Origin of the sequence: Leptotrichia shahii (genome assembly GCF_008327825.1) — a bacterium.
Taxonomy (GTDB): Bacteria; Fusobacteriota; Fusobacteriia; order Fusobacteriales; family Leptotrichiaceae; genus Leptotrichia; species Leptotrichia shahii.
The window spans coordinates 1,038,087-1,153,429 of the sequence record NZ_AP019827.1 but is presented as its reverse complement, the minus strand read 5'-3'; the positions used below and the strand labels follow the sequence as shown (position 1 = coordinate 1,153,429).

114 protein-coding genes and 2 riboswitches (2 of these 116 cut by a window edge) are annotated in these 115,343 nt (G+C 28.7%); of the genes, 74 read left to right on the top strand and 40 right to left on the bottom strand.

Going from position 1 to position 115,343, the window contains the following annotated elements:
* The 9 genes from F1564_RS05390 to F1564_RS05350 form a co-directional block, all read left to right on the top strand.
* Positions 1-310, top strand: the 3' portion of a protein-coding gene (locus F1564_RS05390; RefSeq protein ID WP_018449940.1) for a thiamine-binding protein. It extends 2 nt beyond the left edge of the window; the window shows 310 of its 312 coding nt (coding positions 3-312); the start codon is cut by the window's left edge — 1 of its three bases falls inside, at position 1; it ends in the stop codon at positions 308-310.
* Complete coding sequence (locus tag F1564_RS05385) at positions 282-1,037, top strand: ABC transporter permease (RefSeq protein ID WP_018449941.1); 756 nt, start codon at positions 282-284, stop codon at positions 1,035-1,037. The genes F1564_RS05390 and F1564_RS05385 overlap by 29 nt, the downstream gene beginning before the upstream one ends.
* A 48-nt stretch (positions 1,038-1,085) precedes the next feature.
* Positions 1,086-2,060, top strand: a complete 975-nt coding sequence (locus tag F1564_RS05380) for an ABC transporter substrate-binding protein (RefSeq protein WP_018449942.1) — start codon at positions 1,086-1,088, stop codon at positions 2,058-2,060.
* A 160-nt stretch (positions 2,061-2,220) separates the two neighbouring features.
* Complete coding sequence (locus F1564_RS05375) at positions 2,221-2,979, top strand: ABC transporter ATP-binding protein (RefSeq protein WP_018449943.1); 759 nt, start codon at positions 2,221-2,223, stop codon at positions 2,977-2,979.
* Positions 2,980-3,050: 71 nt separating this feature from the next.
* Positions 3,051-3,320, top strand: coding sequence for a GNAT family N-acetyltransferase (locus F1564_RS05370; protein WP_018449944.1), 270 nt, complete (start codon positions 3,051-3,053; stop codon positions 3,318-3,320).
* 223 nt (positions 3,321-3,543) lie between these two features.
* On the top strand, positions 3,544-4,524 hold the full coding sequence (locus F1564_RS05365) for a Gfo/Idh/MocA family protein (protein ID WP_018449945.1): 981 nt from the start codon (positions 3,544-3,546) through the stop codon (positions 4,522-4,524).
* A gap of 24 nt (positions 4,525-4,548) precedes the next feature.
* Entirely contained in the window at positions 4,549-5,298 is a 750-nt protein-coding gene (locus tag F1564_RS05360) for a glycosyltransferase family 2 protein (protein ID WP_018449946.1), read from the top strand.
* Positions 5,299-5,302: 4 nt separating this feature from the next.
* On the top strand, positions 5,303-5,536 hold the full coding sequence (locus F1564_RS05355; protein ID WP_083917082.1) for a Fic family protein: 234 nt from the start codon (positions 5,303-5,305) through the stop codon (positions 5,534-5,536).
* A gap of 109 nt (positions 5,537-5,645) precedes the next feature.
* Positions 5,646-5,749, top strand: a riboswitch (glycine riboswitch).
* A riboswitch (glycine riboswitch) is annotated at positions 5,750-5,837 on the top strand. It abuts the riboswitch before it with no gap.
* Positions 5,838-6,037: 200 nt separating this feature from the next.
* Positions 6,038-7,381, top strand: a complete 1,344-nt coding sequence (locus F1564_RS05350; RefSeq protein WP_018449949.1) for an alanine/glycine:cation symporter family protein — start codon at positions 6,038-6,040, stop codon at positions 7,379-7,381.
* A gap of 73 nt (positions 7,382-7,454) precedes the next feature.
* Here F1564_RS05350 and F1564_RS05345 read toward each other — a convergent pair whose 3' ends face one another.
* The 3 genes from F1564_RS05345 to F1564_RS05335 are packed head-to-tail and all read right to left on the bottom strand — an operon-like array spanning position 7,455 to position 11,787.
* Positions 7,455-9,194 carry an ABC transporter ATP-binding protein gene (locus tag F1564_RS05345; protein WP_018449950.1) on the bottom strand — a complete coding sequence of 580 codons (1,740 nt, stop codon included), beginning with the start codon at positions 9,192-9,194 and terminating at the stop codon, positions 7,455-7,457.
* 12 nt (positions 9,195-9,206) lie between these two features.
* A complete protein-coding gene (locus F1564_RS05340; protein WP_018449951.1) occupies positions 9,207-10,943 on the bottom strand; it encodes an ABC transporter ATP-binding protein in 1,737 nt (578 codons plus the stop codon).
* 49 nt (positions 10,944-10,992) lie between these two features.
* The gene (locus F1564_RS05335; protein WP_018449952.1) at positions 10,993-11,787 is read right to left on the bottom strand and encodes a class I SAM-dependent methyltransferase; all 795 of its coding nucleotides are present in this window, start codon (positions 11,785-11,787) and stop codon (positions 10,993-10,995) included.
* A gap of 270 nt (positions 11,788-12,057) precedes the next feature.
* Here F1564_RS05335 and F1564_RS05330 point away from each other — a divergent pair, with 270 nt between their 5' ends.
* The 22 genes from F1564_RS05330 (at position 12,058) to F1564_RS05225 (ending at position 40,642) form a co-directional block, all read left to right on the top strand.
* Positions 12,058-13,173 carry an acyltransferase gene (locus tag F1564_RS05330; protein WP_018449953.1) on the top strand — a complete coding sequence of 372 codons (1,116 nt, stop codon included), beginning with the start codon at positions 12,058-12,060 and terminating at the stop codon, positions 13,171-13,173.
* Positions 13,174-13,400: 227 nt separating this feature from the next.
* Positions 13,401-14,684, top strand: coding sequence for an exopolysaccharide biosynthesis polyprenyl glycosylphosphotransferase (locus F1564_RS05325; protein WP_018449954.1), 1,284 nt, complete (start codon positions 13,401-13,403; stop codon positions 14,682-14,684).
* 85 nt (positions 14,685-14,769) lie between these two features.
* A complete protein-coding gene (locus F1564_RS05320) occupies positions 14,770-18,399 on the top strand; it encodes an AAA family ATPase (protein ID WP_018449955.1) in 3,630 nt (1,209 codons plus the stop codon).
* 117 nt (positions 18,400-18,516) lie between these two features.
* The gene (locus F1564_RS05315; protein WP_018449956.1) at positions 18,517-19,818 is read left to right on the top strand and encodes an alpha/beta hydrolase; all 1,302 of its coding nucleotides are present in this window, start codon (positions 18,517-18,519) and stop codon (positions 19,816-19,818) included.
* Positions 19,819-19,821: 3 nt separating this feature from the next.
* Entirely contained in the window at positions 19,822-20,802 is a 981-nt protein-coding gene (locus F1564_RS05310) for an MlaA family lipoprotein (RefSeq protein ID WP_018449957.1), read from the top strand.
* A gap of 85 nt (positions 20,803-20,887) precedes the next feature.
* Positions 20,888-22,132: a serine hydroxymethyltransferase gene (gene glyA, locus F1564_RS05305; RefSeq protein ID WP_018449958.1), complete on the top strand. Its 1,245-nt coding sequence runs from the start codon at positions 20,888-20,890 to the stop codon at positions 22,130-22,132.
* 26 nt (positions 22,133-22,158) lie between these two features.
* Positions 22,159-22,854: a ribonuclease PH gene (gene rph / locus F1564_RS05300; protein WP_018449959.1), complete on the top strand. Its 696-nt coding sequence runs from the start codon at positions 22,159-22,161 to the stop codon at positions 22,852-22,854.
* Positions 22,855-22,992: 138 nt separating this feature from the next.
* Complete coding sequence (locus F1564_RS05295) at positions 22,993-24,027, top strand: tyrosine-type recombinase/integrase (RefSeq protein WP_018449960.1); 1,035 nt, start codon at positions 22,993-22,995, stop codon at positions 24,025-24,027.
* 208 nt (positions 24,028-24,235) lie between these two features.
* Positions 24,236-25,357 carry a ribosome biogenesis GTPase YqeH gene (yqeH, locus tag F1564_RS05290; RefSeq protein WP_018449961.1) on the top strand — a complete coding sequence of 374 codons (1,122 nt, stop codon included), beginning with the start codon at positions 24,236-24,238 and terminating at the stop codon, positions 25,355-25,357.
* 45 nt (positions 25,358-25,402) lie between these two features.
* On the top strand, positions 25,403-25,843 hold the full coding sequence (locus F1564_RS05285) for a hypothetical protein (protein ID WP_018449962.1): 441 nt from the start codon (positions 25,403-25,405) through the stop codon (positions 25,841-25,843).
* A 72-nt stretch (positions 25,844-25,915) separates the two neighbouring features.
* Positions 25,916-26,689 (top strand): MBL fold metallo-hydrolase, encoded by a 774-nt coding sequence (locus F1564_RS05280; protein ID WP_018449963.1) that lies wholly within the window; start codon positions 25,916-25,918, stop codon positions 26,687-26,689.
* 21 nt (positions 26,690-26,710) lie between these two features.
* Complete coding sequence (locus tag F1564_RS05275; protein ID WP_018449964.1) at positions 26,711-27,244, top strand: uracil-DNA glycosylase; 534 nt, start codon at positions 26,711-26,713, stop codon at positions 27,242-27,244.
* A 25-nt stretch (positions 27,245-27,269) separates the two neighbouring features.
* Positions 27,270-28,373 carry a redox-regulated ATPase YchF gene (gene ychF, locus F1564_RS05270; protein WP_018449965.1) on the top strand — a complete coding sequence of 368 codons (1,104 nt, stop codon included), beginning with the start codon at positions 27,270-27,272 and terminating at the stop codon, positions 28,371-28,373.
* Complete coding sequence (locus F1564_RS05265; protein WP_232053351.1) at positions 28,339-29,118, top strand: hypothetical protein; 780 nt, start codon at positions 28,339-28,341, stop codon at positions 29,116-29,118. Before ychF ends, F1564_RS05265 begins: the two co-directional genes overlap by 35 nt.
* A 341-nt stretch (positions 29,119-29,459) precedes the next feature.
* Positions 29,460-30,866, top strand: coding sequence for an SWIM zinc finger family protein (locus F1564_RS05260; protein ID WP_172965192.1), 1,407 nt, complete (start codon positions 29,460-29,462; stop codon positions 30,864-30,866).
* A 23-nt stretch (positions 30,867-30,889) separates the two neighbouring features.
* A complete protein-coding gene (locus F1564_RS05255) occupies positions 30,890-32,803 on the top strand; it encodes a hypothetical protein (RefSeq protein WP_018449968.1) in 1,914 nt (637 codons plus the stop codon).
* A gap of 3 nt (positions 32,804-32,806) precedes the next feature.
* Positions 32,807-33,907: an ATP-binding protein gene (locus F1564_RS05250; protein WP_018449969.1), complete on the top strand. Its 1,101-nt coding sequence runs from the start codon at positions 32,807-32,809 to the stop codon at positions 33,905-33,907.
* A 14-nt stretch (positions 33,908-33,921) separates the two neighbouring features.
* A complete protein-coding gene (locus F1564_RS05245) occupies positions 33,922-36,201 on the top strand; it encodes a DUF5682 family protein (protein ID WP_018449970.1) in 2,280 nt (759 codons plus the stop codon).
* Positions 36,202-36,277: 76 nt separating this feature from the next.
* Entirely contained in the window at positions 36,278-37,459 is a 1,182-nt protein-coding gene (locus tag F1564_RS05240; RefSeq protein WP_018449971.1) for a VWA domain-containing protein, read from the top strand.
* 276 nt (positions 37,460-37,735) lie between these two features.
* Complete coding sequence (locus tag F1564_RS05235; protein ID WP_018449972.1) at positions 37,736-38,557, top strand: tRNA threonylcarbamoyladenosine dehydratase; 822 nt, start codon at positions 37,736-37,738, stop codon at positions 38,555-38,557.
* 34 nt (positions 38,558-38,591) lie between these two features.
* Positions 38,592-39,548 carry a hypothetical protein gene (locus tag F1564_RS05230; protein ID WP_018449973.1) on the top strand — a complete coding sequence of 319 codons (957 nt, stop codon included), beginning with the start codon at positions 38,592-38,594 and terminating at the stop codon, positions 39,546-39,548.
* 149 nt (positions 39,549-39,697) lie between these two features.
* Positions 39,698-40,642 (top strand): cell division protein FtsZ, encoded by a 945-nt coding sequence (locus F1564_RS05225; protein ID WP_018449974.1) that lies wholly within the window; start codon positions 39,698-39,700, stop codon positions 40,640-40,642.
* 141 nt (positions 40,643-40,783) lie between these two features.
* Here F1564_RS05225 and F1564_RS05220 read toward each other — a convergent pair whose 3' ends face one another.
* Entirely contained in the window at positions 40,784-41,278 is a 495-nt protein-coding gene (locus F1564_RS05220) for a DUF5362 family protein (protein ID WP_018449975.1), read from the bottom strand.
* Positions 41,279-41,372: 94 nt separating this feature from the next.
* Positions 41,373-41,768: a large-conductance mechanosensitive channel protein MscL gene (mscL, locus tag F1564_RS05215; RefSeq protein ID WP_018449976.1), complete on the bottom strand. Its 396-nt coding sequence runs from the start codon at positions 41,766-41,768 to the stop codon at positions 41,373-41,375.
* A gap of 575 nt (positions 41,769-42,343) precedes the next feature.
* Here mscL and F1564_RS05210 point away from each other — a divergent pair.
* The 19 genes from F1564_RS05210 to F1564_RS05130 all read left to right on the top strand — a co-directional run bounded on the left by F1564_RS05210 (position 42,344) and on the right by F1564_RS05130 (position 56,406).
* Positions 42,344-42,853 carry a PH domain-containing protein gene (locus F1564_RS05210; RefSeq protein WP_018449977.1) on the top strand — a complete coding sequence of 170 codons (510 nt, stop codon included), beginning with the start codon at positions 42,344-42,346 and terminating at the stop codon, positions 42,851-42,853.
* 88 nt (positions 42,854-42,941) lie between these two features.
* Complete coding sequence (locus F1564_RS05205) at positions 42,942-43,484, top strand: hypothetical protein (RefSeq protein ID WP_018449978.1); 543 nt, start codon at positions 42,942-42,944, stop codon at positions 43,482-43,484.
* 51 nt (positions 43,485-43,535) lie between these two features.
* A complete protein-coding gene (gene galU, locus F1564_RS05200) occupies positions 43,536-44,438 on the top strand; it encodes a UTP--glucose-1-phosphate uridylyltransferase GalU (protein WP_018449979.1) in 903 nt (300 codons plus the stop codon).
* A 666-nt stretch (positions 44,439-45,104) separates the two neighbouring features.
* The gene (locus tag F1564_RS05195) at positions 45,105-45,899 is read left to right on the top strand and encodes a M48 family metallopeptidase (RefSeq protein ID WP_026231197.1); all 795 of its coding nucleotides are present in this window, start codon (positions 45,105-45,107) and stop codon (positions 45,897-45,899) included.
* Between the two features lie 24 nt (positions 45,900-45,923).
* The gene (gene dusA / locus F1564_RS05190) at positions 45,924-46,919 is read left to right on the top strand and encodes a tRNA dihydrouridine(20/20a) synthase DusA (RefSeq protein WP_018449981.1); all 996 of its coding nucleotides are present in this window, start codon (positions 45,924-45,926) and stop codon (positions 46,917-46,919) included.
* A 301-nt stretch (positions 46,920-47,220) separates the two neighbouring features.
* Positions 47,221-47,982: a formate/nitrite transporter family protein gene (locus tag F1564_RS05185; protein WP_018449982.1), complete on the top strand. Its 762-nt coding sequence runs from the start codon at positions 47,221-47,223 to the stop codon at positions 47,980-47,982.
* Between the two features lie 69 nt (positions 47,983-48,051).
* Positions 48,052-49,116: an anaerobic sulfite reductase subunit AsrA gene (asrA, locus tag F1564_RS05180; protein WP_026231198.1), complete on the top strand. Its 1,065-nt coding sequence runs from the start codon at positions 48,052-48,054 to the stop codon at positions 49,114-49,116.
* The gene (gene asrB, locus F1564_RS05175) at positions 49,113-49,985 is read left to right on the top strand and encodes an anaerobic sulfite reductase subunit AsrB (RefSeq protein ID WP_018449984.1); all 873 of its coding nucleotides are present in this window, start codon (positions 49,113-49,115) and stop codon (positions 49,983-49,985) included. The genes asrA and asrB overlap by 4 nt, the downstream gene beginning before the upstream one ends.
* Positions 49,986-50,027: 42 nt before the next feature.
* The gene (gene asrC, locus F1564_RS05170) at positions 50,028-51,005 is read left to right on the top strand and encodes a sulfite reductase subunit C (protein WP_018449985.1); all 978 of its coding nucleotides are present in this window, start codon (positions 50,028-50,030) and stop codon (positions 51,003-51,005) included.
* 30 nt (positions 51,006-51,035) lie between these two features.
* Entirely contained in the window at positions 51,036-51,182 is a 147-nt protein-coding gene (locus F1564_RS10180) for a hypothetical protein (protein WP_018449986.1), read from the top strand.
* A gap of 191 nt (positions 51,183-51,373) precedes the next feature.
* The gene (locus F1564_RS05165; protein ID WP_232053350.1) at positions 51,374-51,787 is read left to right on the top strand and encodes a hypothetical protein; all 414 of its coding nucleotides are present in this window, start codon (positions 51,374-51,376) and stop codon (positions 51,785-51,787) included.
* Positions 51,788-52,045: 258 nt separating this feature from the next.
* Positions 52,046-52,321, top strand: a complete 276-nt coding sequence (locus F1564_RS05160; RefSeq protein WP_149201909.1) for a hypothetical protein — start codon at positions 52,046-52,048, stop codon at positions 52,319-52,321.
* Positions 52,322-52,407: 86 nt separating this feature from the next.
* The gene (locus tag F1564_RS05155; protein WP_018449990.1) at positions 52,408-52,623 is read left to right on the top strand and encodes a hypothetical protein; all 216 of its coding nucleotides are present in this window, start codon (positions 52,408-52,410) and stop codon (positions 52,621-52,623) included.
* 15 nt (positions 52,624-52,638) lie between these two features.
* Complete coding sequence (locus tag F1564_RS10115; protein WP_018449991.1) at positions 52,639-52,782, top strand: hypothetical protein; 144 nt, start codon at positions 52,639-52,641, stop codon at positions 52,780-52,782.
* Positions 52,783-52,787: 5 nt separating this feature from the next.
* Positions 52,788-53,345 carry a hypothetical protein gene (locus F1564_RS05150; protein ID WP_018449992.1) on the top strand — a complete coding sequence of 186 codons (558 nt, stop codon included), beginning with the start codon at positions 52,788-52,790 and terminating at the stop codon, positions 53,343-53,345.
* The gene (locus tag F1564_RS05145) at positions 53,342-53,923 is read left to right on the top strand and encodes a DUF4291 domain-containing protein (protein ID WP_018449993.1); all 582 of its coding nucleotides are present in this window, start codon (positions 53,342-53,344) and stop codon (positions 53,921-53,923) included. The genes F1564_RS05150 and F1564_RS05145 overlap by 4 nt, the downstream gene beginning before the upstream one ends.
* A 161-nt stretch (positions 53,924-54,084) precedes the next feature.
* Positions 54,085-55,416 (top strand): FAD-dependent oxidoreductase, encoded by a 1,332-nt coding sequence (locus F1564_RS05140; protein WP_018449994.1) that lies wholly within the window; start codon positions 54,085-54,087, stop codon positions 55,414-55,416.
* A 26-nt stretch (positions 55,417-55,442) separates the two neighbouring features.
* The gene (locus tag F1564_RS05135) at positions 55,443-55,838 is read left to right on the top strand and encodes an OsmC family protein (RefSeq protein WP_018449995.1); all 396 of its coding nucleotides are present in this window, start codon (positions 55,443-55,445) and stop codon (positions 55,836-55,838) included.
* A 25-nt stretch (positions 55,839-55,863) separates the two neighbouring features.
* The gene (locus tag F1564_RS05130) at positions 55,864-56,406 is read left to right on the top strand and encodes a hypothetical protein (RefSeq protein ID WP_018449996.1); all 543 of its coding nucleotides are present in this window, start codon (positions 55,864-55,866) and stop codon (positions 56,404-56,406) included.
* Positions 56,407-56,496: 90 nt separating this feature from the next.
* On the opposite strand, the gene F1564_RS05125 is transcribed toward F1564_RS05130, so the two are convergent.
* Positions 56,497-56,865 (bottom strand): pheromone cAD1 o protein, encoded by a 369-nt coding sequence (locus F1564_RS05125; RefSeq protein ID WP_018449997.1) that lies wholly within the window; start codon positions 56,863-56,865, stop codon positions 56,497-56,499.
* A 93-nt stretch (positions 56,866-56,958) separates the two neighbouring features.
* Entirely contained in the window at positions 56,959-57,861 is a 903-nt protein-coding gene (locus tag F1564_RS05120) for a toxin-antitoxin system YwqK family antitoxin (RefSeq protein WP_018449998.1), read from the bottom strand.
* A gap of 181 nt (positions 57,862-58,042) precedes the next feature.
* On the opposite strand from F1564_RS05120, the gene F1564_RS05115 reads away from it, so the two are divergent.
* From F1564_RS05115 to F1564_RS05065, 11 genes are all read left to right on the top strand, one after another.
* Entirely contained in the window at positions 58,043-58,933 is an 891-nt protein-coding gene (locus tag F1564_RS05115) for a hypothetical protein (protein ID WP_018449999.1), read from the top strand.
* 74 nt (positions 58,934-59,007) lie between these two features.
* Positions 59,008-59,928: a hypothetical protein gene (locus F1564_RS05110; protein ID WP_018450000.1), complete on the top strand. Its 921-nt coding sequence runs from the start codon at positions 59,008-59,010 to the stop codon at positions 59,926-59,928.
* A gap of 298 nt (positions 59,929-60,226) precedes the next feature.
* Entirely contained in the window at positions 60,227-62,215 is a 1,989-nt protein-coding gene (locus tag F1564_RS05105) for a tetratricopeptide repeat protein (protein ID WP_018450001.1), read from the top strand.
* A 3-nt stretch (positions 62,216-62,218) separates the two neighbouring features.
* On the top strand, positions 62,219-62,854 hold the full coding sequence (locus F1564_RS05100) for a hypothetical protein (RefSeq protein ID WP_018450002.1): 636 nt from the start codon (positions 62,219-62,221) through the stop codon (positions 62,852-62,854).
* A 48-nt stretch (positions 62,855-62,902) separates the two neighbouring features.
* Entirely contained in the window at positions 62,903-63,895 is a 993-nt protein-coding gene (locus tag F1564_RS05095; protein WP_018450003.1) for an N-acetylmuramoyl-L-alanine amidase, read from the top strand.
* A 112-nt stretch (positions 63,896-64,007) separates the two neighbouring features.
* A complete protein-coding gene (locus F1564_RS05090; RefSeq protein WP_018450004.1) occupies positions 64,008-65,219 on the top strand; it encodes a pyridoxal phosphate-dependent aminotransferase in 1,212 nt (403 codons plus the stop codon).
* Between the two features lie 164 nt (positions 65,220-65,383).
* Positions 65,384-66,100 (top strand): epoxyqueuosine reductase QueH, encoded by a 717-nt coding sequence (locus F1564_RS05085; RefSeq protein WP_018450005.1) that lies wholly within the window; start codon positions 65,384-65,386, stop codon positions 66,098-66,100.
* 157 nt (positions 66,101-66,257) lie between these two features.
* Complete coding sequence (locus F1564_RS05080) at positions 66,258-67,457, top strand: ATP-grasp domain-containing protein (RefSeq protein WP_149201907.1); 1,200 nt, start codon at positions 66,258-66,260, stop codon at positions 67,455-67,457.
* Between the two features lie 23 nt (positions 67,458-67,480).
* Positions 67,481-68,218 (top strand): esterase family protein, encoded by a 738-nt coding sequence (locus tag F1564_RS05075; RefSeq protein WP_018450006.1) that lies wholly within the window; start codon positions 67,481-67,483, stop codon positions 68,216-68,218.
* Between the two features lie 148 nt (positions 68,219-68,366).
* A complete protein-coding gene (locus tag F1564_RS05070; protein WP_018450007.1) occupies positions 68,367-70,106 on the top strand; it encodes an ABC transporter ATP-binding protein in 1,740 nt (579 codons plus the stop codon).
* On the top strand, positions 70,106-72,001 hold the full coding sequence (locus F1564_RS05065; protein WP_018450008.1) for an ABC transporter ATP-binding protein: 1,896 nt from the start codon (positions 70,106-70,108) through the stop codon (positions 71,999-72,001). The genes F1564_RS05070 and F1564_RS05065 overlap by 1 nt, the downstream gene beginning before the upstream one ends.
* Before the next feature lie 130 nt (positions 72,002-72,131).
* Here the strand turns inward: F1564_RS05065 and F1564_RS05060 are convergent, their stop codons facing one another.
* Positions 72,132-72,386 carry a Txe/YoeB family addiction module toxin gene (locus tag F1564_RS05060; RefSeq protein ID WP_018450009.1) on the bottom strand — a complete coding sequence of 85 codons (255 nt, stop codon included), beginning with the start codon at positions 72,384-72,386 and terminating at the stop codon, positions 72,132-72,134.
* Positions 72,379-72,633, bottom strand: coding sequence for a type II toxin-antitoxin system Phd/YefM family antitoxin (locus F1564_RS05055; RefSeq protein ID WP_018450010.1), 255 nt, complete (start codon positions 72,631-72,633; stop codon positions 72,379-72,381). The genes F1564_RS05060 and F1564_RS05055 overlap by 8 nt, the downstream gene beginning before the upstream one ends.
* A 148-nt stretch (positions 72,634-72,781) precedes the next feature.
* On the opposite strand from F1564_RS05055, the gene vapD reads away from it, so the two are divergent.
* The 7 genes from vapD to F1564_RS05025 all read left to right on the top strand — a co-directional run bounded on the left by vapD (position 72,782) and on the right by F1564_RS05025 (position 81,127).
* The gene (gene vapD, locus F1564_RS05050) at positions 72,782-73,066 is read left to right on the top strand and encodes an endoribonuclease VapD (RefSeq protein WP_018450011.1); all 285 of its coding nucleotides are present in this window, start codon (positions 72,782-72,784) and stop codon (positions 73,064-73,066) included.
* Positions 73,067-73,140: 74 nt separating this feature from the next.
* Positions 73,141-73,806, top strand: coding sequence for a YdcF family protein (locus F1564_RS05045; protein ID WP_018450012.1), 666 nt, complete (start codon positions 73,141-73,143; stop codon positions 73,804-73,806).
* 351 nt (positions 73,807-74,157) lie between these two features.
* Positions 74,158-75,954, top strand: a complete 1,797-nt coding sequence (gene lepA, locus F1564_RS05040; protein ID WP_018450013.1) for a translation elongation factor 4 — start codon at positions 74,158-74,160, stop codon at positions 75,952-75,954.
* 124 nt (positions 75,955-76,078) lie between these two features.
* A complete protein-coding gene (locus F1564_RS05035) occupies positions 76,079-76,633 on the top strand; it encodes a 3'-5' exonuclease (protein ID WP_232053349.1) in 555 nt (184 codons plus the stop codon).
* A gap of 55 nt (positions 76,634-76,688) precedes the next feature.
* Complete coding sequence (locus F1564_RS05030) at positions 76,689-79,232, top strand: DEAD/DEAH box helicase family protein (protein WP_232053348.1); 2,544 nt, start codon at positions 76,689-76,691, stop codon at positions 79,230-79,232.
* Positions 79,232-79,942: a DUF3427 domain-containing protein gene (locus F1564_RS10305; protein WP_332103011.1), complete on the top strand. Its 711-nt coding sequence runs from the start codon at positions 79,232-79,234 to the stop codon at positions 79,940-79,942. Before F1564_RS05030 ends, F1564_RS10305 begins: the two co-directional genes overlap by 1 nt.
* A 72-nt stretch (positions 79,943-80,014) precedes the next feature.
* Positions 80,015-81,127, top strand: coding sequence for a tyrosine-type recombinase/integrase (locus tag F1564_RS05025; protein WP_018450016.1), 1,113 nt, complete (start codon positions 80,015-80,017; stop codon positions 81,125-81,127).
* A gap of 346 nt (positions 81,128-81,473) precedes the next feature.
* Here F1564_RS05025 and F1564_RS05020 read toward each other — a convergent pair whose 3' ends face one another.
* The 22 genes from F1564_RS05020 to F1564_RS04915 all read right to left on the bottom strand — a co-directional run bounded on the left by F1564_RS05020 (position 81,474) and on the right by F1564_RS04915 (position 102,280).
* Positions 81,474-81,839, bottom strand: a complete 366-nt coding sequence (locus F1564_RS05020) for a PBECR3 domain-containing polyvalent protein (protein ID WP_018450017.1) — start codon at positions 81,837-81,839, stop codon at positions 81,474-81,476.
* 4 nt (positions 81,840-81,843) lie between these two features.
* Positions 81,844-83,346, bottom strand: a complete 1,503-nt coding sequence (gene murJ, locus F1564_RS05015; protein ID WP_018450018.1) for a murein biosynthesis integral membrane protein MurJ — start codon at positions 83,344-83,346, stop codon at positions 81,844-81,846.
* Between the two features lie 43 nt (positions 83,347-83,389).
* The gene (locus tag F1564_RS05010) at positions 83,390-84,112 is read right to left on the bottom strand and encodes a segregation and condensation protein A (RefSeq protein WP_018450019.1); all 723 of its coding nucleotides are present in this window, start codon (positions 84,110-84,112) and stop codon (positions 83,390-83,392) included.
* 3 nt (positions 84,113-84,115) lie between these two features.
* Positions 84,116-85,111, bottom strand: a complete 996-nt coding sequence (locus tag F1564_RS05005; protein WP_018450020.1) for a bifunctional riboflavin kinase/FAD synthetase — start codon at positions 85,109-85,111, stop codon at positions 84,116-84,118.
* 237 nt (positions 85,112-85,348) lie between these two features.
* Positions 85,349-85,837: a polymer-forming cytoskeletal protein gene (locus tag F1564_RS05000; protein WP_018450021.1), complete on the bottom strand. Its 489-nt coding sequence runs from the start codon at positions 85,835-85,837 to the stop codon at positions 85,349-85,351.
* A gap of 453 nt (positions 85,838-86,290) precedes the next feature.
* A complete protein-coding gene (locus F1564_RS04995; RefSeq protein ID WP_018450022.1) occupies positions 86,291-87,808 on the bottom strand; it encodes a bifunctional ADP-dependent NAD(P)H-hydrate dehydratase/NAD(P)H-hydrate epimerase in 1,518 nt (505 codons plus the stop codon).
* A 29-nt stretch (positions 87,809-87,837) separates the two neighbouring features.
* Entirely contained in the window at positions 87,838-88,689 is an 852-nt protein-coding gene (gene hisJ, locus F1564_RS04990) for a histidinol-phosphatase HisJ (protein WP_018450023.1), read from the bottom strand.
* Between the two features lie 24 nt (positions 88,690-88,713).
* Positions 88,714-89,367 (bottom strand): bifunctional phosphoribosyl-AMP cyclohydrolase/phosphoribosyl-ATP diphosphatase HisIE, encoded by a 654-nt coding sequence (gene hisIE / locus F1564_RS04985; RefSeq protein WP_018450024.1) that lies wholly within the window; start codon positions 89,365-89,367, stop codon positions 88,714-88,716.
* Between the two features lie 211 nt (positions 89,368-89,578).
* Positions 89,579-89,797 (bottom strand): nucleotidyltransferase family protein, encoded by a 219-nt coding sequence (locus F1564_RS04980; protein ID WP_018450027.1) that lies wholly within the window; start codon positions 89,795-89,797, stop codon positions 89,579-89,581.
* Positions 89,798-89,842: 45 nt separating this feature from the next.
* The gene (gene hisF, locus F1564_RS04975; protein WP_018450028.1) at positions 89,843-90,598 is read right to left on the bottom strand and encodes an imidazole glycerol phosphate synthase subunit HisF; all 756 of its coding nucleotides are present in this window, start codon (positions 90,596-90,598) and stop codon (positions 89,843-89,845) included.
* A gap of 159 nt (positions 90,599-90,757) precedes the next feature.
* Positions 90,758-91,474 (bottom strand): 1-(5-phosphoribosyl)-5-[(5-phosphoribosylamino)methylideneamino]imidazole-4-carboxamide isomerase, encoded by a 717-nt coding sequence (gene hisA / locus F1564_RS04970; RefSeq protein ID WP_018450029.1) that lies wholly within the window; start codon positions 91,472-91,474, stop codon positions 90,758-90,760.
* Positions 91,475-91,560: 86 nt separating this feature from the next.
* A complete protein-coding gene (locus F1564_RS04965) occupies positions 91,561-92,415 on the bottom strand; it encodes a tetratricopeptide repeat protein (RefSeq protein ID WP_026231208.1) in 855 nt (284 codons plus the stop codon).
* A 74-nt stretch (positions 92,416-92,489) separates the two neighbouring features.
* Positions 92,490-93,125: an imidazole glycerol phosphate synthase subunit HisH gene (hisH, locus tag F1564_RS04960; RefSeq protein WP_018450031.1), complete on the bottom strand. Its 636-nt coding sequence runs from the start codon at positions 93,123-93,125 to the stop codon at positions 92,490-92,492.
* 521 nt (positions 93,126-93,646) lie between these two features.
* Positions 93,647-94,324: a DNA alkylation repair protein gene (locus tag F1564_RS04955; protein ID WP_018450032.1), complete on the bottom strand. Its 678-nt coding sequence runs from the start codon at positions 94,322-94,324 to the stop codon at positions 93,647-93,649.
* Positions 94,325-94,467: 143 nt separating this feature from the next.
* Positions 94,468-95,058, bottom strand: a complete 591-nt coding sequence (gene hisB / locus F1564_RS04950) for an imidazoleglycerol-phosphate dehydratase HisB (RefSeq protein ID WP_018450033.1) — start codon at positions 95,056-95,058, stop codon at positions 94,468-94,470.
* Between the two features lie 39 nt (positions 95,059-95,097).
* Complete coding sequence (hisC, locus tag F1564_RS04945) at positions 95,098-96,186, bottom strand: histidinol-phosphate transaminase (RefSeq protein ID WP_018450034.1); 1,089 nt, start codon at positions 96,184-96,186, stop codon at positions 95,098-95,100.
* A 185-nt stretch (positions 96,187-96,371) separates the two neighbouring features.
* Positions 96,372-97,565 (bottom strand): ATP-binding protein, encoded by a 1,194-nt coding sequence (locus F1564_RS04940; RefSeq protein WP_018450035.1) that lies wholly within the window; start codon positions 97,563-97,565, stop codon positions 96,372-96,374.
* A 238-nt stretch (positions 97,566-97,803) separates the two neighbouring features.
* Positions 97,804-99,084, bottom strand: coding sequence for a histidinol dehydrogenase (gene hisD, locus F1564_RS04935; protein WP_018450036.1), 1,281 nt, complete (start codon positions 99,082-99,084; stop codon positions 97,804-97,806).
* Positions 99,085-99,161: 77 nt separating this feature from the next.
* The gene (gene hisG, locus F1564_RS04930; protein ID WP_018450037.1) at positions 99,162-99,779 is read right to left on the bottom strand and encodes an ATP phosphoribosyltransferase; all 618 of its coding nucleotides are present in this window, start codon (positions 99,777-99,779) and stop codon (positions 99,162-99,164) included.
* 45 nt (positions 99,780-99,824) lie between these two features.
* Positions 99,825-100,955, bottom strand: coding sequence for an ATP phosphoribosyltransferase regulatory subunit (locus F1564_RS04925; protein ID WP_018450038.1), 1,131 nt, complete (start codon positions 100,953-100,955; stop codon positions 99,825-99,827).
* 129 nt (positions 100,956-101,084) lie between these two features.
* Positions 101,085-101,267 (bottom strand): hypothetical protein, encoded by a 183-nt coding sequence (locus F1564_RS04920; RefSeq protein WP_018450039.1) that lies wholly within the window; start codon positions 101,265-101,267, stop codon positions 101,085-101,087.
* A gap of 149 nt (positions 101,268-101,416) precedes the next feature.
* The gene (locus F1564_RS04915; RefSeq protein ID WP_018450040.1) at positions 101,417-102,280 is read right to left on the bottom strand and encodes a YlmH/Sll1252 family protein; all 864 of its coding nucleotides are present in this window, start codon (positions 102,278-102,280) and stop codon (positions 101,417-101,419) included.
* Positions 102,281-102,567: 287 nt separating this feature from the next.
* Between F1564_RS04915 and F1564_RS04910 the strand changes: the two genes are divergently transcribed.
* Positions 102,568-103,059: a hypothetical protein gene (locus tag F1564_RS04910; protein WP_018450041.1), complete on the top strand. Its 492-nt coding sequence runs from the start codon at positions 102,568-102,570 to the stop codon at positions 103,057-103,059.
* A gap of 432 nt (positions 103,060-103,491) precedes the next feature.
* Here the strand turns inward: F1564_RS04910 and F1564_RS04905 are convergent, their stop codons facing one another.
* The 4 genes from F1564_RS04905 to F1564_RS10295 all read right to left on the bottom strand — a co-directional run bounded on the left by F1564_RS04905 (position 103,492) and on the right by F1564_RS10295 (position 106,271).
* A complete protein-coding gene (locus F1564_RS04905) occupies positions 103,492-105,009 on the bottom strand; it encodes an ABC transporter permease/substrate-binding protein (RefSeq protein WP_018450042.1) in 1,518 nt (505 codons plus the stop codon).
* On the bottom strand, positions 105,002-105,748 hold the full coding sequence (locus F1564_RS04900; RefSeq protein ID WP_018450043.1) for an ABC transporter ATP-binding protein: 747 nt from the start codon (positions 105,746-105,748) through the stop codon (positions 105,002-105,004). The genes F1564_RS04905 and F1564_RS04900 overlap by 8 nt, the downstream gene beginning before the upstream one ends.
* Positions 105,749-105,822: 74 nt before the next feature.
* Positions 105,823-106,071, bottom strand: a complete 249-nt coding sequence (locus tag F1564_RS10300; RefSeq protein ID WP_232053410.1) for a MarR family winged helix-turn-helix transcriptional regulator — start codon at positions 106,069-106,071, stop codon at positions 105,823-105,825.
* 14 nt (positions 106,072-106,085) lie between these two features.
* Positions 106,086-106,271, bottom strand: a complete 186-nt coding sequence (locus F1564_RS10295; protein WP_232053405.1) for a helix-turn-helix domain-containing protein — start codon at positions 106,269-106,271, stop codon at positions 106,086-106,088.
* 163 nt (positions 106,272-106,434) lie between these two features.
* Between F1564_RS10295 and F1564_RS04890 the strand changes: the two genes are divergently transcribed.
* From F1564_RS04890 to F1564_RS04870, 5 genes are all read left to right on the top strand, one after another.
* Complete coding sequence (locus F1564_RS04890) at positions 106,435-107,499, top strand: zinc-binding alcohol dehydrogenase family protein (RefSeq protein WP_018450045.1); 1,065 nt, start codon at positions 106,435-106,437, stop codon at positions 107,497-107,499.
* A 158-nt stretch (positions 107,500-107,657) separates the two neighbouring features.
* On the top strand, positions 107,658-108,014 hold the full coding sequence (locus F1564_RS04885) for a Fur family transcriptional regulator (RefSeq protein ID WP_018450046.1): 357 nt from the start codon (positions 107,658-107,660) through the stop codon (positions 108,012-108,014).
* A gap of 39 nt (positions 108,015-108,053) precedes the next feature.
* Positions 108,054-108,968 carry a metal ABC transporter substrate-binding protein gene (locus F1564_RS04880; RefSeq protein ID WP_018450047.1) on the top strand — a complete coding sequence of 305 codons (915 nt, stop codon included), beginning with the start codon at positions 108,054-108,056 and terminating at the stop codon, positions 108,966-108,968.
* A gap of 51 nt (positions 108,969-109,019) precedes the next feature.
* Positions 109,020-109,718 (top strand): metal ABC transporter ATP-binding protein, encoded by a 699-nt coding sequence (locus F1564_RS04875; protein ID WP_018450048.1) that lies wholly within the window; start codon positions 109,020-109,022, stop codon positions 109,716-109,718.
* Positions 109,719-109,760: 42 nt separating this feature from the next.
* Positions 109,761-110,603: a metal ABC transporter permease gene (locus tag F1564_RS04870; RefSeq protein WP_083917084.1), complete on the top strand. Its 843-nt coding sequence runs from the start codon at positions 109,761-109,763 to the stop codon at positions 110,601-110,603.
* A gap of 121 nt (positions 110,604-110,724) precedes the next feature.
* Here the strand turns inward: F1564_RS04870 and F1564_RS04865 are convergent, their stop codons facing one another.
* The 5 genes from F1564_RS04865 to F1564_RS04845 form a co-directional block, all read right to left on the bottom strand.
* On the bottom strand, positions 110,725-112,671 hold the full coding sequence (locus F1564_RS04865; protein ID WP_018450051.1) for an AAA family ATPase: 1,947 nt from the start codon (positions 112,669-112,671) through the stop codon (positions 110,725-110,727).
* Positions 112,672-112,683: 12 nt separating this feature from the next.
* Complete coding sequence (locus F1564_RS04860; RefSeq protein ID WP_051074856.1) at positions 112,684-113,712, bottom strand: hypothetical protein; 1,029 nt, start codon at positions 113,710-113,712, stop codon at positions 112,684-112,686.
* Between the two features lie 103 nt (positions 113,713-113,815).
* Positions 113,816-114,127 carry a hypothetical protein gene (locus F1564_RS04855; protein WP_149201904.1) on the bottom strand — a complete coding sequence of 104 codons (312 nt, stop codon included), beginning with the start codon at positions 114,125-114,127 and terminating at the stop codon, positions 113,816-113,818.
* Positions 114,128-114,270: 143 nt separating this feature from the next.
* Entirely contained in the window at positions 114,271-115,002 is a 732-nt protein-coding gene (locus F1564_RS04850) for a YaaA family protein (RefSeq protein ID WP_018450053.1), read from the bottom strand.
* Between the two features lie 60 nt (positions 115,003-115,062).
* On the bottom strand, positions 115,063-115,343 hold the 3' portion of the coding sequence (locus tag F1564_RS04845; RefSeq protein WP_232053404.1) for a CRISPR-associated endonuclease Cas6. 184 nt of this gene lie beyond the right edge of the window; the window shows 281 of its 465 coding nt (coding positions 185-465); its start codon lies off the right edge, out of view — the gene reads right to left on this strand; its stop codon occupies positions 115,063-115,065.

Sequence of the window (115,343 nt, the reverse complement as noted above, 5' to 3'; positions counted from 1 at the left end):
GGAAAGAACAGAGATTAATGCAAGTATTGCAATTCAGGTATTGCCAAATGTTGTGGGAAATGAGGAAATTGTAAGAGTTGTTGATGAAGTTATTGAATTTATTAAAAGTAAAGGGTTAAAAATGAATGTTGCTCCATTTGAAACGACAATAGAAGGAGATTTTGACGAACTTATGGAAATTGTGAAGGAATGTCAGATTGTGGCTGTGAAGGCAGGGGCTGAAGGTGTAATGTCTTATGTGAAAATAAATTATAAACCGAAGGGAGATATTTTAAAGATTGATGAAAAAATTTCAAAATATAACAGATAAAATTGCACCAAGTATTATTATTGCTGTATTGCTGATAATTTGGCAAATTTTGTCAATGGTGAATATTATTCCAAAATTTATGTTGCCGTCGCCATTTGAAGTTGTAAAAGCGTTTGTTTCGGATTTTCCGTTACTTATGGAACATACAAAAATTACACTTATTGAAGCGTTTTTGGGACTTGGACTGGGAATAGTTCTAGGATTTGTTGTGGCGGTTGTTATGGATAGGTTTGAATATGCGTATAAAATGATTTATCCTGTTTTGGTGATTACGCAGACAATTCCGACGGTTGCTATTGCACCGCTTTTGGTACTTTGGCTGGGATATGGAATATTGCCGAAAATTACTCTTATTGTTATGACTTCGTTTTTCCCGATTACTATTGGGCTTCTGGATGGATTTCGTTCGGCTGACAAGGATATGTTAAATTTGTTAAAAACAATGGGAGCAACACCATTTCAGAACTTTGTTCATGTTAAATTGCCAGGATCATTAGGATATTTTTTCGCAGGGCTTAGAATTTCAGTTTCATATTCTATAATCGGGGCAGTTGTGGCTGAATGGCTTGGTGGATTTAGTGGACTTGGAGTTTATATGACAAGAGTGAGAAAATCGTATTCATTTGATAAAATGTTTGCAGTAATTTTTCTTATTTCTGCAATAAGTCTGCTGCTTATGTATTTTGTAAAAAAAATACAGAAATGGTGCATGGTTTGGGAAAAGTAAATTTTTAAATAAAAAAATTCAAAATAAAAATAAAGAGAGGTATAAAAAATGAAAAAAATTTCAAAAATTTTAATTTTATGTTTAATCTTGATTTTGGCTGTTTCATGTGGGAAATCTAAAAATAATCAGAAAGTAAAAATTGTACTGGACTGGGTGCCAAACACTAATCATACGGGGCTTTATGTGGCAAAAGACCTAGGATATTTCAAGGAGGAAGGATTGAATGTGGAAATTGTACAGCCGCCTGAAGGTAGTACAACTGCACTTATCGGAACTGGAGGGGCAGAATTTGGAATAAGTTTTCAGGATACATTGGCAAAATCGTTTGCAAAGGAAAATCCTGTGCCAGTGACAGCTGTTGCAGCAATTCTTCAGCATAATACATCTGGAATTATTTCATTAAAGGAAAAAGGCATTGATTCGCCGAAAAAACTGGAAGGTAAAAAATATGCCACTTGGGAAGATAACATTGAGCAAGCCATTTTAAAAAAATTAGTAACAGATGATAAAGGAGATTTTTCCAAAGTAAAATTAATTCCTTATACGATAACAGATGTCGTAACTGGCTTAAAGACTGATGTCGATGCTGTCTGGGTTTATTATGCGTGGGATGGAATTGCGACAGAAAGAGCAGGACTTCAGACAAATTTTCTAAAAATACGAGACTATGCTAAAGAACTTGATTACTATAGCCCAGTAATTATCGCAAATAATGACTTTCTGAAAAAGAATCCTGAAATTGCAAAAAAAGTTTTGAAGGCAATAAAAAAAGGGTATGAATATGCAATGAAAAATCCAGAAGAATCAGCAAAAATTTTGGTAAAAAATTCTCCAGAACTTGACATAAACTTGGTAACAGCAAGTCAAAAATGGATTTCTAAAGAATATCAATCTGATGCAAAGGAATGGGGAATAATTGACGGAAACCGTTGGAACAGATTTTATGAATGGCTTTACAAAAATAAGGCTGTAGAGCGTGAAATACCAAAGGATTTTGGATATAGCAACAAGTATTTGAAATAGAAAATTTGACTAATAACAATATTTATAATAGCAAGGGGTCTTGACCCCTTGTCAAAAAGCCAAGAAAAATAATAAAGCTGAAAATTTAAAAATGCTGTATTTATTGGAATTTTTACACTTTTATAAATGATTAAAATATGTTATATTAAGGAGATATTAAGTGAAGAAAGACAAAAAGCTGGAAATAAAAGATATTTCCATTTCTTTTGAAAATAAAAAAGTTTTGGAAAATGTTTCAATTGATTTGTATGAAAATGAGCTGGCTTGTATTCTAGGAGTGAGTGGTGCCGGGAAAACAACGTTGTTTAACATTATTGCAGGACTTTTAAAGCCTGATGGCGGGAATGTGAAAATGAGTGGAGAAGATATAACTGGAAAATCTGGGGAAATAAGCTATATGTTGCAAAAGGACTTGCTTTTACCTCACAAAAAAATCATTGACAACGTGGCACTTCCGCTTGTAATAAGGGGGGAAAATAAAAATAAGGCACGGGAAATTGCAAAGCCGTATTTTAAAGATTTTGGATTAGAAGGTACGGAAAATTTGTATCCAAGTAAACTATCAGGCGGAATGAAGCAAAGAGCGGCATTGCTTAGAACATATTTATTTTCCAGCGAAGTTGCTCTCCTTGATGAGCCATTCAGTGCATTGGACGCCATTACAAAGAATAAAATTCATAGCTGGTATTTGGATATTATGAAAAAAATAAAAATGTCAACTTTATTCATCACTCACGATATTGATGAAGCAATATTGCTTTCTGATAGGATTTATATTTTGGCAGGAAGTCCAGGAAAAATTGTTGCGGGAATAAATATTGACTTGAAAAAGAGCGAGAATAAAGGGTATAATAATGAAGAGATTATAATGTCAGAAGAATTTATCAAATACAAGCGTAAAATATTGAAATATTTATAAATTTTTTAAATTTGATTTTGAGATGATTTTGATATATAATTTAATCAAAATATTGAAAGGAAGTTTGAAAAATGGAAATAAGACATGTAGTAAATGAAGGATTTTTTATATTTGGAGAAAATGGAGATGAACTGGCAAAACTGACATATAGAAAGGAAGGAGAAAAACTGTTTTTTGAATCAACCGTAGTTTCTCCTGAATTAAGAGGACAAGGAATTGCAGGAAAATTATTTGATGCTGGTGTAAAATATGCAAGAGAAAATGGATATAAAATTGTGCCAATTTGCAGTTATATAGTGAAAAAGTTTGAAAGTGGAGAATATGATGATTTAAAGGCATAATTTATTGAATTTTTTTAGAATTATGCAGATTTAGAATTAGAAAAAATATTAGACTTGTTCGATAACCATACAAACTTAGAATTTAATAAAATAAATATCTGAAGTAAGGGGCCTTGACCAAAAAGACTTAGATTATTGAACATATCTATTTTAAAATGAATTATTTCACTATTAGAATAAAAAATAAGTTTCAAGTAAAATATGGAGAAAGAAGGTAATTTGCATGAAATTGGGAATTGTTGGTTCAGGAATGATTGTTCAGGAATTTTTGCCTAGTCTTGTTCGGTTGGAAGGATTGGAAATCACAGGGATACAAGGAACGAAAAATAGTATTGGTAAAGTTGAGGAAATTTGTGAAAAATATGATATTCCGAAATTTACTGATGATTTTAACAAACTTTGTGAATTTGGAATTGATACTGTTTATATTGCTGTTCCGAATTTTTTACATTTTGAATATTGTAAAAAAGCATTGGAAAAAGGCTTGAATGTTATTGTTGAAAAGCCGATGACAACTAATTATAGACAAGCTAAAGAATTGTCGAATTTGGCAAAAGAAAAAAAACTGTTTTTATTTGAAGCGATAACGACACTTTATTTTGAAAATTATAAAAAAATAAAAGACTGGATTGGGAAAATTGGGGATGTCAAACTTGTTCAGAGCCAGTATAGTCAGTATTCCAGCAGATATGATGCTTTTAAGAGAGGAGAAATTTTACCTGTATTTGATCCTGAAAAAGCTGGAGGAGCATTGATGGACTTGGGGCTGTATAATTTGCATTATGTTCTAGGACTTTTTGGAAAGCCTGAAAATGTAAAGTATTATGCGAATATCGAGCGAAATATTGACACGAGCGGAGTTCTTATGATAGAATACGAAAATTTTAATGCTATGTGTGTATGTGCAAAAGATAGTGAAGGAGAAAGAATAGGCGTAATTCAAGGAAGTGAAGGAAAAATCGTAAGTGAAGAGGCTCCGGGACTTGTTGGAAAAGTTACATTAAAAATGTATGATGGAACAACAGAAAGTTTTGATGATGGATTTTCAAAAGACAGAGTTGTACCTGAGTTTAAAGCATTCATTCGTGCAGTAAATGAAAATGACTTGGAATTTTGCTACAAACAGCTAGAAAAAAGCCTGTTAGTAAGTGAAGTGCAGACAAAAGCTAGAATTGAGGCGGGAATTAGATTTCCGCAAGACTAGAAAATTTTAAAATGAGGAGAGGAAATGGAAAAGGAAAAAGTTTCAATAATCGTACCGATGTACAATGCAGAAAAGTTTATTGTGAAAACAATAGAATCAGTGCTTTCACAGACTTATGAGAATTGGGAAATGCTTATTATGAATGATGTTTCAACAGATAACAGTCTTGCAGTTGTAAATGAATTTGCAAAAAAGGATGATAGAATACAGGTTGTAAATACTGAAAAAAATATGGGCGTTGTAAAAGGGAGAAATCATCTAATTGATTTGGCAAATGGAAAATATATTGCATTTTTAGACGCTGATGATTACTGGCACAGCCAAAAATTGGAAAAGCAGATAAAATTTATGAAGGAAAAAAATGCGAGTATTAGCTGTACAGAATATACGAGAGTTAGGGAAAATGGGGAAAAAATTAATGAAATTGTCATAAAGCCTGAAATTTCTTATACAGATATGTTGAAAAATAACTATTTGGGCTGTCTTACAGTTATGTATGATGTGGAAAAAGTTGGGAAACGATATTTTAAAGAGCTTGAAAAAAATGAAGATTATGTACTTTGGCTAGAAATTGTGAAGGATGTGAAGACAATTTATGGATTAAAGGAAAATCTGGCATATTATCGAGTGCTGGATAATTCACGTTCGAGCAACAAGTCTAAAACAGCAAAAGTACGTTGGGAAATTTATCGAAAAATTGAAAAACTGTCACTTTTAAAATCAATCTATTATTTTATGCACTATGCAGTTAGAGCAGTATTGAAAAGTAAATAAATTTATTGAAAAAATTCATCCATTTCAAGATGGAAATGGAAGAGTTGGAAGGCTTATAATGTTTAAGGAATGTCTGAAAAATAATATTGTGCCTTTTATATTGGAAGATAAGTATAAAATGTTTTATTATCGTGGGTTAAAAAATTATGAGAGTAAAAAGGAATGGCTTTATGATACTTGTCTTATGGCACAAGATGAAATGAAAAAAATGTTTGATTATTTTGAAGTGAAATATTAAGATTTGAGTTTATTAACAATATAAAAATTATTAAATAAAAAAACATAAAAAAATATTTTTTGACATAATAAAAAAAATATGATATTATGTAAAAAAGTGAATAAATTGGATGAAGGTATGAGGAGAGATTTTAATTATATTAGAAAAGTATTAAAAATATAATTGAAACACCGAAGAAGTGACTCTTTCAGGTAAAAGGACTCATAGTGGACGAACCTCTGGAGAGATGGTCTTAAATGACTGCACCGAAGGAGCAAAGGAATATTTTCCCTAAACTCTCAGGTAAAAGAACAGAGATTAACACATATAAAATTATAATTTTATATTTCTTTTTTAGTATAAAAAGATTTTTTAGAGGTTGTCTGCGCTTTATTTTAAAGCAGAAGGCAGCCTTTTTATTTGAATAAATCTAAATTATAATGTTATTTGTTTGAAATACACAGCCTAAATTCTACATTCATTTAAAATTCAAAATATAAAAATAGAAGGAGAAAAGTTTAAATGTTAAACGTTATTAAGGATTTTAATGGATTTTTTTGGGGAGTTATTTTAATTATATTGTTAGTTGGAACGGGTATATTTTACACTTTTAGATTGAAGTTTATTCAAATCAGGGAATTTAAAACTGGATTAAAGCAGCTGACAGGTGGATTTGACCTCAGTGGAGAAAAGGCAGATAGTAATGGAATGTCATCATTTCAGGCATTAGCAACAGCAATCGCTGCACAAGTTGGAACAGGAAATCTTGCAGGAGCTGCAACAGCGATTGTGTCTGGAGGGCCTGGAGCAATATTTTGGATGTGGTTAAGTGCATTTTTTGGAATGGCTACTATTTATTCAGAAGCAGTATTAAGCCAAATTTTTAAACAAAAAAAAGATGGGGAAATGACAGGAGGGCCTGCTTATTATATCCAAACTTTATTTAATGGTGGAAAAGCAGCTAAATTTTTAGCAGGATTTTTTGCAGTTGCTTGTATACTTTCACTAGGATTTATGGGAAATGCGGTTCAGGCAAATTCAGTTGGAGATGCTTTTCATAATGCTTTTCATATTCCAACAATTGTAACAGGATTATTTTTAGCAATTTTATCTGGATTTATATTTTTTGGCGGTGTAAAGAGAATTGCTTCGGTTACTGAGAAAATTGTGCCGATTATGGCAGTTTTATACATTATAACATGTGTGACTATTATTTTATTAAATATTGGAAATACAGGAATGGCATTTAAGGCAATTTTTGTAAATGCTTTTTCAACAAAAGCAGTTTTAGGAGGATTTGCTGGAGCTGGAATGAGAAAGGCAATAAGATTTGGAGTTGCAAGAGGGCTATTTTCAAATGAAGCTGGAATGGGATCAACACCACATGCACATGCAATTGCGAAAGTTAAAAATCCCGAAGATCAGGGACACGTTGCGATTGTTACAGTTTTCATTGATACATTTGTAATTTTGACATTGTCAGCACTAGTAATATTAATTGCAGATGGAAGAGCTAAAGGAACTGGAATCTCATTGACACAGCAAGCATTTCAAGCAGTATTGGGGAACTTTGGAGTAATATTTGTTGCAATTGCATTATTCTTTTTTGCATTTTCTACAATAATTGGATGGTATTTCTTTGGGGAAGCTAATGTGAAATATCTATTTGGTAAAAAAGCACTTAATATTTACAGAGCCTTAGTAATGGTTTGCATAGTGGCAGGTTCATTACAAAAAGTTGATTTAGTATGGGAACTTGCGGATATGTTTAATGGTCTTATGGTAATTCCAAATTTGATAGCGTTGATTGGGCTACATAAATTGGTAGTTGAAGTTACGAAGAAGGATCCATTGTTAAAAGATTAGTAATTAGAGATATAAAAAATAAAAATATACCCAAATTTTTGATCGAAAAATTCAAGATTGGGTATATTTTATATTAAATTAGTTCAAATTCTGACTGTGCCTTTTCCATTTCAGTATACATTTTGTAATATCGTCCTTTATTTTTCATAAGCTGCTTATGATTCCCAATTTCTTCGATTATTCCGTCAGACATAACTATAATTTTATCATAATCTTTTATCGTGTTGAGTTTGTGGGCGATTGTAATTACAGTTTTGTTCTTTGTAAGAATATTTAGTGATTTTCTTATTTCGTGTTCGTTGTCGGCATCAAGTGAGGCTGTGGCTTCATCAACTAAAATAATCGGCGTATTCTTTAATAATGCTCTTGCAATTGAAATTCTCTGTTTTTCTCCACCAGATAAGGTAGAGCCGCCTTCTCCGATTACAGTGTCATATCCATTTTCGCTTTCCATTATAAAATCGTGGCAATTGGCATTTTTAGCCGCATTTATTACTTCTTCCCTTGTAGCCTTTGGTTTTCCTAGCCTTATATTATTTTCAAAAGTATCATTTACCAAGTAGACATCTTGAAAAATCATGCTTATATTTGTAAGCAGCTCTTCAGGATATATTTTTTGGATATTTATCCCACCAATGGTAATTTCGCCAGACTGGCAGTCCCAGAATCTTGCAATAAGGCTGGTAACAGTTGTTTTTCCAGAGCCTGATGAACCGACTAGGGCAGTTTTTGTCCCCTGTTTTGCTTCAAAAGTGATGTTTTTTAGAACAGGAGTGTCTTTTTCATAAGAAAAATTTACATTCTGAAATTTTATATTGTAATTTGGTAAAGTAACTTTTTCAAGTTCATAGGAAATTTCCTTTTCATTATGCACATTTATCAGTTTATCTGTGGCAAGTTTCAAGTATTGGATAAAAGTATATTGTGTAGAAAAGGCTTTTAGCACGTTTGAAAGTGTAAGTCCAATAATTATGTATGAAAAAAATTCAACTTTATTAATGGAAGAAGCCATAAAAAGCTGTGTAGATACAAGCAGAAGCAAGGCAAAGGAAATATCTGTAATAAGCTGAAAAATCATAACATAGGGGGCAAGAGCAATTTCAGTATTTATACTTTCCCTTTTCAAATCATTAAAGCTGTCCTTTAGTCTTTTAAATTTTTCCCCAGTCAGATTATATGCCTTAAAAAGCTCCATTCCGGCGATATATTCCACCATCCGTGAAACAACATTATCCATAGTATGCTTCTTTTTCAATGCTATTTTTGCACCTTTTTTTGTTCCCAGAATGACAAATATTAATCCAGTCAGGGAGATTATTAGTTGCAATATGGCAAGTAGGGGAGAAATTGCAAATATAATTAACAGAAGATAAATTGTCAGTATGGATAACTTTATAATTTCTGATGTGCTATGAGTTATAACCTGCTCAAAATCCTGTAAATCATTTGTCATAATATTAATAATGTTCCCAATATTATGACTGTTAAAGTATCCCAAATTCAAGTTTCTCAAATGATCCCCCATCCTGATTCTCAAATCCTGAATAATTTTAGCCCCTTCACTTTGAATTCCAATATATCCGATACGATTTAATATAAATCTGCAAATAATTGCAAAAATCATAATAAAAGTATAGATTATCAACTTTTTCATCGTAAAATTATTATTCATCAAATCAATAATTGTAAAATAAAACATTGCGTAGTTCATCATATAAAATATAGCATCTATTGTTAGAAAAAATATTGGCTTTTTAAGATTTTTATATTTATTTCCAGCAAGAGTTTTTATATTTCTAATATCGTTAATCATTATCTGCACCCCCTAAATTTCCTTATTTTCCATCAAATCATTATCGCTATATAAATTCCATAAATGCCAGTATTCAGACTTATTTTGCAGAAGCTCCTTGTGAGTACCTTGTTCGGTAATACGTCCTTTATTCATTACAACGATATTATCGGCATTTTTTATTGTGTAAAGCCTGTGAGCAATGATAATGGCAGTTTTTCCTTTTAATAAAGTACGCAAAGCCTCCTGAATTTTGGCTTCGTTTTCAATGTCGGAGTAGGAAGTAACTTCGTCCAGCACGATAATTGGGGCATTTTTTAAAATTGCACGAGCTATTGAAATTCTCTGTTTTTCGCCACCGCTTAATTTAATTCCGCCTTCACCAATTACAGTTTCGTATTTTTGAGGCAAAGACATTATAAAGTCATGAATTTGTGCCTTTTTTGCAGCATTTTCCACTTTTTCCAGCGAATAATCCTTTCCCATTCTTATATTCTCAAAAATAGTATCGTGAAGCATAAATGTATCCTGAAAGACAAATGAAACATTGTCAGCCAATCCTGTGTAAGTAAAATCCTTAATATCAGTTCCATCAATAGTTATTTTTCCGCTATTTATATCCCAAAATCTTCCAAGCAGAAGTCCTATCGTTGTTTTTCCTGAGCCAGAAGGCCCTACAAGTGCGGTTGAGGTTCCAGTCTTTATTTTCAAGGAAAAGTCATTTATAACATTTTTATTTTTATATGCAAAATTTACGTTTTCATATTTTATAAAACCTGAAAAATTAGAAGAAAAATTTATGTTTCCAGATTTTTGCTCCTGTTCCCTATTAATTTCTATAATCTTTCCTAGCCCTTTAGTTAATGCGGAAAGATGGTGTGCCAAGTCAAATAATGCCTTTAATGAGCTTAAAAAAATTGTACTCATTAAAATAAATAAAATATACACAGATACTGAAATTTGATTATAAAACAGCATAAGTCCGCCAACAGGAATAATGAAAAGCAGCCCTGAATCAGTCAGACAGAGAAAAATTGAATAAAACGGAACACTTAATTCTGTAAGTTCAATCCAGTAATCCGCATATTCCTGAGTAATATCCCGATAATCCTTGAATGATTTAGCAGTAAGGTTAAATGCTTTCATAACGTTCATTGCATTTATGTATTCCATAATAGTAGCGTTTAAGTTTGCAAGAAGAGTATAATAATGTTCTACACGACTCCCATAACTTTGAAACATTTTTCCCTGTGCCATTATGCTCAAAATAATTGGAATAAATAAAACAAGTGTCAATTTCCAGTTAAAGTAAATCATAATCCCCAAAAATATTATCGGAGTTACAAGTGCCGATGACAAATCTGGAATCTGATGTGCAATAAAGAGTTCCAATTTTTCAATATCCTCATTAATAATCTTTTTCAGCTTTCCAGACATATTTTTCTTAAAAAACCCCATATTCAGCTTTGACAAATGCTCAATTAAGTCAATCCTAATCTTGTACAAAATCGAGAAAGCCGCAATATGTGAAAAAATACCTGATAAAATCTGCATAATTATCTTTACAATTATAAAAAATATCGCAATAAAAACACAGAACTTTATTCTTGAATAATCAATATTCGCCTTAAAAAGTTCCAAAACAATCTGATACACAAGAAGGTAAGGCACAGCAGATAATGTTGTACCGATTATACTGAATATTGCTGAAAAAATCAGCTTCATCTTATGTTTACCAGATAAACTTAGCAAATATTTCAATTCTTTCATAATAATCCCTCCATTCATTTTAGAAAAGGAAATAAATTAAAAAATAATTCTATTTTTCATAAGTATAAATTCCAAGTCTGTTATTAAAAATGTAAAAGAATGGAATAAACAATTTTTTCCAGCCAGGAAGATGATGCTTCATTTCATCAGTAAAATTAATAAGTCCAGTCTGTTTTAATTTTGGATTCAATTTTACAACTTCGCTTCCATCTTTTACTCCCCAACTAAATTTTGCTTCCATATTTTTTAAGGTGTCATGTTTTTTACTCATTTTAACTGTTCCTTTGTAAAGCAAGTCAAATTGAGCTTCAAAAGAATCAAAATTATCAGTTAGTATTTCCAAAAACTGTTTAATTTGCTGTTCTTCAAAATACATTAATACACCTTCCGAAATAATAAGCAATTTTTTCCCTTCTAGTTTAATATCCTTTGTCCATGCTGAATCAAATGCAGATTTTGCAATATCTGTAACTCTTTCGTTTGGCTCGAAAAAGAGCTTTCGTTTTTCGATAACTTCTGGCAAGTCAAGATTGTACCATCTTATTTTTCCATTATCTATTCGTAAAAATCTTGTATCTAATCCACATCCAATCGACACAATTACACAATCTGGATATTTTGTTATAAACTTTTTTACTTCATTATCCATCACTTTCGCCCGTGAAAGTACTCCATAATACGAAGCCCATGCACTTTTGAATTTCGAGAAGTCATAATCTATTTGAGAGATTATTTCTTCAGATCTTTTGTCATTTAAAATCGGCTTTTCACTTTTGGCATCGGTTGCCCGCATATATAAGGTGATAAGCATAGTTTCTGAAATATTATTAAGTTTTATTTTCATAGTATATTCCTCCTTATAAAAATTTTGATTGTCAAACTATCTAATAGAATTATACCCATTTTTATTTAAAATGCAAATTTTTATTATAAAAATTTTTATAAACTCGTTAAAACCAAGTAAATTTAGGATTTGAATAAAATAATTATTGTTTTTTAATTTTTTACAATAGATAAAATTTGAAAAAGGAAAAACAATTGAAAATTACCTTAAACTATGGTAAAATTATTTATATTTCTATTAAAAAAATTTCATAAATGTGGAGATTTATAAATGGTAAAAACTAAGGACAGATTTTTTAACTTTGATATTTTAAAATGTATTGCAATTATTATGGTCTTATTTATTCATATTGTTGCAAGTGAATTATATGGTTATGGTAAAATATCTGGAAATAGATGGATGATGGCAAATGTCATAGATTCTCTTAGCAGAATATGCGTACCCATATTTGTTATGGTTAGTGGATTTTTTTTGTTGAGAAAAGATGAAGATGTAAAGATATTTTTTAAAAAGAGATTTATAAAAATTATTCCAAAATTTTTTATATACTCTGTTATTTTTTTTATATTTACAATAATTTTTAAAGATGTGAAAGATAATGAATTATTCTCAGTTTTTTTTAGAAAATCAACTTATAAGACTATAATTTCAATTTTTTTCCAGAAAGAAAGTTACCATAATTTCTTTTCAAGTTTTTTTCAAGGTAAAGTTTACTATCATTTGTGGTACATTTATATGATATTGTCACTTTATCTGATAACGCCATTTTTACGAAAAGTTATGGTAAAAATTGAGAGAAAAAGCATTAATTATCTAGTTTTTATATGGATAATATTTATGGTTTTAGTACCATTTCTAAATGTGATTTTTAAGAAAAATATAAAAGTATATTCTCCAGTTGGGCAATACCTCGGCTACTTTTTGATTGGCTATCTGCTCGCAGAAAAACCTTTGAATATGAAAAAATGGCAAAAATACACGATTTTTTTTATAGCAGTTGTATTAACTGTCTTTTTAACGTATATATTTACAAAATCAAGTGGAAAGTTTTTTGACTATTTTTATGATTATCATTCAATTAGTGTATTTATATCCGCAGTTTTGCTTTATGATTTCTTTGTAAATATTTTTGATGGAGAAAAAGTTTTTCCAAAAGTAAAAAGTATTGTAAAATCTATATCAGCGAAAACCTATGATATTTATCTAATTCATCCAATTTTTTTATTTTTTTGTGAAAGAATATTAAAATCCAGAATGAATTATTTTTTATATATAATTACTGCATTTGTAATAGTATTTGCATTATCTTTTTTTACAAGTGAAATATTAAAAATACTGTATAATATTTTAACTGGTATAAATAGAAAATGTTACAAAAAGGAATAATATTTTATGACAACTAAGGATTTGTGGTAAAAAGATTGAGGAAGATTAAGAATAGTGGATTAATTGAATTTTATAGATAATATGAGATGAATAGAAGAAAGGAGAAAAGCTGGAAATAATAAAATATATTAAATTTATGATTTGAAAATTTTATTTATTTAGTGGGAAGATTTTGTTTAGATAAATTTATTATTAAAGAAAAAATAAAAAAGGAAGTGTAATTTAAGATGGCTGTACGTGGAATGAAAAAAAATTATTCTTATTTATTTGGAATATTGACAATTACGGTATATTTAGTGGGATTACTGCTTATAAATCGTGGACTTGGTTTTACAAATGTGGTTGTAATTGCTTGTTCGATGGTAATTTATTATGTAGCGAATGTTTATAATATGACAGGAAGATATAAGTTGCGAGATATTGTGATTATAATTGCAATTAATTTTATTCTTGTGATGATTACAAAATTTTTAAAAGTATTTCTTTTGAATGAAGCAATAATTTTGTTTGGGCTGCTCACAATGTTTCAAATTATATATCGTTATATTGTAATGATTGGGCTGGCTGAAAAGAAAAAAATCGTATTTGTTGGAGAAAATGGATATACAGATGATTTGCTGGAAAGTATCAAAAAAGACAGCCAATATAAATTATCAGACTTTTTAAAAGAAAAGAAAGATATAAACATTCTAACAAAAAAATTGTTAAATCTTTGTGAAAACAAAAAAGTTGATATAATTGTGGATTTTACAAGTAATCTTTTATATGATACAAAACTTGTGGATAAACTTTTACAGTATAAACTTAATGGAATGCAGTATTATAATTACTTGGAATTTTATGAAATGTATGAGAATAAATTGCCAGTTTCAAACTTGAGCCCAAAATGGTTTTTGGAAAATACAGGTTTTGAAATTTACTATAACAGTTTCAATTTAAAGGCAAAACGGATTCTTGATATAATTTTTGCACTGTTAATTGGGATTTGTGTAATTCCGATTATGATTGTTGCGGCTATAATAATAAAATTGGAGTCAAAAGGGCCAGTATTCTTTATACAGGAAAGAATTGGAGAAGGAAACAAGCCGTTTAAGATAGTGAAATTTCGTTCAATGACAACTGATGCGGAAAAGGATGGACCAAAATGGGCTACCAAAAATGACAATCGTGTTACAAAATTTGGTAAATTCATGCGGCTTACAAGGATTGATGAATTACCGCAACTGTGGAATGTGCTACGTGGAGAGATGAGCTTTGTGGGACCACGTCCAGAAAGAGAGTTTTTTATAAAGCAGTTGGAAAAGGAAATTATGTACTATAACTTAAGACATACTGTAAAACCGGGGCTTACTGGCTGGGCACAGGTTATGTATCCTTATGGAGCAAGTGTTGAGGATGCCTACAGAAAATTGCAGTATGATTTGTTTTATATAAAAAATCATGACATTATTTTCGATATGAAAATATTGTTAAAGACAATTACAATTGTAATTTTTGGAAAAGGAAGATAGAAAATAGAGAAACTGTAAAAAATTAAAAAAACTGTATTAATAGATTTTATAGGCTTTTAAAATGAATAAAAAATAGGAGAAGAAGATGTACTTAAAAGCATTGGAGCTGACTGGATTTAAATCGTTTGCAAATAGGACTATTGTGGAATTTGATAGCGGGATTACTTCCATTGTTGGACCTAACGGGAGTGGAAAGAGCAATATTTTGGATGCGATTCTGTGGGTTTTGGGAGAGCAGAGTTATAAAAATATACGGGCAAAGGAGAGTTCGGATATTATTTTTTCTGGTGGGAAGAATAAAAAGCCAAAGTCTATGGCAGAGGTTAGCCTAATTATTGATAATGGAGATAGATACTTGGATATTGATTTTTCGGAAGTTAAAATTACGAGAAGGATTTTTAAGACTGGAGAAAATGAGTATTTGATAAATAATAAAAAGTCTAGGCTTAAAGATATTCATAATCTTTTTATGGATACTGGGATTGGAAAGCAGGCCTACTCGATAATTGGGCAAGGACGTGTGGAGAGAATTATTAGTTCTTCGTCAAAGGAATTGAAGGAAATTATAGAAGAGGCGGCTGGAGTAAAAAGAGCTAAGATTGAGAAGGAGGATTCTGAGAAAAAGCTGCAGGATTTGAAAAATGAAATTGAAAAAATTGATTATGTGGAAAAGGACTTGAAACTGCGGGTTGATTATTTGAAAAAGGAACAGGAAAAAGCAAGGCTTTTTAGGGACTATACAAAAAAAATTGATGTGCAGCGATTTATGGTTCTAGAATATAATGTCAATGAAAAGAGTTCGTTAAAATATGAATATGAGGAAAAAAGTCAGGAAATGCAGAAAGAACTGAAAAAAAATGAAAAGAATTTTTCAGAAAAGCAGGATGAACTTGAAAAAACAAATGAATTTAGGGAAAATTTGTATAAAAATCTGGAAAATCTAAAAAGTGAAAATAGTGAAAACTTTAAAAATCTGGAATTTTTAAAAGAAGAATATTCAAAATTGATGAATCAAAACTCCAATTTGGAAACAGAAGCCAACGAGAAGACTAAAAGAAAGAATATTTTAGAAAAGGATATTGCTGAAAAAGAGGAAATTTTGAATAATTCTAGAAGTGAACTTGAGATTATTACAAAGGATCTGGCTAAAAAGGAACAGGAAAAAATTGAATTAGAAGCTAAAGTTAAGGATGTAAAAAAGAAAAGTGATGAGATTACGCGTGAATTGAGAGAACGGACACAAAAGAACTCTGATTTTGAAGTGGATAAGATTAAAGTTGCTGGAAAAAATGAGGATTTAGGAAAAAGAGTTTTTGGGGCTAAGAATGAGAATAAAAGACAAATTGCTGAAAAGATGGACTTGGAAGATGAATTCAATAAAATAAGTCAGGAAAAAAAGGCTTATGAGATGCAGAAATCAGAAAAGGAAAAGCAGAAATTTGAAAGGGAACAGAAAATTCAGAAATTTAATGAAAAAATAGATGTATTGAGAAAAGAATATTCAGAAATTAATAAGAAAAAAAATGAAGCTAGTTATAAACTAGAAAATTTTAAGGTTAGGCAAGAGGCTATTGCTAATGCAATTGAGAAAAATGAGACTTTTAACCAAAGCGTGAAACATATTTTGAATGAAAAAATTGATGGAGTGATTGGAGCTTTTATTAATTTAATTGATGTTCCAGCAGGGTTTGAAGAAGCAGTACAGACTTTGTCTGGAGGAATGTTCCGGGATATTGTTGTTAAGGATAGCGAAATTGGTAAGAGATGCATTGAGCTTTTAAAAAGGAAAAAACTTGGAAGGGCTTCGTTTTTGCCAGTTGAAAATATTCGAGTTTCAAAGATGAATGAGGATTTGCCAATTATTGAGAAAATTTTTCCAAAAAATGATTTTCAAAATAAAATGTCGCAGGAGGAAATTCAGAATCTTGTTTCAAATACAAAGGGGGAAAATGGAATTATTGACTTTGCAAGAAATATTGTGAAAGTTGATGCAAAATTTGTAAATAAAAATATAGAAAAAGTTATTCAGTTTGTTTATGGAAATTCAGTTGTTGTAGAAAATCTGGAAGTTGGAACACAGCTTTTGAAAAAAGGGTTTAATGACAGGATTGTTACACTTGAGGGGGATATTATTACTTCTCGTGGGAGAATGACTGGCGGTCATTCGTTTAAGGGTAAGGATGAGATTTTGGAAAGGAAAAAGGAACTGAAGTATCTGAAAGGTGAGATTGAGGAAAATAAGGAGAATTTTGATAAATTTGAAAAAAAATTATCGGAAGTTGTTTTAGAAATCGAAAAAATAAGAAAGGAAGAGGAAGAGGAAGAAAAATTATTTGAGAATTTTAAAAATGATTATCAGTCGTTTAATCAAAGTTATGATGATTTCAGTATTAGATTTAGTCGAAAACAGCGGGAAATTAATACTTTGAATTATGAAATTTCTGAAAGCGGGAAGTTTATTTTAGAGAAAGAAACGAAGATAAAGGAAAATCTGGAATTGATTCAAAATATTGAAAAGTGCATTAAAGAGAATAATTTAAAAATGGAAAATTTGAATAAAGAATTAAAAAAACTTGAAAATATTGATGAATCTATTCAAAAATTAAATGTGGCAGATAAGGAATATGAAGTTTTGAAAGTCCGAACGGATAATAATAAAAATCGTTTTGGAGAAATTGAGGCTGATTATAAGAAACTTTTGAAGGAAAAGGCTGAATTAATTGAATTTGAGAAAAGGAAGGATTTGCTTGGAAGCGAATTGATGGATAAAATTTCAAATATGAAGTCCGAAATTGGGGAAGAGGAAAAAAATAGAGAGAATATTTTTGATAAGATTCAAGGAATAGAAAAGGAAATTCAGGAAATTGAAGGAAGTGAAAGAAAATTAATTGCCGAAATCAAGGGAATTGAAATGAATATTCTAAAATATAAAAATGAATATGAAAAAATAATTGAGAAAATTACTAGAAATAACAGCGAACTTGAGTTTCAGACTTCAGAATTTAAGGAACTTGAGAATGATGAAATTTTAAATGATGAAGAATATTTTGAAATTGCCAGTGAAGAAGAGCTTATAGAAGCAAAAAGAAAATTAGCTTTGGATGAAAAAGACCGTATGAATATTGGGGCAGTAAATATGGGTTCGATAGAGGAATATGAACATGAAAATAAGCGGTATCAGAATATTGTGACACAGAAGAAGGATTTACTTGAGAGCAGAGAATCATTGCTTGGATTTATTAGAGAAATTGAAGAGGAAGTTACAAGCAAGTTTTTTATGGCTTATAATCAAATAAATGAAAACTTTCGATATATGTGTGAAACAATTTTAAATGGTGCTAAGGGAATGCTGAAAATGACAGATCCTGATAATTTGCTTACGACTGGTTTAGAATTGAGTGTAAAATATAAAAATAAGCCCGAGCAGACATTGCTTTTACTTTCAGGTGGTGAGAAATCAATGCTTGCAGTTTCGTTTATAATGGCAATTTTTATGTTTAAGCCGAGTCCATTTACGTTTTTTGATGAAATTGAAGCTGCACTTGATGAAAAAAATACGAAAAAAATTATTGAATTATTGCATCAGTTTATTAATAAGTCACAGTTTATTCTTATAACTCATAATAAGGAAACGATGAAGGGATCACATAGGCTGTATGGAGTTACGATGAATAAAGAGATTGGTGAAACTAAGATTGTTTCAGTGGATGTGTAAATAAATTTTTTTACTGGAAATTTTTTGATATTTTTGATAAAATATAAGTAAATAAAAAGTATAATTTTTTAAAATTGGAAAGGAGAAATGTGAAAAAGTTTTCGCATAATTGGGAATATGTTAAAAAAAATATTGGGTCTAGTAACAATACTTGTATTTTCGGCTATTGGGCTTGCTGAAACAGATGTGTCACAGATTGCAAGTGATTATCCATACAAGGAAAGTGCCATACTGGCAACGGTTCTTGGAACGCCTGCAGAGCAGCAGTATAAATTTAAAAATCCAAAAGGACCAAAAGTTAGAAAATTTACAACAACAAAAAAAATTCCTGAAATATTAAGACAGTGGAAGGATTATGAATATGGCGTGTGGACTCAAAAAGGGAAAAAAGCACCGCTTATGATTATAATTTCGGGGACAGGTTCAGTTTATAACAGTGGAATGTCACTTTTTTTGGCAAATGTTTTTTATGACAGAGGATACAATGTTATTGCCTTTAGCTCGCCTACAACAATGCCTTATATTGTAAGTCAAAGTAAAAATGTGTATGCAGGCTATATAAAGGATGAGACTAATCAGATGTATAGCTTGATACAGCAAGCTATTTCTAAAGAAAAAAATGATGGGATGAAAGTTGATAAAATCTATATTGGAGGTTATAGTTTAGGTGGGTTTCAGTCATTGCTGGTTCATGAAATGGATGAAAAAAATAACAGAAGAATCGGAATTGACAAGTCTCTTTTATTAAATTCGCCAATTAGTATTTTGACAGCAACACAGAAATTAGATGGATTCTTAGTAAAAAATGGAGTTTATGATGCTAGAAGTCTAGAAAAATATATGGATACTATATTTAGTAGACTTATGTACGATAAATCAATACAAATAAAAGATATTGAGTTTTCAAATTTGACGACTTCATTAGGAAAAGTAGGGCTTGGAGAAAAGGACTTTGAAATGCTTACAGGACTGTTATTTAGATTTTATTCGGCAAATATGACTTTTGCGGGGGAAGTATTTAGCGGGCATAATGCTGTGGGAAGACTTTCAGATAAAAAATCATACAAGAGATTTGATTCTGTGTCTAATGAATTTAGAGAGGGATTATCAGTTTCATTTGATGAATATGCAAAGGAAATTTTATATCCATATTTGAAAAAATATAAAAATCCTAATCTTGATTTTAATGATTTTATAAATGAATTTGACTTAAAAAATAGTCAGGATTTTATTAATAGAAATAATAAAAATATTATATTTATTACTTCAACAGATGATATTTTGCTTGCAGAAGAAGATTTGAATTATATAAGAAAAACATTTTCAAATAGAGTGTTAATACCATTTGGAGGTCATACAGGAGTTCTTTGGCATAAGGATGTGGCAAATTTGATGGTAAATAAATTGGAGGAAAATTAGATTATGGCAAGGGAAAATAAATTATTAATACTTGGAGCCATGTTTGCTGTTGCAGTGGTTGGACAAGCTGAACTAATGGAAATAAAAAATGAAGATACTGTGATGTTTTTGGAAGAAAGTAATAAAGAAGCAGATGATAGCCTTTTTATTGAATTTGTAGATGGAAAAACACCGTATACACCTGATAAAAGTATTGGTCTAGTTAAAAAGACGAATATAGAAACGAAGAAGAATAAACCTGATACAAATAAATATATTGCCTTTGAACAAGATGGTTATGGAGTATTGGCAGAGAACTTAGAAGAGTTGGATGAGGATTATATTATATCAAGTCAAGTTTTTCAGCTGACTGGAATAAATGATTCAATGGAGCCGTTTAATAGAAGAATGTATGCTTTTAATACACAGTTTGATAGAAAAATAGCTTATCCAGCTTCACGTATATACGCCTCAGTCGTTCCCAGTCCAATAAGAAAAGGGATTTCAAATTTTTATAGTAATTTTAGTGAAATACCGACATTTGTAAATTCAATTTTACAATTAAAACCTGGAAAAGCGGCAAATGCACTTGGAAGATTTGTTGTAAATTCAACTGTTGGATTATTGGGAGTGACTGATGTTGCTAAAAATATTGGAATGAAGCGTGATTCTGAAACAATGGGAGATACTTTAGGACATTATGGAATAGGAGCAGGTTCTTTCCTTGTTTTGCCGGGATTAGGGCCAAGTACTCTTAGAGATACAGTTGGAAGTATGGCAGATTCAGCGATAGAAGGTGCAGTAAGAGGTGCTGCAGAAAAAAAATTATTTTTTGATACAGGAGTCTTTGATAAAAATGTTTATGGATTTGTAAGACCAGCTGTAACTGGATTAAATGCACGTTCTATGCTTAGTATAAAATATGGAGATTTAAATTCTCCATTTGAATATGATTTAGTAAAAGCTCTTTATTATAATTATAGAAAAATACAAGTTATAAAATAGATAACTAATATTATAATTATTTTTAATAAATTATAAACTTTGATAGGGCAGTTAATATTAAATAAAAAACAGGAGGAAGATTAAGATGAGTTATATAAAAGATGTTGATTTGGAAGTGTATAATGCGATATCGGAAGAAGAAAAAAGACAGGAAGAGGGAATTGAGCTTATAGCATCTGAAAATTTTGTTTCAAAGGCTGTGATGGAAGCGGCTGGTTCTGTATTTACTAATAAATATGCGGAAGGTTATCCTGGGAAAAGATATTATGGAGGATGTGTAAATGCTGATGTAGTGGAAAGTCTTGCGATTGAAAGATTGAAAAAAATATTTGGGGCAAAATATGCCAATGTTCAGCCACATTCTGGATCTCAAGCAAATATGGGAGTCTATGTTGGATTGCTTAATGCTGGGGACAAAATTTTGGGAATGAGTCTTAGTGCTGGTGGACATTTGACTCACGGTTATAAAATTAATTTTTCTGGAAAAAATTATATTGGGCTGGAATATGGATTAAATCCTGAAACAGAACTAATTGACTATGAAGCAGTAAGAGAAATCGCATTAAGAGAGAAGCCTAAAATGATAGTTGCTGGAGCAAGTGCTTATTCAAGAATAATAGACTTTAAAAAATTTAGAGAAATTGCTGATGAAATTGGGGCATATTTAATGGTGGATATGGCTCATATTGCTGGACTTGTTGCAGCTGGACTTCATCCAAATCCATTGGAATATGCAGATGTGGTAACTTCTACAACTCATAAAACATTAAGAGGGCCTCGTGGTGGAGTAATTTTGACAAACAATGAAGAAATTGCTAAAAAAATTGACAAGACAATATTTCCTGGAATACAAGGAGGACCATTGGTTCATATAATCGCAGCAAAAGCAGTTGCATTTAAAGAAGCACTTAGTCTTGAATACAAAAAATATCAGGAACAAGTTGCAAAAAATGCAAAAGTTTTATCTGAAGAACTGGTAAAAGGTGGACTTAGAATCGTAAGTGGAGGAACTGACAACCATTTAATGCTTGTAGATTTACGTCCAATGGGAGTTACTGGAAAATTAGCTGAAGCAAAATTGGAAGAAGCTGGAATAACTTGTAACAAAAATGCTATTCCAAATGATCCTGAAAAACCGTTTGTTACAAGTGGAATAAGATTGGGAACGCCTGCGATTACTACTCGTGGATTTAAGGAAGATGAAACAAGACAAGTGGCACAATTTATACTGACAGTTTTGGGAAATATAAATGACAGCGAAAAAATTGCCCAAGTAAAAGAACAAGTTTTTAAATTAACTGAAAAATTTCCACTTTATAAGGGAAAATAATTAGAAATTAAAAATTAGGAGAAAATGTGAGAAATAATAACAGAAAAAATGATGAAATGCGAGAAGTAAAAGTAACTAAAAATTATATCATTCATCCAGAAGGTTCAGTTCTAATTGAATTTGGGAACACAAAAGTTATTTGTAATGCTACAATTGAAGATAAAATTCCAAGATGGCTAAAAGGAACAAATTCTGGATGGATAACTGCTGAATACAGTATGCTTCCAAGAGCAACGCATACACGTGTTCAAAGGGAATCTGCAAAAGGGAAACTTGGCGGAAGAACTATGGAGATTCAGCGTTTAATTGGAAGGGCATTGAGAGCAGTAATAGATTTGGAAAAGCTGGGAGAAAGAACGGTAATGATCGACTGTGATGTAATTCAGGCTGATGGTGGAACAAGAACAGCTTCGATAACAGGTGCTTATCTTGCTTTGGAACTGGCAGTTGAAAAGTTGATTGATCAGGGGAAACTAAAGGAGATTCCGATAAAATCAAAAGTTGCGGCAATAAGTGTTGGAAAAGTTCATAACGAATTGCTCCTTGACTTGGAATATGAAGAGGATTCAAGGGCTGATGTGGATATGAACATTGTAATGAATGACAAGGGAGAATTTATCGAGCTGCAGGGAACAGGAGAAGAAGCAACGTTTACACAAGCTGAACTTTTAAAATTTATAGAGCTTTCAAAAAATGCTTTTGATAAATTATTTAGTTTATAATCTTTTGCTTTTTTATAACTATATTGGAACCTAACCAAAATTGTTGAACTGTTAAAAATCATACTAAGTTTAGGATTTGAGTTTGATTTTAAATCAGTTTTACTATAAAATAGAGTTTTTAAAATTGGAGAAATTTAAATGGAAGATGTTATAAATGATGAATTGACGAAAAAAAATAATAAAGATGTACAAGAAATTAGAAAAAATGAAAATCTTGTGATGTATGTAGATAAATTTTTATATTATGAAGAAGTTATTCTTGGTAAGAGTTTCAATACAATTAGAGGTTATCGGCGAGATTTGCTTCAGTTTATGGAGTATCTTGAGGAATATGAAGAAATTCATAATTTTGAGGAAATTGAAATGATGACTTTCAGATCATTTATTGCCTATTTAAATTCTCCTAAAAGGCTTGAAAAAGATGAAAATACAAAAGATACGAAAACTTCCAATAAAAAAGCAAAATTAAAGCCTGTTTCTAAAAGAAGCATAAATAGGAAAATTTCAGCACTAAGGACATTTTTCAAGTATCTTCAAGAAATAAAAGTTATTGAAACAAATAAGGCTTCTTATATAAATGTTCCGAAATTTGAAAAGGAATTACCAAATGTGATTAATCGAGATGATTTAAACAGATTAAGGCACGTTATAAGCACAGAAAAAATTACTGGAATTCGTGATAGATTGATTATTGAACTGCTTTATTCCAGCGGGCTTCGTTCAATTGAACTTATTAATTTAAGTGAATTTATAATTGATATTGAAGAACGGGAAATTCGGGTTATTGGAAAGGGCACCAAGGAACGGATTACTTTTTTTAGCGAAAATGCGAAAAAGTGGCTTATAAAATATATTGAAGAAAAAAAGAAGCAGTATGCTAATTATACTAGGGAAGTGCTTATTGTAAACAGTAAAGGGAAAAAATTGACGACACGTTCACTTAGAAGGCTGATTTCAGCACATGCACATGAGGCTGGAATAGAAAAGGAAATAACACCGCATGTGTTTAGACATTCGTTTGCAACGGAACTTTTAAATAATGGTGTGGATATTCGATATCTGCAGGAGCTTTTAGGGCATAGCAGCATTGCTGTAACACAAGTTTATACACACGTGAGCAAATCCTTGTTGCGGGATATTTATATGAGTACACATCCACTAGCTAAAGAATAAATTTGCTTTGGGAACTAAAATTAATATAAAATTAGGAATTGTTATTTTTTTAAAATAAAAAATTATGTTATCGGACGTTAATTTTTATTTTATTAAAAATGATAAAGAGCGAGAACGAAGATAAAAAATTAGATATAAAAATACAGTGTTTATCATAATTTTTAAACTTTTATAAATAACTAATGAAAAAAGAAAGTAGGAGGAAATTTTGATTAAAAAAAAATGTATTGGCTGTGGAATTGAACTGCAGTTTGAAGATAAAAATAAGGAGGGGTATGTTCCTGAAGAAAAATTTTTGATGCATGATAATTTGCTTTGTCAAAGATGTTTTAAGATTAAGAATTATGGAGAAAATCTTGTGAATAATTTTGGCAGAGAGGATTATTTGAAGGAAGTAAGTGAAAGTGTAAAAAAATCAGATATAATATTGCCAATCTTTGATATTATTGACTTTGAAGGATCCTTTACTGAAGAAATCTTGGATTTTTTGAGGGATTATAGATCAATAATTTTGGTTAATAAAATTGATCTTATGCCTGATTTTATACATCCAGCAGAGATTTCAAACTGGATAAAGGATAGGCTTGCTGAAGAGGATATAGTGCCTGATGATATTGCCTTTATTAGTGCTAAAAGCAAATACGGAATAAATGGGATAATTAGAAAAATTAAAAATATTTTTCCAAATAAAAATGTTAAGGCAACAGTTCTAGGAGTTTCAAATGTTGGAAAATCTTCGGTTATAAATTTACTTTTGGGAAATAATAGAATAACAACTTCAAAATATTCAGGTACAACTTTAAAATCAATTAATAATAAAATTCCAAATAGTGAAATTACGATAATTGATACGCCTGGTCTTATTCCAGATGGAAGAGTTTCTGACTTTATTAGTGCAGAAAGTGGATTGAAACTTGTACCAGCTGGGGAAATTTCAAGAAAGACTTTTAAACTGGAAGAAAATCAAGTATTTATGTTTGATGCTTTTTGCAGATTTAAAGTGCTGGGCAATGAGCTTTTGGAAAGTGGAAGTAAGCCGATTTTTTCTGCTTATACTTCAAAAAGTGTAAAATTCCATGTAACTCGTGAGGAAAGAGTGAAAGATTTGTTGAATGGGAGTTTTTTTGAAATTTTACAAGAGAGTGAAAAGGAAAATTATTTCAAAAATGAATTTGTAAATTGCGAAGTGGAAATTGAAGAAAATGAGGAACTGGCAATTGCTGGACTTGGATGGATCAATGTTAAAAGAGGACCATTAAAAATAAAATTAGAAATTCCAAAGCAGGTAAAAGTAATTGTAAGACCGTCAATTTTTAAGAATAAAAAATAGTTTTTAGAAGGGAGAACATGAAATTTTTAAATTTCATTTAAGAAAATGGCTTTCGATAATGATTATTATTATGGGAATAATAGGGCAAAAATAACTAGAAAGATTGTTTTTCGTGGGATAGTCTTTCTTATAGTTTTAATTATTGCGATTTTTAATGTTATCATACTTTTTTCAAGAAAGATTGATAAACTTATAACTGCAGATATTCAAGTGGAAACTGTGAAATTGCAAAATGCAGTAAAAAAGTTTAAGGAAGTAACAGGTGCAAATCCTAAATTGGCAGGGCTTGAAGATAACCTTAGAAGTGTGAAAAGTGCAGATGGGAAATATAATTTTGAAACTTTTTATGGAAGTGAAAAAATTTATGAAATTCCTGAAAGCATAAAGAATGATAGGGAGCAAAGTAATAGAATCGTAATAAAAAAAGATAGGAAAGGCGGATGGGTCTATGATGAAGTGAAGGGAACTATTTCGCCAAATATTTAAAATTTGAGAATTTTAAAAGGGGGAAGTTTGGGGGTTAAATAAAAATTCAGTTAGAAAGAAGAATGGAAAATAATGAAATTTTCAAGTTTGGGAAGTGGAAGCAGCGGAAATTCCAGTTATATTGAGATGGGGAATAAAAAATTTTTGGTGGATGCAGGGTTTAGTGGAAAGAAAATTGCAGAAAAATTAAATAATATTGAAAAAAAAATTGAAGATATAACGGGAATATTTGTAACTCATGAACATTCTGACCATATTCAGGGACTTGGAGTTGTTTCGAGAAAATATGACATTCCAATTTATCTTCATGAAATGACTTATGGCGTTATTAAAGAAAAAATTGGAAAAATTGATAAAAAGAATTTAAATTTTATAAGGGAAGACAAAACTGTAATCGGAAATTGTGTAATTAATAATTTTGAAGTGATGCACGATGCTAAAAAATGCTTAGGGTATACGTTTGAGTATGAAGGGAAAAAATTATCTTATGCGAGTGATGTTGGTTGCGTGAACAATATTATTAAGGAAAATTTGAAAAATAGTGACGTAATCGTGCTAGAAAGTAATTATGACTATAATATGCTGATGACAGGACCTTATCATTGGGAACTTAAAAATCGTGTAAAGGGTAGAAATGGTCATTTATCAAATGCAGAAGCATCAAAATTAATCGCTCAAGTACTTAATGAAAAATTGAAAAAAATTTATTTGATGCATATAAGTAAAGACAACAATACGCCTGAATTGGCGTATAATTCGCTATATGAGATTTTGGAGCGTGAAAATAAAAGTCATTTGGAAATTGAAATTATTGATGAAGAAGGAACGGGAATTTATAAAATATAAAAAATAAATAAAGGAAAAGTTATGTGGAATGACTTAAAATTGGAAATCGATATTTGCACTAAATGTATCTTGGAAAAAACTCGAATTAATCCGATTGTTGGAGAAGGGAATGAAAAGGCAGAGGTACTGTTTGTATTGGATAGCGTAAGTGAGGAAGAGGATATAAAGCAGCAGCTTCTTAATGACAAAAATGGAAAATATTTTAAAAGATTTTTGGAATATTCAAAGCTAGATTTAAAGAAATGCTACTTTACAACGCTTACAAAATGCAGTTCTCATGGGAATTTAATCGAGCAGGAAAGCATTTTGCAATGCAATGAGTTTTTGATAACGCAAATTGCCTTGATAAATCCCAAATATATTGTAACAGTTGGAGAAAGGGCGACTAGGTCGCTTTTGGAAAATGATGAGAAAGAGGATATAAAGGATTTAGTTGGGAAAGTATTTGATTTTTATGGAGAAATTAAGATTGTGCCGATTTATGATATTTCCTATTTGTTTAAGGCAACAGACAAGGAAAAGTGGAAATTGATAAAAATTTTGGAAAAATTATAAAAAAGAAGAGAGGAAACAAAAAAGAATGATAGGAATAGGAATTGTAGGATTACCAAATGTAGGAAAATCAACATTGTTTAATGCGATAACAAAGACACAAAATGCAGAAGCGGCAAATTATCCGTTTGCGACAATTGAACCAAATGTGGGGCTTGTGAGTGTACCAGATCCACGGTTAAAAGAATTAGAAAAAATCATTAATCCAGAGAGAACGGTTGGAGCGACAGTTGAATTTGTGGATATTGCAGGGCTTGTGAAAGGTGCTTCTAAAGGAGAAGGGCTTGGGAATCAGTTTTTGTCAAATATTAGAAATACAGCTGCAATTTGTCAAGTTGTAAGATGTTTTGACGATGACAACATTATTCATGTGGAAGGAAGCGTCGATCCAATTAGAGATATTGAAACAATCAATGCGGAACTTATTTTTGCTGATTTGGAAACTGTTGAAAGAGCAATTCAGAAAAACCAGAAACTGGCTCGTGGCGGAAACGCTGAAGGAAAGGAATTACTTGCAGTTCTTGAAAGATGTAAGGCACATTTGGAAGAATTTAAATTGTTAAAAACTTTAGAATTTACTCAAAGGGAAGAAGAATTAATAAAAGTTTATCAATTTTTGACAGTAAAACCAATGATGTTTGCGGCAAATATTTCTGAAGATGACTTGACAAGCGGGACTGAAAACGACTATGTAAAAAAAGTTAGGGAATTTGCAAAACAGTATGACAGCGAAGTTGTGACTTTTTCGGCAAAAGTGGAGGCTGAATTAATCGAAATTGAAGATGAAGAGGAAAGACAAATGTTTATTGATGAACTTGGAATTAAAGAGCCAAGTTTAAATAGATTAATTCGTGCTGGATTTAAATTATTGGGATTAATTACATATTTTACGGCTGGAGTGAAGGAAGTCAGAGCTTGGACAATTAAGCAAGGAACAAATGCACAAAAATCAGCTAGTGAAATTCATACGGATATTGAAAAAGGATTTATTCGTGCAGAAGTTGTTTCGTTTGATAAATTTATTGAGCTAAATGGATGGAATGGATCTAAAGAGAAAGGTGCAATGAGGCTTGAAGGGAAAGAGTATATTGTGCAAGATGGGGATGTTATGTTCTTTAGATTTAATGTTTAAGAAAAAAATAATTTTTCTTTTTCTTCTTTTATTTAGTTCAATAGTTATATTTGGTAATACAGATAACCAGACTTTGGAAGTTTGTAAATATTTTAAAGGTGGAGATAGTAAGAAAAAATTTAATCCATATACTGGAAAAACAAATATTCCTTTTAAAAATGGTATTTACACATGTGAAAACACGAATGTTTCGTTTAGAGTATTTATATTGAGATATCTTTATGTTGATGATTTGGATATTTCTGGAACATTAACTTTTGAAATAAAAAATGGAAGAATGGTAAAATTTGAAGCAAGAGATTCAAAAACTGGCAAATTAAAATTCTCTGCACAATATAATCAAAGTGGACCTGTTGGGGAAATGTATGTTGATAAATCTTTTGGATTTGGTAATAAAAATTCTTTAAAATTAAATTATAAGAACGGTAAACCAGTTGGAGAAATGGAAGAATATTATGATAATGGAAAACTTTATAGAAAATCTACTTTGAGAAAGAAAAATAATTTTCATCCATTTAGTAATCCAGATGATTTTAAAGATTATGTGGAATATTATGAAATATATGATATAAATACAGGAGAAATTGTAAAAAAAGAAAGTTTGGCTAATAAAACGCGAATTATCTGGAGATATAATTCTAAGACTGGAAAATTGGAAATGGAAAGTCATTTAGAAAATGGAAAAATATTTTTGCAAAAAGAGTATGGAGAAGATGGAAAAATAATTCAGGAATATAATTATTAAAATAAAATATTTAAAATAATCGTTGTGATAAAAAGCAACGATTTTTTGTTTAGTAAAAATATATTTAAGTTCTTTTAGAATTGATACTATTTTTTATTTAGATAATAATTTCACTATAAATCTTTTTAGTAGATTAAACTTAATACTTATTTTGAAATAATTAAAATAAATATTGAGGAATATTATGAAATATAATTTTAAATAGAGTTTAGTTTATAAAAAAATTATGATATAATAAACCTAAACGAATTAAAAATCTGAATAAAAAATCGAGTAAATTTTTAACAAAAATAAAGGAGGTTTATATTGTGAAGAAATTAGAAGAGAGCAGGATTATTGCTATGGCTCCGAATGCTTCGGCAATTTCAAATGCAAAAAAACTTTGCGATAAAGGGGCATTTTTGAGATTATGGCGTTCTGCTGATGATACTTTGTATATGGGTGAATGTAAAGGAAGTGGAAAATCGAATTATACGGTTTCGGTAGATTTTATTGATGAGGAAAATCCTGTTGCACGATGCACTTGTCCAAGCAGACAATTTCCTTGTAAGCATGGATTAGCTTTGTTATTTGAGATATTGAAAGAAGAAAAATTTGAGGAGTGTGAAATACCAGAAGATATTTTAGCAAAGAGAGAAAAAAAGGAAAAATCGAAGGCTAAAAAGGCAAATGAGGAAAAGGAAACTAAAAAGAAATCTCCCTCAAAGACATCTAAAGCAGCTAGAACAAAGAAAATTAAAAAGCAACTTGAAGGGCTAGATCTGATAAAGAAAATAAGTTCGCAATTATTAAAAGTTGGACTTTCTGCAATGGGAAGCATTTCGATTACAGAGTATAGAGATATTGTAAAGCAATTGGGAGATTATTATTTGCCAGGACCACAAGTTTTGTTTCAAAGGCTACTTTTGGAAATTCAGGCATATAAAGAGGATCAGGATAAGATACATTATCAGACAGCTTTAGAATGTCTGAAAAAATTGAGGGCAATTGAGAAAAAAGGAAGAGAGTTTTTGAATGAGCAACTTGAAAAGAATGATCCAGAATTGACAGATAATACGTTGTATGAGGATTTAGGAGGCGTATGGAAGTTAACTCAGTTGAATGATTTGGGGTTAAAAAAGGAAAATGCGAGATTGGTGCAGCTTTCATTTGAAGTAAATTATGATGAGGCTAGTAAGATTTTTAGAGATTGTGGATACTGGATTGACTTGGAAAGTGGGGAAGTGTCATATACTGCTAATTATAGACCTCGTTCGGCAATGAAATATATTAAGCAGGAAAATTCTAACTTTTCGTTATTGACAGTGCCTGTATTGACTTTTTATCCAGGTGGTGTTAATAAGAGAATAAGATGGGATGCGGCTAGTTTTGATAAGATTGAAAGTTCTTGTTGTAAAAAGATAAAAAAGCATGCTCAAAATATAGAACAGGCTGTAAAGATAGCTAAAAATGAGCTTAAAAATATTTTGACAAATAATGAAGTGGCTTTACTGCTAGAATTTGAAAAAATTATGTTTGTTAAAGAGGAAAATATGAAAAGGTATATTTTAGTTGATAAAAATGAAAGAATGATAGAACTTAAGCATACTAAAAACAAGGTATTTTCAGAGGATTTTTATGAACTTTTGCCAAATGAATGTTTGGAAAATCAAGTGATGTTCGTAAAATTATTTTATGAAGGTAGAAATATTTATGCTGAAGCACAAAGTATTGTAACTAATGATAAAATTATTCGTTTTGGATTTTAGAATGAGTTTAGGAAGGAGAAGAAATGAATTTAGAACTGTTATATGAATTGAAGAATAGGCTTGAAAATGTGGCAATTGTTGGGATAAATTTGGTGAAAGATGATTTTCGTTTGCAAAGAGCTGTTGATCAAATGAAGGGATATGCTTCGGCTGCCAAAGTATTTAAGCAAATTTATGAAATGGGGCAAAAATTGATTGAAGGCGATGAGGAAGATAAATGTGATTTATTTTTAGATTTGTTGGCTTTGCTTGATGCGGTGCTTTGTACCCAAGCGACAACTTATTCAGGTGATAATTTGCAAAAAATAGAAACGACTGCTGGAAAAGAAAATTTTTATCAAGAACTTCATTACAGTGAGTTAAGTCAGATAGTAAGTGCTTTCACAGGTACAGGTGGAGGAAGATTAGCTATTATAGAAAATGCTTTTGAAACAAGTCCTGAAATGTTTGATGATTTTCGTTTGAAAAGCTATATGATAGATGGACTTTCTGATAAATATTCTGGAATTGCAGATAGAATAACAAGGGAACTAAAGAAGAAAGATAAGGATATAGTTCCTCTATTGAAAGATGGATTTAATCCGCAGGGTAAAAGAGAGATGATTGCTAGGCTTGATATCATTGGAGCTATTTGTAAAGAAGATGAAAATGATTTTTACAAATATTGCATTGAGAATGGATCTAAGGAAATGAAGGAAAATGCGATAAGTGAGTTAAAATATTGCCAAGATAATATTGATTATATATTAGATTTAATAAAAACAGAAAAGGGTAGTGTAAAAAATAAAGCCTATGTAAGTTTATTATGGATGAATGATAGCAGAGCAGAAAAAGAATGGGATAAATTCTTTAAAAAGAAACCTTTTGACAATATTTATTCATTTCAATTTACCAATCAACAATGGGCAATAGATTATTTAAATAATTTTATTAAAGAATATATAGTAGAATTAAAAAATAAGACATTAAAGACAGCAGAAGAAAGAAGAGTAGTTGAAAGTGAAGTTGCTAAAATATGTTCAGTTAGTTTTAATAAAGAAATAAATAAAAATTTAGATTATTATAGAGAGTTGTATCCTTATAATAAAGATGAGATAAAAAGAATTTTAAGTTACTATATAGTAGCTAACTTAAATAAGGAAATTATAGATTTAATAAAAGAATTATCTAAAAAGTATGAAGGAGAGTTCTTAGAACAAGAATTTTTAATTTCACTTATTAAAGATAAACCTGAAACTACATATAAGAATTTTTCTAAATTTGCAGGAGCAGGAAAAGATGAAAAAGGAATAAAAAAATTATTCCATACATTCTTTGCTAATAATAAACTTTCTAAAAATAAGGAAGAAGCTAAAGCTCAAGAGGATTTTAGTACATTATTTAATGTAATTTTCCATATTCACTATGATGAAGAAAATAAGGAATATATTTTATATTGGCAAAATATAAATGATTATAGTGTTATGAAAATAAAGTTAAATGGTTTTGATAAAAAATGGTATAATATAATCTTTAATATTGAAGATGATTTCTATGAAAATTGGAATTATTACAGTTCATATCATAGAGATTTAAAGAGCTTATATAATCCAGATATAAAGGGAATGAAAGAAAAATACGGAGCATTTTACTATAATATTATTCTTTCTCGTATTCCTTACAATGATGATATAGCATTCTTAAATAAATTGGGATGGACAGATTATAAGGATTTTCTTAAAGGAAAGATAGATATAGAAAAAAAAGCACCTAAATTACATAATAGAGTAAGATCAATAGGATATATTTTAAATGAAGTCCCTATATCTGAAAGTGAATTAATAAAGCAAATTGAAGAATTATTTGAAATGGATAAAAAAATGAAAAGAATGTCTATAAATTTATGTGAAAAATGGCTAGAAAAGTTAAATAATGGAATGAAAGTGAAGGAGTTGTAAAAAATGGCTAAAAAAGAAGAATTACAAAGATTAACAGCGGAACAGATGTTTCAAGATGAAATTGATGCATTAATTAAGGCAGAAAAAAATCCAATACCTACTGGATGGAAAATGTCACCTAAGTCAGTGTTGACATATATTTGTGGAGGTAAAGCTGGAAGAAAAGTGATAACGCCTAAATATATTGGGAATAAAAGATTGGTTGAGATTGCAATTTCGACTTTGGTTACGGATAGGGCATTGCTTCTGATTGGGGAGCCGGGAACTGCAAAATCTTGGTTGTCAGAGCATTTGACGGCGGCGATAAATGGAGATTCGACACGAGTTATTCAAGGGACAGCGGGAACAACTGAAGAGCAGATTAGATATTCTTGGAATTATGCGATGTTGATTGCAGAAGGGCCTACAAAAGATGCATTGATACCAAGTCCGATTTATAAAGCGATGGAAGATGGGGCGATTGCTAGAGTGGAAGAAATTTCTCGTTGTGCATCAGAAGTACAAGATGCGTTGATTTCTTTGTTGTCAGAAAAAAGAATGAGTGTGCCTGAATTGAATGTAGAAATTCCAGCTAAAAAAGGGTTCTCTATTATTGCAACTGCGAATACTCGTGATAAGGGAGTTAATGAGATGTCGGCAGCGTTAAAGAGACGTTTTAATATTGTGGTGTTACCAAGTCCGAATACACTTGAAGCAGAGATAGATATTGTTAGAAGTAGAGTTACGCAACTTGCAGGAAATTTGGATTTAAATGCGAAATTGCCTGAAGAGGAAGTTATTGAAAAAGTTTGTACAGTATTTAGAGAATTGCGTCAAGGTGTTACGTTAGATGGAAGACAAAAGATAAAGCCGACTGCAAATGTGTTATCGACTGCAGAAGCTATTTCACTTTTAGCAAATAGTATGGCGTTAGCTGGAAGTTTTGGGGATGGAGAGATATCAGATTATGACTTGGCGGCAGGATTGCAGGGAGCTGTAGTAAAAGAAGATAGTAAAGATGGGCAAATTTGGGAAGAATATTTAGAAAATATTATGAAAAAACGAGGTTCAGAATGGCTAGATCTTTACAAAGAATGTAAGGCACTTAACAAAGCTATTAAATAAAGGCGGTGGAATAAATGAAAAAACAAAATGAAGTGAAACCGAATATATTTGGAGTTAGGCATTTTTCACCAGCTGGAGCACATTATTTGAGAGATTATTTAGATGAAATACAGCCAAAAATTGTTTTGATAGAAGGGCCTTCTGATTTCAATGAGCTTATTAGCGAAATTACTGGAAAAAATATCGTCCCGCCAATTGCCGTAATGGCTTACACTTTAGAAGCGCCTATTCAGACAATAGTGTATCCATTTGCAGAGTTTTCACCAGAATATCAAACTATTTTGTGGGCAAAGGAAAATGGAGTAGAGTGCAGATTTTGTGATTTGCCGTCTTCAATTTTTTTAGGTGTAGAAAGTGTAAAGAAAAATTTAGATGAGAATCCAGAGGGAAATTTGAATGCCTACATTTATAGAAAAATTAATGAATATTCAGAAGATTCAGATGATGAAGTATTTTGGGAAAGGGTAATGGAACAGGCTTCTGATTACAAGGCATATCGCAGTGGAGCGAGAGATTATGGAAAACATTTGAGAGAATTGACTTTATCAAATACGGTGTCTGATGCGAAAAACATTATTAGAGAGTCGTACATGTGTAAAGTCGTTTCCGATGTGTGTAAAGAAGGCTACAAAATGGATGAGATTGCTATGGTTGTTGGGGCTTTTCATGTTGAAGGAATAGAAAGTGGCAAATTTATTTTAACTGAAAAGGAAATTAAAAAATTACCAAAATTAGAATCTAAAAAAACGTTAATGCCTTATTCTTATTATAAACTATCGACTTATTCAAATTATGGAGCTGGAAATAAGGCACCAGGGTATTATGAATTTTTGTGGAATGGTTTAGAAAAAGAAGACCCATTTTTTGCGACATATATGTATTTAAGTAAAATTGCAGAATATCAAAGAGAAAATGGAAATATGGTATCGTCAGCTCAAATTATCGAGGCAGTTCATCTAGCAACTTCATTGGCAAATTTACACGATGGGAAAATACCGACGTTAAAGGATATAAAAGATGCAGCGATTACTTGTATGGCACACGGAAGCTACTCAGAACTAGTTTTAGCAATGGCGAATGTTGAAGTTGGAAAAAAAATCGGAAGTATTCCAAAGGAAGCTATTCAAACATCAATACAGTCTGATTTTTACAATTTATTGAAGGAATTGAAACTTGAAAAATATCGTTCATTAACAGCGACAGAAATAAAATTAGATTTGAGGGAAAAATTAAGGGTTCAATCAGAAAAATTAGCATTTATGGACTTGGAACGTTCGTTCTTTTTTCATAAATTGAGAGTTTTGAATATTTCGTTTGCAAAACTTATTGGGAATCGCCAAGAAAATACAACTTGGGCAGAAGAATGGATTTTACAATGGAAACCAGAAACAGAAATTGAAATTGTGGAAACAATCTTAAAAGGAGATACAATTGAATTTGCAACAGCTTTTGAATTGATGCAAAGAATAGAAGGTGCAAAAACATTGTCAGAAATGGCAGAGATAGTGAAAGATGCCTTCTATTGCGGAATGCCAAAAGCACTAGAAAAAGCGTTTCAAGCATTGCAAAATTTCATAACAGGCGACGTCCCTATTGATGAAATAGCCAAGACGATGTCAACTTTATCACTAATGCTTCGTTATGGCGATATCAGAAAATTAGATACAAAGGTGCTGATTCCTATTCTTGAGCAACTCTTTTTAAGAGTTTGCTTAATATTGCCAAGCGAGTCTTTTTGCGACAATAATGCAGCAGTAGAACTAGCTAAAAGTATAATAATAATGCATACTGTAATTGAAAATCATGATTTTTTAGATAGAGAAAGATGGTATTCACTTCTTTCAGAAATTTCAAAAAGAGACGATTTAAATACAAAAATCTCAGGACTTGCAATGGCTATATTATTGGAAGCTGGAAAAATTGATAATGAAGTACTTGGAAAAGAAGTCGAAAAAAGATTATCAAAAGGAGTTCCCGCAGATTTAGGAGCAACTTGGTTTGAAGGTCTATCGATGAAAAATCATTACACCTTAATTGCAAGACTTGGACTTTGGGAAAAACTCCAAAACTATATTTCAAACTTAGATGAGGAAGAATTTAAAAGAGCATTATTATTTTTAAGAAGAGCTTTTGCTGATTTTACTTCAAATGAAAAGCATGATATTGCAGAAAATATTGCAGAAATATGGGGCTTGAATAAAAATGATGTAAGTGCTGTAATAAATGATGATTTGGGAGAAAATGAGAAAGAAATAATTGCAGGATTAGAAGAATTTGATTTTGATGATATTTGATTGAAAATAATTTTTTGAAAGAAAAATTAAAAACTAGATAATTGATAAAAAAATAAAATATTAGGGAGGTGTAAAAATGGACTATAAAGAAGATATAAAACGTTGGCGATTAATTCTTGGAAAAGATACGGAAGAAGAATTTTCGTCTATGGATTCAGAAGCTCTTCCAAGTTTTACAGAGGAAGATTGGTTGATGGATAAGGCGTTGGATGCGATTTATAATCCGACAGGACAATTTATGGGTGGAGATTCTGCTGGGCGAGGACCATCTAATCCGCAAATTAGTAGATGGCTTGGAGATGTTAGGACTTTGTTTGATAAAGAATTGGTGAAAATTATTCAGACGGATGCGATGGAAAGATGTGGGTTGAAACAATTGCTTTTTGAGCCTGAAATATTGGATCAAGTAGAACCTAACATAAATCTTGCTTCAACAATTATGCTTTTGAAAGAGCAAATTCCACAAAAAAGTAAAGAAAGTGTTAGAAATTTCATAAAAAAAATTGTAGAGGAAATTAATAAATTGTTGGAAAGTGATATTAGAAGAGCAGTTAGAGCAGCACTTAACAAGAAACAACACTCGCCAATTCCATCTGCGTCATCTTTGGATTTTAAAACAACGATACGAAGAGGGATAAAAAATTACAATAGGGAATTAAAAAAAATTGTTCCAGAGCATTATTATTTTTTCGAGCGAGCAAGTGTTAATCCCACAAGTAAATTTACAGTCATTTTGGATATTGACCAAAGTGGATCAATGGGAGAATCTGTAATTTATTCTTCAGTAATGGCTTGTATTTTAGCAAGTATCGCTTCACTGAAAACACGAGTAGTAGCTTTTGATACTGAAATTGTGGATTTGACAGAAAAATCAGATGATCCAGTTGATTTGCTATATGGATTTCAGCTAGGTGGTGGAACAAATATCAATAAATCAATTAAATATTGTACAAAATATATTGAAAATCCGAAAAAGACAATATTTTTTCTAATTTCTGATTTAATTGAAAGTGGGAATCGTGGTGAAATGTTAAGAAGATTACAAGAAATGAAAGATTCGGGAGTAATAGTAGTTTGTCTTTTAGCAATATCTGGAGATGGGAAACCTTATTATGACTCACAAATGTCTGGAAAAATTGCTTCGCTTGGAATTCCATGTTTTGCTTGTAATCCTGAAAAATTGCCGTTTTTACTTGAGAGAGTGTTAAAAAATATGGATTTGAGTTCGTTTGAGAAAGAGTTTGAAAAGAAAAAATGAAATCGAATATAATAAAAGTAGATAATAAAATTTTTATATTTTGGCTATTTACATTTTTTAAATTTGTGATATAATAGGGGCGAAATTTTAAAAATTGAAAAGAAAGGTATGTGAGGAATAAAAGTCTAATTTATTTGAAATTCTGCTCTTTTTAAATAATAAAAAAGTAGAGAGGAAATAATAAAGATAGAAATTTAAAGATGCTGTTTTTATTCGGATTTTTATACTTTTGTAAATGACTAAAAATAAGTGTTGAAAAGGAGAAATATTTTAAATATGAATAATAAGAATCAGACATTTGCCAGATTTTCAATGATGGTTGGAGAAGATGGAATTGAAAAGTTGAATAATTCGAGAGTTATAGTTTTTGGAGTTGGCGGAGTTGGATCTTATACTGTGGAAGCTTTGGCGAGAGCTGGAGTTGGGCATATTACGATGGTTGATTTTGATGAGATTTCAGAATCAAATATTAATAGACAGCTTCATTCACTTAGAAGTACGATTGGGAAGTCTAAAGTTGAGGTCATGAAGGAGAGAATTTTGGATATTAATCCTGAATGTGAAGTTGAACTTGTGAAAAAACTGGTTGCTGATAATGTTGAGGAAGTTTTAGGGAATTTTGAAAAGGTTGAAAATTTTGAAGAATCAAAAGATTTGAATAATGGTAAGAAAAATTGTAAATATAAATATGACTTTGTTGTGGATGCTATTGATGTAATTGGAAGTAAGGTTAATTTAATTAAATATTGTGTAGAAAACAAAATAAATATTATTTCTTCGATGGGATTTGGGAATAAAATGCATCCAGAAATGGTAGAAATTGCAAAGATAAAAAATACATCTGTTTGTCCGATGGCAAGAACTATTAGAAGCATTTTAAAAAAGAAAAAGATTATAAATATACCAGTTGTGTATTCAAGAGAAATTCCAGTTAAACCTGACAAATCGGAATTATTTAAGGAAGAATTACCAACTGAATTTAGGGAGAATAATGAGATTCCGAGAAAAACTACGCCTGGAAGTAATTCATTTGTACCTGGAACAGCTGGGCTTGTGTTGGCTTCTTATGTTGTGAGAAAAATTTTAGAATGGGATTGATTTTAATAAAAAAGAAAAAAAGGAGTGAGATTAATTGGCAGAAAAAAATGAGGCTGTTTTGGCAGCAGAAAATGGAAAAAAATTGGAGAAAAATCAAAAAAATGATTTTCCAAAATGGGATTCTGAGAAAAAGAGTCTTTTAGTAAAAATATTAATTGTAGTTGGATTGGTTTTATGTATTTTTGGGATAATGGATAAAATTTTTGAGCATACAGTTTTTAATTTTTTTAAAAATTTAACAATGCCATATTTGGAAAAAACTTATGAGGAATCTAAAAATATGTTTTTAACACTGTCGCTTTTGAAAGGAACTACAGATATTATTGAAGGAAGCACGGTTAATGTCAGTATGATTGTTGGGATGGAAATTGAAATTGGAGATATTGTTCAGCCTATTTACGATATGATAAATATTTTGTGGAAAGTGTCGCTTGCGAGCGTTATTATATTGAAGCTGGAAACGATTTATTATGAAATTTTTAAGGTAAAATTGGCTACGATCTTGACGTTTATTTCACTAATTACAATTTTTCCGTATACAATTTATAAAAATAAAGTTACAAAAATTTTTAGAAAGATTTCTAAATATTCATTTTTCATATTGCTTTATATTTACATAGTTTTACCAAGTGCAATTTTTATAAATTCAACAATATCGAGATATTTTGAAAAGGAATATAAAGAGCCTGCAATTGTTGAACTAAATCAGGATCTGGGAAGGCTGAATAAAGTGAAAGATGAGATGCTTTCACTAGATCAGTCTAAAAGCATTTTTAACATTCCAGGACAAATTGACAGTGCTAAAGTTAAAATTGATAATTTTACAAAGGAAATAGATACTATTTCAAAGGATTTAGTTGAGGATGCACCAGTTATTATTGGAATAATCTTGCTTACTTCAATAGTATTTCCGTTGCTGATAGTAATTTTACTTTATGTGGTTACGAAGTCGATTGTTTTTGAGAAGATTGGTGGAGTTGGAAAAAAATAGTAAGAAATAAGGATGAGGAGTTGCAGTTATTAAATTAACTGTAATTTTTTTCTCCCTTGAAATACTACCTTTAATTTGATAAAATATAACTATAAAAAGTTTAATTTTAATGTTAAAAATCTTTAATAGAAGGGAGATTTGCATATAATTTGTATTTGCAAGATTGGGATAACGGTATGAAAGATAAGATGAATATGAAAGTTATCGGAATTGGCGGGATGGGAATAAACTTTGTTAATTTTATGATAGCTTCAGGTGTGAAGAAAGTCGAATATATAACGATTGATACAGATAGTGAAAATTCTGGGTTGAGCCATGCGGAAAAGAAAATTTTTTTAGATACTGGTGTTAAGGAATGTAGCAGAGAACAGGCTGAAAGAGTGGCATTGCAGTGTGAAAACCAGTTTCAGGAATTACTTTTGGGGACAAATATTTTATTTTTGATTTCAGGAATTGGTGGATCTACTGGAAGCGGAATAATGCCTGTTATTCTTGAGATTGCAAAAAAACTAAAAATTTTTACTATTAGTATTGTTGCACGCCCGTTTTATCTGGAAGGGTTTGAAACTTTGAAAATTGCAAATACAGGAATGAAAAAAATTGAGAAACTTACGGATAGTTTAATTATTATTCCAAATGAAAAATTGTATAACTATATTGATAGGAAAGAACCGCTTGGATCTGTTTATAATACAGTAAATCTGATTATAAAGGAAGGTATTGAAGGTATTGTAAATGTTTTAACTGAGGTTGGATTTATGAATATTGATTTTTTTGATGTAAAAGCAGTTCTTCATAATGCTAAGAATACGATTATTAGGGTTGGAGAAGGCAAGGGAGATAATGTTGTTGAGAAAATAATTGAACAGCTTATAGAAAATAACTTGTTTGAAGGGAAATTGGAAAATGCTAAAAGAATTTTAATAAATTTTACGACAGGACCAAGTGTTTCGCTTGTGGATATTGGAAAAATTACAGAAAGAATCTCAGATATTGTGAAGGATAAAAATGTTAACCTTATATGGGGAGTCGTAATTGATCCAAGTTATGATGAGATTAGAAAGATAAAAACAGTTGTAATATCAAGTGTTTAATTTTTTAGAAAATCTTTAAATTAAAATTTTAAGAATTGAGGGTGTAATTTTTTTGTAATTATAGTTAAGAATCCCTGTATTATTGGATTTATATCTATGTTACAAAAAATTTGAACACTCTCAATTTAAGATTAAACTTACTTAAAAGCTATCATTGGCTAAAGCACCTATTACACATAACATAAGGAAACTAAAAAAAAGAATGCCTATAATAATGCTGACTATTATAAAAATAATATATAATTTTAAAGCTTTGGACTGCTCATTGAAATATGTTTTTAATTGTTCTCCGTTTTTTGTAATAAGAGTGTCTTCCAGAGCATTTGCCGATTTAAAAAATTTTATTGAAATTATAATAGTAAAAATTCCAAGAAATAGTATTATTATTTGAAAAACACCTACTATAATTCCTAAAATTGATAAAACTTTTATTACGGTTGCCATAAATTTTATGTTTTTTACAGTTAAATCATCTAGGGCTAGGGTAACTGAGCCATTTTCATTATTATTAGAACTAGAATAAAAATCGCTGGAATTTGAGCTAAAGTTATTTATTACTTGATTTCTTATTCTATCTAACTCTTCTATATCATGACTTGAATGACATTGTTCATTTTTATTATTTTCAAAATCCATAATAACCTCCACAATACTTTAATAATATTAAATTTAATAAAAAAAGATTAGACGGAATAATTTTTCTATTCCGTCCATAAACAATAGCCTTTGATTATTTATTTTTCAAAATGTCTCTAATTTCAGATAATAATACTTCTTCTTTTGTTGGAGCTGGCTCAGCAGGTTCTTCAACAACGGCAGGTTTTCTTAATTTATTTACAAATTTTACCATAATAAAGATAACAAAAGCCATAATAAAGAAATTAACTATATTTTGAATAAATAATCCGTATTTTACTGCAGCTTCAGGAGTTGTTCCGCTAGCAGGCGTAATAACTAATTTTAAATTTGAAAAATCAATTTTTCCTAAGATTATTCCAATAACAGGCATAATTACGTCATCAACTAATGAAGTTACTATTTTCCCAAAAGCAGCTCCGATTATAACTCCTACTGCAAGATCCATTACATTTCCTCTTGATATAAATTCTTTAAATTCTTTGAACATTAAAAATAACTCTCCTTTCATATATATCGTTAATTATAATGTATTTTTTCAAAAATTGCAACTTTTATATGTTATTATTTGAAAAAAATAAAATAAAAAATGAAATTTCCTTTGAAGAATTTAAAAAGATTGGTTAAAATATTGCAATTAATATTTGCAATTTGAAAAAACTGCTATAAATTTTGTAAAATAGAAAATTTTGATAAATAATTCCAATTAAATTATAACTTGTCTTTTAAAATTTTCATTTCTGTTCCGTTGAGTTTCAAAAATATTTGTGATAAAATAATATAGCCATTGAAAAGAGAAGGGCTATAATAAATAACCCTTATTTTAAGAAAAATTATATAAATCAATTGTAATGTTATAGTATAATGATGTAAATAATAATTTAGGCGATTGCAAAAGTGATAAAATAAATAAAGATAGTATTTTATCTAAAAATATTAGAACTTTATTGAAAAAATGCTGGAGAAAAATGGTAACAATTAGAACTATAAAAGTATTGCAATCATCAAAAAATTTTAGTCTGTTACAAATGGCTAAAATGATAATTTGAAAGGAGATTATAAAAAATGAAAACTTTAAAAGATATAAAACAAATGTTATCAAACTGTGGAGCGTATATTGTTGGGACAAAGAAAGAAGTTAAAGAATTACCAAATATTATTGGAGATGATGAAATTATCACTTATGCTACTTCAGGATGGTATGATGGACATACGTGGTTAGTTGTTTCAACGAGTAAAAGGATTATTTTTTTAGATAAGGGAATGTTATTTGGTGTAAATCAGATTGAGATTCCACTTGGTAAAGTAAATGCAATAAAATATAAAAAGAGATTATTCATGGGAGAAGTCGAGATATGGGATGGCGCTTCAATGTATAAAGTAAAAAATATATCAAAGAAAACTCTTATTCCATTTGTAAATGCTGTGAATGATTCAATAGGAGAATTTGAGAAATCACAAAAATCTTCAGGTTCGTCTGTTGCAGATGAGCTAGTAAAATTAAAAAAATTAATGGATGAAGGAGTAATAACGCAAGGAGAATTTAACAAAAAAAAGAAAGAACTTTTAAAATAATAGATCAAAAATATTTCATTAATTTCTAAAATTATGATATAATTAAGCATATCGTTAATTAAATTATATTTGGAAGGATGTAGGTAAAATGAAAAAAATAGTATCATCACTTTTATTTTTATTAGGAATAGAAGGATTTAGTAATACTTGTAACTTTACAAATGATCCTGATCCTTTTTTAGATAGAGTTATTAAAAAAATTCAAGCTGAAAAAAGGTCAAATGATATTTTTTGTGATAGAGATAGTATAAAAATGGCTTACTATACAATTGAAAATGAAGATTACAATGCCAATATAGGAGTTGCTATAAAAGCTACCCCAACAACTACAAATGATGAGTTTAAAAAAGAATTTTATAAAAAATTTAATGAATATAAAAACTTTTTTACAAAAGTTGATACAAAAAACCTTGGAAAAGCTCCACTGCCAGATAAGGAAATCGTACGATTTTATGTACAGTTTCCAGATGAAAAAAGTATTATTATAATTGGAAAATATGAGTATGACTTAAAGACAAAGGAATATCAAATGATAGCTAATTCAAAAGCAAAAGAATATTTTGATAAATTAAATTTATTTGAGCCGTTAGCAATAAAAGTTAGTTATTCAGACGATGGACATATATTTTAGTTTTCAAATTTAAATTGAAATGATATTCTTGAATATAACAGGAGGTAAGTTATGGGCGTAAAAAAAATAAGAAAAGCCGTTATACCAGCAGCAGGACTTGGAACGAGAGTTTTGCCTGCTACAAAGGCACAACCTAAAGAAATGCTTGTAATTGTAGATAAACCAGCATTGCAATATCTTGTGGAAGAGCTTTTGGAAGCTGGAATTGAAGAAATCTTAATTATTACTGGAAGAAATAAAGGATCAATTGAAAATCATTTTGATTATTCGTATGAATTGGAAAGAACTTTGGAAGAAAATGGGAAAAAAGATCTTTTAAAAGTGGTAAATCATATTTCTGAGATGTCAAATATTTATTATGTGCGTCAGAAAAAGCCATTGGGATTAGGACATGCAATAAGCTGCGCAGAATCTTTTGTGGGAGATGAGCCATTTGTTGTGCTCTTAGGAGATGACATTATTTACACAGATAGAGGGAAGGGGCAGTTTCCTGTAACACAACAGCTTATAGAAAAATATAATGAACTGCAAGGTGGAACAATTTTAGGTGTTCAGGAAGTTCCTCACAAAAATGTTTCAAAATATGGAATAATAAAACCATTGAAACAAATTGATGAGAAGACAGTTGCTGTGGAGGATTTTATTGAAAAGCCATCAGTTGATGAAGCTCCGAGTAATCTTGCCGCATTAGGACGTTACGTATTAGAACCTGAAATTTTTTCATATTTAAAAAATACAAAACCTGGAAAAGGTGGAGAAATACAGCTGACAGATGCAATTTTGACAATGAAAAATAACGGCGAAAAATTATATGCCTATAATTTTGATGGATTGAGATACGATACTGGAGATAAATTTGGGATGTTTGTTGCAAATGTCGAGTTTGGACTTAGACATGAAGAGTTAAAGGATAAAGTAAAAGAATATTTAAAAAATCTAGTAGATAAATTATAATTTTTGAATTTGTGAATTATGCCAGAATACTCGCAACTTTAGTCGTGAGATGAATGGCATATTTTTTGTTTACAAAAAATTTTAAATAATACATAGATTGTAAATGTACTATGAAGTCATATTGTTTTGAATCGAGCCAACAGGACACTAATGTCAGAGATGGAAGGCTTGTCCGTTAAAGTCGAGGAAATTAGCTAATATTTGAATACTAGATATTCAACAATATTTAAAAAAAATAAAAAAGAAACTAAATAGTATTTAAGAGAATCTCATGGCTTTAGCCATGATAGATAGTTAATAAAATAGTGGTAATTGAGAGTATAAAGAAGAAGTCAGTTAGTTAGTCAGTTTAAACTTTAACTTTATGCTCTTTTTTTCTTTTTTTTAACAAAATAAAGTGAAATGAATGTGTGTGAATAAATAATGTAAATTGGATAAAGATGTATAAAACAAGTAATAAATAATCAATAATTAATTATCTAATTAAAATAAATATTATCGGACTTTATTTTTTTAATTACTCTTACTAATTTAATCATATAATTATAATGATGAAAGTAATAAAAAATTGAAACATTATATTTTATATGATATAATTAACAACAAAAAATCTAAAATAATAATAAATAAAAATTACAAAAAAAATAAAGAAGGAGTTTTAAAATGATAAAGAAATATTCAAAAATATTATTTTTAATTACAGCATTAACAATAATTTCCAGTTGTACAGTAGCACCACTTACTGGAAGAAAACAAATAAAATTGGTAAGTGATGAAAGTGTTGCACAAGAATACGTTTCCACATATAGAGAATTTATTCAACAGGCTGGAGCTAAAGGACTTTTGGCAAACAATACGGCTGATGGACAAAGATTGAAAAGAATTGGTGGAAGAATGTCGGCAGCAGTTGAAAAATATCTGAATGAAAATGGAATGTCTAAAAAAATATCTGGTTTGCAATGGGAATTTAATTTAATAAAAACTAATGAAATAAATGCATTTGCTATGCCAGGTGGTAAAATTGCTTTTTATACTGGAATATTACCGGTTTTAAATAGTGATTCTGGAATTGCTTTTGTAATGGGGCATGAAATTGGACATGTTATTGGAGGACACCATGCTGAGGCTTCGAGTAATAGTGCTCTTGCTGGAATTGCAGCAAGTGTAACAGATGCAATAACAGGTGGCAACATTGTATCTTCTCTTGTTTCAAGTGGACTTTCTATTACACTTTTAAAATTTAACAGAACTCAGGAATATGAAGCAGATAAGTATGGAATGATATTTATGGCAATGGCTGGTTATAATCCATCTGAAGCAATTACAGCTCTTGAAAGAATGGATTCGATAGGTGCAAAACAAGGTGCAGAAATTTTGTCAACACATCCATCTGGAAAAAATAGAATTGAAGCAGCTAGAAAATTTTTACCTGAAGCAATGAAATATTATAATGCAAAATAGATAATTATAAAGAAAAATAAAATTATGAAAGGAAATGCAGTGGAAAATAAGATAAGTATAGCTCCAATGGTTGACAGGACAGATAGAAATTTTAGAAATTTTGTGAGAATGATAAACAAAGATGTTTTATTGTATACAGAAATGATAACGGCACAGGCAATTCTTAATGGAGATTTGGATTATATTTTGGGATTTGATGAAGTGGAACATCCAATTGTGTTGCAAATTGCAGCAACTAATCCAAAAGAGGCTTATCAGGCTGTAAAAATTGCTGAAAGATATGCTTATGATGAAATTAATCTGAATGTTGGATGTCCATCAGATAGAGTTTCAGGAAATATGATGGGAGCTTATCTTATGGCATTTCCAAAAGAAGTGGCAAATATTGTAAAAGCAATGAAAGATGCAACAAATAAGCCAATTTCTATAAAACATAGAATTGGAATTGATGGAAAGAATGTATTACCTGATACTTTTGAACAAACATTGCTTGATAAATATGAAGATATGATGAATTTTATTCATATTACTGAAAAAGCTGGAGTAAATAAATATATTATTCACGCACGAATAGCGATATTGGCTGGACTTGATCCAAAACAAAATAGAAGTATTCCACCACTTAGATATGATGAGGTTTATCGTGTGAAAAAAGAAAATCCTAATTTGCATATAGAAATTAATGGTGGAATAAAAACAATCGAGGAAATTGATGAGCATTTAAAATATGTGGATTCTGTAATGTTAGGTCGTGAAATTTATGACAATCCTATGATTTTGACTGAATTTGGAAAATATTATGGAAGTGAAGGGGAAATAAATATTACACGTAAAGAAATCATTGAAAAAATGATTCATTATGTTGAAAATATGGAAAAGAAAAATCTTCGTCCACATCTATTTTTAATGCACACTCATGGATTGTTTCATAATGTACGTGGTAGCAAGGCTTGGAAAAGAGCAATTAATGAGACAAATGCAAATTCTGGAACATTAAGAAAATTGTTAAAAGAAATGTAAAATTTTAGATAGCAAAAAGTCTTAATAGATTTAGATAAATTTAAATTATTTGATCGTTGTTGTAAAAGGCAGCGATTTTATTTTTATTTATATGAATCAATAATTAGAAAATCAAAATATTCTAAATACAAATATAAAAAAAATATTTTTTTTGTGGACTTTTTATTATAATTATGTAATAATTTAATGAAAACAAATTATGAATTTTTTCACAAATAAATTTAATTTAAAAAAGAAACTTTTATAAAGACAAAAAAATTAGAAAGGAGATGTGATAAGCTATCTTATCACGATATGAAAAATGAGAAATAATCAAACTTTGGAACAAGTGTCAAATGCAGCAGAAAGTAAAGTTCAGTTGCTAAAAAATTCTAAGGGGAAATATTTTTTATCGTCATTTATGGCTGGGATGTTTATTGGATTGGGGATTTTATTGACATTTACGGTTGGTGGAGTTAGCAGTGGATTGCCAACTAATAAAATTCTTATGGGAGTTAGTTTTGGGATAGCACTTAGTCTTGTAGTTGTGTTTGGAACGGAGCTTTTTACGGGAAATAATATGGTTGGAGTAACAGGGATGCTAAATAAGGCAATAACTTTTAAAGATATGATCTTTATGTGGATAGCAGCTTATTTGGGAAATGTTGTTGGATCAGTTGTACTTGCAATTATATATGTGTTTTCAAATTCTGCTTCAAAGCCTGTTGTAAATTTTATTGTGAAAGTTTCAAAGGCTAAAGTTGCAGCTTTACCGCAAGAATTGTTTTTTAAAGGTATTCTGTGTAACATTTTAGTATGTCTTGCCGTTCTAGCTGGGATAAAGTTAAAAGAGGAAACTGCTAAACTGATAATGGTTTTTTGGTGTCTTTTTGCATTTATCACTGCTGGATTTGAGCATAGTGTAGCTAATATGACGCTTTTAATGATGGGAATTATGTATAAGGGAATTACTTTGAATGGATATTTCTATAATTTGCTATTTGTAACATTAGGAAATATTGTTGGCGGAGGCTTTATTGGATATGTCTGTTACTATTTGGGAAAAAAAGAAATAAAAAAATAAAGAATTGAAATAATTGGATAATATAACAAGGAGCTTAATTCCTTGTTTATGAAAAATTTAGGAGGAGTAATGAAAATTAGTTTAAATCGTGAAAATTTTAATTCAGCACTTGAAAAGCTGAAGAGGGAGTATAAAATATATGCCCCAATTGAAATACCATTTCGTGGGACATTTTCAGATACTTCTGTAATTAGATATTCTGAAATTGATAAGATTGAAGAGATATGTTTTGATAAAAAATCTCATTTTTCAGCAAAGGAAGTAATGCTGCCAATAACACAGACAATGTTTTATTTTACAGAAGATGGATGTACAATGCCTAAAGAACAAGATAGAAAATATCTTATATTTCTTAGAAGCTGTGATTTGCATTCTGTGAAAAGAGTCGATGAAGTTTATTTAAATAATAAATTTTTGGATATTTACTATAAAAGAGTAAGAGATAAAGTAAAATTTGTAGTATTTGGATGTCCAAATTCGTTTGAAAACTGTTTTTGTGTGGATATGAAAACTAATAAGACTGATGAATATAATATTGGGATAAAAGTTACAGATAATAAAATATTTGTCGATATAAGAGATGACGAATTAAAGGCATATTTTGATGAAGTTATTTCTGAAAATAAAGAAAATAATAAAATAAATGAAAATGTAGAATTTGAAATGGAATTTGTGGAAGATAATGAAATTCATGTAGATATTCCGGATAACATTGAGCTTTCCGATATTATAAATTTAGATTTATGGCGTGAATATGATAGCCGTTGCATAGCTTGTGGAAAATGTAATTTCGTTTGTCCAACTTGTACTTGTACGACGACACAAGATGTATTTTACAGCGAGAATGACAATAATGGAGAACGAAGAAGAGTGTGGGCTTCATGCCATGTAAATGGATTTACTGATATGGCTGGCGGTCATTCATTTAGACAAAGACATGGAGATAGAATGAGATTTAAAGTTATGCATAAAATTTCTGACTTTAAAAAGAGATTTGGTTATCAAATGTGTACGGGATGTGGACGATGTGATGATGCTTGTCCTGAATATATTTCATTTTCAAATTGTATAAATAAACTAAGTGCGGAATTAAAAAGAATTTCAGCTGAAAAAAGAGGTGAAAAGTCAGAATGAATACTAATATATTAAATACAATAAATATGGATGAACAGGATATTATGAATATGAATGTATATTTACCGACTGTTCACAAACTTTTATTTATTGAGAAGGTTACAGAACTAGAATGGCTATTTCGTGTAGAATATAAAGAAGGAAACGTAAATGCTGGACAGTTTATGCAAGTTTCGCTACCAGGAGTTGGAGAATCTCCTATTTCTGTTGCAAATTTTGACTTGGAAGAAGGATATCTTGATTTTTTGATTAGAAAAGTTGGGAAGGTTACAGATAAAATTTTTGAATTAAAGGCAGGAGATAGAGTTTTTTTAAGAGGTCCTTATGGAAATGGATTTCCGATTGAGGAATATAAAAATAAACATATTGTGATGGTTATTGGTGGGAGTGGAATTGCACCAGTTCGTCCGATTATTGAATATTTTATAAAATATCCTAAAGAAATGAAGTCTTTTAAAATAATTGTAGGTTATAAAAATTATGAAAGCGTGATTTTTGAAGAAGAGTTTTCTCGTTGGAGAGAAAATATTGAGATTTTAGTCACTTTGGATAATGCTGAAAGTGCGAGAAATTTAGGAAAAACTGAAAAAGAGTTTCACGAAGGAATGGTGACTAAATATATCCCAGATTTGAAAATTGAAAATATGGATGAAACTGAATTTATCGTAGTGGGACCGCCAATAATGATGCATTTTGCCTGTCTTGAAATTTTGAAATTAAATGTGCCAGTTGAAAAAATATGGGTTTCATTTGAAAGAAAAATGTCGTGTGCAGTTGGGAAATGCGGACATTGTAAAATTGATGAAACGTATATCTGCTTAGAAGGACCTGTATTTAAGTATGATAAAGCACAAAAATTGTTGGATTAAAAAAATTTTTAGAAATTTGAATTTAAGAAAGAAGGCAATAAAATGAGTATGGATTTAAATAGAAAAGTTGTTACAAAAAATGCATATAGAGTGACAAAAGACAGATCAAAAACTGCACTTCGTGTAAGAGTCCCAGGCGGAGCAGTTACAGCGGAAATAATGGGCTTAGTTGCAGACATAGCAAATACTTACGGAGACGGAAATGTGCATATTACAACTCGTCAAGGATTTGAAGTTTTGGGAATCAATTGGAAGGACATTGAAAAAGTTAACAAAATGGTTCAGCCAATTATGGAAAAATTGGATATTAATTACAAGGATAAAGATAAGGGATATGCGGCTGCAGGGACAAGAAATGTGGCAGCTTGTATTGGAAACAAAGTTTGTCCAAAAGGAGCTTACAACACAACTGAACTTGCAAAAAAAATAGAAAAAGCGATTTTTCCAAATGATTTTCACTTCAAAGTAGCTCTAACTGGCTGTCCAAATGATTGTCAAAAAGTAAGAATGCACGATTTTGGAATAATCGGAATGGCAAAGCCTGAACTAGATGAATCAAGATGTGTTTCGTGTGGAATGTGTGAAAGAAAATGTAAAAAATTGTCAACAGGAGCAATTTCATATAAAAATTACAAACCAGTGAGAGATCATCAAAGATGCATTGGCTGTGGTGAATGTGTTTTAAACTGTCCGACAGGTGCATGGACAAGATCACCTAAAAAATATTATAAACTTACGATAATGGGAAGAACTGGAAAGCAGAATCCAAGACTTGCTGAAGATTGGCTATTTTGGGCAGATGAAGAGTCAATAATAAAAATTATGAAAAATACCTATGAATATGTTGACAAATATATTGATAGAAGCCTCCCAAAAGAGCATATCGGTTATATTGTTGACAGAACTGGATTTGAAGAATTTAAGAAATGGGCTTTAAAAGGGGTAAATTTACCTGAAGAAACCGTTATGGTAAATAATATTTATTGGGGAAATGGTATAAAATATCAAGGAATATTATAAAATATTTTAAATACGAAAGAAGTGATTTGAATGTCTTGGATGGATAAATATAAAAAATTAAAAAATGATTTTAACAAAAAAGATTATCATGGTGAAGATCCTAGTGAAGTTAATGAGTATGACGAATATGACGAGTATGAAGAACATCAGGATAAGGATGATTGTGATAAAGATTAACCTATAAAAAATAATAAATTTGAACTGTACTTAGTATTTTAAATAATAAAAAGTACAGTTTTTTTATTTAGATTTAAATATTGAAAAATTTCATATATTAATTTATAATAATTTTATGTTAAAATATTAGAATAAAAATAGAAATTATTTATGATGGACTGAAAAATTTTTAGAATATAAGGGTGATTGCAATGGAAAGTTTTTGGAAAAAAGAAGAAAATAGTACAGAAATACAAAACATTAGAATTTTAAACAATGAAAAAGTAGAAAAAAGTAAACTATTTTTATTAGAAATTGAAGATGAAATTAATTTGAAAATAGAAATTGAAAATATGGTATATTTTTCAAAAAGTGATAATATCTTTGATTCTGTTGTAGAATTACGAAAAAAATTAGAATTAAAAAACATTTATTTACTTTGTAATGCTTCGGTTATTAATGTTTATCCTTCTGGAATGCAAAAAGAATTTGGAGGGACAAAGGCGTATAAATTACAAATGGGAAAACAAGCAACTTTATCTGATGTAGTAGATATTTTTGATTACGATAGTGAATTAAAAATTGGCAGTGTTAAGGAACAAGAAGAATTTTTGAAAGTTGGATAGAAAGTTTGAGAAAATAAAATGAAAAAATATTGTATTATTATTAATTATATTAGTTATATTTCTTTATTTTAATAATTCAAGAGAAGTAAAAAGAAGGATTTTACTCAGTTTCATTTTTTATTCTGACAATAAAGAAAAGATTTTTCAAGTTGAAAATATTGAAATTGATTATTTAGTTGAAAATATTGAAATTGATTATTTTAAAAATATTATTATAAAGTTAAAAAATATACAATAAAATGGAATTAAAAAATAATAGTGTATTATAAAGATAAAAAAATTGGTGAAATTATTGTAAATGAAAGATTAGGAATTGATAGTTTAAAAGATGCCAAATATATTGATGTTGATAAAAAAGAATTTATTTATTCAATAGATAAAGAAATAACTCACATTTTAGGTTCAAAAAACGAAAAATATAAAATTACCACATCTATCTATATGGAAAAAGGATTTGATTTAGAGTTTGTAATAGAAAATGAAGGTAAAACAGCTACAATAAAAAAAGAAATTTCAGTTGCTTATAATAAATAATAATTAACATTTTTTATTACATATATGAAATTTATTATAGAACAATAAGTCAAGAGCATTATGATATATTAAGAAGTACAGGAAGAATGCCTGAAGGATATAAGAGCAAAACCTATATTTCTCCTTCATTATCCTATGTTCAAAAATATGATTATGGAGGTGTAACATTAGAATTTAAACTTAATCCAGGAACAACGAATGAATTAATGAATATAGGGGTTAAAAGTAAAAAACAAATAAGCGGCATAATGGTGAATCCTGATTATAATTATTCAAAATTGCCAAATGATTTTAAAGGTTAGGGAAGTAATCATGCAATGTTTAAATTGGAAATAACAATTCAAAAAAAACCTATAATAAAAGATCCCTATAATGTAAATATAGGATTAGGAAGAGAAAGCGGAAAAGCATTGAATATCTTTAGTGATAATATTATAGATTATAAAGTAATAGGAGAATAGTAATTATGAATAAATATCTTGATGAAATTATATTATTATCAAAATGGTATAATAAAGAATTGACTGATGATGAGTTCTTAGAAAAATTTAAATTGGAAAAAATTAGGTATAGAAGAGAAGTTCCTGAAATTGCAAAAGAAAAATTAAAAGAAGCTTGTACATTAAAAAATGCGGATATGATGATGTATTATTCTCATTTAGTTTTTTGTTTCGTTTTTTCATCAAAAATAGATTTTGATGAAGTTGAAGACAGTATTGAGGAAATGATAACAGGAGATTGGCACTATGACCATGAAAATATAGCAGGTGCATTTGAAGATATAGCATCACCAAAAACAATAGAATGGGTATATTATTTAGCGTTGGCACATCAATTTGAAGGATATGAAGGAGGACTTGCAATGGCTAGAAAATGTATTCATGCACTAGGGAAAATAAATACTCCTAAATCAAAAGAAAAATTGGAACTTTTGGCTAATAATTTAAATGAAACTGAAGAATTAAGAGAATCAGCAAAACGAGAATTAAACAGACATAATTTTGCAAATAAAGATGTTGAATGAAAGGATTAATTATGAAAAAAGAAGAAGAAAGAAATATTTATGCTGTATTTGATGATAAAACAATAAGAGTTTATCAGGCATATAACAATGAAATAGCAGACGAGGCTTTAAAATTAGGAAAGTTTGGAAGTAAATTCAGCTTTACAAGAATGACCTGGATAAAGCCATCATTTTTATGGATGATGTACAGAAGTGGCTGGGCTACTAAGCAAGGACAGGAAAGAATACTGGCAATTGACTTGAAAAGGGAAGGATTTGATGAAATAGTGAAAAATGCTGTACTTTCATCTTTTAGAGAAGTTTCTGATTTATCTAAGGAGGAATGGAAAGAAAAATTGGAAAATTCAGAAGTAAGATGTCAATGGGATCCTGATAGGGATATTTACGGCAATCCAATAGAAAGAAGAGCGATACAGCTAGGTATAAAAGGAGAAACGGTAAAAAAATATATAAATGACTGGATTGTAAATATAACGGATATAACAGATAAAGTTATTGAAATGAGAAATAGTATTCAAAATGGAACTTTTTCAGAATCTATGCTTCCTCAAGAGAAAAAATATATTTTGAATGATTAGATTTTAAAATATTATTTAAATATAAATTTGTAAAAATTACAAAAAACTATTGATTTTTTTCTAAAATATAGTATAATTAAATAGATTGAGAAAAAAATAATTTGACATACTAATTGTTATTATTTAAATAATAATATTTTGATAGAAAAGGAGAAATAGATATGAAAGTTGTAGTAATTGGATGTACGCATGCTGGGACGGCGGCAATTTTGAATTTGAGAAAGATGAATCCTGAAGCGGAGGTAACTGTATTTGAAAGGAATGATAATATTTCATTTCTTTCTTGTGGGATTGCCTTATATGTTGGAGGAGTAGTGAAGGATCCTAAAGGGTTGTTTTATTCTTCTCCTGAAAAATTAAAGGAATTGAATGTTGATACGAAGATGAAACATGAAGTTAAAAATGTTGATATTGAAGGTAAGAAAATCCATGTTGTAAATCTTGAAAATGGGAATGAATTTGATGAAACTTTTGATAAATTGATTATTACATCAGGCTCTTGGCCAATTATTCCGCCAATTGAAGGAATTGATCTGAATAATATTTTGCTTTGTAAAAATTATAATCATTCAAATGAAATCATTGAAAGGGCAAAAAATTCTCAAAAGATTGTTGTTGTTGGTGCTGGGTATATTGGAGTGGAACTGGTGGAAGCATTTAGGGATAATGGGAAAGAAGTTGTCCTAGTAGATGCTGAAGAAAGAATTTTAAGTAAATATTTTGATAAGGAATTTACAGATGTTGCTGAAGAATCATTTAAACAAAGAGGAATTATGCTTGCAACTGGGGAAAAGGTTTTAAAATTTGAAGGAAATAATGGAAATGTGACAAAAGTAATTACTGATAAAAATGAATATGAAGCTGATATGGTAATTATGTGTGTTGGATTCCTGCCAAGTACCTCATTATTTAAAGGACAGCTGGAAATGTTGCCAAATGGAGCAATTAAAGTTGATGAGTATATGAGAACAAGCAATAAGGATGTTATGGCGGCGGGAGATTGCTGTTCGGTATTTTATAATCCTTTACAAAAGAAAGTATATATTCCGCTTGCGACAAATGCCGTGAGAATGGGAACGTTGGCAGGTATAAATTTATTTGAAAATAAAATTAGACATATTGGGACACAAGGGACTTCTGGAATAAAAATTTATGAAAATAATATGGCGGCAACTGGATTAACAGAAGAAAGTGCAAAAGAAGAAGGAATAGAAGTGGAAAGCGTAATTGCTATCGACAACTACCGACCTGAATTTATGCCAACTTATGAAAAAGTAACATTAAAAGTAATTTATGATAAAAACAGAAGAGTAATTTTAGGGGCACAATTAACTTCTAAGATTGATTTGACACAATCAATTAATACATTGTCAGTATGTATTCAAAATAAAATGACAATAGAAGAATTGGCATTTGTTGACTTTTTCTTCCAGCCTCATTATAATAAACCTTGGAATTTCTTAAATTTAGCAGGATTGAATGCTTTAAAATAGAATTTGAGATAATTAGGAGATAAAAAATGGATAAAATAATAGTAAAATATGACAAAAATTTCAGAATGAAAATCAAAAATAACAGAAATAGCGAGATTATTTTGACAGATCGTAATGGTGAAATGCTTTCTCCATCGGAACTTCTCGCTGCATCTGTAGCTTCATGTGCTATGACAGTTTTATCAATAAAATTGGAATCTAATAACCAGAATTTTCAAAATTGCTATGCAGAAGTTGGGAAAAAAGTCGATTTAACAACTTTTAAAGTTACAGAAATCAATATTGCATTTCATCTGAAAAAGGAATATAGTCAGGAAGTAAGAGAAAAAGCTGAAAAATCAGTAGAAGAAATGTGTGTAGTTGGCAGAAGTTTAAGTAAAGATGTGAAACAAAACTATTCATTTATTTATGATGTGGAATAGTTAAAACTGCATTTAGGTGAGAAAAATGATATACGATATATTAGATTTTTTAGAAGAGCTATTTTGGAAAGTGAGAGCTTACTATAGGAAAAGAAAAAGTATAGTTATAAGTATTTTTATTTTTATAATTTCAATTTATGCAGGAAGTTTGATTTTCTTTCTGAAAGATGAGAGAATTAGACTTGTAAAAGAGAATCGAAAATATGATTTCTGGTATGTTCAGGATTTTGATTTCAAAAGGAAACTTTATGTAATGAATTATGGATTTTCACTTAATGATACAGTTAGGCTGTATCATTTTAACTTTAAAAGACATTTAATTGGATGGAAATGGAAGATAGGCAGTAAAGATGTATTTTATGTTTTTATATTGCCATATAATAGAAAACAGATTTATTTTCCAGAAAGACAGATATTGTATTTGAAAAAAGTTGATTATTCAAAAGAATTTGAAAAAGAAGCTATAGATTATAAAAATATTGGAAAACTTTTTGAAGTAAAATTAGTGGAAGATGAAAAAGATAGAAAAATACGGAAATTTTTAAAATTTTTAGAAGAAAATAATTAAGAAAAAAAGGAGCAATCTCACAGATTAACTACGAGAGGACTCCTTTTTTGTTTCTTAACTTTCTTTAAAATCAAAAATTTAATTGTCTAACTACATTTGAAAATCTCCAGTTTCGCCATTATTGGCTTTATCTATCAAAAAGTTTGACATTTCTTTAAATTCTGATACTGCTTTTGCATCTTTTCCTGTTACAGAATTTACATTTTGTGAGCTTATAAGGCTTCTTGAAATTTCAAGAGCTATATCTCTGAATGAATTCTGGCTCATTGAAAATAATTCACCATTTTGGTTTTTTCTATCATATTGAGCACCGATTATTTTCCCGTCACTAACTGTTAATTTAACAAATGAATTCCAATTTCCATCGTATCTTTTTTCAACAGAATAAATACCATTTTTTAACGCTGAAAATCCTAAAACATTTAATAAAAACATTAAAATGAATAAAAACTTTTTCATATTTAACACCACCTTCTAAAGAAAAAACTTTTCTTTTTTAAATTCTCCTTCTAATATATTATACACTATTTTTCATTAAATTCAAAATTAATTTTAATAAAATCCTTGTGTATCTGTTACATAACCATCTTTATTATAAAAAGTCCAATTTCCGTAAGCTTTGTAATTTCTTAAAGTTCCTTGAACTTTAACTTTTCCATTGTCATAATATTGAGTAAAATTACCGTTTCCATTTACTAATTTCATTTCACGTTCTTTTGAACCATTTCTTGAATAGCCTAAAATATCGGTAATTATACCATTTTGATAATTTTCAGTCAGTTTTTTTGTACCATTTTCATAGTTCCAAGTCCATTGTCCATTTCTGTAATTACGAGAATAGTTTCCGTCTGAACGAACAACTCCATTAGAATAATATGACTTAGCTTCTCCATTTAATTGTCCATTTGAATAAGTATTTTCATTTGTTACAACTCCGTTTGAAATTTTAACTTCTTTTCCATTTTTGATATTATTTGCATATTCAAGCAATGAAGTTAGACGTCCAAATTCATCAAAATCATAACTTTCACCATTTAACATTCCATTTTTGTAATTTCTTATAGTTTTAGAATTACCATTTCCGTAAAAGTCAATATCTTCACCTTCTCTTATACCATTTGTATAATTTACAACTTTCTGCAAGTCACCATTTTGAAAATATAAGAACATAGGCCCATTTAATGTACCATTTTGATAATTTCTAACAGCCTGAGCATTTCCAGCTTTGTCAAATTCAACATAAACTCCAGTAAATGGCTGTCCAGTTTCTTTTACTGTGGCAAAATTTTCAGCAATTGCAACATTGTTAACTGTACTATAGTATGAAGTTAATGCACGTGAAGATTGAGCTGAATATTCGCTGCTTCTTTTGGCGGAAACTCTTGGAATAGCAGCTGATGACAAGATACTTATAGATAAACATGAAAATAAGACTATTATTGATTTTTTTAACATAATAATTTTTCCTCCTTTTTTAAATATTAATTTCATTATACCAATAGTTAATTATATTTATCTTAGAAAAATATGATTATAAAAAAATTTCTAAAAATAAATAAAGTATGCTATAATTTTAATGCTTGTTAAATACATTGCGATTTTAAAAATAAAAATAACAAAGGAGAGGAGAGATTTAATGGATTTGGATTTACATAATTTAAGAAATAATATGAGAAGCAGATATTTTTCAATGTGGGAATACTTGAATAATGGATTTGAAGTTTTTAAAATTTTCGTAAAAAATCATTCTTTACTAGTTTTTTCACATTTTGTATTTTCAACTATTATGGTACTTTTTATTACATTTCCGTTTACAGAACAGGTAATAAAAATGTATGAATTTACAAAAAAAGTAAACAATGAAAAGATGCAAGAAAATATGAATGAATATACTTCCCTTTTATCCAGCCTATTTTCTATGCTTTTGCTATATGTTTTAATTTCACTAATTATTCAGTTTGTAGCAGTAATTATAAGGAAAAAGGCAGGTCTAGAAATTGAGGCGGAAGAAAAAGTTGAAACAGAAGAAGAAAAAATAAAAAAAGGTAATTTTAAATTTGGGGAAATTATACTTAAATTCATAAAAATGATGGCAGTATATTTAATTATTGGTTTGGCTCTAATGATGCTTATTGCCATATTTTCATTAATTTTAGATAGTTCTTCTGTACTATTCATAATATTTGTCATATATCTTGCACTATTTTTTAATGTTTTATATTTTCAACAAGTATATTATTTAAGAGATGTTAATTTAGCAGAAGCATTTAAATATAATTTATATTTAAGCAAGGGAAAAAGATTAAGAATATTGCTACCAGTAATAACGATTGCACTAATTGCTTTTTTTATTAATTATGCCTTAGGTCATTTTGTTGGAATAGTGATTGAAAATTTACAAATGCTAGGAATCGTTACATCAGTAACTGGTGGAATTGTTAAGACTTTTTCGACTTTGTATACGATAATATCTGAAAATCTTGTATATTTTAATGTAGAATACATGGATTTGAAGAAATTAAAATAAAAAAAAGTAAAAAATATAAAAATTAAGATTGAATAATAGTAATATTTATTATAAAATAAAAAGGAGATAAGATTATGAATTTTGAAAATTTACAAAAAGATCTGTTTGAAAGAAAACTTAAATTAGAAGAATATTTTTCAAAAACATTTAAACTTTTAAAAGTATTTCTAAAAGAAAATAAATTATGGTTTATTTTACTTACAGCTGGAAATACTTGGATATTTTTTTCCAGTATATTGCAGCAGCAGATTGCAATAGACATAAGAATTGCAGAAAACGTTGGAAATAATAGAGAGATTCTTGGAGGACTCTTTTTAAATCTTTTAATAATTTTTAGTATTTTCATAGTATCACTTGTATTAGGTTTGTTGAGGGTAATAATTTATACAAAAGCAGGCTATAGAATTGAAGGAAGGGAAAAGGAATATCGTTTTGAAAATGCCTTTGTTAAATATTTAAAATATATTGGACTGTATCTGATATTTGTAGTTGCAATTATGATTATAGTAATGGCCTTAGTATTGCTGACGATTATTCTTGCTATCGCTACTAGAGAAATTGATTCGGTTTTTGTCGAATATATTATAATTGCAATACCATTAATAGTTTATATTGCAATCATACTTTTATTTGTATTGAATATTCTTTACTTTTTTCAAATATTTTATATTAGAAATATGAAAATATGGGATTCATTCAAATATAATTTAGAATTATCTAAAAAAAATAGACTTAGAATAATTGTTCCTGTGATTATCATTGCCTTAGTAAATCTTGTATTTATACTACCTTTTTCTTTTCAAATATTTAATTTTTTACCATCTTTAATCACATTTTTAATTTCTATTATATGTGGTTTCTTTTCAGGAATTTTTGGAATTGCTGATATACTAATGAAAGTAATAGTGTTCTTAAATGTGGAATACGATTATTTAAAAAAGCAAGATGAAAAAAAGAACGAAAATAGTAGTGATAATTTGGAATTGGAGTTATAATTAAAATATAAAAAGTGAACGATTTAAGTGGAATTTTTAATAGTTCCACTTTTTTTAGTGTGTAAAAATTTCTGTGAAAACCTCTATTTTAAATTTTAAATATTTTATTTTGATTACGTTGTGTTTTCAAATTATTTATGATAAAATAATGATGTATTATTTAAAAAATTGTGCTATACTATTTATAGTATAAAAATAATATAGCGGCTATGCTTTAAAGTTAAGTTTTCAAATTTTGAAATTTAAAAACAGAAACAAAGAAAGAATCGCTGTAAAATTATATTAGATAGGAGGATATATGGGGATTTTTGATTTTTTTAAATCTTCCGAAAAGAAAGATAAGGAAAAGGAAAAAGAAATAGTCAATAATGAGGATAATAATAATAAAAATATTCAAATTAGAAGAAAAATCTACGATATTACAAATAATGAATCAGAAATGATGGAGAGCGGAAATTATTCTGATGACTTTAAAGATATTTCCTATTATGATGATTTTGGAAAAGAATTTAAGATGCCCAAAAAGGACTGGCTTGATAAAAAACTATATCCATCTATAAGGAAAAACTGGAATAATATGGATGGACTATATCCAATAATTCAAGATTCCTTTTCAAAAGGAATCTATACAGAAGTAAAGGAAGCTGTGTTAAGATTCTATGCATCTGATGAAAATTTTGAAAGAAAGTTAATTTTGCTTGGAACTTACCATACGAAAACAGGGGCTTATCAGAATGCACTTGAGCTATATGAAAAAAATTTGAATATTGACAACATTACAGAGGGACTTTGCATAGCTTATGCAGAAGTTTTGGAACTTTGTGGAAAGGCTCCGGAAGCTGAGAGAAAATATTATGATGCACTCGAAATTAATCCAAATTCAGCAACGGCATTTAAAAAATACTTTGATATTGTTAAACGAAGAAATATTAAGGAATATGAAAGTAAACTTGAAAAATTATCTGAAATAAATGGAAATTGGCGTGCCAAAATGATGAGAGCTATAGTTTTCTTTAAAAAAGGTGATAAAGAAAGCGGAAATTATTTTTTAATAAATGCTATGAAAGAATCTGGATATAATTCTGAAGTAATGTATATTGCCTCAAGCATTTATATTCTCAATGAATTATATGATGAATTTAGACAATATGTTTTAGCATATTATAATCCTGAAAAACATAATGCCTATACTGCTTTAAATGTTCTTAAATATTATAAAGTAAGAAATCTCTATAAAGAAGGACTTGAGTTATGTAAATTTACATCAAAATTTCCTTGGATTGAACACTATAAGAAATTTATGTATTATGAAGATTATTTTTGGAAAATGAAAGTGAATTCTGAAAGTGGACATAATAATGAAAATGTTAATGTTGCAAATAGATTTTTTTCAACAAATAAACCAATATGGTATTATGAATTTAATCATCCAGAATTTATGTTGAATCAAAAAAGACGTGTAAAGCCAAATGTTCTTATATTAACATTTACTTCAATAGGAGAAAAATCAGAGTTAGCTGAAAATCTAGCAGTTTCATTGCCGCTGCATTTAAATGAAAACTTACATTATAAGACAAATTTGAATTATCAATTGGCAATAGCTTATAATAAAGAAAGTTTATTTGTATCTAAAAAACGCTATAGTATAGATTATATGAAACTTATAAGACAGCAAAACAACAATTTGAATTTTGTTCTTGCAGGAAATATTTTAAAAATGCCAAATGTAGAAAAATATGAAATTGAAATTTATCTTTATGATACGTTTAATGAGCAAAAGTCAACTTTAGTTAATAAAATTTATGATGAAAATAATGTATACAGTGTTCAAAATGATTTATTAAAAGCTGTAAGTACTTTTTTTGAAAGAGATTTTTCCATAAAATATGAGAGAAACTTAAATAATTTAGTTTTATTCTCGCCTAAATTAAAATTTTTGATACAAAGTAAAAATCATAAGGAACATCAGTCATGGAGATATAAAAAACTTCTCTCGGATCAGATTGATGTAGTGCTTGAAGATAGAAATAATGATCTAAAAAAAATAAATCTTTTAGCACTTCTATGTGAAATAAAGCAGACAAATAGCCAGCTTTTGAAATTCCAAAAACCTCTTATTTATAGCATGAATATTCACGGCATATTTGAAACCCAAACGTTAAAAATACTTGCACCAATTATATTTAAAATATATGATGATGACGTTAATTTTCAAGCAAACATAGAGGCTCTAAATATTACAGATTCAAATTATTTGAGCTGGATAAATAAATTTTCGGGGGAATAAGTTATGCTTTTTTATAAAAAAATAACAGCAATAGCAGCATCTATTTTTTACATATTTGTAAATTGTGCTTTTTATAATTCAATTTTTCATGAATATACAAATGATAAACTTTTTCAAATGACAACATGTTTTGGAATTATAGAGGTATTTTTTTGGATTACATTATTTTTTTCAATATTTCAACTTGAAGATAAAAGTGTGAAAAAAATTGATAAAACAAGGGAAGAAAGGGAAAAAGAGGCTCAAAGAGATATGAGAGATTTAGTAATCTGCTTTTTTATATTTATGGCAAGTCTAATTTGTGTAGATATTTCCCGTGTGATTCTAACAAGTTCACCTTATATAAATGATATAGCTTCAACTGTAGGTTCATATACTGTATTTATCGGTGGTACAAGAATTTTATTTATCTTTTCAGCAATAATATTTATTTTTATCACAGCAAGCAGAAGAAATGCTTTATTGATTGTTATCTCAGCAATAAATATAATAGTTTCTGTAATGATATGGCTAGACTTTGATGCAAATATTACTGCAATTATGAGAATTATTATTGCAATATTAGCAATCATTTATTATTTAAAAAATGATATTATAAAATTTGACAAAAGGAACAGGATAAGCAATAGAAAAAATTAGTAATTAAAAAAATAAATAAAAAACTTAAAGCAGGAGGAGAATAAACAAATGAAAAAAAATATAGCAAATTTATTATTTTTAATATCAGTACTGTCTGTTGGAAATATATTAAATGCGAATAATCAAGATATTTCAAAAGATGTAAAGAAACCAATAGAAATACGTATTGATGATAATGGACAAGTGATAAGGGATCAGTCTGGTTCCAGCAAAAATAACAATAATAATGGACAAAGTGGTCAAAATGCCCGTATAAGCACAGATGCCCAAAGGGGGGGAACTGAAACAATATCAAATTCAGCAGGAACAATTAAAGTTGACGCTTCATATAGCTCTCAAGGACAAGATTATAGACAAAAATTTATAATTCTACATTATACAGCTGGAAACAGGGAATCATCTTTAAAAACATTAACTAAAAATGAAGTAAGCGCACATTATATGGTTTCAGACAATAAATCAGAACCTGTTTATTCATTAGTGGATGAAAATAAGAGAGCCTGGCATGCTGGAGTCAGTGATTGGAAAGGAAGAAATAATTTAAATGATACTTCAATTGGAATTGAAATTGTAAATGATGGTGATGTGAGCGGTACATTTGTTCCGTATAAAGATTTTCAAATAAAAGAAGTTGCTGTTTTAGTTAAATACTTGGCTGATAAATATGAAATCCCAGCAACAAATATCTTGGGACATTCAGATATTGCACCACAAAGAAAATCTGATCCAGGTCCACTATTTCCTTGGAGGGAACTATATACTCAGTATAATATTGGAATGTGGTATGACAACGAGACAAAAAATAACTATGAAAGAGAATATGAAACTAAACTAAGTATGACACCTGTTTCTGACGTTCAAAGAGAATTAAACAAATTTGGATACGGCATTAGTATAACAGGTTCTTGGGATAAACAAACTAAAAACGTAATAAAAGCATTCCAGCATCATTTTAGACCATCAAATTACAACGGAGAAATGGATGTTGAAACATTTGCTATTTTAAAAGCATTAAATGAAAAATATAATAATAAGAAATAATATTAAAATTTAAAAATTAAAGATTATTATTATAAATAGAAACATTCCATAGCAGAACTTTTCACAGCAACTAGACAATTAAAAGAACCAGAAGAAAGGAAAAAATTATAAAATGAAAAATTTTTCAGATAGAGTTTTAAATATGCACTATTCACCGATTAGAAAATTAGTTCCATACATTGATGAAGCTAAAAGGAATGGAGTAAAAGTGTATCAATTACATATTGGACAACCTGATGTAGAAACTCCAGATACATTTTTTGAAGGATTGAATAACTATAAGGAAAAAATCGTAAAATATACAAATTCAGCTGGAATAATAGAACTTAGAGAGTCATTTTCTAAATCTTATAAAAAAGTTGAAATTGATCTTTTACCAGAAGAAATTTTGATTACTCAAGGTGGAAGTGAGGCAATTCAAATTACACTTCAAACCCTTTGTAATCCTGGGGATGAAGTTTTAGTACCAGAACCATATTATACAAATTATGACAGTTTTTTGAGAATTGCAGATGCAAAATTAATTCCAATTGAAACTTCGATTGAAAATCATTATCATTTACCAGCAAGAGAAGAAATTGAAAAATTAATTACACCAAGAACTAAGGCAATAATGTTTTCTAATCCAAGTAATCCGACAGGGATTGTTTTTAGGCCTGAGGAAACGGAATTAATAAAAGAAATTGCGATAAAATATGATTTATACATAATTACAGATGAAGTTTACAGACAATTTATTTATGACGAAGAAATTGCAAAAAGTTATCAATCATTTATGTCAATTCCAGAAATTGAAGACAGAGTGATTCTTGTAGACAGTATTTCTAAGCACTATAGTGCAACTGGAGCAAGAATTGGTGTTATTGCTTCTAAAAATAAAGATTTTATGGCACAAGCACTAAAATTTTGTCAAGCTAGATTATCAGTTTCAACAATTGAGCAATATGCTAGTACAAACTTGATAAATACTTTGGATACGTATATTGACAATACAAAGTTAGAGTATAAAGTTAGAAGAGATATGATTTACAATAATATTACTAAAATACCTGGTGTCGTAACGTACAAACCAAGCAGTTCATTGTATTTAATCGCTGAATTACCTGTAGATGACATCGAAAAATTTGCAATTTGGTTATTGACTGAATTTAGGTATGAAAATCAGACATTATCATTTGCACCAGGGCCTGGATTTTATACAACACCTGGAAAAGGAATGAAAGAAGCAAGATTTTCATTTTGCACTCATAACTTGATTGAAATTGAAAATGGAATGAAAGTACTGAAAAAGGCATTAAAAGAATATAACAAAATAAATAAATAGATTTCTTTGGACTTGTTTAGTAATTCAAAATTAATTTTTTGTAATTATTTAAGCAAGTCTAATTTTTATATAGGCAATTATAAAAGTGAAATCTTTAAAATTAAGTAACTATAGTAACAAGAAGACAAATCTTCTTGTAAAAAAATAAGGAGAAAATAATTTTTATGACAAATAAAGAAAATTTTATTGAAAAGGATATAAAAAATGCAAAAGAAATTTTAGAAAAAATGAATCCAAATCAAAAAATTAATTATCATACGATTTTAACAAAATTGATTTCAGATTGGGAAAGTAAAAATATTCGTCCCAAAATAATGATTCACAGCTGCTGTGCACCTTGCAGTACCTATACTTTGGAATTCCTTACACAATATGCTGATGTAACTGTGCTGTTTGCTAATAACAATATTCATCCTAAAGCTGAATATGAGAAAAGGGCCTTGGTGCAGGAGGAATTTATAAATAAATTTAATGAAAGAACTGGAAATAATGTGGGGTTTATTGAAGATGAATATAAGCCGGCTGATTTTTATCGGGCTGTGAAAGGTTTGGAAAACGAAAAAGAAGGTGGAGAAAGATGTACTGTCTGCTTTCAAATGAGATTAGATATTGTTGCAAAAAAGGCCCAAGAATTGGGATTTGATTATTTTGGAAGTGCATTAACATTAAGCCCTCATAAAAATAGCCAGTTGATAAACACTCTTGGATTAGAGATTCAAGAAATTTTTGATGTAAATTATTTGCCGTCAGATTTTAAGAAAAATAATGGATATAAGCGTTCTGTAGATATGTGTGCAGAATATGATGTTTATCGTCAATGTTATTGTGGATGTATTTTTGCGGCATTAGATCAAGGGATTGACTTGAATGAGTATAAATAAAGGAAAAAATGAAAAATAAAATAATTAATTTAATTAAAATTATCAAATTTTTAGAAATTTTATATTCTAAGTGACTTGTAAAAAACATATTTTTTATGTTATAATAAAATATAATAACTATAATCATTTGTAAATAAATAAGGGAGATGAATAAAAAATGAATTTCGTTTATATTTCACCACAATTTCCAAAAACAAACTGGGAATTTTGTGATAGATTGAAAAAGAATGGAGTAAATATATTAGGGATAGCAGATATTGAGTATGATCAATTGGATCAAAAATTAAAGGACAGCTTGACTGAATATTATAAAGTTTCTAGTCTTGAAAATTATGATGAAGTATTGAAGGCGGTGGCTTTTTTTACTCATAAATACGGAAAAATAGACTGGCTTGAGTCAAATAACGAATATTGGCTTGCACAAGATGCACAACTTCGTTCAGACTTTAATATTACAACAGGAATAAAAGCGGATAAGATTGCTAATATTAAAGAAAAATCAAAAATGAAAAAGGCATATAAAAAAGCAGGAATACCATCCGCAGATTTTTCATTGGTAACAACACTTGCAAAGGCAAAAAAATTTATTGAAAAAGTTGGGTATCCAGTTGTAACTAAGCCTGACAACGGAGTTGGAGCGAGCGATACTCATAAAATTAAAAATGAAGATGAGTTAAAGGCATTTTTTGAAAATCGTAATAAAGATATAAAATATATTATGGAAGAGTATGTTGATGGAGATCTTGTATCTTATGATGCCATTATTGACTCTAATGGTAATCCTCTTTTTGAAACTGGTATATTTGAACCTGCAATTATGGATGTTGTAAATGACGGGCTTGATGTTTTTTATTATGTGGAAAAGGAAATGTCTGAAAAATTGCTGGATGCAGGAAGAAAATCTATAAAAGGATTTGGAGTGAAAAGCAGATTTGTTCACTTGGAATTTTTTAAACTTAATAAAGATAAAGATGGATTAGGTAAAAAAGGTGATTATATTGGGCTGGAAGCAAATATGCGACCAGCGGGAGGATATACTCCTGACATGTACAACTATGCCAATAATACAGATGTTTACCAAGTTTGGGCTGATATGGTGGCTTTTGATAAAATTGAAAAAGCTAATCTAAATGAAGATTTAGAAAAAAATTACTGTGTTTATGCCAGCCGTCGTGATAACAATAATTATGTTCATTCACATGACGAAATTAAACAAAAATATGGAAATGCAATTGTAATGGACGAAAGAATGCCTGATATTTTTGCAGGAGCAATGGGAAATTATATGTATACAGCAAAATTTGCTACAAAAGAGGAAATGGAAGAGTTTATAAACTTTGTACATGAAAAAGCATAAAAAATAAATTATAGGGAGAAAAAATGCAAGTAGAATACAGAAAAGAATACAGTCACAATCTTGGAAGAGAAATGGAATTTAAAAGATATGGGCATGCTGGAAAGCCAGTTTTAGTATTTCCTTCACAAGATGGAGATTGCAATCAATATGAAGAATTTGGGATGGTAGATGTTTTATCAGACTATATTGAACAAGGAAGATTGCAGCTGTTTTGCGTAGGAAGCGTTGACAGAGAAAGTTGGTCAGATCTGAATGGCAATCCAAGATACAGAATAGAAATGCAGGAAAAATGGTTTAACTTTATCGCAAATGAATTTGTGCCAAGAATACAGGATATTTCTTGGAGAAGTGATATTATTGTTACAGGATGTAGCATGGGAGGAGCTCACGCCGGAATTTTATTTTTCCGTAGACCTGACTTGTTTGACACGTTAATCTCGCTAAGTGGAATGTTTGATGCATCAATGTTCTTTGGAGATTATAAAGATGATTTAGTTTACAATAATTCTGTTGTTGACTTTTTAAGAGATATGCCTTGGGATCATTATTATTTGGATTTGTATAGACAAAAAAATATTATCGTATGTATCGGACAAGGTGCATGGGAAGGTGAATTACTTCCAAGTAATAGGGAACTAGCACATATTCTTTATGAAAAACAAGTTCCAGCATGGACAGATTTCTGGGGTTATGATGTTGCCCACGACTGGGATTGGTGGCGATTGCAAATAAGATATTTTATGGAGCATTTGGATATTTAAGTAAAGCTAATTAATTTTAATAACAAATAAAAAGCACTGAAATTTATTAATGAAAATGAGTTTTTATTTTTTCAATAAGTTTCGTGCTTTTAAATTTATATTGATTACTTAAAAAAATCATAACAAAAAAGAGAGGAAAGGTGTTTAAATGTTAAAAAAACTATTTTCCCATCTTGGGGAGTATAAAAAAAGTGCGTTAATTTCGCCAGTATTTATTGGAATAGAAGTTATTTTTGAAATGCTTATTCCAACACTTATGGCTGTGATTATAGATGACGGGCTTAATGGAAATAATGGCAAGGGAGATATGAAATTTATTGTAATAATGGGACTTGCAACGTTCGGAGTGGCTATGCTGTCGTTGTTGTGTGGAATACAGGCTAGTAAATACGCTTCTTATGCTTCGGCTGGATTTGCTAAAAACTTGAGAAAGGATTTATTTTCTAAGATACAGTCTTTTTCATTCACTAATATTGATAAATTTTCTACAGCTGGACTGATTACAAGATTTACGACAGATGTTAATAACATTCAGAATTCGTTTCAGTTATTAATCAGAGGATTTGTAAGGGCTCCGCTTATGATGTGCGTTGCTATATTTATGTCATTTATGATAAGTCCAAAATTGTCGATGATATTTATTGTTGCAGTTTTATTTTTAGGAAGTTTTTTAGCCTTCGTTATTTTTAAGGTGCATCCAATTTTTACAGCTGCAATTAAAAAATATGATGACATAAATTCCAGCCTTCAGGAAAACATTAATGGTATTCGTGTTGTAAAAGCATATATTCGTGAAAAATATGAAACTGGAAAATTTAAGAAAGCTACAGAAAATTTGAGAAGTATGCTGTTAAAAGGGGAAAAGATTATAATATTTGTATCTCCTGTAATGCAGATAACAGTATTTGGTTGTATTTTACTACTTTCATGGTTCGGGGCAAAGATGATTGTTGTAAATGAGCTCACAACTGGGCAGCTTACAAGTCTTTTTGCTTATACAACCAATATTCTTATGAGTCTTCTTATGCTAGCAATGATGCTTGTAAATATTGTATTTTCAAGAGCGTCTGGAGATAGGATTGTAATGGTGCTGGATGAGGAGCCAAGCATTAAAAATCCTGAAAATGGGATAACAGAGGTAAAAGACGGTTCAATCGTGTTTAAAAACGTGAATTTCAGTTACAGCAACAATCCTGATGTGTTGAATTTGACAAAAATCAATCTAGAAATAAAGTCTGGAGAAACTATTGGAATTATTGGGGGAACTGGAAGTGCAAAATCGGCTCTTGTTCAGTTAATTCCAAGATTATATGATGTTCTAGATGGGGAACTTCTAGTTGGCGGAGTGAATGTAAAGGACTATGATATAAAGACGCTTAGGGATAATGTGGCGATGGTTCTTCAAAAAAATGTGCTGTTTTCAGGAACTATAAAGGATAATTTACGTTGGGGAAATGAAAATGCAACTGACAAGGAAATGGAACATGCCTGCAAATTGGCACAAGCCGATGAGTTTATTCAGAAATTTCCTAAAAAATATGATACTCGTATCGAACGTGGCGGAGCAAATGTGTCTGGAGGGCAAAGACAAAGGTTGTGTATTGCTAGAGCCTTGCTGAAATCTCCCAAAATATTAATTTTAGATGATTCTACAAGTGCAGTTGACACAAAGACAGACAAACTAATAAGAGAAGCCTTCAAAAATGAATTACCACACATTACAAAAATTATTATTGGTCAAAGAGTATCATCAATAAGAGATTCTGATAAAATATTAGTTCTGGAAGATGGAATTATTACAGCTGCAGGGACACACGATGAATTGCTTAAAACAAGCAAGGTATATCGTGAAGTTTATCAATCCCAGACAGAAGGGAGTGATAAGTAATGAGTAAAAACAAAAAAGCTAAAAATTCGCAATCACGAAATCAGATAAAAGGATTAATTCGATTACTTGGATATATGTTTAAGCATTATAAAATACAGACGCTATTTGTTATTGTATTTATTTGTTTGAGTTCATTTGGAATGGTTATTGGGACAATGTATTCAAAAGAATTGATTGATGGAATCATTATTCCTAACATTGGGAAAAATAATCCCAACTTTATCAATGAGCTTGTGAGACTAATTTTAAAAATGGCGGTCGTATATGGCGGAGCTGTAATTTGTACATATATTTATGAAATATTTATGATTTACGTTGCACAGGGAACGTTAAAAAGATTAAGGGATGATGTATTTATACATATGGAATCACTTCCTATAAAATATTTTGATACAAATGCACATGGAGATATAATGAGTGTCTATTCAAGTGATATTGACGCTTTAAGAAATATGATGGTTGAAAGTCTGTCACAGGTAATATCATCGATTATTACAATTGTAAGTGTCCTTATTTCAATGTTCATCTTAAATATTCCACTAGCAATTTTCGTAGTAATAATGATTATTATTATGATTATTACAACAAAAACTATTTCTTCAAAAAGTTCAAAAAACTATACTGCTCAACAAAGAAATATCGGTATTGTAAATGGATATGTAGAAGAAATGATAGAAGGACTGAAAGTTGTAAAAGTATTTTCATACGAAAAAAAAGCCGACGAACGTTTTAACAAACTAAATACTGCATTATTTAACAGGGCGAACAATGCGATGAAATTTGCAAACATTCTAGGTCCTGCTGTGGGAAATCTTGGAAATATAAACTTTGTACTTACAGCGGTTCTTGGCTCAATAATTGTGTTTAATAATATTGCAGGTTTTACAATCGGAGGGCTTGTATCGTTTTTACAGTTTATAAAAGTAATAAATCAACCTGTTTCACAAATTGCACAGCAATTAACATCAGTAATACTGGCATCGGCTGGAGCTCAAAGAGTATTTAACCTGTTAGATCAGACACCTGAACAAGATAACGGCTATGTAACTCTTGTAAATGCAAATATTGATGAAAATGGAAAAATTACAGAAACAGAAAAGCACACAGGTGCATGGGCTTGGAAATATCCGCATTCTGATGGAACAATTTCTTATGAAAGACTAATGGGAGATGTTGTTTTTGAAGATGTAACATTTGGCTATAACGATGAAAAGACAATACTTCACAATATCAATCTTTATGCTAAGCCAGGAGAAAAAATTGCCTTCGTTGGTGCAACAGGAGCTGGAAAAACTACAATTACAAACTTAATTAACAGATTTTACGATATTAATTCTGGAAAAATCCGATATGATGGAATTAACATTAAAAAAATAAAAAAACAGGATTTAAGAGAATCGCTTGGAATTGTATTACAGGACACACACTTATTCTCTGGAACAGTTGCCGACAACATCAGATACGGAAAACTTGATGCTACAGACGAAGAAGTACGTGCAGCCGCAAAACTTGCCAACGCCGATCATTTTATAAAACACTTGCCACAAGGCTACGACACTTACTTAAGCGGTGATGGTTCCAGCCTTTCACAAGGACAACGGCAATTATTATCAATAGCAAGAGCGGCAATCGCCGATCCACCAGTTTTAATTCTAGATGAAGCAACTTCAAGCATTGATACAAGAACAGAAAAAATTGTACAGGAAGGAATGGATAAGTTAATGGTAGGAAGAACAGTATTCGTAATTGCTCACAGACTTTCAACTATTAAAAATTCTGATGTGATAATGGTACTTGATCAAGGAAAAATTATTGAACGTGGAAATCACGATGAACTGATTGAACAAAGAGGGACTTATTATCAGCTTTATACAGGGGGATTTGAAAATCAGTAAATTAAATGATTTAATTTTAATTGTGATAGCATAAAAACCAGAGTATTTGTTAAAATACTCAAAATAGTGATATAATATAAAAAATAAAAGAGTGGGTAGTACCACTCTTTTTAGTCAACCAAAAACAATTTTAATAATGTCCTCTACAAGAAATTATCCATAAAACTCCATTTTCATCAATAGCATAGACAAGCCTGTTAGTTTCGTCAATTCTTCGACTAAATCCTTTTCTATATTTCAAAGCTTCAGGTTTGCCTATTCCATTCAATACTCCATTTCTTTCAATATCTTTTATGAGTTCGTTAATCCTTTTTAAAGTTTTTTTATCTTGAGATTGCCAATATAAATAATCTGCCCAGCCATCATCAGTCCATAATTTATTCATCGTCGACCTCGATTAAATCATGAACTTGTCCTTTTCCACTTTTCATCTGAGAAAACCCTCTATCTATTTTTGCAAGATATTCAGCATTTTGGACTGCTTTCAAAAATTGATTATATTTTTCAAGATTTATTAAAACTACATTTTCTTCATTTTTTCTTGTTACAATTACATCTTCATTTTCTTTCACTGCTTTATCACAATAACTTTTTAAATTATTTCTCATAGTTGAAAAACTTACAACTAACATATTTATCTCTCCTTTATAGTTTTTGTACAATTTATTATAATTCTTTTTTTACAAAATATCAATAAAAAAATAAAAACAAGAAATTGACAATTATGGTAAAATATAATAAAATATTGTTGTAAAATATTTAAAAGAGGAGGGATTACAGATGTATGCAATTGCATTTGATTTAAAAATTGATGATTTGAAAAAAAATTATGGTGATCCATATAATAGGGCTTACGATGAAATTCGACAGGAATTGGAGATGCTAGGTTTTGAATGGACACAGGGCAGTTTATATGTGAATAGTACTGAAAAAAATACTTTAGCTGAAGTTTATAAAGCCATAACAAAACTAAAATCTATCGAATGGTTTAAAAATTCTGTAAGGGATATTAGAGCTTTTAAAGTTGAAGATTGGAGTGATTTTACAGCTATAGTGAAAGAATAATTATTTTATAGTGGTTGTTTCAGAAATGGAACAGCCTTTATTTTAAGAAAGGATATTTTTAAAATCGAAAACTTATGAAGAATACAATTATAATATCAATAAAAATTTCTATTATCTTATTTGTTTTTTTATTTTGCTTTGTGCAATATTTTATAATAAAAGAATATACAACTGATAGAAAAGCCGTAAATGAGAATAAAAAAGTAGATTATGTAATAATACTGGGAGCAAGAGTAAAAGGAGAAAACCCGACTAAATCACTTATGGAAAGGATAAAGGCTGCAACGGAGTATTTAAAGAAAAATCTAGAAGTTAAGGTTATTGCAACTGGTGGACAAGGTAAAAATGAAGGTGTTGCTGAAGGATTGGCGATAAAAAGGGAACTTTTGAAAAATGGAATTAGTGAGGATAGAATTATTTTGGAGGACAAATCTAAGAATACTGTTGAAAATTTTAGGTTTAGTCTCGAGAAGATAGAAAATATTGAAAATAGTAAAAATATTTTAAACAATAATAAAAAAAATCAAAAAATAAAAGTATTGATTGTAACGAATGATTATCATATTTTCCGTTCTAAAAATATTGCTAGAAAAGTTGGATTTGATAATGGAAATTATGAAATTTACGGACTTCCAGCGAAAACACTGCTTATTTCCATACCAAAATCATATTTTAGAGAATTTTTGTCAAATATAAATTATTTTATTTTTCAATCTGGGAATCAGTTAAAAGTTAAATAAATTTATAATTTAAGTGATACAAATATAATTTTTATTTTCAATTTTAAAATGTACGAGAACCTATTTAAAATTAAACTATTAAAAATTATATAAACTCACGGTTTGAGTAAAATAGTCATGGTCTTGAAGTTCAGTTTTAAAGTGGTTTTTCTATAATTTTACGAAAATTTGGAATATAATATAAAAAATAACTGAATTTTGGTAAAATATTTTTCACAAAGACTATGAAAAAATGTAAAATTATTATATAATATACATATTGCTGAGTAACTAGGTTCGGATAGAATAGTTACTCATTTTAAAAATATAACAAAGAAGATAATAAACGAGTAAACGGAGGAAACAATATAAATGTTGGATCAAAAAAATAAAAGAAATTTTTCGATAATAGCACATATTGATCATGGAAAATCCACTATTGCAGACAGGCTTTTGGAGCAGACAGGAACTGTAACGCAAAGGGAAATGGTAGATCAGCTGTTAGATAGCATGGATTTAGAAAGGGAAAAAGGGATAACGATTAAGGCACAGGCAGTTACATTAAAGTATAAGGCTCGAAACGGGGAGACTTATGAGTTAAATTTAATTGATACACCGGGACACGTCGATTTTATTTACGAAGTATCAAGATCGCTTGCAGCTTGTGACGGGGCCTTGCTTGTAGTTGATGCCGCACAGGGAATTGAAGCACAGACATTGGCAAATGTGTATTTGGCTTTGGAAAACGATTTGGAAATATTGCCTGTAATAAACAAGATTGACTTGCCTTCAGCAGATCCTGATAAGGTTAAGCTGGAAATAGAGGAAGTTATTGGGCTTCCAGCAGATGATGCTGTTCTTGTTTCTGGAAAAACTGGATTTGGAATTGAAGATTTGCTGGAATCAATTATTAAGCATATTCCTGCACCTAAAGGAGAAATTGACAATCCTTTGAAAGCGTTAATTTTCGACTCGCATTATGATGATTTTAGAGGAGTTATAACGTATATTAGAATAATTGAAGGGAAAATTGCAAAAGGGGACAGAATTAAGATTATGTCTACCGAAAAGGAATTTGACGTATTGGAAGTTGGAATTTTCTCGCCTAAAATGAAGGAAGTTGATGAATTGACAGTTGGCTCAGTTGGATATATTATTACAGGAATTAAGTCAATCAAAGATACACAAGTTGGGGATACAATTACACATGTGAAAAATCCGACAGATACAGCTCTTGAAGGTTATCGTCCTGCATTAAGCATGGTTTTTGCGGGAATTTATCCAGTTTCAACAGATGATTATGAAGATTTAAGAGAGGCATTGGAAAAATTACAGTTGAATGATGCTTCTTTATCTTATGCTCCAGAGACTTCACTTGCATTGGGATTTGGATTCAGATGTGGATTCTTAGGGCTTTTACACATGGAAATAGTTGTAGAAAGATTGCGTCGTGAATTCAACATTGACTTGATTTCAACAGCACCGTCGGTTAAATATAATGTAACACCTGAACAAGGGGAAATGATTGTAATTGACAACCCTGCAGAATTTCCAGAAGGGAAAAAGTACATTGAAGAGCCTTATGTAAAAGGGACAATTATTGTTCCAAAGGATTATGTTGGAAATGTAATGGAACTTTGTCAGGAAAAAAGAGGAACTTTCCTTAATATGAATTACCTTGATGAAACTCGTACAATGATTAGTTACGACTTGCCACTTGCAGAGATAGTAATTGATTTTTATGATAAATTGAAATCACGTACAAAAGGGTATGCTTCGTTTGAATATGAAATGATTGGATACAAGGAATCAGACTTGGTAAAAGTGGATATTTTGGTAAGTGGAAATCCAGTAGATGCCTTTTCATTCATTGCCCATAAAGATAATGCCTATTACAGAGGACGTGCAATCGTTGAAAAATTAAAAGATGTAATTCCAAGACAGCAGTTTGAAATACCATTACAGGCTGCATTGGGTACAAAAATAATTGCAAGGGAAACAATTAAGGCACTTAGAAAGAACGTACTTGCAAAATGTTATGGTGGAGATATTACACGTAAGAAAAAATTATTAGAAAAACAAAAAGAAGGTAAAAAACGTATGAAGGCAATCGGAAATGTAGAAATACCGCAAGAGGCGTTTTTATCAGTATTAAAACTAAATGATTAATTTTTTATATCTTGTGTAAGAATATAAGGAAAAGAGAAAAAGTGAACAAAGAAAAAAAACTAAATAAGAATATAATATTTTTGATGTGGAAACAAATGGATTTCAAGGAAGTTCTGTTTTGTCAATGTCTGCAATAAAAGTGAATTATAATTCTGAAAATACTGGAGAAGAAAGAAATAAATGGAAAAAAGTGTCGGAATTTAACAGATTTTATTTCAGAAATGAAGGTGAAGAGTTAAATGAAGGTGCAGTTAGTGTAAATGGCTTGACAGATGATGTAATTTTAAGCGAAAGAAAAAATATTATTCAAAATACAGGAATTGAATATCCTTTGACTTTTAAGGAAGATATGGATAATTTCTTTTTATTTTGTCAGGACACAAGCCATTTTGTCGCCCATAACATAAAATTTGACAGAAGTTTCGTAGATTTTCCATTGCAAAATCAATTTGACACAATGCTAACAAATATAGACATTGTCAAAGTAAACGGTTCTTCATACGGAAATTATAAATGGCCAAAACTTATGGAATGTGCCAATTATTATAATGTTCCATTTGAAGAAAGCCAGTTGCACGGCAGTTATTATGATGTTTTAATAATGTTTAGAATATTTTTTAAAATGATGAAGCATAAGACTGGAAACAAACGGATTTTTGAATTTTTAGAAAAAGAGTAATTTAAGGGTCTGGGCTTAAATTCTTGTAAAAATTAATAAAATAAAAGGGGTGAAAATGAGTATTTTAGCAAAAAAATCTGAGCCAAATAATTTAATAAATACAGAAGAAAAAAATAATAATTTTTTAGAAATAACCGAATACAAAGAAAATTTGGAATTTGAAGTTCTAGAAACTTTTTCAGAAAAAATTTCTGATTTTATTGGGAAAAATGATTATCAAAAAGTTATTGAATTTACTGAAAAACAGTTGTATTTATTAAATCAGTCATTTACAGATAAATCAGAAAAAATAAAAATTCAAAATACTGATTTTCACTTTGAGTTACCGCTAAAACGAAAAAATAGCGATATAATCGGAAACATAAATGAATTAATTATAAACGAAAAAGTAAAGTTTCGTAATTTTTTTATTTATTTAAAACAGGAATTATTAAACTGTAAAAAATTCTATTTTATAGTAAGTTTTGTAAAATACTCAGGCATCCAGCTATTAATAAGCACTTTGGATGAACTTGAAAAACAAGGTATTCAAGGTGAAATTATAACTTCTGTTTATCTGAATATTACGGATTCAAAGGCGTTAAGAAAACTTTTGTCGTATGAAAATATAAAAGTAAAGATTTACAATAATTCAAGCGAGAGTTTTCACACAAAAGCATATTTGTTTGAAAAGGAAAAATATCATAGTGTTATAATCGGCTCGTCTAATATTAGCCAAAGTGCTTTGTATTCGGCAGAAGAATGGAATGTGAAACTGACAGACAGCAGTTTTTTTAATATTTATAAAAAATCATTAAATCAATTTGAGAAATTGTGGCACAGCAATGAAGCAATAGAATTAACAGAAGATTTTATTGATGAATATGAAAAATACAAAAAATCTATAAATGTACAAAATACTTTTGATTATAGAAAAACTAAAATTAAACAGGAAAATGAATTTGTACCAAACAGCATGCAAAAAAGAGTTTTGCAAAAATTAAGAGAAACTAGAATAAACGGAAATAAAAAGGGTCTTGTAATCTCTGCAACTGGTACAGGGAAAACCTATCTTGCCGCAATGGATATAAAACAATTTTTTGAAATTAATTCTAATACTGAAAATAAATTATTTGAAATAAATGAATCAAAAATTTCAAACATAAAATTTTTATTCATTGCTCATCGTGAAGAATTACTAGAAAATGCAATGAATGTTTTTTCAAGAATTCTTACAATTGATAAAAATGAATTTGGTAGAATCTACAGTGGTTTAAAAGAAATTGATAAAAGTATGATTTTTGCTTCAATTCAATCATTGAGAAATTGTTACAATGAATTTAATCCTGATTTTTTTGATTACGTTATCGTTGATGAATTTCATCACTCAATGTCAGACAGTTATTTAAAGACGTTATCATATTTTAATCCAAAATTTCTATTAGGATTAACAGCAACTCCAAAACGTATGGACGGCAAAGACATTCTATCACTTTGTGATTATAACGTAGTAGATGAAATTGGAATAAAGGAGGCTTTAGAAGAAGACTTGATTGTTCCTTTTCATTATTTTGGAGTAAATGATTATGCAGTTAATTATGATAATATTCCTTATAAAAATGGAAAATATAATGAAAAAGTGTTATTAGAAAATTTATTACTGAACACACGTACCGATTATATTGTTGAAAAAATAAATAAGTTTGGTTTTGATGGCGATAAATTAAGTGCTGTCGCATTTTGCCAAAATATAGAGCATGCTTTTTTCATGAAAAAAGAATTTACAAACAAAGGCTATAAATCCGCTGTAATCACAGCAAATACAAGTTCAAACGAAAGATCAGAAATTTTAGACAAATTTAAAAACAAAAAAATTGAAATTTTATGTGTAGTAGATATTTTAAATGAAGGAATTGACATTCCGACAATTAATTTACTGCTATTTTTACGTCCTACAATGTCCTCAACGATTTTTATACAGCAAATTGGAAGAGGATTAAGAAAGGCTGAAAATAAGGATTTTGTTACAATTATTGATTTTATCGGAAATCACAAGAAAGATTATTTGTTAATAAATTATTTTTCAAATGAAGTTGATAATAAAGATACTTTATTCACAAAAAAAGGGAAAATAATAAACGAAATAAAAAATCAATTTTCAAATATCCCAAAATCTTGCTATGTGGAACTTGATCGAGTTTGCCAAAATCGTATTATTGAAAAAATCGAAAAAATTAACTTTAGTTCTAAAAATATTTTAAAAGAATTATATTTGGATTATAAACAGGAAATTGGCAAATCTGAAAATGAAATTTTAAAAATAAGTGACTTTGATACAGATGTCGAATTATTTCAAGAATTGTCCTTAAAATTAGGTTCATTTTATAATGCACAATTACAATTTGAAAATCCTGAAATTTTAAAGCAGAATAAAATATCTTTAAATTCAGAAGAAATTGAATTTTTGGCATATTTAGAAAAAAAATTAACTCTCGTAGAACCATTTACATATTTGATTGCAAAATATTTGATAAACAACAATTTTATAAATTCAGAAATCATAATTAATGAATATAAAAATTATTTTAATATTAAAGATGATTTTCAAAAGAATATGTAATAAATCGTATTTTTACAGAATTAGTTGAAGATAAAATTTTAGAAGAAAATTCAAAAAATAGATTATTTAAAATTTCAAAAAAATATAATAAAATATTTGAAAGTAGAAAAGAAAATAACGAAATAAATTTAAAGCTTATAGATTTAGATAATTCTCAAAACTCAAATTACAATTTTAAAAACAGGATAGAAGATTTACTGTATTTAGGATTATCAGAATTTAAGAAAAACAATAATCTTTCAATATTTCATGAAAACATTTTGATTCCATATAAAAAATATAAAAGAGTTGAACTGCAAATCTTGCTGGATTCAAAAGTTCCGAAAGGCAGCTGGAGAGCAGGATATGCTAATACAGATAAAGATATTTGCCTTTTTGCAACAATTGATAAAACTCATATTTTGCAGGAAAATTTGAAATACGATAATTCTCTTTTTGCAGATGACATAATTCAATGGATAAGTCAGCCTAAAACTGCTCATACTTCAAGTGTAGGAAAAATGTTTATAAATCATAAGAAATTGGGATATAATGTGCATATATTTATAAGAAAATTTGCCTTTATGGATGGCAATAAAACTAATCCGTTTATTTATTTGGGAAAAGCTGATTATTATAAAAGTTTTGGAGATAAGCCGATGAGGATTTTGTGGAAATTAGAAGAGAAAATACCACAGGAGTTGATATATGAATTGTATAATTTAGACTAGATTATATAATTTATCGTAAAATTTGTAATACCAATATAATTATTCAAGATCAAAAATTAAGGAGATTTAAAAATGCCAGTTTATTATAATGCAGATAAAAAAACATGGTATGCGATGTTTTATGCTAAAGATTACAAGGGTGTAAATAAAAAGTACAAAAAAACTGGGTTTAAGAAGAAAAAGGAAGCTCAGGAATATGAATATGAATTTAAGAAAAAAATTGCTAAATCTGTAAATATGTCATTTCAATCATTGTATGAACTTTATTTTGAGGATTATAGCAAAAGACATAAACCTACAGCTATCAATACTGTGGAAAATTTTTTTAGGTTACATATATTGCCTTTTTTTGGCGATGTTGAGATTAGCAAGATTAATTCCTATATGATTCGGGAATGGCAAAACGAAATGCTGGAAAAGAAAAATGAAAACGGAAAGCCGTTTAGTGAAAATTCTAAGGCTAATATTTATGCAGCTTTAAAAAGTTTGTTTAATTGGGCTGCAAAATATCAAGGATTGAATGAAAATCCTTCTAAAAATTTAGGGGCATTTGGAAGTAAAAAAAATCGTTCTGAAATGAAAATCTGGTCAGTAGATGATTTTAATAAATTTATAAATCTTCTTGAATCAAAAAATAAAGAAAAAAATGGTAAATATTCTAATACGATTGTCGTATTTAAAATCTTATTTTGGACCGGATTACGAATTGGAGAAGTTTTAGCTCTTACATTTGATGACATTAATTTGGAGGAAAAATTTATAGATGTAAATAAAACTATTTCACATATAAAGAAGAAAGAATATATAACCGCTCCAAAAACTTTAGGATCAATAAGAAAAGTCCTTCTTCCTGAAAATCTAATTTCAGATTTAAAATTATATTTTTCTAAATTTGAGTTAGAGTCGTCAAAAAAAGATCTAAAATCTCAAAGAGCCTTTAATTTAAAAAAATCTCAATTACGTTATATTTTGGAAAAATACAGTATTCAAGCTGATGTTGAAAAAATAAGACTTCATGATTTTAGACATTCTCATGCTTCATATTTGCTATTTATTCAAGCTGACATTACCGCAATCAGCAAACGTCTAGGGCACGACAATCTGCAAACTACTATAAATACTTATTCTCATTTATATAAAGATGCCAATAAGCAGCTTATGAAAAAGTTAAATAGTAACAGTTGAATTATTGAAATTTAAATGCTATACTATAAATATATATAAGGTAATTATTTTGAAGTTTATGATAAAAATTTTGAAAAAACTAAAAAATAGAACTTTTATAGAACTTTCAGATTTTTAAAATAACAATAAAACCATTATTTTATAGTATGTATAGAATAAAATTCTATTTAAGGTTCACATAAATCGAAAAAATTCTAAAAATATACTCAAATATACTCTAAATCTACTTTTATTAAAATAAGGCAATTTGAAGCAATAAAAAATCATCGACGATAAAAAGTATGGCTTAATTAATTTTAAGCGCTTATACGGCTTTTTACGCGGTGATTTTTTTAAAGATTATTATTTATTTTTTATATCTATAGTGTATATTTTTTTCTTTTAAAAAGTCTGAATCTTTTGCCATAAAGGCTGTCAGAACAAATCTGAGATTTTTTACATTTTTATGTTGCGAAATTACTACAAAATAATTTAGCTTTCCAATTTTTTTTTGGTAAAAATGTTCTTTACGGGATTTTGACTGTTTTGTTACAAAATCTGGATTTTCCAGAACTTCTTTTATAATTTCCAATGATATCTCAGGATGCTTTGGAAAAATATGTTCTTCAAACTGATTTTTACTCATTACAACTTTTTGATGTAATTTGGCTTTAAATTCATAAACTTCTATTCGTTTTCCTGTCTTTGTATATCTAATTTTTTCTTTTATCATAATTTTACCATTTTCTTCTTCTCAAAAATTTTCTTATCAAATCTTTTCTAAAAGTATATATTAAAACAAACCAAATAATCAAATATATTATTGCAAATATAGTTAAATTAACAACAATTCCATATTTATTTTGAAATTTTATCACGCTTGAACCCCAATAAGAAATCATTGAAGCTATAAATGTCACTCCTAAAATTGCAATGTATTTTAAATTTCTTAATTTTACATATTTTTTGTTTAATGAAATATACAAAATTATAAAATTTACCATTGCAGAAAATGAAGTTGCAAATGTTAAACCTACATGTCTATATTGTTTGTACAAAAGTGAATCTAAAACTATATTTATAAATATCGCAGTAAATGATGAAATAACAGGTGTTTTTCTATCATTATAAACATAATGGCTCCTTGTAAGCAAATGTATTGTTGAGAAAAATAGAAGTCCTAAAGCATAAAATTGCAGTGTTTCTGAAGTAATTTTTACAGCTACTGTATTAAATTTCCCTCTTTCATAGACTAATCTCACTATTTCTTTTGCATATCCAAATAAAATTACACTTGATGGAATAATTAGGAAAGATAGCATATATAATCCTTGATGCACAACTCGTTTTACCGTTCTGTCATCATTTTTTACAACTGCTTTTGACAATGTTGGGAAAATTACGACTGCTAATGAAATTGCAAAAACTCCTATTGGCAATAAATATAATCTACTTGCATAATTTAATGCACTTGCAGTTCCTGCTGGAAGTGAAGTTGCAAATCTATTGTCAACAATTTCATTTATTTGATATCCAAAAATTCCGACTAATGTTGGAATCATTAAAACAAACATTTCTTTTACATATTTATCTTTTAAGTTTAAAATAAATTTATATTTTTTCATAATTTGAAAAAATTGGGGAAGCATTATTACTAACTGAAAAACTCCAGAAAGCAAATAAGCTACACCAAGTCCGTAAATTCCCATTTTATTTTTTAACATTAAAGTTCCAACTATGATTGTCAGATTAAATACGATCCCCATTGATGCTGAAACTGCAAATTTTTTGTAATTATTTAATAGTGAAGATACGACTCCAGATAGTGCGATAAATAAAAAATAAAAAGCTACAATTTTCAATAAGTTATTTGCCGCATCAAATCTTTTCGGATCGTTAAAACCTGTTGTTACTTTTAAAATTTGCTTGGAAAAAAATATCATGATAATTGAAAGTGTTGATGTAAATGCGACTATTAAATTTAAAAGTGAAAATACAAATTCATCTGTTCTTTCTTTCCCTTCTTCTTCCATCCCACGGTTATAAATCGGAATAAATACTGTTCCAAGTGATCCTTCTCCAAATAATGTCGTAAAAAAGTTTGGAATTTTTGTAGCACTGACATAGGCATCTGTCATCCCCGTTGCCCCAAAAACACTTCCAATAATCATTTCCCTTATAAGTCCTAAAATTCGGCTTAACATATTTATTATCATTACTATAAAACTAGATTTAAACATTAAAATTAATTTCCTTTCTTATTTTTTTTAATTTCTATTTTTTTTATGACTTTATAGATTTAATGAAAAAATTTTTTTCTTCTACAATTATATCAATTTCTCCATTTTTAAACATATCTAAAATACAAAGAAATAAAGTTACTATTCTAGATTTAGAAAACTTATTTTTTAATAGATGATTAAATTCAACTCTTCGATCTTCCTTTATAATTTCAGAAATTTCATTATGAGCCTCTTCTGTTGAATAATTATCATCTTCTAAGTTTAGAATCATCCTTTCTCCTAAATTATCTTTTTTCATTATTTTTGAATTAATTAAGTTCTTTAAACTTTTGAATAAATTATCTAAATTTAGACTTGAAATATCGTATTCAATTATTTCATTCCCTATACTTTCCGTTCCTGTCCTTGTATGAGGAACATTATACTCATTTTCATATTTTGAAAATAATTCGGAAATTTCTTTAAATAATTGATATTCAATTATTTTTTTCTCTAAATTTTCAATTTTTTCAAATTTTTTATTATCTCTATTTAATACTGAATAAGCCTTAATTTCAATCAAATCAGTTGCCATTATCAAAAATTCAACTTTTATTTTTAAATTCAATTCCTTTTGTACATTATGAATATAATTTAAATAATCATCTATAATTTGTGAAATATTTATCGAATTTATATCCATTTTATTTTTTTCAATCAAATGAATAAGTAAATCAAGAGGCCCTTCAAAATTTTCAATTTTTATTTGTATTACGTTTTCCATATTCTACCTATTTTCTTTTTCTTTTTGATATTTATCAATTTTGTTTTTCCAATAACTTGCATCTTTTCCAATTTGTTCTTTTAATTTCTCTACTGAACTAAATTTTTTTTCATATCGAATATTTTCTAAAACTTCAATTAAAATAATTTTTCCATAAATATCTTCATTAAAATCAAAAATATTAGTTTCAACGCTAAGTATGCCGACATTAACTGTAGGATTCCGCCCAATATTCATAACTCCATTATAAATTTTTTCATCACCTTGAATATGAATTTTTACTCCATAAACTCCAAATTCTGGATAAATCTTATTTTCAAATTTTAAATTTGCTGTAGGAAAACCTATAACTCTTCCAAGCTGTTTTCCATAGATAACTTCTCCAAGAATAATAAAATTATGCCCAAGAAGCTCACTAACTTTTTCAAAGTTTCCTTCTTTAATATAATTTCTAATTCTTGTACTGCTTATAATTTCCCCATCATCATCTAACACAGCCTTCTGCACATTTAACTTTAGCTTTCTCACTTCTAACAATTTTTTAAGTGTTTCAACATTTCCAGATTTCCCTTTTCCAAAAGTAAAATTAAATCCGCAATAAACTTCAGCTGCATTCAAATCATTAACAATCACTTTTTCTACAAATTCTTCAGGCGAATAATTCCTAACTTTTTCAAATTGTTCCAAACAAAGATAATCAATTTTATTTTTATCTAAAAAATAAGCCTTTTCAGAGCAAGTTGTTATTTTAGTCTGCTGATTTTTAGGATATTCACTAAAAGTGTAAACTATTGTCTTTAACCCTTTATCCTTTGCCCTTTCTACAGCCTTTTGCAAAATTACTTGATGCCCTTTATGAACGCCGTCAAAATTTCCTAAAATGACAATATTCTTATTATGTTTTATTTCTTCAATATTTTTATAGTAATCAGGAACTTCTACATTACAATATTCAATAATATCTTTTATCTCTGTTAAATTTTCTGTGATAAATTTCATCAATTTTCATTCCTTTTTTTATTTTTTTAGTTATCTATTTTCATACTTTAAAAAATATTTTATAATATTTATACAATTTATGATTAACATTTATAATCTTTACTAATATTTACTTATTAGATTTTATCATAATTTCAATTCAATGTATAGTGAAAAAAGATTAATACAATAAAAAAATAGTCATAAACTTAATTAATAAACTTTATAACTATTCTTTAACTTTCTTTATTTCATATTTTATAATTCTTTACTATTTTTTCCAATCGTATCTGTTTTTGCTTCTTCTTCAGATTTTTTGCCTTCATTTTCTTCTTTTATAAGGGCTATTTTTATTTTTTTTCTTCCTTCAAATAATCCACCCTCCTGAATTACAAACACAGCTGATGTTATTGTAGCATAAACTTTCCCTGTATTCCCAATTTCAACTTTATCCGCCACAATTTCTCCTGAAACTTCCCCATCTACAACAACTGTTTCAGCAGTAATATTTCCTTTCACTTGCCCAGTTTTTCCAACATGAATAAGTTTATTTCCTTTAATATCACCATTTAACACACCTTCCATATTAAATACAGAATTTGTTTCAATAGTTCCTGTTATTGTCGTTTCCATTGAAATTGTACTAATTCCATTTGTATTTTCATCATTATTTGCTGAAAATTGTCTGTTTAATCCTTCGTTTTCTCTTTTTTCCTTTGATTTTTTTTCACTAGAAAATAATGCCATTGTTCTTTCCTTCTTCCTTCTTTTATTAATTAATTAAAGTCAAGTATATATCATAGTATACTACATTTGATTTGTTTTTTCAAATATTTTTTTAATTTTTTCTATATAGTCAATAATAAAAAGGGAGCAAAACTATATGAAAATAAAACTGCCTCTAAAAATTACATATCTTTATTAATTATTTGAGACAGTTTTTATTATTTTATTGTTTGAAATAATCTATACAAGCTGTTTTTGATCCCATTTCACATAATAATGTATTGCAACTAGTTAATGCCATCATTGCTCCTACAACAACTAAAATTTTAATTAATTTAGTTTTTTTATTTTATTATTATTTTTTAATTACAAATAAAAGATATTATGAAATAATAATAAAACAAGGGATCTTAAATCCCTTGCTAATACTAAAATTTATTGATAAAAAGAAACTTTTCTCTTTATTAAGCACAGTTAAACTTCAAAAATTTCTTTCATACATTCTGAAATATTTTCAATAATATGACTTGCGTTCACAATATACTGTTGCTTTACCAACTTATCAGCTATTTTACCATGCAAATATGCCCCTATACAAGCAGATTCCACTAACCCATATTTTTGTCCCGCCAATGAACAAATTATACCAGTCAAGCAATCTCCCATTCCTCCATTTGCCATACGGGAATTTCCTGTACTATTTACAAAAAGAGTTTTCCCATTTGTAATAATTGTATTTTTCCCCTTTAAAAGTAAAGTTATTTCATATTTTTGAGCAAAATCTTTTGCTATTTCAAATTTATCCCTATTAATTTCTTCTAGAGAAAATCCTGATAATCTTGAAAATTCAATCAAATGTGGAGTTAATACACTTCTACTTTTTATTTTTTCAAAAAGTTCTCTATTTTCAGACAATAAATTCAAAGCATCTGCATCCAGCACAAGTTTTATCACATTTCCTTTATTATTTTTCTCAATACTAATTAGTTTTTCAAATATTTTTAATGCTTTCTGACTTTTTCCAATTCCAGGTCCAATAGCGATTACATCACTATTTAAGATTTCTTTTTCCAATTTTTCAAAATTTTCTTCTATGTTTTCAAAATTTATAGGAAAACTCATAGCTTCAGGAACAAATACATTAAGTGAAAAATTATTTTTATCAGTAATTACAGTAGTAAGTCCAGCTCCACTTCTTACACACGATTTTGCCACAATATTCCCTGCACCATAAAATCCACTACTTCCAGCAAAAATTAATACTTTCCCAAAATCTCCCTTATGAGAATTTTCATCTCTTTTTATATGAAAACCTTTTATTATTTCAGATGTCAAGTAATATTCACTGACAATATGAACAATATTATTTTTATTCAATCCAATATTTTCAATAATCACTTTTCCTAAATATTCTTTTATATCTGATTTTAAAAAGCCTTTTTTGTATGTGACAAAAGAAATGGTAACATCAGCTTTAACAGATACTCCCATTATTTCTCCAGTATCGCCATTAATTCCAGATGGAATATCAATCGCATAAACTTTTTTATTTTTAGAATATTCATTTATCTTCAAAATAATATCTTTATAAATGCCTTTTATTTCTGAATTTAAGCCTGTTCCAAAAATCCCTTCAACAACAACATCACATTCTAAAAGCAGCTTATCCAATTTTTCCAACTTATAAAAAATTTCAATTCCTGAATTTTTGCAAATCTCATAATTTACAGAACAGTTATTGCTCATATTTTCATCACTAATACAAAAAATCTTAACTTTTTTTTCTTTTGAAAATAATTGTCGTGCAATTGCATATCCATCGCCTCCATTATTTCCCTTTCCACAAATAATAAGAAAATTATCTTCATTCTTTCCAATATGCTTTGTAAATGAAATCGCTGCATTTTCCATAAGCACAATACTCGGTATCTTCAATTCATTAATCGCATAATTATCAATTTTTTTCGTAGTTTCATTTCCACCTAATAACATTTTATCACCCCATTATGTCCTGTTATTTTTTAAATATTAAAGTCCTGAAATTTTCCATCCTTTAATATTTTAATACTCTTAAATCCGATTTTTCGTATAATTTCCAAACTCTCATCAAAATAAAAATCAATGTTTTTAGTTTCATGTGCATCAGAAGAAATGGTAATTGGAATATTTTTAGCTAAAATTCTTTCAAGTATAAAAAAACTTGGATAAGGTGTCTGAGTCCATCCACGTGACATTCCTCCTGTATTAATTTCAATAATTGCTTCAGACTTAGCAATTTCATCCAATACATATTCGACTTTATTTTTATACCATTCAGCACTTTCATCAAAATATTTAAAATCTTTATTAAATTTTTTTACCAAATCCAAATGCCCAATAATATCAGGCTTTTGAGTGTGCACCATTTCTACAATATTATCAAAATATGCTTCAATAAATGCCTTTTCATCTCCATTTGCATAATTTTTTATTCCGTACTCTAAAATTTCAGGCGTATTATCAACACAGTAATACTCCTCTTTTTCTTTATCCTTTATATAATGAACCGATCCAATTCTAAAATCAAGTCCTAAATTATCATCAAGTTTTGGATTAAATCCCGAATAGAAATCAGCTTCAATTCCAATATAAACTTGAATCCTATCTTTATATTTCTCTTTCAAATTTTTTAATTCTTTCAGATATTCTAATGTACCTTTTTCAGACATACAATATTCCGTATCAAATTTTGTAAAAGAATGCCCTGAAAGACCGACACTTGTAAATCCTTTTTCTATTGCTGTTAAAATATAGTCTTCAGGATTGTTTTTACCATCGCAGTAGAAAGTGTGGGCGTGAAGATTTGACGGAAAAATTATTTTTTTAGTTTGCATTTTTGTCAACTCCTTTAATTATTTTTACTTTTTACCACCCATTTTTTCCTGCTTAACTTTATGGTCAATAACATGTCTTTTAGCCAGTTCATCTTTCACATCTTGAATAGTAAGACCTTGCTCAATCATTAAAACCAAAGTGTGATAATATAAATCCGCAATTTCATATCTCAATTCATCATTATCGTTATTTTTAGCCCCTATTATAACTTCTGTACATTCTTCTCCAACTTTTTTCAAAATTTTATCAAGCCCTTTTTCAAACAAATAAGTCGTATAAGATTTTTCATTTGGATTAACTTTTCTATATTTTATCAATTCATAAAGGCTTTCAGGCGTAAAACTGCTATAATCTTCTGCTTCAAACAACGAGTTAAAAAAGCAACTTTCAGCACCAGTATGGCAAGCAGGCCCATCTTTTTTTACTTCCACAAGCAAAGCATCCGCATCACAATCATATTTTACTGAAACAACATGCTGATAATTCCCTGAAGTTTCCCCTTTTAACCAAAGTTCTTGTCTACTTCTGCTAAAAAAACAAGTTTTCTTGTCTCTTAAAGTTATTTCAAGACTTTCTTTATTCATATATGCAAGTGTCAATACTTTTTTTGTATAGTAATCCTGTATTATTGCAGGAACAAGCCCTTTTTCATCAAATTTTATTTGCTCTGTATTCATTTTTACCTCTTTTCTAAAATTTATTTTTCAAATTCTCTCTCAATAAGTAAATATATTTTAATAAATTTTCCATTTCAAAATAAGTAAACTGAAGTATATTTCTCTTCCTTTTACACATAAATTACACTCCGTAAAATTTCTTCCTTTATTTCATCTTTATATTTCTGAACTTTCGGATTTTTAAATTTATACTCAAACATACTTTCATCAACTAAATCCACTTTTTTTGAAAAATTTCTTCAAGTCTTTTGTGTAAATTACAAAAATTTTGATACATTCCCTTTTTAAATTCCATTTTTACAAGAATGTCGATATCACTATTAAAAGTATCGTTATTTTTAGAAAAACTACCAAAAAGTCCTAATTTTAAAATTGAATATTTCTTTTTATTAATTTCTTTTAGTTTTTTTAAAATTTCTTCTTTTTTCATAATAATTTCCTCTTAGTCCATTTTCAAAATTTTTCTCATTAAACATCAAATTCTCATCTCAACACCATTACTCTTCAAATATTTTTTCAACTCCATAATTTCCACTTCCTTAAAGTGAAAAATCGAAGCCGCAAGTCCCGCATCAATTCCCGGAATTTTAAATAAATCTCTAAAATGCTCCATATTTCCAGCTCCGCCTGATGCAACTATTGGAATCGACAATTTTTTTGATAAAATTTCAAGTAATTCCAAGTCAAATCCGTTTTTAACTCCATCTGTATCGATACTGTTTACGACAACTTCTCCAGCACCATTTTCCTGACCATTTACAAACCACTCTATTGCATCAATTCCAGTATTTTCTCTTCCACCTTTTGCAAAAACTTTAAATTTACCATCAACTCGTTTTACATCAACTGACAAAACAACACATTGATCTCCATATTTTTTTGCAGCTTCTTCAATCAATTTTGGATTTCTTATTACCCCAGAATTGACACTTACTTTATCAGCTCCAGCTTTTAAAACTCTATCAAAATCATCCAGCGTATTTATCCCACCGCCAACAGTAAGCGGAATAAAAATTTGACTTGCCACTTCTTTCAAAATATCTGTAAACAAGCCTCTTTCCTCAACAGTTGCCGTAATATCATAAAAAACAAGCTCATCAGCTCCTGATTTATTATAAAATTTTGCTAATTCCACAGGGCTGTCAACTTCTCTTATTCCAGTAAAATTAACTCCTTTTACAACTTTTCCATTTCTTACGTCCAAACAGGGAATAATTCTCTTTGCAAGCATTTTTATACCAACTTTCTTTTAATAGATGTTGTTCAATAACTTAATATTTCTCTATGATAAGAGACCTTTCCCCCCTTTGCTATAATCATAATTTTTTTAGTTATCAAACAGATTTACAATATTTAGATTTTTAATTTCATTTATATAATTTTTAAAATATTATTTACTAATGTTAAGTACTTCTTTCAAATCAAGATTTCCTGAATAAATCGCCTTTCCCACAATTGCTCCATAAATATGATTTTTGTTAAGTTCTTTAATCTCATCCAAAAAAGTAATCCCACCTGAAGCAATAATATCTGAATTAACTACTTTTGACAATTTTTTATAAATTTCAAGATTTGTTCCATTTAACATTCCATCTTTTGAAATATCGGTATAAATTATTGTTTGCACACCTATATCCGATAATTTTTTGCAAAATTCAACCGAGTTCAATTCTACAGTTTCAGTCCATCCTTTAACCGCAACTTTCTCATCTTTCGCATCTACAGAAACTGCAATTTTATCGCCATATTTTTTTACCATTTCCTTCAAAAATTCTTCATTTTCAACGGCAATTGTTCCCAAAATAACACGATTTACTCCTAATTCAATATATTTTTTTATTCTTTCTTCATCACGGATTCCACCACCTACTTGAACAAAAAAATCACTTTTTTCAACCAATTCTTTTATAACCTCATAATTTTTTGTATTCCCATTTTTTGCTCCATCCAAATCCACAATATGAAGATTTTTTGAATTATTTTTATTAAAAAAGTCCAAAACTTCAACAGGATTTTTAAAAAATACTTCCACTTGGTTATAATCCCCCTGTCTTAATCTAACTGCCTGTCCGTTATGTAAATCTATCGCTGGAAAAATTTCTATCATAGTTATTTTCTCCTTTTATTTTTAAAATTTTTATAAATTGAATTTTTATGTTGTTACTTTTACAATAATTAGTTATTTTTAAAATATCAATCAAACATATTTATTTTTTTTAAATTTTCTTCAAACAATTTTTTATTATTATAGAAATCATTTTTATTTGCTCTTGCCAACTCTGATTTTATAAACCAATTTTGATACTTACTATAATCTAATATTTCTTTATTAGGCTTATTTTTTCCTTCAAAATTTTTATAATAAAAATTAATTGCATCCTGTGTACGATTCACATTTAAATAGAAACTTATTGCAAACCATCCCATTGTTAATTTATACGCCCAAGCCTGTTCATCAGAAATATGTGATTCTTCCGTTTTTTTCTTATCATCACACATTTTCATAATAGAATTTAAGCTTGCAAGTGCTGTTTTTTCATCTGTTTGCATAATATTCCAAATTGCATTTTCTCCTATTGTATATGTTACAGCAATTCTAGTAATCAAATAATCTGGATATTTTTCCTTAAGTTTTTCATAATTTTTATTGTAAGAATCAAAATCTCCCTTATTGGAATAATACATATTTGAAAAAAACAATTTTGACACTTCATAAGGATTATACTTTTCATATCGTTTTAAATTATTTAATTTTTCTGCATCACTTTTTCCAAGTGCATTATAAATATTTATCAAGTTTTCTGACAGCACAAAATTCTTCTCATTCTTTTTCAACAATTCTTCAATCTTTAATGCCAATTTTTTTACTTTTTCTCTGTCAGGTTCACTCACTACATTAGGCATTTCCTTATCCAGTTCTATTGTTTTTAATATTATTTCTTGAGAAACTCCTAATTTTGATAAATCCTGACTTATCATCTCGCTTCGACTTTTCGCATTCAAATTCACTATTGCAAAAATACTCATCAATAATATTATCTTCTTCATAAATACCTTTTTCTCAATTAATCAAAACCAACCCAAAAATGAATAAATTAAGTAAAATAATCGTAATTTCACTTTTATTTCACCAATTCACCCCAATTTTTCAATAACTTCAAACCAGTATTTCCAGATTTTTCAGGATGAAACTGCATTCCATAAACATTTTTATTTTTCACAATTCCAGAAATTTTTATTCCGTATTCTGAATATGCAACAATATTTTTTATATCAGTTTTTGCAAAATATGAATGCACATAATACACATATTCTTCATCTTCAGTATTCACATCTTTCAAAATTTTATCATTTTTAAATTCATCATTTATTTTCAAGCTATTCCAACCCATATGAGGTATTTTCAAATCAGAATTTTTTGGAATATATTTCTTAATTTCCTCAACTGTTCCATTTATAAGCCCAAGCCCTTCAAATTCACCATATTCATAACTTTTCTCAAAAAGCATTTGCATTCCAAGACAAATTCCCAAAAACGGCTTTCCATTCTTCGCTTCATCTATCAAAATATCTTTTAACCCATATTTTTCAAGATTAGAAACAGCGTCCCTAAATGCCCCCACTCCTGGCAAAATTATTCCTTTCGCACTTTTAATCTCTTCAACATTATTAGTCAGTTTTGTATCAAGTCCAACATAATTTAGAGAAGATAGTAAGGAAAAAAGATTTCCCACTCCATAATCAATCACTGCTATCATAATTAAAATTTCCTTTCTTTGTATAATTTTTTTCAAGTTTTAAGTAACTTTATATAACTTTTTTATCAAAGAATCATAATTAACTTAATTAAATTATACCAAAAAAAGTATATTGTTGCAATTAATACTAAACCTGATTTAAAAAAAGAAATAATGCCCTATTTATAATAATCCCATTTTTTATTTGTTTTCTGACAAGGGGTCTTGACCCCTTGCATAATAGAAGTTGTAATAAATCTATTATTTTAGCGAGAAATAGTATAAGAAAAGATATTAAAAAGTTTAAAAAAAATTATGCTAAACTAAAAAGGCCTCATTTTTTTACGAGACCTTTTTTTGCTCCCCTGCCAAGGAACACAATTTTACCTTATTTTTAGTATAATGTCAACTATTCAAAAAAATTTTTTAATTTTTCAAAATTTTATATTTCACCTTAATTCTTTTCCCAAAAAATGCCTTCCTTTTCAAATAAAGTTAAAGATTCAGATTTTAATTCTTTTTCCAGTTTTTTATTCTTCCCCTTATTCTTTTCTCAATCCCTTCAAATACTCCTTCTTCTCATTAGTAATTCTCAAACTTTCTCGGGCCTTCTGTATTGTCTTATTATGCACCCAACTATTCAATCTGTCATTTTCTAAATAAATCACTGCACAATCCCACTTTTTTGCAAGTGCCGTTGCAAAAAACCAAGCAATTACCATTTTCACATAATACTCCTCAGAATGAATATTCGCTACCATTTCCAAATATTCATTTTCAAAGTCTTCATCCAAAAAATGTGTCATCAACATTTCTACACCAAATCTACAAATATATGTTTTATCTGACTTAACCCATTCCCTTATTTTTTCAATTAGCTCTCTTTTATGTTTTTTAAAAATTTTTGGAGAAATCGTATCACAAACCGCCCAATTATCAATAAATGGCAAAAAGTTATCAAGTAATTGAATACAATTTTCAAAGTTTTTGATCTCTGAAATAATTGCTCCATGCAATAAATTCTCATCATAATATTTATGTGGCAACTTTTTCAAAAAATTTTCATATTCATTATTCTTCACCAATTTTTTAGCCAATTTTCTTATTTCAGGAATCCTCACTCCAATAATTGTATTCTCTGGTACATTTGGCGTCAATTTACTTAAAAATTTCATGTATTCTTTATCTTGAAGTGAAAATAGTTCTCTTTGTATTTTCATTTTAACCCCTCCTATTCAAGTTTTCCTTATTATCCATATCTTCATTTGTTATTTCTGCTTTTATCAGTGTATTATTAAAATTCTCATCACTATCATTACTATTCATTATTTTCAAAATTATTTGAAATTGTTAATAAATTTGATTAAACCAAAACTCCCTTAGTCGATGGAATCTCATCCCTATATTTCTCATCAATACTCATAGCCTGTGCCAAAGCTCTAGCAACGCCTTTAAAAATTGACTCAATTATGTGATGCGAATTTGTCCCTGCCATATTTTTTATATGTAACGTTGCATTCAAATGCCGTGTAAATCCAACAAAAAACTCTTCCACTAATTCAGTATCAAAAGTTCCAACTTTCTCAGTCGGAATATTTACATCAAAATTCAAAAAATATCTTCCGCTCAAATCAACTGCAACCAATGTCAGAGCCTCATCCATCGGCAAAAGAAAGTTTCCGTATCTATTAACCCCTTTTAAATCTCCTAGGGCCTTATAAAAACATTTCCCAAGTGCAATTCCAATATCTTCCGTACTGTGATGATCATCAACTTTTGTATCTCCGTCACAATAAACTTTCAAATCGAATCTTCCATGTTTTGCAAATAAATCAAGCATGTGATCTAAAAATCCAACTCCTGTATTATTTTCATATTTCCCAGTCCCGTCAATATTCAATTCAACTTTTATTTTTGTTTCAAATGTATTTCTTTCAATTTTAGATTTTCTCATAGCATTATCCTTTCATTGTAAATTTATTTATCATAATTCTTAATTTACATTATTTCCTAATAAATCTTCCAATTTTTCAATAAAAATCCCTATTTCCTCATCAGTCCCAATTGTAACCCTCAAATAATTATCAATCCTATCTTTTGCAAAATATCTTACTAAAACTCCATTTTCTTTTAGCTGTTTATACAAATCGCCTGCGAAAATTTTGTTATGAGAAATAAAAATAAAATTAGCACTTGAATTTAATACTTTAAATCCTAATTTTTTCAATTCTTCAGATGTTTTTTCTCTAGTCTGAATAATTTTAGCATTAGTTTTTTCAAAATATTCATCATCCTTAAACGATTCAATTCCAGCTTCAATCGAGATTCTGTCAATTGTGTATGAATTGAACGAAAATTTTAGCCTATTAAGCCCTTCTATTGTATTTTCCGAACCAATCGCATATCCTAGACGCATTCCTGCAAATGAACGAGATTTTGAAAATGTCTGCACAACAAGAACATTATCATATTTATTCACCAATTTCACAGCACTTTCCGCACCAAAATCAACATAAGCCTCATCTACAACAACAAGTTGACTAGGGTTTTTTTCTGCAATTTTTTCAATTTCTTCTAATTTCAATGCAATCGAAGTCGGTGCATTTGGATTTGTAATAATAATATGCCCATCAAGTCCGAAATATTTTTCAATTTCAATTTCAAAATTATCATTTAATGGAATTTTGATTTCCTTTACATTAAATAAATCTGCATAAACTGGATAAAAACTGTATGTAATATCTGGATAATACACTTTATCTCCCGCATTGAAAAACGTCATAAAAATAAATGCTAGAATCTCATCTGATCCATTTCCAATAAATACCTGTTTATATGTAATTTTATTATTTATTTTATTAGAAAAATACTCAGCAATAACTTTTCCAAGCTCCGTTACATCTGGATCTGGATACAATTTCAAATCTTCCAAATTCATAGATTTTATTTTTTCTATAACTTTTGCTGATGGCGGATAAGGATTTTCATTTGTATTAAGTTTAATGTATTTTTTATCTTTCGGCTGCTCTCCAGGAACATAAGGCTCTATTTCTTTTATTTTATCATTCCAGAATTTACTCATTTTATAACTCCTCCTTTAAATAAGAACTTTGGTACAATTTCTAATTGTTTTAGTTAAGCTCTGGTAAAATTATATAAGCTGTCTTTTGTTTGCCATTTTCCATTTATTTTTTTAAACTCAAGAAAACGGCTTTCTTTGGTAATTTCATTTAATTCTTTTTTTGTTTCTTCTATTAATTTTTTGTTCTAATTATCTCGATTTTGTAAAAAATCTAAAATATTTATATGCTTTATTCCATCTTCGCTTAAATTTATTTCATCCATCGAAATTATAAACTTCTGAAAATTATCTTTTACTTTCTTTAATGGCATTATCTCTCTCTTGAATGTATTTTCATCAAGTATCGTTGCTGACACTTGATAGTATTCTCTTTCATTATTTCGTTCTGCTATAAAATCTATTTCTAAATCTCCAATTTTACCAATATACACAGTATATCCACGTCTAATCAATTCCAAATAAACTATATTTTCCAAAATATGCCCAATATCGCTATGTTTTTTATTTATAAGCAATTTTCTTAGTCCTATGTCAACTATATAATATTTCTCCAGCGACTTTAAATGTTGCTTTCCTTTTATATCATAACGTCCAGCTTTGTACAAAATAAACGATGATTTCAGGGCTTCTATATAATTTTCAACGGTAGAAGATGTAGTTTTTCTGCCATAGGAAACAAGTGTATCTGCTATTTTTTTGGGTGAGACGATATTTCCGATGTTTTCAAATAGAAATTTTACTACAGATTCGAGTAACGTAATATCCTGTACTTTATTTCTTGCAACTATATCTTTTAACAAAACTGTGTTGTATATTCCCATTAAATAGTCTTTTCTTATATCATCATCATTTATTTGTGTCGCATAAGGAAATCCGCCATTTTCAAAATATTTATTCCAAGTCTGTCTCACGTCCTGTGTTTCATTCAATTCAAGATATTCGGAAAAAGATAGAGGCAATATGGATATTTCAATGTATCTGCCTGAAAGCAGTGTTGCTAATTCGCCAGATAGCATCATCGCATTGGAGCCTGTTATATAAATATCTGTGTTATCCTTTATAAATAAAGAATCCACTGCCCTTTGAAAATTTTCAACTTCCTGAATTTCATCAATAAATATATAATTTTTTTTATTAGGCACAAGTCTTTCGTTTATATATTGATACAATAATTTATAATCTTTTAAATCTTCAAACTTTAAATCCTCAAAATTTATGGAAATTATCTGTTCTTCCAAGATACCAGATTCTATTAAAAAATTTTTAAATTGAGATAGCAATGTAGATTTCCCGCACCTCCTAACGCCTGTGATAACCTTTATTATCTGCATATCTTTTATTTTTTTCAATTTTTCCAAGTATTCAGTTCTTTTAACCATAAAATCACCTCATACAAAGTATATCAAAAAGAAATATAATCAATTTTTATTCTTAAATCAAAAACTTCATAATTCTAATTTTTTTTCTTTTCTATAATAAAAACTTTAAAAATTAGATACTTTTTATTTTAAAAATGAAAAATTTTAATATTTTGAAAAAGCCTGAAAACTAGAAATTTATAATTTTCAATCTTATCAAAAAATTATTAAAAATCTGTTTTCAGACAAATTCTATTTTTTATTTATCAAATCTTTTTGAAACTGAACGAGCATGTGCTGTAAGCCCTTCATTTTCAGCAAATTTAATTACTTTATCCTTAACTTCTTCAAGTCCTTGTTTTGAATAGTAAATAAACGAAGATTTTTTAACGAAATCGTCTACTGAGAGTGGAGAAGAGAATTTGGCAGTTCCGCTTGTTGGTAATGTGTGATTTGGGCCTGCCAAATAATCTCCAAGTGGTTCAGGTGTATTATGTCCCATAAATATTGAGCCTGCATTTTTTATTCTTGGCAATAATTCAAAAGGATTATCCACTGCCAGTTCTAAATGTTCCGGTGCTACAAAATTACTTACAAAAACTGCTTCATCCATATTTTCTACAACAATAATTCTACCTTGAGTTTCAATCGAAGTTCTGGCAATTTCCTCCCTTGGCAGTTCTTTTAATTGCTTTTCTACTTCCATTGCTACTTCATCTGCTAATCTTTGTGATGTTGTAACTAATATACAAGCTGCCAATTTATCATGCTCCGCTTGCGATAACAAATCTGCCGCTGTATGAACTGAATCTGCACTTTCATCAGCAATAATCAATACTTCACTTGGACCTGCTATCATATCAATTGAAACTTCTCCATAAACCATTTTTTTTGCCATTGCAACGTAAATATTTCCAGGACCTCCAATTTTATAAACTTTTGGAACAGTTTCTGTACCATAACTAAGAGCAGCTATTGATTGAGCTCCACCTACTTTAAAGATTCTATCAACTCCAGAAATTTTAGCAGCAACTAAAAGAGACGGCAAAATTGTTCCATCTTTCGTTGGAGGTGTCACCATTACAATTTCCTTACATCCAGCAATTTTTGCTGGAACTGCATTCATCAAAACAGTTGATGGATATGCAGCTGTTCCCCCGGGAACATAAAGTCCAACTTTTTCAATCGGATTAACTACTTGCCCCAAAACTACTCCATTTTCCTGTCTTATTAAAAAATCATTTCTAACTTGCTTTTCGTGAAATTTTTTAATATTGTCATGAGAATACTGAATAACTTCCATCAAATCCTTATCAATCGTATCAAAAGCCTTTTGAATTTCTTCTTCATTAACTTCCAGATTTTCCAGTTTTACACCGTCAAATTTTTCAGTATATTCTATCAAAGCCTTATCTCCTCTAGCTTTAACATCTTTCAAAATGCTTTCCACAGTTTCATTTACATCATCATAAGAAAACTGACTTCTAGCAAGCTCCTTTTCCAAATCAACATCTTTTGAATATTTTATAGTTTTAATCATAACAGATCACTCCATTTCATTTTTTATTTTAAAAATATAAATTTTTTATATAAACAAAAAAACAATACTAACTATCTTTATAAAATTTCTTTTATACTTTTAACAATTTTCTCTATTTCTTCATTTTTAAATCTATAGCTCGACTTATTAGCAATAAACCTAGCACTTATATCTTCAATAGTTTTCAATACTTTCAAATTATTTTCTTTCAAAGTTGTTCCAGTTTCAACAATATCCATAATCACATCAGAAAGCCCCAAAATTGGTGCTATTTCAATAGAGCCATTTAATTTTATAAGTTCCACATCTCGATTAGTAGAATCAAAATATCTTTTTGAAACATTCAAATACTTTGTCGCCACCACCAATGGTCTATCAAAATTTTCTTTAAAATTTACAGGTCCTGCAATCGCAAATTTACATTTCCCAAATCCCAAGTCCATAAGCTCATAAACATCAGGATTTTCCTCAAGAAGTACATCTCTTCCCACAACTCCAATATCTGCACTTCCCTTTTCCACATAAACTCCAACATCCGATGGCTTTACCAAAAGAAATCTGACATTTTTTTTCTCATTCTCAAAAATCAGTTTCCTGTTATCTTCCTTTATTTCTGAACTTTCATAACCTATTTTCTCAAATAAATCATATACTTTGTTTCCTAATCTCCCTTTAGGAAGAGCAATATTTATCATAGAAGCCCCTTTCGTCTTATTTATTTTTCATATTAATTTTTACTCTTATTCTTTAATTAAATTCCCATTTTTAAATAAATATTTTTCATCGTAATTAAAAATCTCGCTGTCATTTTCCTTAAAATTTTCAACATTTTCAGTTCTCACTCGAAGTCCTTTTTCCTGAAAATCATTTACAAACTCTACCAATTTTTCAAAATTGCTATCATCATAAGCAATCAATATTTCAAAATCATTTTTATCTTCATCTTTATAATAAACCTTCAAGCTATCAGTCAAAATCGCAAATCCGACTGCCCCTGTGTCAACTCCAAATTTTTCAAACAATCTGTCATACCTTCCGCCAGTCAAAATTACATTTGGAAATCCTTCAATATATCCTTGTAAAATAATTCCATTATAATAATTTAGATTTTTTATGACAGAAAAATCAAATACAATTTTTGATCTTTTGTGAAATTTAAGCAGTAAATTATTTAATTGTTTAAGTTCAAGCAATATTTTTTTTATATTATCATTTATTCCATATTTTGAAAGTTCCTTTGTAATATCATCTAAATCTCCTGATAATTTAGGAATTTTATAAATTAATTCTCTCACATTTTCAGAAACAAATTTATTATTTTCCAATATTTTTTTTATATCATGACTATTTTTTTTATTTATACAATCAAAAATTTCTTCCTTTACTTCATATTCCAAATTAAGATTATCAAAAATCGAAGAAATAAATCCCGCATGTGACAAAACAATCAAACTTTTTTCATTTATAATATCCAAACTCTTTACCGCAAGATCCACAATTTCAAAATCCAAGAACACAGATTCTTTTCCAATTAGCTCAATCCCAAGCTGTTCATCTTCCTCATATCCCGTGTATTTTGTCAAATTATATGTATTCTCCTGATAATAAATCTTACTGTATTTCAAAGACTGATCCTTAGAGATTTTTTTAGCAACAGACAATGTAATATCAGGTCTCAAAGCCAGTAATTTCCCATTTGGACTCATCACAGTTAAAATATTTCTATCAATAAAATCCTTATTTTCATTATACAAATCATATTCTTCAAAGCTCGGAAGCGAAATCCTTTTATATCCATATAAATCATACATTTTCCGTATATCCAACAATACTAAATCTTTTTTACTCATATTTTTTATATAATTTTTCATACATAATTTACCTCACTTTCCACATCTTTTATATAATTATCTTACCATATAATCACAAAAAAAGGAAGTTTTTACACTCCCTTTTTAGCAAATTCAGCACACTATCCCTTTATTTACATTAATTAACAATCATTTATCATTAAATTTGTGATAAATAAACAATACTAAAGTAATCGGGATTATCCATATCACAACCGATAAAAATATTCTAAACGCTAATCTTAACAATGTAATTACCAACACAATCGCAATTGCTGTTCCTAAACATTTTATCAATATTTCCAAATTACTTTTTGGTGTTACATCTTTCATTTCTTTACCTACTTTCTTTTATTATTTTAATTTAAGATTATATTTTTTATTATTTATAAAAGTCTATAAAACCTTATTAAATAATTTTAGTTTTTTATATTTTTCTTAATTCTTCATTCAGTTCCATTTTAATTTAAAAAACAAAAAAATCAAATATATTTTTTTACAAGTATCCGTTCTTTTCCCTTTTTAGTTTCCCCCTTATCTAAAAATAACTTATATTTCCCAAATCCTCTAATTGTAATTAGACTCCCAATTTCAAGCAATTTAGATTTATCTTTCTCTTCTACATAATCAACTAAAACTTGACCCTTTTCAATTGGTTCAATTACTTTTGTACGAGATAAATTAGTAATTGTTGAAACTATGCTATCCAGTCGCTTTGACTGAACAGTAATTAATTTATCATCATATTTATATTTCGGAAGATTATTCTTATCTTTAATGTCCACAACTTCAATTTCACAAGTTGCCCTCCCAATCTGCTTCAATTCTGAAATGATATAATCTACAATTTTTTCAGAAACTGGAATATATCCAAAAATTCGCTTATCTTTTTTATCACAACTTTCAATGATTAAATCTCCCATAAGCTCTCTTTTTACATTAAGCCCCATAAGACTTCCCAAAAAATCCTTATGCAAATACCCATAAAATCTTGAATCTATTGCTATCTTTAACAATTTATTTGGAAATTGAATTACATTCTGATTAAATCTAAAATTTTCAAGATCATTCTCATTATTTTCAAATCCCAAATTATCGTTTTCATTCATAAAACTATCAGGAATAAATGCAATCTGTCTTCTATCACTATCTACAAAAACTCCATCACAAACAACATTTACTCCTCCAAATTTTTCCCCCAACTTTTTCCAAAAATTCGGTGTATAAAATTCCTCCGTAAAACTGACAATTTCATAATCCTGTGCAGTTTCATAATAATTATACAATTTAATAGCCAAATATTCTTGTTCTTTTACAAATTGCCTTAAGAAGTTTTCTTTCTTCATTATTTATTTTTTCCTCCCATTTCAATTTTTCAACTTTTTTAAATCTTCAGATCTTCTGCTACTACAATTTTTCTCTTTTTATTTATCTTAATTATACTAAAAAAATCTTTTTTATTCAATTATATTAGATTAATATTGTCAAAGTAAAGAAATATTAAAATTTTAAAACTTCACAAAAAAGACATAAATTCTACATAATTTTGTCAAAATTTATTGATATTATATTCTTGTGATAAAGAAAAAGTATAAAAAATAAAATTGTAAATAATTGAATTGGAGGAATTATTATGAAAAAAATAGGAAAAAAGAAAATTTTGGGAATCGCCTTATTAACATCATTATCAATATTTGCAGGTACAACAGCAAATAATACTACCAGAACAACAACCGCAACAAATAACACAGTAAATAATGAATGTAGACCGCCACATAGATTGCAAAAAGATTCAAATGGAAATCTTGTAGATGAAAATGGAAATATTATAAAAAAACCTGACCCAGCTAGAATTGAAGAATTAAAAACAAAACTAAACAACGGAAAAATTACAAAGGCTGAAGGAGCTGAAATCGCAAAAATGCTAGATAGAAGAGGTCCTCACAAACCAAATGATAAATGTAAGCCAAAAGATGCCCCAAAAAGATTGACTGACACAGAAATTCAATCACTAACAAATTCATTAAACAGCGGAAAAGTTTCAAAAGATGAAGCTACTAAATTAATAGAGATGTTAAATCACAGACCTAAAGGATCTAAACCTAATAACATGCCTTTAGACTAATAAAATAGTCATACTAATAATAATACTAACAAATATATAACCTTTTATATTCACAACTTAGATGGCAGATTCTTCTATATTATTATATAAACTCTCTCTACTGCTATTTAAGTTAAAAAAAATGGCAATCTTATAAATTATTAAAAAATAGTAATTATAATTTATTAAGACTGTCATTTTTTTATTCTCATTATCATAATCTACTACTACTTATGAATAGTTTAAAGTTAATTAATAATAAAAATGAAATAATATAAATAAAAAAAATATTACGTCCGATAATTTAATATGATATTTCTATAATCTTTTATTTTATTATTGTAAATTGTAAATAATTAAATAATTATCTCCATATCATAAAAAAAAGCCGAATTTTCATCCGACCTAATTTTTTTTTATTTTATAACATTTTATAACTAACCTACTAATTTTCTATTTTTTAATAATTCCGGCATTTCTTAAATATTCTCTAGCAACATCTTCCGCTCTCTCACCTTTCACAGAAACACGGTAATTCATTGTTGACATTTCTTCATCTGAAATTTTGCCACTCAATTTTTCCAAAATCTCTTTCAATTTAGGGTATTTTTTCAAAGTTTCCTCACGCATCATTGGAGAACCTTGATATGGCGGGAATAAATGCTTATCATCCTTTAAAATAACCATATTATACTGAGCAAGTTCGGGGTCAGTAGAATAAGCGTCAACCAAGTTAATATTGCCACTTTGAACAGCAACATAACGAAGTTTTGGCTCGAATTCTTTAATATTCGGAATTTCAAACTGATACAATTTTTTAAGTCCAAGATATCCATCTTCACGGTCGTTAAACTCCCTTGTAAATCCAGCTTTTATCTTATCTTTCACTCTTGCTAAATCAGAAATCGTCTTCAAATTATTTTCATCAGCAAATTTCTTGCTAACAGCAATTGCATAAGTATTATTATATTTCATAGGTTTTAGCATAATCATTTTAAATTTAGTTTCCATACCTTTTTTTGCTTGATTGAAAACATCTTCAGCATTATTATTTACAGGAGTTTCATTCAAGAAAGTGAAAACTGCAGTTCCTGAAAATTCAGGATAAATATCAATATCGCCATTTTTCAAAGCATTGAATACGAATGAAGTTTTTCCAAGTCCAGGTTTTAACTCAACGTCAAGTTTACTATTTTCTTCAATCAAAATTTTATACATATTTATCAATATTTCTGGCTCTGAACCAAGTTTTCCAGAAATTATCAATTTATCTTTTTTTGTATTATTAAAACTGCTAATTGTTCCCAAAAAACATGCAAATATGATTAAAATTAGGAAAATTAATATTTTTTTGATACTCAATTTTTCGAATTGCTTAAAGATGAAATCAAATAAAATTGCAAGTAAAGCGGCAGGAATCGCTCCTAACAAAATCAAGTAGTTGTTATTTCTATCAAGACCAAGCAAAATCAGTTTTCCAAGCCCTCCAGCTCCAACAAGGGAAGCTAATGTGGCAGTTCCTATAATCAAAACAGCAGCCGTTCTAACTCCTGTCATTATTACAGGCATAGCCAGAGGAAGCTGAACTTTTGTAAGTTGCTGAAATTTATTCATTCCTAAAGCTCTTGAAGTTACCATATACATTGGATCTACGCCAGTAATACCAGTGTAAGTGTTATGTAAAATTGGAAGCAGTGCATAAAGTATTAAAGCGATTATTGCAGGTTTTCTTCCAATTCCAACGATTGGTATTAAAAGTGCTAAAATTGCTAAAGACGGTATAGTTTGAATAACGCCGTTAATCGCAATAACAATATTCGCTAATTTTTTGTGGTAGCTTAAATAAATTCCTAGTGGAATGGCAATAATTAGAGCAATTATTAGTGCGATAAAAGAAATTTGAATATGTTCCATAATTCCGCTAAAAAATTCGTCTTTCTTCTCTAAAAAAGTCAAAATTAATTTATTCATAAATTTCACCTTCTTTCTTTTTAATAGCTATAAATTTTTTCACAAAATCATTTTTAGGATTTGAGATTATTTCGTGTTTTGTTCCAGCTTGAACTAACTCGCCGTCTTGAATGATACAAATTTTATCCCCCAATAAAAATGCTTCTTCAATGTCGTGAGTTACAAAAACAATTGTTTTGTGAATTTGTTTCTGAAGTTTTTTCACATCTTCCTGTAAATTTGCACGAGTGATGGGATCTAACGCACTAAACGGCTCATCCATCAAAATAATTTTTGGATCAGCGGCTAGAGCTCTTGCAATTCCAACTCTTTGTGCTTCTCCACCAGACAATTCCGAAGGGTTTCTTTTTCGATATTTTTCAGGATCAAGTCCAACCATATTTAATAACTCGTCAATTCTTGCATCAATTTTTTCTTTTTTCCATTTTTTCAATTCAGGCACAATCGCAATATTTTCTTCAACTGTCATATGCGGAAAAAGTGCCACTTGCTGCAAAGCATATCCAATATCCCAACGCATTTTGTGAATATTGTAATCCTTTACATTTTTTCCATTAATTTTCACTTCCCCAGTCGTATTATCCTCCAACCGATTAATCATTTTCAAAAGCGTAGTTTTCCCGCTCCCAGACGGTCCAATAAAAACCGTAATTTCAGACTCGTTTATAGTCAAGTTTATATTTTTTAATCCAACATTCCCATTTGGATAAGTCATTCCAACATTGATAAATTCTATCATTCATTTACCTCCAGTTAAATACCAAATAATTTTTATAAATTTTATAAATTTCAAATTTCGTTCAGTATTTTAAATTATTTTTTATTAAATTTTTGTTCAGCTCTCTCAAAATTATGTAAAATTTTTTCTAAAGTCGCCTCAAAAGCTAATCTCTCTTCATTTGAAATTCCTTCAAAAGAGATTTCGGTCATTTTATCAGAAATTTCATCATATTCATTTTTCAAGGATTTTGCATAATCCGTTAAAAAAATTAAACTTTTCCGTTTATCACTCGGACAAAATTTTCGTATCAATAAATTTTTTTCTTCCATCCTCTCAAGCATCGTTGTAAGCGAACTCATAGCAAGACCAGATTTTTTGACAATTCTCTGTTACTAATCCCATCATTTTCCCAAAGTACATGTAAAATTCGACCTTGTTCCCCATTAAACGCCGTTATATTTTTTTGTGCCAAAAATTTATTCAAAAGTCTAGTATTTACTTGTTTTATTCTGCCTATATAAAATCCAGAGTTTGATTTCATAGATTTCCTCCTTTACAAAATTATTACTATATGATAATATATTTACATAAAAATATTACTATATAGTAAATTTATATTACCATACAGTAACATATAAGTCAAATATTTTATAAAACATGATAAAATTTTTAAATAAATAGAAATCAAAAGGAAGTTAAAATTTATGGAAAGAAAATTTATGAAGGCAATGGTGCTTGAAAAACCTTGTAGTGCTCAAGAAATGAAAGTAAAAAATGTGCCAATTCCAGCAGTGAAAAAGGACTGGATTCTTGTAAAAATAAAGGCATTTGGAATAAATAGAGCGGAAATTTTTACTCGTCAAGGAGATTCGCCATCAGTAAAACTTCCAAGAGTAATTGGAATTGAGTGTGTCGGCATTGTGGAAGAGCCGTCTAACAGCGATTTTAAAAAAGGCGACAAAGTTTTTTCGATGATGAATGGCATGGGAAGAGAATTTGACGGAAGTTATGCAGAATATATTTTGATTCCCAAAAATCAAGTTTATAGATTGCCTGATGAAAAAGATTTTTTCAAAAATATCGAATTAAAAAGTAAAGAATTATTAAAAGAAAGATTTTCAAAAAATTTAGAAATTACAGAAGAAAATACTTTCTGGTCAGAAATTGCAGCATATCCAGAACTTTATTATACGGCGTACGGCTCAATTTTTAAAAGTTTGAAATTAAAGGAAGGAGAAACACTTTTAGTTCGAGGTGGAACAGGTTCGGTGGCATTAGCAGCTATTCAGTTGGCAAAAGCTATCAATGTAAAAGTTGCTGCTACGAGCAGAAGTGCATCTAAAGAGCAGTTTTTGAAGGAAAAAGGCGCAGATGAAGTGATTGTTGGAGATGAAAATTTCGATGAAAATTTAAGAAAATTATTCCCAGATGGCGTGGATAAAGTTTTAGAATTAATTGGAAGACCAACTTTGAAATCGTCGCTAAAATCAGTAAAGCAAGGTGGAATTGTCTGTATGACAGGATGTCTTGGAGGCTGGATAATTGAAGATTTTGAGCCGTTAGTAGACATCATTTCAGAGTCGTATTTAACTTCATTTGACAGCACAAATGTCAATAAAAATACAATAAAAGAAATGTTTGAATTTATTGAAAAATATAATATTAAACCATGTATTTCAAAAATATTTACATTAGATGAGATTTCTTTGGCACATAAATATTTAGAATCGAATAGTGCTAATGGAAAAGTTATTATAATGACAGAATAATAATTTTTTAGTCCGTATAATCTGAAGTTTTTTATAAAATATATGAAAACCTATTCATTTGACAAATAGGTTTTTTTAATATATAATAGATTATATTTTGCGAATGATTTGCAATTTATTGAAATAAAAAACGTTTTTTATTATTAGGAGATGTTATTATGAAATTAACTAAGAAAAGGCAACAAATACTTAATCTTGTAAAGTCTTCAGACACTCCAGTAAATGCCAAGTTTTTAAAATCAAAAGTAGATTTTGACTTATCAACGGTTTATCGGGCTTTGGAATTTTTAGAGAAAAATAATTATATTTTTTCATTTGACTTTGAAAATGAAAAATATTACTTTAAGGAAGAAAATGCCAATTTTTTTATTTGTGATTCTTGCAAGCATATTGAAACTGTGCCTGAATTTTCAAATAAGGAAACTGAAAAGGAAAAAAGTGAATTAAAAAAACGAGGCTTTTCACTATTGTCACATCTTTCGATTTTTAAAGGAAAATGCAACGATTGTGATTAAAATTCATGATTTACAAAATACATATTAGGAGGAATTAAAATGAAAAAATTATTATCATTACTTTTATTATCAGCTCTGTTTATTTTTTCTTGCGGAAATAAATCAGAAACTAAAAAAGAGCAAGGAACTGCAGGAACAAGGGAAAAAATTGTAACAAGCGTGCCACCTTTGAGATGGCTTACTCAAAAAATTGCAGGAGATGATTTTGAAGTTATTTCAATTGTCCAGCCAAATATGAATCACGAACTATTTGAGCCAAAACCTTCAGATTTGAAAATTTTAGAAAACTCAAAGGTATTTTTCACTTATAATATGTTAGGATTTGAAGAAACAATTTCTGACAGCCTAAGCGATAAAAACAAAATTGTTAATGTTTTGGATGGTGTTGATAAAAATTTATTTATCAAAGGGGATCATGATCACGAACATGAACATGAGCATGGTAAAAAGGAAGAACATGAACATCATGAGCATGAGGGAATTGATCCGCATGTATGGTTCTCGCTTGATATGATGCCAAAAATTGCTGAAAATATAAAAAATGAATTGTCAAAACTTTATCCAGATAAAAAAGAAACTTTTGAAAAAAATTACAACGCTTTCATTACAGAACTTAATCAAGTAAAAGCAGAACTTTCACAAAAAATGGCTTCAAAAACTAAAAAATCATTTATGATTTATCATCCTGCATTAAACTATTTCCTAAAAAATTATGCCATTGAAGAAATTTCAATCGAGCAGGAAGGAAAAGAACCATCAGCACAGCAAATAAAGGAAATTATTGACGAAGCAAAAGAACATAACGTAACTACAATCTTAGTTCAACCTCAATTTCCAAAACAAAGTGCTGAGGCAATTTCAAAAGAAATTCCTAACTCAAAAGTTGCTGAATTTAATGTTGACAAGGAAAATGTCTTTGAAAATCTAAAACAGTTTGTAGATTATTTAAATTAAAAATTTTTATTCAAAAAAAGAACGAGAAGAAAACGAAAGGATAAAAATTTGATGACTAACGGACAGAATAAAAAACTTGTGAGTGTACAAAATCTTAACTTTAAATACAGCAATGATTATATTTTGAACGATATAAATTTAGATATTTTTAAAGGAAAAAATGTTGCAATTCTGGGAAGAAATGGTGGCGGAAAATCAACTTTAGTAAAGGTTATGCTGGGATTTTTGAGAAAAAAATCTGGCAGTATTGAATTTTTTACAAGTGAAAACAAAATTGGATATTTACCACAAATAAGGGAGTTCGACGCTTCCTTTCCCATTAATATTTTTGACTTGGTAATATCGGGATTGACTAATAAAAATAATCTTTTCAGAAGATTTAACAATGAAGAAAAAAAACGTGCTGAAATACTCTTGAAGGAATTTGATATTTTTCATTTAAAAAATAAATTAATAAACGAAGTATCTGGTGGACAGCTTCAAAGGGCATTAATTGCACGTGCCTTAATTTCTTCACCAGAACTGATTTTTCTTGATGAGCCAGAGTCATTTCTGGATAAGGAATTTGAATTTAAACTTTTTGAAAAAATAAAGGAATTATCAAATTCAACAATCGTTGTAATTTCTCACGAGCTTGAAAAAATCTACGATTACATTGATTCAATTTTTGTCGTGGAAGGCAACATTCGAGTTTATGAGAAAAAGGAAGATTATGTGTGCAGCAATCCTTACTTACATTCACACAAATAAAATTTACAAAATTAAAGATAAATTATTAAAGATTGGGGAAATATGGAATTTATAAAAATTTTTGAATATGCCTTTATGAGAAACGCCCTTATTGTAGGGCTTCTTTCAAGTATATGCTGTGGAATAATAGGAACTTATATTGTAAATAAAAAAATGGTCTTTATTTCATCAAGTATTAGCCACGCCTCTTACGGCGGTATCGGAATAGGAATTTACCTGATTTACTTCTTTAACTTGCCAATAAAAGATCCGCTATTTTTTGGACTGATTTTCTCAATATTGTCAGGTGTGCTGATTTTAGTTCTAAAAGACACTCTTCACGTTGACGGTGATTTGGGAATAGGTATCGTTATGTCAATGGGAATGGCTATCGGAATTATTTTTGCCTTCTTGACGCCAGGCTATCAATCCGATATGTCAACTTATTTATTTGGAAATATCCTTTTATCCAACACCCTAAACATAATTTTACTACTAATACTGGACATAATCACAATCACATTTTTCATCATCTTCTACAAAAGCATCGTCTACACCAGCTTTGATGAAAACTTCTACAAAATCCACAGCGTCCCAGTAACCTTCATAAACTACTTTATGATAATCCTAATATCTTCCGTCATAATAATAAACATAAAGACAATAGGAATCATCTTAATAATCTCAATCCTGACAATCCCACAGGCAATCGCAGCCTCGCTCGCAAGAAAATACTCAACAATCATAATTCTATCCATAATTTTCTCATTCATCGGAATACTGTCAGGACTATATTTTTCCTACACGCTAAATATTCCGTCAGGCCCTTCGATTATTGTATTGCTTACGATTTTATTGGCGGTGGTTAAGGTTGGGGGATTTGTGAAGGGGAAATTTTTGAATTAATAAATTTTAATAACTATAAAACACCTTCCTTTTAGAGTAATTTTTAAAGTTACTGTTACAATGGAAGGTGTAATTTTATTATGGATTTCTATTTTTTGTATACGAGATGTTATAATTTTTTCTACTTTTTATCTTTTTTATTTCTTAATTTTTTTAACTTCATTTTGTATTGTCTTATTTTTTTATAATAATATTCTTCTTTTGTACCTTTAAACTTTGATTCAATCATTGATTTCAACTTATTAGAGATTAACTTTTCTCCAATTTCATCTATTAAAAATTTAATCTCAGAATTATTTTTTATCTGCGAATAATTTTTTTTACTATCGCTTATTTCATCAACTGCCCATTTAATCTTTTCAGTAGCAAATTTCCCAAAAGTCGATTCTAAAAACATAGTATCCTTGAACAAGTCAATAATATTTGCTCCAAAAGTTTTCACATCCTCTTTAATTTCAGCCTGAATTTTACCGTTTTCATCTTTACTCAAATAAATACAATCTTTTGCCAAAACATCTGCTATCAGAAAAGGACTGTGTGTTGCAAAAATCAATTTAAACTTTTTATCTTCATACTTTCCTAATTCTTCTATTAATTCATATAAAAATCTTCTGCTCCATTCAGGATGTAGATAAGTTTCTACTTCATCAAATAAAAGCGTAATATATTTTCTATTTTTAAATTCACCATTTAAAACTCCATAAAGGGTTGAAAAATATTGTAATTTTATTCTTTCGCCATCACTTAATCCCTCTTCTTCTATTTGTATATATTCTACGCTTTTAAATATTAAATCTGTATCAATCCCGTCTTTAGGAATATGAAAATTTTGATATTTTTCCAATAATTCTTTGATTCTTTCATTTTTTTCTTCAAAATTTATTTTAAATTTTTTAATAATTTTATTATCATTTCGGGTATTTATTTCATCTTTTTCTTCTGTAATATCATTTATAAGAGCAGCTATCTCTTCAACAGTTTTATAATTTTTTTCATCTTTTTCATCAAATATAATTTCTTTTTCTGGTATTCCTAATGATTTTCTAAGCTCTTTTAATAATATCTCAAATTTTTTAATTGTAAACTTACCGTCTAATAGTTTTAACTTTTTCTTTCTTTCCTTTTCTAACATTTTTCTTAATTTTTTTTCAGAATATTCTTTTTTATTGCGAATTTCAAAAACTTTTCTTAGTATTATAATTAAATAAATCCAATTAAAATAATTATTTAAAATAATATCTTCTAAACTATAATTATTTACATCATCATATTCATATAACCTAAAAAGACCGTCATCAATAATCTTATCAAAAGTAATTTTATCAAATTCTTCAAATTTAGAATTAATTACTCTCTCATTTGAAATCATATGTTTAATGCATAAATCAGGAATCACTAATGTTAAATATGCATTTTCAAAATTATCTTTATTTTTTCCTTGTTTTATTTTAATTAAATAATCATATATATTTTTTTTGCTTTTATTTTCTAATCTAGTATCTAATTTAAAAACTGTTCTCTCTTGTCCAAATCCAAACACTCCTTCTCTTTGAGTAGCATTTAGAGTTTCTCCTTTAAATGAAAATTTTACTATTCCTATACTTTCTAGAAAATCTTCTCTATAATTTTCTTGATTTGTAAATCTTAATTTTCTGAATTCTTCTTTAACATTTATCTTTTTTGGAAATTCTTTTATTTCTATAGACATTGAACAGAAATCTTTTTCAAGAATAAAATCTTCATCATTAGAATAAGATTTATAAAGAATTATATATCCCTTGATCTTTTTTACTTCTTCATTATTAGTAGAAGAACCTAAATGAAGTACATTGAGTACTTCTAAAACACTTGTCTTCCCACTCCCATTTTTCCCAATCAACAAATTAACACTATCTATATTTCCTATTGTTTTATCAATAGAATAAAAATTTTCTATATTATTATCAGTTTTTATTTTATTAATTGTTAGTATCTCGCCTTCAAAAGTAATTTCATAATTATTATCAAAAGTAATTTCAAAATCTTTCAATCCTTTATATTCTTTTACATACATATATATTGGAAACATTTCATTTTCTCCTTAAATTTTTATATCAAATTCTTCTAAAATATCTTTAGTCAATTTCGCCAAAGGCTCACCATTTTCTATCCTTTTTCTATACGGCTCTTTCACAATATCTTTAAAATATTCTTCAAGCTGTTTTTTCTTGTTATTATCATTTTCAAACATCTCTCCACAAGCCTCTAAATAATTTTCTGGATACTTTTCAACAGTATATAATAAATTTTGAATATACTGATTATGTGATTTTTCATACACTTTATCCAATCCTAAATTTTTAATACTATTTTTTACTTTGTTTTCTTTTTCTTTATCTTCAATATTTTTACAATCAATTTCTACTGAAAAATCAGAATCCTTTTCTCCTAAAATTTCATTTATAACTTTTCCTGAAATCCTAAATTTTACTCCTAATTCATCAAAACCTTCTTCATATGGATAAATTTGTACTTCTTTACCATTTTTAAATACAGTATTACAGACATAACAACTAGGTATAAAATTATATAAAGATAAAGCTAAAAATGGATAATCTGCCTTTGGATAAAAATGATCTAAAGTTGCTGTTGTTTTTTTATCATTATTTTCTTCAGGTTTATTATCGTTATTCTCTTCATAACTACTAATATAATTCCTTTGACAATATGGACATACTTCTATTCCCATTAATGATAATAACTTATGTCTACTCCATTTTCCTTCTTCGTATAATTTCTTATAGCAAAAAAGTTGATTTGGCAAATATTCTTCAGATATATTTAATTTTTCAAAACATACTTCTAAAACACTTTTTTTCTTTCCTACTTTTTGCATTAAATTTCTTAATTTTTCTATTTCGTTAATTTTATAATCCAAAAATAATTCTTCTTTTATAACAAACTCTTTCTCTTCTGCTACTATTTTTTTTAGCATTTTTACATATCTTTCCAACTCTTCATAGTCAGAAAATTTATCTTCATATAGTTTTTTTAATTCTTCAAATGCTTTTTTAATTTTAGGAAATATTTTTTTATAGTACCATTCTGACGGACATACTTCTATTCCCATTAAAAATAATAATTTATGTCTACCCCAATCTTTATTGCCATTTTGTAATTTTTCATAACAAAAAAGTTGATTCGGCAAATATTTTTTAGGTACTTTTAATTTATCAAAACATACTTCTAAAACACTTTTTCTTTCCTACTTTTTGCATTAAATTTCTTAATTTTTCTATTTCGTTAATTTTATAATACAAAAATAATTCTTCTTTTATAACAAACCCTTTCTCTTCTGCTACTATTTTTTTTAGCATTTCTACATATCTTTCCAACTCTTGATAATCAGAAAACTTATCTTCATATAGTTTTTTTAATTCTTCAAATGCTTTTTTTACTTTAGGAAATATTTTTTTACAATACCATTCTGAATGTTCTTCTTTTATTTTTTTCCACTTTCTCTCATCTACATCTATTTTTATCATCTTTACTCCATTTACAAAATTTAAAAATCTACAATTTTATAACTTTTTTCTTTTCTTAATCCAGTATACTATATTTTGCCAACAATTTCTATTACTATTCACAAAAAAAGAGTAAAATAAAAATTTCCTCTTTCTAAAATCTATTATTTCTTCACATAAACAAATTTTCTTTCATCCGACATATTCTCATCAAAAACATATCCATCCAAAGTAATATTTCTCAATTTTTTTACATCACTAATCTTATTTTTCACAATATAATTCAAAGTAAAACCTCTCATTTTCTTCGAGTTTGTACTCACTTGTTTCAATTTCCCATTTGAATCTTCCCAAAACTCAAAATCAATTAATTTATCAAAGTTTATCAGTTTAGAATATTCCTTTGAAGCAAGATTTAAAATAACGTCTTCTTTTTCAAAATATTCATTCACGCTAGTTTTCCAAACCTCATAAAGCGACTTACTTTCAAAAATTGAATTTGTCATATCAAGCCGATATTCCTTCACATTTGTATAAGGTGTCAAAATCCCATACAAAGCAGATAAGATAACCAAATACGATTCTAAATATTCAAAATCACTTTTATCAAATGTTTCAATCTTTATAGCCTTATACGCAACACCAGTATAGCTTGCCAAAGCATTTCCGCTTTTCTCGTTTTCATAATTTTTATAAAATACCAATAACTTTTGTGCCTTCTCATTTTTTAATTTAAACTTTTTCTCAATTTCCTCTACAGAAAAGGTTTTTATTTTTTCAATAATTTCATTTGTTATTTCTAGATAAAAAGGCTCTTTTTGAGTCAAAGAGCCACTATCTTTTATTGGCAAACTGTTAATTTTTTTAGTTTTGCTTGGTGATATTATTATTTTCATAAATTAAATCTCCATAAATTTCAATTTCTTTAATATATCTCGTTTCATTTTTATAAAAATTTATTTCTCAACTTTTACAAACGTTCCATAACCCAAACTTTTTCTTTTTCCAAGCGAAAAGTAATCAGGAAATTTTATATTCGTATAAAAAGTTCCAATAAATGCAATCATATTTACATTTTTTAAATCTCTCGAAGTTATTTGCAAATCTGTGGAAACATAAATTTTATTTTCTTTCTCAAGCCAAATTCCCAAACCTTTTAATACTTCTAAAATATTATTTGTAATAGCCTGCTCCAACGTGTACTCCCTCTTCAAATATTTAGAAAAATTCTTCTCAT

What these genes read in the sequence shown, in the direction of transcription:
- F1564_RS04980 (WP_018450027.1), bottom strand. Translation starts at nt 89,797, where the DNA reads ATGAAAAAAGAAGAAATTTTAAAAAAACTAAAAGAAATTAATAAAAAG.
- F1564_RS05100 (WP_018450002.1), top strand. Translation starts at nt 62,219, where the DNA reads ATGCTTTTTTATAAAAAAATAACAGCAATAGCAGCATCTATTTTTTAC.
- hisB (WP_018450033.1), bottom strand. Translation starts at nt 95,058, where the DNA reads ATGAGAAAATCTAAAATTGAAAGAAATACATTTGAAACAAAAATAAAA.
- F1564_RS05110 (WP_018450000.1), top strand. Translation starts at nt 59,008, where the DNA reads ATGAATTTTGAAAATTTACAAAAAGATCTGTTTGAAAGAAAACTTAAA.
- F1564_RS05365 (WP_018449945.1), top strand. Translation starts at nt 3,544, where the DNA reads ATGAAATTGGGAATTGTTGGTTCAGGAATGATTGTTCAGGAATTTTTG.
- F1564_RS05310 (WP_018449957.1), top strand. Translation starts at nt 19,822, where the DNA reads ATGGCAAGGGAAAATAAATTATTAATACTTGGAGCCATGTTTGCTGTT.
- F1564_RS04850 (WP_018450053.1), bottom strand. Translation starts at nt 115,002, where the DNA reads ATGAAAATAATAATATCACCAAGCAAAACTAAAAAAATTAACAGTTTG.
- hisF (WP_018450028.1), bottom strand. Translation starts at nt 90,598, where the DNA reads ATGCTTGCAAAGAGAATTATTCCCTGTTTGGACGTAAGAAATGGAAAA.
- F1564_RS05335 (WP_018449952.1), bottom strand. Translation starts at nt 11,787, where the DNA reads ATGAAAATAAAACTTAATAATATTTCAGAAACTATGCTTATCACCTTA.
- hisIE (WP_018450024.1), bottom strand. Translation starts at nt 89,367, where the DNA reads ATGAATACAGAGCAAATAAAATTTGATGAAAAAGGGCTTGTTCCTGCA.
- F1564_RS04915 (WP_018450040.1), bottom strand. Translation starts at nt 102,280, where the DNA reads ATGAAGAAAGAAAACTTCTTAAGGCAATTTGTAAAAGAACAAGAATAT.
- F1564_RS04855 (WP_149201904.1), bottom strand. Translation starts at nt 114,127, where the DNA reads ATGATAAAAATAGATGTAGATGAGAGAAAGTGGAAAAAAATAAAAGAA.
- F1564_RS05105 (WP_018450001.1), top strand. Translation starts at nt 60,227, where the DNA reads ATGGGGATTTTTGATTTTTTTAAATCTTCCGAAAAGAAAGATAAGGAA.
- F1564_RS05140 (WP_018449994.1), top strand. Translation starts at nt 54,085, where the DNA reads ATGAAAGTTGTAGTAATTGGATGTACGCATGCTGGGACGGCGGCAATT.
- glyA (WP_018449958.1), top strand. Translation starts at nt 20,888, where the DNA reads ATGAGTTATATAAAAGATGTTGATTTGGAAGTGTATAATGCGATATCG.
- F1564_RS05220 (WP_018449975.1), bottom strand. Translation starts at nt 41,278, where the DNA reads ATGGATTTTGAAAATAATAAAAATGAACAATGTCATTCAAGTCATGAT.
- F1564_RS05345 (WP_018449950.1), bottom strand. Translation starts at nt 9,194, where the DNA reads ATGATTAACGATATTAGAAATATAAAAACTCTTGCTGGAAATAAATAT.
- murJ (WP_018450018.1), bottom strand. Translation starts at nt 83,346, where the DNA reads ATGTTTAAATCTAGTTTTATAGTAATGATAATAAATATGTTAAGCCGA.
- F1564_RS05265 (WP_232053351.1), top strand. Translation starts at nt 28,339, where the DNA reads ATGGGGATGTTATGTTCTTTAGATTTAATGTTTAAGAAAAAAATAATT.
- F1564_RS05010 (WP_018450019.1), bottom strand. Translation starts at nt 84,112, where the DNA reads ATGGAAAACGTAATACAAATAAAAATTGAAAATTTTGAAGGGCCTCTT.
- F1564_RS05280 (WP_018449963.1), top strand. Translation starts at nt 25,916, where the DNA reads ATGAAATTTTCAAGTTTGGGAAGTGGAAGCAGCGGAAATTCCAGTTAT.
- F1564_RS04885 (WP_018450046.1), top strand. Translation starts at nt 107,658, where the DNA reads ATGAAATTAACTAAGAAAAGGCAACAAATACTTAATCTTGTAAAGTCT.
- lepA (WP_018450013.1), top strand. Translation starts at nt 74,158, where the DNA reads ATGTTGGATCAAAAAAATAAAAGAAATTTTTCGATAATAGCACATATT.
- F1564_RS05350 (WP_018449949.1), top strand. Translation starts at nt 6,038, where the DNA reads ATGTTAAACGTTATTAAGGATTTTAATGGATTTTTTTGGGGAGTTATT.
- hisG (WP_018450037.1), bottom strand. Translation starts at nt 99,779, where the DNA reads ATGATAAATATTGCTCTTCCTAAAGGGAGATTAGGAAACAAAGTATAT.
- hisJ (WP_018450023.1), bottom strand. Translation starts at nt 88,689, where the DNA reads ATGCAAACTAAAAAAATAATTTTTCCGTCAAATCTTCACGCCCACACT.
- F1564_RS05285 (WP_018449962.1), top strand. Translation starts at nt 25,403, where the DNA reads ATGGCTTTCGATAATGATTATTATTATGGGAATAATAGGGCAAAAATA.
- mscL (WP_018449976.1), bottom strand. Translation starts at nt 41,768, where the DNA reads ATGTTCAAAGAATTTAAAGAATTTATATCAAGAGGAAATGTAATGGAT.
- F1564_RS05240 (WP_018449971.1), top strand. Translation starts at nt 36,278, where the DNA reads ATGGACTATAAAGAAGATATAAAACGTTGGCGATTAATTCTTGGAAAA.
- F1564_RS04955 (WP_018450032.1), bottom strand. Translation starts at nt 94,324, where the DNA reads ATGAAAATACAAAGAGAACTATTTTCACTTCAAGATAAAGAATACATG.
- F1564_RS04965 (WP_026231208.1), bottom strand. Translation starts at nt 92,415, where the DNA reads ATGAAGAAGATAATATTATTGATGAGTATTTTTGCAATAGTGAATTTG.
- F1564_RS05320 (WP_018449955.1), top strand. Translation starts at nt 14,770, where the DNA reads ATGTACTTAAAAGCATTGGAGCTGACTGGATTTAAATCGTTTGCAAAT.
- F1564_RS05095 (WP_018450003.1), top strand. Translation starts at nt 62,903, where the DNA reads ATGAAAAAAAATATAGCAAATTTATTATTTTTAATATCAGTACTGTCT.
- F1564_RS05360 (WP_018449946.1), top strand. Translation starts at nt 4,549, where the DNA reads ATGGAAAAGGAAAAAGTTTCAATAATCGTACCGATGTACAATGCAGAA.
- F1564_RS05145 (WP_018449993.1), top strand. Translation starts at nt 53,342, where the DNA reads ATGAAAGGATTAATTATGAAAAAAGAAGAAGAAAGAAATATTTATGCT.
- dusA (WP_018449981.1), top strand. Translation starts at nt 45,924, where the DNA reads ATGAAAGGAAATGCAGTGGAAAATAAGATAAGTATAGCTCCAATGGTT.
- F1564_RS04875 (WP_018450048.1), top strand. Translation starts at nt 109,020, where the DNA reads ATGACTAACGGACAGAATAAAAAACTTGTGAGTGTACAAAATCTTAAC.
- F1564_RS05085 (WP_018450005.1), top strand. Translation starts at nt 65,384, where the DNA reads ATGACAAATAAAGAAAATTTTATTGAAAAGGATATAAAAAATGCAAAA.
- F1564_RS05380 (WP_018449942.1), top strand. Translation starts at nt 1,086, where the DNA reads ATGAAAAAAATTTCAAAAATTTTAATTTTATGTTTAATCTTGATTTTG.
- F1564_RS10300 (WP_232053410.1), bottom strand. Translation starts at nt 106,071, where the DNA reads ATGCTTGAGAGGATGGAAGAAAAAAATTTATTGATACGAAAATTTTGT.
- F1564_RS04920 (WP_018450039.1), bottom strand. Translation starts at nt 101,267, where the DNA reads ATGAAAGATGTAACACCAAAAAGTAATTTGGAAATATTGATAAAATGT.
- hisC (WP_018450034.1), bottom strand. Translation starts at nt 96,186, where the DNA reads ATGAGTAAATTCTGGAATGATAAAATAAAAGAAATAGAGCCTTATGTT.
- F1564_RS10115 (WP_018449991.1), top strand. Translation starts at nt 52,639, where the DNA reads ATGTTTAAATTGGAAATAACAATTCAAAAAAAACCTATAATAAAAGAT.
- F1564_RS05005 (WP_018450020.1), bottom strand. Translation starts at nt 85,111, where the DNA reads ATGAAATTTATCACAGAAAATTTAACAGAGATAAAAGATATTATTGAA.
- F1564_RS05030 (WP_232053348.1), top strand. Translation starts at nt 76,689, where the DNA reads ATGAGTATTTTAGCAAAAAAATCTGAGCCAAATAATTTAATAAATACA.
- F1564_RS05135 (WP_018449995.1), top strand. Translation starts at nt 55,443, where the DNA reads ATGGATAAAATAATAGTAAAATATGACAAAAATTTCAGAATGAAAATC.
- F1564_RS05035 (WP_232053349.1), top strand. Translation starts at nt 76,079, where the DNA reads ATGTCTGCAATAAAAGTGAATTATAATTCTGAAAATACTGGAGAAGAA.
- asrB (WP_018449984.1), top strand. Translation starts at nt 49,113, where the DNA reads ATGAATACTAATATATTAAATACAATAAATATGGATGAACAGGATATT.
- F1564_RS05235 (WP_018449972.1), top strand. Translation starts at nt 37,736, where the DNA reads ATGAATAATAAGAATCAGACATTTGCCAGATTTTCAATGATGGTTGGA.
- F1564_RS04925 (WP_018450038.1), bottom strand. Translation starts at nt 100,955, where the DNA reads ATGAAAAATTATATAAAAAATATGAGTAAAAAAGATTTAGTATTGTTG.
- F1564_RS05065 (WP_018450008.1), top strand. Translation starts at nt 70,106, where the DNA reads ATGAGTAAAAACAAAAAAGCTAAAAATTCGCAATCACGAAATCAGATA.
- F1564_RS05155 (WP_018449990.1), top strand. Translation starts at nt 52,408, where the DNA reads ATGCCTGAAGGATATAAGAGCAAAACCTATATTTCTCCTTCATTATCC.
- F1564_RS05165 (WP_232053350.1), top strand. Translation starts at nt 51,374, where the DNA reads ATGGAAAGTTTTTGGAAAAAAGAAGAAAATAGTACAGAAATACAAAAC.
- ychF (WP_018449965.1), top strand. Translation starts at nt 27,270, where the DNA reads ATGATAGGAATAGGAATTGTAGGATTACCAAATGTAGGAAAATCAACA.
- vapD (WP_018450011.1), top strand. Translation starts at nt 72,782, where the DNA reads ATGTATGCAATTGCATTTGATTTAAAAATTGATGATTTGAAAAAAAAT.
- F1564_RS05315 (WP_018449956.1), top strand. Translation starts at nt 18,517, where the DNA reads ATGTTAAAAAAAATATTGGGTCTAGTAACAATACTTGTATTTTCGGCT.
- F1564_RS05020 (WP_018450017.1), bottom strand. Translation starts at nt 81,839, where the DNA reads ATGATAAAAGAAAAAATTAGATATACAAAGACAGGAAAACGAATAGAA.
- F1564_RS05000 (WP_018450021.1), bottom strand. Translation starts at nt 85,837, where the DNA reads ATGGCATTATTTTCTAGTGAAAAAAAATCAAAGGAAAAAAGAGAAAAC.
- F1564_RS04870 (WP_083917084.1), top strand. Translation starts at nt 109,761, where the DNA reads ATGGAATTTATAAAAATTTTTGAATATGCCTTTATGAGAAACGCCCTT.
- F1564_RS05025 (WP_018450016.1), top strand. Translation starts at nt 80,015, where the DNA reads ATGCCAGTTTATTATAATGCAGATAAAAAAACATGGTATGCGATGTTT.
- F1564_RS05250 (WP_018449969.1), top strand. Translation starts at nt 32,807, where the DNA reads ATGGCTAAAAAAGAAGAATTACAAAGATTAACAGCGGAACAGATGTTT.
- F1564_RS05125 (WP_018449997.1), bottom strand. Translation starts at nt 56,865, where the DNA reads ATGAAAAAGTTTTTATTCATTTTAATGTTTTTATTAAATGTTTTAGGA.
- F1564_RS05210 (WP_018449977.1), top strand. Translation starts at nt 42,344, where the DNA reads ATGAAAACTTTAAAAGATATAAAACAAATGTTATCAAACTGTGGAGCG.
- F1564_RS04860 (WP_051074856.1), bottom strand. Translation starts at nt 113,712, where the DNA reads ATGGGAATAGAAGTATGTCCGTCAGAATGGTACTATAAAAAAATATTT.
- F1564_RS05075 (WP_018450006.1), top strand. Translation starts at nt 67,481, where the DNA reads ATGCAAGTAGAATACAGAAAAGAATACAGTCACAATCTTGGAAGAGAA.
- F1564_RS04910 (WP_018450041.1), top strand. Translation starts at nt 102,568, where the DNA reads ATGAAAAAAATAGGAAAAAAGAAAATTTTGGGAATCGCCTTATTAACA.
- F1564_RS04940 (WP_018450035.1), bottom strand. Translation starts at nt 97,565, where the DNA reads ATGGTTAAAAGAACTGAATACTTGGAAAAATTGAAAAAAATAAAAGAT.
- F1564_RS05205 (WP_018449978.1), top strand. Translation starts at nt 42,942, where the DNA reads ATGAAAAAAATAGTATCATCACTTTTATTTTTATTAGGAATAGAAGGA.
- F1564_RS04890 (WP_018450045.1), top strand. Translation starts at nt 106,435, where the DNA reads ATGGAAAGAAAATTTATGAAGGCAATGGTGCTTGAAAAACCTTGTAGT.
- F1564_RS05045 (WP_018450012.1), top strand. Translation starts at nt 73,141, where the DNA reads ATGAAGAATACAATTATAATATCAATAAAAATTTCTATTATCTTATTT.
- F1564_RS05325 (WP_018449954.1), top strand. Translation starts at nt 13,401, where the DNA reads ATGGCTGTACGTGGAATGAAAAAAAATTATTCTTATTTATTTGGAATA.
- F1564_RS05330 (WP_018449953.1), top strand. Translation starts at nt 12,058, where the DNA reads ATGGTAAAAACTAAGGACAGATTTTTTAACTTTGATATTTTAAAATGT.
- hisH (WP_018450031.1), bottom strand. Translation starts at nt 93,125, where the DNA reads ATGATAGCAGTGATTGATTATGGAGTGGGAAATCTTTTTTCCTTACTA.
- F1564_RS05090 (WP_018450004.1), top strand. Translation starts at nt 64,008, where the DNA reads ATGAAAAATTTTTCAGATAGAGTTTTAAATATGCACTATTCACCGATT.
- F1564_RS05150 (WP_018449992.1), top strand. Translation starts at nt 52,788, where the DNA reads ATGAATAAATATCTTGATGAAATTATATTATTATCAAAATGGTATAAT.
- F1564_RS05130 (WP_018449996.1), top strand. Translation starts at nt 55,864, where the DNA reads ATGATATACGATATATTAGATTTTTTAGAAGAGCTATTTTGGAAAGTG.
- F1564_RS05275 (WP_018449964.1), top strand. Translation starts at nt 26,711, where the DNA reads ATGTGGAATGACTTAAAATTGGAAATCGATATTTGCACTAAATGTATC.
- F1564_RS05255 (WP_018449968.1), top strand. Translation starts at nt 30,890, where the DNA reads ATGAATTTAGAACTGTTATATGAATTGAAGAATAGGCTTGAAAATGTG.
- F1564_RS04900 (WP_018450043.1), bottom strand. Translation starts at nt 105,748, where the DNA reads ATGATAGAATTTATCAATGTTGGAATGACTTATCCAAATGGGAATGTT.
- F1564_RS05245 (WP_018449970.1), top strand. Translation starts at nt 33,922, where the DNA reads ATGAAAAAACAAAATGAAGTGAAACCGAATATATTTGGAGTTAGGCAT.
- F1564_RS05385 (WP_018449941.1), top strand. Translation starts at nt 282, where the DNA reads ATGAAAAAATTTCAAAATATAACAGATAAAATTGCACCAAGTATTATT.
- F1564_RS05115 (WP_018449999.1), top strand. Translation starts at nt 58,043, where the DNA reads ATGGATTTGGATTTACATAATTTAAGAAATAATATGAGAAGCAGATAT.
- galU (WP_018449979.1), top strand. Translation starts at nt 43,536, where the DNA reads ATGGGCGTAAAAAAAATAAGAAAAGCCGTTATACCAGCAGCAGGACTT.
- F1564_RS05055 (WP_018450010.1), bottom strand. Translation starts at nt 72,633, where the DNA reads ATGTTAGTTGTAAGTTTTTCAACTATGAGAAATAATTTAAAAAGTTAT.
- asrC (WP_018449985.1), top strand. Translation starts at nt 50,028, where the DNA reads ATGAGTATGGATTTAAATAGAAAAGTTGTTACAAAAAATGCATATAGA.
- F1564_RS10180 (WP_018449986.1), top strand. Translation starts at nt 51,036, where the DNA reads ATGTCTTGGATGGATAAATATAAAAAATTAAAAAATGATTTTAACAAA.
- F1564_RS04880 (WP_018450047.1), top strand. Translation starts at nt 108,054, where the DNA reads ATGAAAAAATTATTATCATTACTTTTATTATCAGCTCTGTTTATTTTT.
- F1564_RS04905 (WP_018450042.1), bottom strand. Translation starts at nt 105,009, where the DNA reads ATGAATAAATTAATTTTGACTTTTTTAGAGAAGAAAGACGAATTTTTT.
- F1564_RS05080 (WP_149201907.1), top strand. Translation starts at nt 66,258, where the DNA reads ATGAATTTCGTTTATATTTCACCACAATTTCCAAAAACAAACTGGGAA.
- hisA (WP_018450029.1), bottom strand. Translation starts at nt 91,474, where the DNA reads ATGATAGAAATTTTTCCAGCGATAGATTTACATAACGGACAGGCAGTT.
- asrA (WP_026231198.1), top strand. Translation starts at nt 48,052, where the DNA reads ATGAAAATTAGTTTAAATCGTGAAAATTTTAATTCAGCACTTGAAAAG.
- F1564_RS05295 (WP_018449960.1), top strand. Translation starts at nt 22,993, where the DNA reads ATGGAAGATGTTATAAATGATGAATTGACGAAAAAAAATAATAAAGAT.
- F1564_RS05070 (WP_018450007.1), top strand. Translation starts at nt 68,367, where the DNA reads ATGTTAAAAAAACTATTTTCCCATCTTGGGGAGTATAAAAAAAGTGCG.
- F1564_RS05340 (WP_018449951.1), bottom strand. Translation starts at nt 10,943, where the DNA reads ATGAAAGAATTGAAATATTTGCTAAGTTTATCTGGTAAACATAAGATG.
- F1564_RS04865 (WP_018450051.1), bottom strand. Translation starts at nt 112,671, where the DNA reads ATGTTTCCAATATATATGTATGTAAAAGAATATAAAGGATTGAAAGAT.
- F1564_RS05370 (WP_018449944.1), top strand. Translation starts at nt 3,051, where the DNA reads ATGGAAATAAGACATGTAGTAAATGAAGGATTTTTTATATTTGGAGAA.
- hisD (WP_018450036.1), bottom strand. Translation starts at nt 99,084, where the DNA reads ATGATTAAAACTATAAAATATTCAAAAGATGTTGATTTGGAAAAGGAG.
- F1564_RS04995 (WP_018450022.1), bottom strand. Translation starts at nt 87,808, where the DNA reads ATGTTATTAGGTGGAAATGAAACTACGAAAAAAATTGATAATTATGCG.
- F1564_RS05060 (WP_018450009.1), bottom strand. Translation starts at nt 72,386, where the DNA reads ATGAATAAATTATGGACTGATGATGGCTGGGCAGATTATTTATATTGG.
- F1564_RS10295 (WP_232053405.1), bottom strand. Translation starts at nt 106,271, where the DNA reads ATGAAATCAAACTCTGGATTTTATATAGGCAGAATAAAACAAGTAAAT.
- F1564_RS05120 (WP_018449998.1), bottom strand. Translation starts at nt 57,861, where the DNA reads ATGTTAAAAAAATCAATAATAGTCTTATTTTCATGTTTATCTATAAGT.
- F1564_RS05185 (WP_018449982.1), top strand. Translation starts at nt 47,221, where the DNA reads ATGAGAAATAATCAAACTTTGGAACAAGTGTCAAATGCAGCAGAAAGT.
- F1564_RS05260 (WP_172965192.1), top strand. Translation starts at nt 29,460, where the DNA reads ATGGCTCCGAATGCTTCGGCAATTTCAAATGCAAAAAAACTTTGCGAT.